101 protein-coding genes and 2 pseudogenes are annotated in these 100,038 nt (G+C 70.3%); 55 read left to right on the forward strand and 48 right to left on the reverse strand.

Translation table 11 applies throughout. The features are described 5' to 3' along the window. Nucleotides 1–367, reverse strand: a 367-nt coding sequence (locus MKL01_RS09910) for a MucR family transcriptional regulator (protein WP_243905046.1), incomplete at its 3' end; no start/stop codon positions are given. A gap of 299 nt (nucleotides 368–666) precedes the next feature. On the opposite strand from MKL01_RS09910, the gene MKL01_RS09915 reads away from it, so the two are divergent. The 5 genes from MKL01_RS09915 to MKL01_RS09935 all read left to right on the forward strand — a co-directional run bounded on the left by MKL01_RS09915 (nucleotide 667) and on the right by MKL01_RS09935 (nucleotide 2,358). Next, on the forward strand, nucleotides 667–927 hold the full coding sequence (locus MKL01_RS09915) for a hypothetical protein (RefSeq protein ID WP_313901450.1): 261 nt from the start codon (nucleotides 667–669) through the stop codon (nucleotides 925–927). A 34-nt stretch (nucleotides 928–961) separates the two neighbouring features. Then, entirely contained in the window at nucleotides 962–1,147 is a 186-nt protein-coding gene (locus MKL01_RS09920) for a hypothetical protein (protein ID WP_243905047.1), read from the forward strand. Nucleotides 1,148–1,199: 52 nt separating this feature from the next. After that, nucleotides 1,200–1,454, forward strand: a complete 255-nt coding sequence (locus tag MKL01_RS09925) for a hypothetical protein (protein ID WP_243905048.1) — start codon at nucleotides 1,200–1,202, stop codon at nucleotides 1,452–1,454. Between the two features lie 140 nt (nucleotides 1,455–1,594). Next, the gene (locus MKL01_RS09930; RefSeq protein ID WP_243905138.1) at nucleotides 1,595–1,828 is read left to right on the forward strand and encodes a DUF6894 family protein; all 234 of its coding nucleotides are present in this window, start codon (nucleotides 1,595–1,597) and stop codon (nucleotides 1,826–1,828) included. An 89-nt stretch (nucleotides 1,829–1,917) separates the two neighbouring features. Then, nucleotides 1,918–2,358, forward strand: coding sequence for a hypothetical protein (locus tag MKL01_RS09935; protein ID WP_243905049.1), 441 nt, complete (start codon nucleotides 1,918–1,920; stop codon nucleotides 2,356–2,358). Between the two features lie 272 nt (nucleotides 2,359–2,630). On the opposite strand, the gene thrS is transcribed toward MKL01_RS09935, so the two are convergent. Then, nucleotides 2,631–4,658 (reverse strand): threonine--tRNA ligase, encoded by a 2,028-nt coding sequence (gene thrS / locus MKL01_RS09940; protein ID WP_243905050.1) that lies wholly within the window; start codon nucleotides 4,656–4,658, stop codon nucleotides 2,631–2,633. Nucleotides 4,659–4,977: 319 nt separating this feature from the next. Beyond that, a complete protein-coding gene (locus tag MKL01_RS09945; RefSeq protein ID WP_243905051.1) occupies nucleotides 4,978–6,357 on the reverse strand; it encodes an RsmB/NOP family class I SAM-dependent RNA methyltransferase in 1,380 nt (459 codons plus the stop codon). A gap of 56 nt (nucleotides 6,358–6,413) precedes the next feature. Between MKL01_RS09945 and MKL01_RS09950 the strand changes: the two genes are divergently transcribed. After that, nucleotides 6,414–6,650, forward strand: coding sequence for a DUF1674 domain-containing protein (locus tag MKL01_RS09950; RefSeq protein WP_243905052.1), 237 nt, complete (start codon nucleotides 6,414–6,416; stop codon nucleotides 6,648–6,650). 99 nt (nucleotides 6,651–6,749) lie between these two features. Here the strand turns inward: MKL01_RS09950 and MKL01_RS09955 are convergent, their stop codons facing one another. Both MKL01_RS09955 and MKL01_RS09960 read right to left on the reverse strand, forming a co-directional pair. Continuing rightward, a complete protein-coding gene (locus tag MKL01_RS09955; RefSeq protein ID WP_243905053.1) occupies nucleotides 6,750–7,190 on the reverse strand; it encodes a DUF1489 family protein in 441 nt (146 codons plus the stop codon). 67 nt (nucleotides 7,191–7,257) lie between these two features. Next, the gene (locus tag MKL01_RS09960; RefSeq protein WP_243905054.1) at nucleotides 7,258–8,253 is read right to left on the reverse strand and encodes a hypothetical protein; all 996 of its coding nucleotides are present in this window, start codon (nucleotides 8,251–8,253) and stop codon (nucleotides 7,258–7,260) included. Nucleotides 8,254–8,394: 141 nt separating this feature from the next. Between MKL01_RS09960 and MKL01_RS09965 the strand changes: the two genes are divergently transcribed. The 5 genes from MKL01_RS09965 (at nucleotide 8,395) to MKL01_RS09985 (ending at nucleotide 13,470) form a co-directional block, all read left to right on the forward strand. Further along, on the forward strand, nucleotides 8,395–9,570 hold the full coding sequence (locus MKL01_RS09965; RefSeq protein WP_243905055.1) for an MFS transporter: 1,176 nt from the start codon (nucleotides 8,395–8,397) through the stop codon (nucleotides 9,568–9,570). A gap of 50 nt (nucleotides 9,571–9,620) precedes the next feature. Further along, complete coding sequence (locus MKL01_RS09970; protein ID WP_243905056.1) at nucleotides 9,621–10,760, forward strand: ABC transporter permease; 1,140 nt, start codon at nucleotides 9,621–9,623, stop codon at nucleotides 10,758–10,760. Between the two features lie 25 nt (nucleotides 10,761–10,785). Continuing rightward, nucleotides 10,786–11,589, forward strand: a complete 804-nt coding sequence (locus MKL01_RS09975; RefSeq protein WP_243905139.1) for an ABC transporter ATP-binding protein — start codon at nucleotides 10,786–10,788, stop codon at nucleotides 11,587–11,589. 95 nt (nucleotides 11,590–11,684) lie between these two features. Next, the gene (locus MKL01_RS09980) at nucleotides 11,685–12,767 is read left to right on the forward strand and encodes an MlaD family protein (RefSeq protein WP_243905057.1); all 1,083 of its coding nucleotides are present in this window, start codon (nucleotides 11,685–11,687) and stop codon (nucleotides 12,765–12,767) included. Nucleotides 12,768–12,888: 121 nt separating this feature from the next. Beyond that, nucleotides 12,889–13,470 (forward strand): ABC-type transport auxiliary lipoprotein family protein, encoded by a 582-nt coding sequence (locus MKL01_RS09985; RefSeq protein ID WP_243905058.1) that lies wholly within the window; start codon nucleotides 12,889–12,891, stop codon nucleotides 13,468–13,470. 119 nt (nucleotides 13,471–13,589) lie between these two features. Here the strand turns inward: MKL01_RS09985 and MKL01_RS09990 are convergent, their stop codons facing one another. Then, complete coding sequence (locus tag MKL01_RS09990) at nucleotides 13,590–13,880, reverse strand: GNAT family N-acetyltransferase (RefSeq protein ID WP_243905059.1); 291 nt, start codon at nucleotides 13,878–13,880, stop codon at nucleotides 13,590–13,592. 217 nt (nucleotides 13,881–14,097) lie between these two features. On the opposite strand from MKL01_RS09990, the gene MKL01_RS09995 reads away from it, so the two are divergent. Next, on the forward strand, nucleotides 14,098–15,069 hold the full coding sequence (locus MKL01_RS09995; protein ID WP_243905140.1) for a helix-turn-helix domain-containing protein: 972 nt from the start codon (nucleotides 14,098–14,100) through the stop codon (nucleotides 15,067–15,069). A 54-nt stretch (nucleotides 15,070–15,123) separates the two neighbouring features. On the opposite strand, the gene MKL01_RS10000 is transcribed toward MKL01_RS09995, so the two are convergent. From MKL01_RS10000 to thiE, 3 genes are all read right to left on the reverse strand, one after another. Then, the gene (locus tag MKL01_RS10000; RefSeq protein WP_243905060.1) at nucleotides 15,124–15,750 is read right to left on the reverse strand and encodes a helix-turn-helix domain-containing protein; all 627 of its coding nucleotides are present in this window, start codon (nucleotides 15,748–15,750) and stop codon (nucleotides 15,124–15,126) included. A gap of 113 nt (nucleotides 15,751–15,863) precedes the next feature. Then, a complete protein-coding gene (gene thiD, locus MKL01_RS10005; protein WP_243905061.1) occupies nucleotides 15,864–16,679 on the reverse strand; it encodes a bifunctional hydroxymethylpyrimidine kinase/phosphomethylpyrimidine kinase in 816 nt (271 codons plus the stop codon). Then, the gene (gene thiE, locus MKL01_RS10010) at nucleotides 16,676–17,389 is read right to left on the reverse strand and encodes a thiamine phosphate synthase (protein WP_243905062.1); all 714 of its coding nucleotides are present in this window, start codon (nucleotides 17,387–17,389) and stop codon (nucleotides 16,676–16,678) included. Before thiE ends, thiD begins: the two co-directional genes overlap by 4 nt. A gap of 253 nt (nucleotides 17,390–17,642) precedes the next feature. On the opposite strand from thiE, the gene MKL01_RS10015 reads away from it, so the two are divergent. The 3 genes from MKL01_RS10015 to MKL01_RS10025 all read left to right on the forward strand — a co-directional run bounded on the left by MKL01_RS10015 (nucleotide 17,643) and on the right by MKL01_RS10025 (nucleotide 21,939). Next, nucleotides 17,643–18,638, forward strand: a complete 996-nt coding sequence (locus tag MKL01_RS10015) for an NUDIX hydrolase (RefSeq protein WP_243905063.1) — start codon at nucleotides 17,643–17,645, stop codon at nucleotides 18,636–18,638. 315 nt (nucleotides 18,639–18,953) lie between these two features. Continuing rightward, nucleotides 18,954–19,121 (forward strand): hypothetical protein, encoded by a 168-nt coding sequence (locus MKL01_RS10020; RefSeq protein ID WP_243905064.1) that lies wholly within the window; start codon nucleotides 18,954–18,956, stop codon nucleotides 19,119–19,121. A 4-nt stretch (nucleotides 19,122–19,125) separates the two neighbouring features. Beyond that, complete coding sequence (locus tag MKL01_RS10025; RefSeq protein ID WP_243905065.1) at nucleotides 19,126–21,939, forward strand: PAS domain-containing protein; 2,814 nt, start codon at nucleotides 19,126–19,128, stop codon at nucleotides 21,937–21,939. A gap of 140 nt (nucleotides 21,940–22,079) precedes the next feature. On the opposite strand, the gene panB is transcribed toward MKL01_RS10025, so the two are convergent. The 4 genes from panB to MKL01_RS10045 all read right to left on the reverse strand — a co-directional run bounded on the left by panB (nucleotide 22,080) and on the right by MKL01_RS10045 (nucleotide 25,500). Next, complete coding sequence (gene panB / locus MKL01_RS10030) at nucleotides 22,080–22,898, reverse strand: 3-methyl-2-oxobutanoate hydroxymethyltransferase (RefSeq protein WP_243905066.1); 819 nt, start codon at nucleotides 22,896–22,898, stop codon at nucleotides 22,080–22,082. 158 nt (nucleotides 22,899–23,056) lie between these two features. Beyond that, entirely contained in the window at nucleotides 23,057–23,653 is a 597-nt protein-coding gene (locus MKL01_RS10035; protein ID WP_243905067.1) for a rhodanese-like domain-containing protein, read from the reverse strand. A gap of 3 nt (nucleotides 23,654–23,656) precedes the next feature. Beyond that, on the reverse strand, nucleotides 23,657–24,490 hold the full coding sequence (locus MKL01_RS10040; RefSeq protein WP_243905068.1) for a quinoprotein dehydrogenase-associated SoxYZ-like carrier: 834 nt from the start codon (nucleotides 24,488–24,490) through the stop codon (nucleotides 23,657–23,659). Nucleotides 24,491–24,531: 41 nt separating this feature from the next. Continuing rightward, nucleotides 24,532–25,500 carry a quinoprotein relay system zinc metallohydrolase 2 gene (locus MKL01_RS10045; protein WP_243905069.1) on the reverse strand — a complete coding sequence of 323 codons (969 nt, stop codon included), beginning with the start codon at nucleotides 25,498–25,500 and terminating at the stop codon, nucleotides 24,532–24,534. A 148-nt stretch (nucleotides 25,501–25,648) separates the two neighbouring features. On the opposite strand from MKL01_RS10045, the gene MKL01_RS10050 reads away from it, so the two are divergent. After that, nucleotides 25,649–26,215: a TetR/AcrR family transcriptional regulator gene (locus tag MKL01_RS10050; RefSeq protein ID WP_243905070.1), complete on the forward strand. Its 567-nt coding sequence runs from the start codon at nucleotides 25,649–25,651 to the stop codon at nucleotides 26,213–26,215. Here the strand turns inward: MKL01_RS10050 and queC are convergent. The 4 genes from queC to MKL01_RS10070 form a co-directional block, all read right to left on the reverse strand. After that, nucleotides 26,202–26,924, reverse strand: coding sequence for a 7-cyano-7-deazaguanine synthase QueC (gene queC, locus MKL01_RS10055; protein WP_243905071.1), 723 nt, complete (start codon nucleotides 26,922–26,924; stop codon nucleotides 26,202–26,204). The genes MKL01_RS10050 and queC overlap by 14 nt on opposite strands. Continuing rightward, nucleotides 26,917–27,279: a 6-carboxytetrahydropterin synthase QueD gene (gene queD / locus MKL01_RS10060; RefSeq protein ID WP_243905072.1), complete on the reverse strand. Its 363-nt coding sequence runs from the start codon at nucleotides 27,277–27,279 to the stop codon at nucleotides 26,917–26,919. Before queD ends, queC begins: the two co-directional genes overlap by 8 nt. A gap of 91 nt (nucleotides 27,280–27,370) precedes the next feature. Next, nucleotides 27,371–28,351, reverse strand: a complete 981-nt coding sequence (locus tag MKL01_RS10065; RefSeq protein WP_243905073.1) for a dihydrodipicolinate synthase family protein — start codon at nucleotides 28,349–28,351, stop codon at nucleotides 27,371–27,373. Nucleotides 28,352–28,461: 110 nt separating this feature from the next. Then, nucleotides 28,462–29,130 (reverse strand): GntR family transcriptional regulator, encoded by a 669-nt coding sequence (locus MKL01_RS10070; protein WP_243905074.1) that lies wholly within the window; start codon nucleotides 29,128–29,130, stop codon nucleotides 28,462–28,464. Nucleotides 29,131–29,246: 116 nt separating this feature from the next. Here MKL01_RS10070 and MKL01_RS10075 point away from each other — a divergent pair, with 116 nt between their 5' ends. The 3 genes from MKL01_RS10075 to MKL01_RS10085 all read left to right on the forward strand — a co-directional run bounded on the left by MKL01_RS10075 (nucleotide 29,247) and on the right by MKL01_RS10085 (nucleotide 33,732). After that, entirely contained in the window at nucleotides 29,247–30,830 is a 1,584-nt protein-coding gene (locus MKL01_RS10075; RefSeq protein ID WP_243905075.1) for an ABC transporter substrate-binding protein, read from the forward strand. Between the two features lie 376 nt (nucleotides 30,831–31,206). Then, nucleotides 31,207–32,571: an MFS transporter gene (locus MKL01_RS10080; RefSeq protein ID WP_313901452.1), complete on the forward strand. Its 1,365-nt coding sequence runs from the start codon at nucleotides 31,207–31,209 to the stop codon at nucleotides 32,569–32,571. Nucleotides 32,572–32,601: 30 nt separating this feature from the next. Continuing rightward, nucleotides 32,602–33,732: an L-talarate/galactarate dehydratase gene (locus MKL01_RS10085; protein ID WP_243905076.1), complete on the forward strand. Its 1,131-nt coding sequence runs from the start codon at nucleotides 32,602–32,604 to the stop codon at nucleotides 33,730–33,732. Nucleotides 33,733–33,928: 196 nt separating this feature from the next. On the opposite strand, the gene cobT is transcribed toward MKL01_RS10085, so the two are convergent. Next, the gene (cobT, locus tag MKL01_RS10090; protein WP_243905077.1) at nucleotides 33,929–34,960 is read right to left on the reverse strand and encodes a nicotinate-nucleotide--dimethylbenzimidazole phosphoribosyltransferase; all 1,032 of its coding nucleotides are present in this window, start codon (nucleotides 34,958–34,960) and stop codon (nucleotides 33,929–33,931) included. Between the two features lie 136 nt (nucleotides 34,961–35,096). Here cobT and cobS point away from each other — a divergent pair, with 136 nt between their 5' ends. From cobS to MKL01_RS10105, 3 genes are read left to right on the forward strand one after another with little or no spacing between them, the layout of a single operon-like run. Continuing rightward, nucleotides 35,097–35,918 (forward strand): adenosylcobinamide-GDP ribazoletransferase, encoded by an 822-nt coding sequence (gene cobS, locus MKL01_RS10095; RefSeq protein ID WP_243905078.1) that lies wholly within the window; start codon nucleotides 35,097–35,099, stop codon nucleotides 35,916–35,918. A 51-nt stretch (nucleotides 35,919–35,969) separates the two neighbouring features. After that, on the forward strand, nucleotides 35,970–36,182 hold the full coding sequence (locus tag MKL01_RS10100) for a DUF1289 domain-containing protein (RefSeq protein ID WP_243905079.1): 213 nt from the start codon (nucleotides 35,970–35,972) through the stop codon (nucleotides 36,180–36,182). Further along, nucleotides 36,179–36,871, forward strand: coding sequence for a TIGR02281 family clan AA aspartic protease (locus MKL01_RS10105; RefSeq protein WP_243905080.1), 693 nt, complete (start codon nucleotides 36,179–36,181; stop codon nucleotides 36,869–36,871). The genes MKL01_RS10100 and MKL01_RS10105 overlap by 4 nt, the downstream gene beginning before the upstream one ends. 12 nt (nucleotides 36,872–36,883) lie before the next feature. On the opposite strand, the gene dusA is transcribed toward MKL01_RS10105, so the two are convergent. Then, nucleotides 36,884–37,951, reverse strand: a complete 1,068-nt coding sequence (gene dusA, locus MKL01_RS10110; RefSeq protein WP_409566236.1) for a tRNA dihydrouridine(20/20a) synthase DusA — start codon at nucleotides 37,949–37,951, stop codon at nucleotides 36,884–36,886. On the opposite strand from dusA, the gene MKL01_RS35965 reads away from it, so the two are divergent. Together MKL01_RS35965 and MKL01_RS35970 are read left to right on the forward strand one after the other, a co-directional pair. Continuing rightward, a complete protein-coding gene (locus tag MKL01_RS35965) occupies nucleotides 37,918–38,442 on the forward strand; it encodes a hypothetical protein (RefSeq protein ID WP_313901454.1) in 525 nt (174 codons plus the stop codon). The genes dusA and MKL01_RS35965 overlap by 34 nt on opposite strands. Then, the gene (locus MKL01_RS35970; protein ID WP_313901455.1) at nucleotides 38,439–39,098 is read left to right on the forward strand and encodes a tyrosine-type recombinase/integrase; all 660 of its coding nucleotides are present in this window, start codon (nucleotides 38,439–38,441) and stop codon (nucleotides 39,096–39,098) included. Before MKL01_RS35965 ends, MKL01_RS35970 begins: the two co-directional genes overlap by 4 nt. A gap of 196 nt (nucleotides 39,099–39,294) precedes the next feature. On the opposite strand, the gene MKL01_RS10120 is transcribed toward MKL01_RS35970, so the two are convergent. The 4 genes from MKL01_RS10120 to MKL01_RS10135 all read right to left on the reverse strand — a co-directional run bounded on the left by MKL01_RS10120 (nucleotide 39,295) and on the right by MKL01_RS10135 (nucleotide 42,756). Beyond that, nucleotides 39,295–39,993: a hypothetical protein gene (locus tag MKL01_RS10120; protein ID WP_243905082.1), complete on the reverse strand. Its 699-nt coding sequence runs from the start codon at nucleotides 39,991–39,993 to the stop codon at nucleotides 39,295–39,297. A gap of 51 nt (nucleotides 39,994–40,044) precedes the next feature. Continuing rightward, on the reverse strand, nucleotides 40,045–40,497 hold the full coding sequence (locus tag MKL01_RS10125) for a hypothetical protein (protein ID WP_243905083.1): 453 nt from the start codon (nucleotides 40,495–40,497) through the stop codon (nucleotides 40,045–40,047). A gap of 481 nt (nucleotides 40,498–40,978) precedes the next feature. Then, nucleotides 40,979–42,307 carry a Y-family DNA polymerase gene (locus MKL01_RS10130; RefSeq protein ID WP_243905084.1) on the reverse strand — a complete coding sequence of 443 codons (1,329 nt, stop codon included), beginning with the start codon at nucleotides 42,305–42,307 and terminating at the stop codon, nucleotides 40,979–40,981. Continuing rightward, on the reverse strand, nucleotides 42,304–42,756 hold the full coding sequence (locus MKL01_RS10135; RefSeq protein WP_243905085.1) for a LexA family protein: 453 nt from the start codon (nucleotides 42,754–42,756) through the stop codon (nucleotides 42,304–42,306). The genes MKL01_RS10130 and MKL01_RS10135 overlap by 4 nt, the downstream gene beginning before the upstream one ends. A 206-nt stretch (nucleotides 42,757–42,962) precedes the next feature. On the opposite strand from MKL01_RS10135, the gene MKL01_RS10140 reads away from it, so the two are divergent. Beyond that, nucleotides 42,963–43,217 carry a hypothetical protein gene (locus MKL01_RS10140; protein WP_243905086.1) on the forward strand — a complete coding sequence of 85 codons (255 nt, stop codon included), beginning with the start codon at nucleotides 42,963–42,965 and terminating at the stop codon, nucleotides 43,215–43,217. Between the two features lie 129 nt (nucleotides 43,218–43,346). Here MKL01_RS10140 and MKL01_RS10145 read toward each other — a convergent pair whose 3' ends face one another. The 7 genes from MKL01_RS10145 to MKL01_RS10175 form a co-directional block, all read right to left on the reverse strand. Next, complete coding sequence (locus MKL01_RS10145; RefSeq protein WP_243905087.1) at nucleotides 43,347–44,471, reverse strand: acyltransferase family protein; 1,125 nt, start codon at nucleotides 44,469–44,471, stop codon at nucleotides 43,347–43,349. A gap of 590 nt (nucleotides 44,472–45,061) precedes the next feature. Continuing rightward, on the reverse strand, nucleotides 45,062–45,346 hold the full coding sequence (locus MKL01_RS10150; protein ID WP_243905088.1) for a hypothetical protein: 285 nt from the start codon (nucleotides 45,344–45,346) through the stop codon (nucleotides 45,062–45,064). Nucleotides 45,347–45,465: 119 nt separating this feature from the next. Further along, nucleotides 45,466–45,804: a hypothetical protein gene (locus tag MKL01_RS10155; protein ID WP_243905089.1), complete on the reverse strand. Its 339-nt coding sequence runs from the start codon at nucleotides 45,802–45,804 to the stop codon at nucleotides 45,466–45,468. Between the two features lie 151 nt (nucleotides 45,805–45,955). Then, the gene (locus MKL01_RS10160) at nucleotides 45,956–48,217 is read right to left on the reverse strand and encodes a hypothetical protein (protein ID WP_243905090.1); all 2,262 of its coding nucleotides are present in this window, start codon (nucleotides 48,215–48,217) and stop codon (nucleotides 45,956–45,958) included. Between the two features lie 29 nt (nucleotides 48,218–48,246). Beyond that, nucleotides 48,247–48,657 carry a hypothetical protein gene (locus MKL01_RS10165; RefSeq protein ID WP_243905091.1) on the reverse strand — a complete coding sequence of 137 codons (411 nt, stop codon included), beginning with the start codon at nucleotides 48,655–48,657 and terminating at the stop codon, nucleotides 48,247–48,249. A 1-nt stretch (nucleotide 48,658) separates the two neighbouring features. Continuing rightward, nucleotides 48,659–48,853 (reverse strand): hypothetical protein, encoded by a 195-nt coding sequence (locus MKL01_RS10170; protein WP_243905092.1) that lies wholly within the window; start codon nucleotides 48,851–48,853, stop codon nucleotides 48,659–48,661. Nucleotides 48,854–49,564: 711 nt separating this feature from the next. Beyond that, nucleotides 49,565–50,440, reverse strand: coding sequence for an SDR family oxidoreductase (locus MKL01_RS10175; protein WP_243905093.1), 876 nt, complete (start codon nucleotides 50,438–50,440; stop codon nucleotides 49,565–49,567). A gap of 435 nt (nucleotides 50,441–50,875) precedes the next feature. On the opposite strand from MKL01_RS10175, the gene MKL01_RS10180 reads away from it, so the two are divergent. After that, the gene (locus MKL01_RS10180) at nucleotides 50,876–51,088 is read left to right on the forward strand and encodes a hypothetical protein (protein WP_243905094.1); all 213 of its coding nucleotides are present in this window, start codon (nucleotides 50,876–50,878) and stop codon (nucleotides 51,086–51,088) included. Nucleotides 51,089–51,231: 143 nt separating this feature from the next. On the opposite strand, the gene MKL01_RS10185 is transcribed toward MKL01_RS10180, so the two are convergent. Together MKL01_RS10185 and MKL01_RS10190 are read right to left on the reverse strand one after the other, a co-directional pair. Continuing rightward, entirely contained in the window at nucleotides 51,232–52,035 is an 804-nt protein-coding gene (locus MKL01_RS10185) for an outer membrane protein (protein ID WP_243905095.1), read from the reverse strand. Nucleotides 52,036–52,442: 407 nt separating this feature from the next. Next, nucleotides 52,443–53,045, reverse strand: a complete 603-nt coding sequence (locus MKL01_RS10190; protein ID WP_243905142.1) for an urease accessory protein UreE — start codon at nucleotides 53,043–53,045, stop codon at nucleotides 52,443–52,445. A 225-nt stretch (nucleotides 53,046–53,270) separates the two neighbouring features. Between MKL01_RS10190 and MKL01_RS10195 the strand changes: the two genes are divergently transcribed. From MKL01_RS10195 to MKL01_RS10205, 3 genes are all read left to right on the forward strand, one after another. Then, nucleotides 53,271–53,540 (forward strand): hypothetical protein, encoded by a 270-nt coding sequence (locus tag MKL01_RS10195; protein WP_007560631.1) that lies wholly within the window; start codon nucleotides 53,271–53,273, stop codon nucleotides 53,538–53,540. Nucleotides 53,541–53,695: 155 nt separating this feature from the next. Next, nucleotides 53,696–54,436, forward strand: a complete 741-nt coding sequence (locus tag MKL01_RS10200; RefSeq protein ID WP_243905096.1) for a TerB family tellurite resistance protein — start codon at nucleotides 53,696–53,698, stop codon at nucleotides 54,434–54,436. Beyond that, on the forward strand, nucleotides 54,433–55,188 hold the full coding sequence (locus MKL01_RS10205) for an N-acetylmuramoyl-L-alanine amidase (protein WP_243905097.1): 756 nt from the start codon (nucleotides 54,433–54,435) through the stop codon (nucleotides 55,186–55,188). Before MKL01_RS10200 ends, MKL01_RS10205 begins: the two co-directional genes overlap by 4 nt. An 18-nt stretch (nucleotides 55,189–55,206) precedes the next feature. On the opposite strand, the gene MKL01_RS10210 is transcribed toward MKL01_RS10205, so the two are convergent. Both MKL01_RS10210 and MKL01_RS10215 read right to left on the reverse strand, forming a co-directional pair. Further along, the gene (locus MKL01_RS10210) at nucleotides 55,207–56,241 is read right to left on the reverse strand and encodes a TerC family protein (RefSeq protein WP_243905098.1); all 1,035 of its coding nucleotides are present in this window, start codon (nucleotides 56,239–56,241) and stop codon (nucleotides 55,207–55,209) included. A gap of 196 nt (nucleotides 56,242–56,437) precedes the next feature. After that, nucleotides 56,438–57,403 carry a GlxA family transcriptional regulator gene (locus tag MKL01_RS10215; protein ID WP_243905099.1) on the reverse strand — a complete coding sequence of 322 codons (966 nt, stop codon included), beginning with the start codon at nucleotides 57,401–57,403 and terminating at the stop codon, nucleotides 56,438–56,440. A 119-nt stretch (nucleotides 57,404–57,522) separates the two neighbouring features. Between MKL01_RS10215 and MKL01_RS10220 the strand changes: the two genes are divergently transcribed. Continuing rightward, nucleotides 57,523–58,194 carry an HD domain-containing protein gene (locus MKL01_RS10220; protein WP_243905100.1) on the forward strand — a complete coding sequence of 224 codons (672 nt, stop codon included), beginning with the start codon at nucleotides 57,523–57,525 and terminating at the stop codon, nucleotides 58,192–58,194. Between the two features lie 52 nt (nucleotides 58,195–58,246). Here MKL01_RS10220 and MKL01_RS10225 read toward each other — a convergent pair whose 3' ends face one another. Next, a complete protein-coding gene (locus tag MKL01_RS10225) occupies nucleotides 58,247–59,764 on the reverse strand; it encodes an MDR family MFS transporter (RefSeq protein ID WP_243905101.1) in 1,518 nt (505 codons plus the stop codon). A 379-nt stretch (nucleotides 59,765–60,143) separates the two neighbouring features. On the opposite strand from MKL01_RS10225, the gene MKL01_RS10230 reads away from it, so the two are divergent. After that, a complete protein-coding gene (locus tag MKL01_RS10230) occupies nucleotides 60,144–61,361 on the forward strand; it encodes a TIGR03862 family flavoprotein (RefSeq protein WP_243905102.1) in 1,218 nt (405 codons plus the stop codon). Nucleotides 61,362–61,370: 9 nt separating this feature from the next. On the opposite strand, the gene MKL01_RS10235 is transcribed toward MKL01_RS10230, so the two are convergent. Next, nucleotides 61,371–62,216: a collagen-like protein gene (locus MKL01_RS10235; RefSeq protein ID WP_243905103.1), complete on the reverse strand. Its 846-nt coding sequence runs from the start codon at nucleotides 62,214–62,216 to the stop codon at nucleotides 61,371–61,373. A 231-nt stretch (nucleotides 62,217–62,447) separates the two neighbouring features. Here MKL01_RS10235 and MKL01_RS10240 point away from each other — a divergent pair, with 231 nt between their 5' ends. The 6 genes from MKL01_RS10240 (at nucleotide 62,448) to MKL01_RS10265 (ending at nucleotide 70,562) form a co-directional block, all read left to right on the forward strand. Then, complete coding sequence (locus MKL01_RS10240) at nucleotides 62,448–63,227, forward strand: ImuA family protein (protein ID WP_243905104.1); 780 nt, start codon at nucleotides 62,448–62,450, stop codon at nucleotides 63,225–63,227. Then, the gene (locus tag MKL01_RS10245; protein WP_243905105.1) at nucleotides 63,154–64,863 is read left to right on the forward strand and encodes a DNA polymerase Y family protein; all 1,710 of its coding nucleotides are present in this window, start codon (nucleotides 63,154–63,156) and stop codon (nucleotides 64,861–64,863) included. Before MKL01_RS10240 ends, MKL01_RS10245 begins: the two co-directional genes overlap by 74 nt. Then, nucleotides 64,860–68,165 carry an error-prone DNA polymerase gene (locus tag MKL01_RS10250; protein ID WP_243905106.1) on the forward strand — a complete coding sequence of 1,102 codons (3,306 nt, stop codon included), beginning with the start codon at nucleotides 64,860–64,862 and terminating at the stop codon, nucleotides 68,163–68,165. Before MKL01_RS10245 ends, MKL01_RS10250 begins: the two co-directional genes overlap by 4 nt. Nucleotides 68,166–68,443: 278 nt before the next feature. Beyond that, nucleotides 68,444–69,565, forward strand: coding sequence for a histidine kinase dimerization/phosphoacceptor domain -containing protein (locus MKL01_RS10255; RefSeq protein WP_243905107.1), 1,122 nt, complete (start codon nucleotides 68,444–68,446; stop codon nucleotides 69,563–69,565). After that, entirely contained in the window at nucleotides 69,562–70,011 is a 450-nt protein-coding gene (locus MKL01_RS10260; RefSeq protein ID WP_243905108.1) for a response regulator, read from the forward strand. Before MKL01_RS10255 ends, MKL01_RS10260 begins: the two co-directional genes overlap by 4 nt. A 38-nt stretch (nucleotides 70,012–70,049) precedes the next feature. After that, nucleotides 70,050–70,562, forward strand: a complete 513-nt coding sequence (locus MKL01_RS10265) for a hypothetical protein (protein WP_243905109.1) — start codon at nucleotides 70,050–70,052, stop codon at nucleotides 70,560–70,562. 111 nt (nucleotides 70,563–70,673) lie between these two features. Here MKL01_RS10265 and fae read toward each other — a convergent pair whose 3' ends face one another. After that, on the reverse strand, nucleotides 70,674–71,213 hold the full coding sequence (gene fae / locus MKL01_RS10270) for a formaldehyde-activating enzyme (protein ID WP_243905110.1): 540 nt from the start codon (nucleotides 71,211–71,213) through the stop codon (nucleotides 70,674–70,676). Between the two features lie 62 nt (nucleotides 71,214–71,275). Then, nucleotides 71,276–72,451, reverse strand: coding sequence for an NRAMP family divalent metal transporter (locus MKL01_RS10275; protein WP_243905111.1), 1,176 nt, complete (start codon nucleotides 72,449–72,451; stop codon nucleotides 71,276–71,278). Between the two features lie 145 nt (nucleotides 72,452–72,596). Between MKL01_RS10275 and MKL01_RS10280 the strand changes: the two genes are divergently transcribed. Continuing rightward, complete coding sequence (locus MKL01_RS10280) at nucleotides 72,597–72,812, forward strand: hypothetical protein (RefSeq protein ID WP_243905112.1); 216 nt, start codon at nucleotides 72,597–72,599, stop codon at nucleotides 72,810–72,812. 29 nt (nucleotides 72,813–72,841) lie between these two features. On the opposite strand, the gene MKL01_RS10285 is transcribed toward MKL01_RS10280, so the two are convergent. Then, entirely contained in the window at nucleotides 72,842–73,330 is a 489-nt protein-coding gene (locus tag MKL01_RS10285; RefSeq protein ID WP_243905113.1) for a hypothetical protein, read from the reverse strand. A 227-nt stretch (nucleotides 73,331–73,557) separates the two neighbouring features. Here MKL01_RS10285 and lexA point away from each other — a divergent pair, with 227 nt between their 5' ends. Then, entirely contained in the window at nucleotides 73,558–74,277 is a 720-nt protein-coding gene (lexA, locus tag MKL01_RS10290) for a transcriptional repressor LexA (RefSeq protein ID WP_243905114.1), read from the forward strand. Here lexA and MKL01_RS10295 read toward each other — a convergent pair. After that, nucleotides 74,271–75,704, reverse strand: a pseudogene (locus MKL01_RS10295) (ComEC/Rec2 family competence protein); the annotation flags it as partial. The gene lexA and the pseudogene MKL01_RS10295 overlap by 7 nt on opposite strands. Before the next feature lie 61 nt (nucleotides 75,705–75,765). Between MKL01_RS10295 and MKL01_RS10300 the strand changes: the two are divergent. Then, the gene (locus tag MKL01_RS10300; protein WP_243905115.1) at nucleotides 75,766–77,502 is read left to right on the forward strand and encodes a recombinase family protein; all 1,737 of its coding nucleotides are present in this window, start codon (nucleotides 75,766–75,768) and stop codon (nucleotides 77,500–77,502) included. Between the two features lie 98 nt (nucleotides 77,503–77,600). On the opposite strand, the gene MKL01_RS10305 is transcribed toward MKL01_RS10300, so the two are convergent. Beyond that, nucleotides 77,601–78,323, reverse strand: a complete 723-nt coding sequence (locus MKL01_RS10305) for a DNA-binding protein (protein WP_243905116.1) — start codon at nucleotides 78,321–78,323, stop codon at nucleotides 77,601–77,603. Nucleotides 78,324–78,595: 272 nt separating this feature from the next. Further along, the gene (locus MKL01_RS10310; protein WP_243905117.1) at nucleotides 78,596–78,829 is read right to left on the reverse strand and encodes a hypothetical protein; all 234 of its coding nucleotides are present in this window, start codon (nucleotides 78,827–78,829) and stop codon (nucleotides 78,596–78,598) included. 265 nt (nucleotides 78,830–79,094) lie between these two features. Between MKL01_RS10310 and MKL01_RS10315 the strand changes: the two genes are divergently transcribed. The 3 genes from MKL01_RS10315 to MKL01_RS10325 are packed head-to-tail and all read left to right on the forward strand — an operon-like array spanning nucleotide 79,095 to nucleotide 82,583. Further along, nucleotides 79,095–81,005, forward strand: coding sequence for a CHASE3 domain-containing protein (locus MKL01_RS10315; protein WP_243905118.1), 1,911 nt, complete (start codon nucleotides 79,095–79,097; stop codon nucleotides 81,003–81,005). Further along, nucleotides 80,971–81,396, forward strand: a complete 426-nt coding sequence (locus MKL01_RS10320; RefSeq protein WP_243905119.1) for a response regulator — start codon at nucleotides 80,971–80,973, stop codon at nucleotides 81,394–81,396. Before MKL01_RS10315 ends, MKL01_RS10320 begins: the two co-directional genes overlap by 35 nt. Before the next feature lie 23 nt (nucleotides 81,397–81,419). Next, the gene (locus MKL01_RS10325; protein WP_243905120.1) at nucleotides 81,420–82,583 is read left to right on the forward strand and encodes a hybrid sensor histidine kinase/response regulator; all 1,164 of its coding nucleotides are present in this window, start codon (nucleotides 81,420–81,422) and stop codon (nucleotides 82,581–82,583) included. Nucleotides 82,584–82,820: 237 nt separating this feature from the next. On the opposite strand, the gene MKL01_RS10330 is transcribed toward MKL01_RS10325, so the two are convergent. From MKL01_RS10330 to MKL01_RS10340, 3 genes are all read right to left on the reverse strand, one after another. After that, nucleotides 82,821–83,372 (reverse strand): PAS domain-containing protein, encoded by a 552-nt coding sequence (locus MKL01_RS10330; RefSeq protein WP_243905121.1) that lies wholly within the window; start codon nucleotides 83,370–83,372, stop codon nucleotides 82,821–82,823. Between the two features lie 294 nt (nucleotides 83,373–83,666). Next, nucleotides 83,667–83,894: a hypothetical protein gene (locus tag MKL01_RS10335; RefSeq protein WP_243905122.1), complete on the reverse strand. Its 228-nt coding sequence runs from the start codon at nucleotides 83,892–83,894 to the stop codon at nucleotides 83,667–83,669. A 37-nt stretch (nucleotides 83,895–83,931) separates the two neighbouring features. Beyond that, nucleotides 83,932–84,162: a hypothetical protein gene (locus MKL01_RS10340; protein WP_243905123.1), complete on the reverse strand. Its 231-nt coding sequence runs from the start codon at nucleotides 84,160–84,162 to the stop codon at nucleotides 83,932–83,934. A gap of 600 nt (nucleotides 84,163–84,762) precedes the next feature. Here MKL01_RS10340 and MKL01_RS10345 point away from each other — a divergent pair. The 5 genes and pseudogenes from MKL01_RS10345 to MKL01_RS10365 form a co-directional block, all read left to right on the forward strand. Then, nucleotides 84,763–84,984, forward strand: a complete 222-nt coding sequence (locus MKL01_RS10345; RefSeq protein WP_243905124.1) for a hypothetical protein — start codon at nucleotides 84,763–84,765, stop codon at nucleotides 84,982–84,984. 142 nt (nucleotides 84,985–85,126) lie between these two features. Next, on the forward strand, nucleotides 85,127–85,951 hold the full coding sequence (locus MKL01_RS10350) for a cytochrome b/b6 domain-containing protein (protein WP_243905143.1): 825 nt from the start codon (nucleotides 85,127–85,129) through the stop codon (nucleotides 85,949–85,951). After that, nucleotides 85,948–86,877: a molybdopterin-binding protein gene (locus tag MKL01_RS10355; protein WP_243905125.1), complete on the forward strand. Its 930-nt coding sequence runs from the start codon at nucleotides 85,948–85,950 to the stop codon at nucleotides 86,875–86,877. Before MKL01_RS10350 ends, MKL01_RS10355 begins: the two co-directional genes overlap by 4 nt. Before the next feature lie 140 nt (nucleotides 86,878–87,017). Beyond that, nucleotides 87,018–87,227, forward strand: coding sequence for a hypothetical protein (locus tag MKL01_RS10360; RefSeq protein ID WP_243905126.1), 210 nt, complete (start codon nucleotides 87,018–87,020; stop codon nucleotides 87,225–87,227). Then, nucleotides 87,209–87,421, forward strand: a pseudogene (locus MKL01_RS10365) (NAD(P)-dependent dehydrogenase); the annotation flags it as partial. The gene MKL01_RS10360 and the pseudogene MKL01_RS10365, both read left to right, overlap by 19 nt. Before the next feature lie 102 nt (nucleotides 87,422–87,523). Here the strand turns inward: MKL01_RS10365 and MKL01_RS10370 are convergent. Further along, complete coding sequence (locus MKL01_RS10370; RefSeq protein ID WP_243905127.1) at nucleotides 87,524–87,988, reverse strand: MarR family winged helix-turn-helix transcriptional regulator; 465 nt, start codon at nucleotides 87,986–87,988, stop codon at nucleotides 87,524–87,526. A gap of 237 nt (nucleotides 87,989–88,225) precedes the next feature. Here MKL01_RS10370 and MKL01_RS10375 point away from each other — a divergent pair, with 237 nt between their 5' ends. The 7 genes from MKL01_RS10375 to MKL01_RS10405 all read left to right on the forward strand — a co-directional run bounded on the left by MKL01_RS10375 (nucleotide 88,226) and on the right by MKL01_RS10405 (nucleotide 96,297). Continuing rightward, nucleotides 88,226–88,624: an MAPEG family protein gene (locus MKL01_RS10375; protein WP_243905128.1), complete on the forward strand. Its 399-nt coding sequence runs from the start codon at nucleotides 88,226–88,228 to the stop codon at nucleotides 88,622–88,624. A 120-nt stretch (nucleotides 88,625–88,744) separates the two neighbouring features. After that, nucleotides 88,745–89,623 (forward strand): STAS domain-containing protein, encoded by an 879-nt coding sequence (locus MKL01_RS10380; protein ID WP_243905129.1) that lies wholly within the window; start codon nucleotides 88,745–88,747, stop codon nucleotides 89,621–89,623. A 4-nt stretch (nucleotides 89,624–89,627) separates the two neighbouring features. Further along, nucleotides 89,628–90,032: an STAS domain-containing protein gene (locus tag MKL01_RS10385; protein ID WP_243905130.1), complete on the forward strand. Its 405-nt coding sequence runs from the start codon at nucleotides 89,628–89,630 to the stop codon at nucleotides 90,030–90,032. Next, nucleotides 90,007–90,417 (forward strand): anti-sigma regulatory factor, encoded by a 411-nt coding sequence (locus MKL01_RS10390; protein WP_243905131.1) that lies wholly within the window; start codon nucleotides 90,007–90,009, stop codon nucleotides 90,415–90,417. The genes MKL01_RS10385 and MKL01_RS10390 overlap by 26 nt, the downstream gene beginning before the upstream one ends. A gap of 2 nt (nucleotides 90,418–90,419) precedes the next feature. Further along, nucleotides 90,420–91,415 carry an ATP-binding SpoIIE family protein phosphatase gene (locus MKL01_RS10395; RefSeq protein ID WP_243905132.1) on the forward strand — a complete coding sequence of 332 codons (996 nt, stop codon included), beginning with the start codon at nucleotides 90,420–90,422 and terminating at the stop codon, nucleotides 91,413–91,415. Further along, nucleotides 91,412–93,313 carry an ATP-binding protein gene (locus MKL01_RS10400; protein WP_243905133.1) on the forward strand — a complete coding sequence of 634 codons (1,902 nt, stop codon included), beginning with the start codon at nucleotides 91,412–91,414 and terminating at the stop codon, nucleotides 93,311–93,313. The genes MKL01_RS10395 and MKL01_RS10400 overlap by 4 nt, the downstream gene beginning before the upstream one ends. 95 nt (nucleotides 93,314–93,408) lie before the next feature. After that, nucleotides 93,409–96,297, forward strand: coding sequence for a PAS domain S-box protein (locus tag MKL01_RS10405; RefSeq protein WP_243905134.1), 2,889 nt, complete (start codon nucleotides 93,409–93,411; stop codon nucleotides 96,295–96,297). Between the two features lie 43 nt (nucleotides 96,298–96,340). On the opposite strand, the gene MKL01_RS10410 is transcribed toward MKL01_RS10405, so the two are convergent. Together MKL01_RS10410 and MKL01_RS10415 are read right to left on the reverse strand one after the other, a co-directional pair. After that, a complete protein-coding gene (locus tag MKL01_RS10410) occupies nucleotides 96,341–99,658 on the reverse strand; it encodes a PAS domain S-box protein (protein WP_243905135.1) in 3,318 nt (1,105 codons plus the stop codon). A 7-nt stretch (nucleotides 99,659–99,665) separates the two neighbouring features. Then, complete coding sequence (locus MKL01_RS10415; RefSeq protein ID WP_243905136.1) at nucleotides 99,666–99,860, reverse strand: type II toxin-antitoxin system ParD family antitoxin; 195 nt, start codon at nucleotides 99,858–99,860, stop codon at nucleotides 99,666–99,668. Nucleotides 99,861–100,038 lie beyond the last annotated feature (178 nt).

Below are 100,038 nucleotides of genomic sequence, written 5' to 3' on the forward strand. Positions count from 1 at the left end.
GGGCGACCATCGGGTAGTCGGCCGGCAGGCCGTAGCGATCCCGGTAGGCCTTCGGGTCGAGCCCGTGGCTGGTGAGGTGGCGCTTGAGCGTCTTGTAGGTCTTGCCGTCGATGAAGCTGACGATGCCGTCATGCCGAACCGACTTGCGGATCTGGGCCGCGCCCGGCTTCTCGACCTCGACCTGCGCCGTCGCCTCGGTTCCGACCGTCAGGGTGCCGGAGACGAGGCCGGCGATCGCGCCGTGCACCCGGGCGATCAGCGCCGGAAGCTCGGCGGCCGGCACGGGATTGTTCGACACGTAGGCGGCGACGATGTCACCGGCCAGCTCGATGAAGTTCGGATTGGGCCCAATCGTTTCTTCTGTCACTTCAAGATTCCTAATGTACCCCTCGCATGCGATTTGCTACTTCTGATCGCTGAATGCAAGTTACAAAACCGACCGGCGTCCAGCAATCGGCGCATGATTGGTATGCCTGCCGGCGCGTGCGGTCGGGAACGTCTGGCAATTTCGGCGTGAGACCTTTCCCAGGCGATCCCGGAAAACCGGTCGACTGCGGGTCTGTTTTCCTTCTGCAGGACTGCGGGACGGCGCATCTCGGGAAGCCGCAGCCTCCCTCGGGGTCCGCCGCCTGCCGACCGGGTTCGTCGCAGCGGATGAGACGGGTGTTGGACATTGAGATCGGCGGTGACGCGGAGGCCCGTCCATGGCATTGCGCCACGATGCTCCTGCTCGCGCTCCTTCTGGTTCTCCTGGCCGTTCTGGTCGCGATGATCGTCCTGCGGCGATGGACCGGCCGTCTCGCATCGCTGGCGACGCTCATCGCCGGGGCGATCATGGCCCTGTGGCTGGCCGAAGTCGGGCTGCTCCCGGGGTCCAAGGGGCCCCTCACGGCGAACCGGCCCCTGGTCCCCGGACTCGACCGGTAACGGTCCGGTAAGCGTGGCGGCGCGAGCATGGGCCATGCCCACGCTTTCCGCCCCGCGCCTGCTCACATTCCTGCTGTCGGCCTTGCTCATCGGCCTCGCGGTCGCCAGCCTGTACACACGGATCCCCATGGTCGGGCGAACGGTCGTCGCGCACCGGCAATGGTTCTTCATCGGCGCCTACGTCCTGCTGGCGCTCGGGGTCACGACCCGCAGCCTGTGACGGCGGGCTGCCGGCCCCGCCGCGCCTGCGGCTCCTCCCCGGAGAGACCGGCATGACCCTGAGGACCACCTTCGTGGTGCAGCCCTTCGAGCTGCACCGGAACCGTTTGAGGCCCGCCCGCCAGGAGCCCGCGCAGAGCGAGTTCGGCGCCCTCAAGAAGGCCGAGGCGCTCGCCGGGCGCATGCCGGGGGCCGTGGCGTTGAAGGTCGTGGCCGATGACGAGACCGGCGAACTGGAAGGCGTGACGATCCTCGGGCAGTTCGGCGCCGTGCCGGAGGACTTCGCCGAGGGCCTCCAGGGCGGCTGACCGCCCGCCGACGATCGCCTGACAGATCCGCCCGTGTCGCGGTGCGACGCGGGCGACACGCATTTGCGGCGGCGCGGAAACTACGTAGAAACGACGGAGGTGGATCCTTGCGGGCCGAGACGCTCGCCGAGCAAGAGCCCGTGCCCCGCTACTTCATCGATCTCCACGACGGCACCAATCTCGTGCGCGACCAGGACGGATCCGACCTCCCCGACCTCGCCGCGGCCCGGGCGCAGGCGGTCCGGATGATGACCCGGCTGGCGCAGGGGCTGACGGATCCGCAGGACCGGCAGGACTTCATCATCGCCGTCCGCGACGCGCAGGGGGTGGTCCGGCTGCGTCTGCGGCTGTCCTACGACGTCGAGCCCGGCTGAGGGCGCGTGTCCCGGCACGCCCTCGGGATAAGGCGGCGCCCGGCCGCGTTGACGCTGGGCCGGCGCGGGCGCTCGGCGAGGGAGATCGGATGCGACGTTCGACACGACATTCAACGCGTGCCATCGGGGCGCTGGCGGCGTCGCTCGCGCTTCTCTGCGGCGGCGACCCGGCGGCGACGGCCCAGACCGCGCCGCCACCGCAGGCGGGCTCGGCCGTGGCCACCGCCGCCGACGCGGTGCTGCTGACGGTCTTCCTCCGGCACGACCAGTCGCGACCGCTGGCCGAACTGAACGCGCAGCTCGCCAAGCAGGGCTTCTACAAGGCGTTCCCGCCGCCGGGGATCGAGGTCGTCTCCTGGAATGTCGTGATGGGCATCGGGCAGATCATCACCCTGCGCCTGCCCGCCACCCGGCTCCGCGAGGTCAACCGCGTCCTCGAGGATACGGCCTGGGGGGCGTACCGCACGGAGTTCTACCCGAGCTACGATTACAAGGCGGTCGGTCTCGCGGAGCACGAGAAGGCGCGGTGATCTGACCCCGAGCCCCGCCGCGACGGCTTCGCCCCTCAGCGCGGGCCGCCGTCGCTGTTGCGCCACCAGTCGTGCCATCCGGACAGGCCGGACGGCGGAGGACACGGAGGCCGGGGCGACCGTCTCGCCCGGCGCCTGGGCGACGGGACGGTCCCGCAGGCCGCCCCGTCATCCATTCAGCCACCGCCGACCGCCCGCAATTAGCGATGCAGAAAGGCTGAGAACGGTGCGGATTTTACTCCGGCCGGCATCGGCGGTCGTGTCGAAGCCGATCAGGCCCCATCGGCCGGGCCGTGATGCCCGTCCAGCACGGTGTCGCTGGTCGGGACCGCCTCGGCGACGGCCTGCGCCCGGCGGGTATCGGGGGCCGTCGCCTCCGCCACGAAGGTCGCCACGGCCTCGGTCAGCGGCAGCGTGCGGGTCTGCTGGCTGCCCAGGCGCCGGATCGACACCGTCCGCTCCTCGGCCTCGCGCCGACCGAGCGCCAGCAGCACCGGCACCTTGGCGAGGGAGTGCTCGCGGACCTTGTAGTTGATCTTCTCGTTGCGCAGATCCGCCTCGACCCGCAGGCCGGCGCGCTCCAGGGCGCGCACCACCTCCCGCGCGTAGGGGTCGGCGTCGCCGGTGATCGTCGCCACCACCACCTGCACCGGCGCCAGCCAGAGCGGGAAATGCCCGGCGAAATGCTCGATCAGGATGCCGGTGAAGCGCTCCATCGAGCCGCAGATCGCCCGGTGGACCATCACGGGCGGCTTCCTCGCGCCGTCGGCGTCGATGTAGAACGCGCCGAACCGCTCGGGCAGGTTGAAGTCCACCTGCGTGGTCCCGCATTGCCAGTCGCGGCCGATGGCGTCGCGCAGGACGTACTCGAATTTCGGCCCGTAGAAGGCGCCCTCCCCCGGGTTCACCGCGGTCTTGATCCGGCCGGCCGACTGCTCCTCGATCTGCGCCAGCACCCGGGTCATCACCGCCTCGGCGTGGTCCCAGAGGGCGTCGGAGCCGACGCGCTTCTCGGGGCGCGTCGAGAGCTTCACGACGATCTGGTCGAAGCCGAAATCCGCGTAGGTCGACAGGATCAGGTCGTTGATCTTCAGGCACTCGTCGGCGAGCTGGTCCTCGGTGCAGAAGACGTGGGCGTCGTCCTGCGTGAAGCCGCGCACGCGCATCAGACCGTGCATGGCGCCGGACGGCTCGTAACGGTGGACGATTCCGAACTCGGCCATGCGGAGCGGCAGGTCGCGGTACGATTTCAACCCGTGCTTGAAGATCTGCACGTGGCCCGGGCAGTTCATCGGCTTGAGGGCGAACCAGCGCTTGTCCTCGGCCTCCTCGCCCGCCGATTGCGCGGCGAACATGTTCTCCCGGTACCAGCCCCAGTGGCCGGAGGTCTCCCACAGGGCCTTGTCGAGGATCTGCGGGGCGTTGACCTCGGCGTAGTCGCCCTTCAGGCGCCGGCGCATGTAGGCGATCAGCTCCTGGAAGATCGTCCAGCCCTTGGCGTGCCAGAACACGACCCCCGGCCCCTCCTCCTGGAAGTGGAACAGGTCCATCTCCCGGCCGAGGCGACGGTGGTCCCGGCGCTCGGCCTCCTCCAGCCGGTGCAGGTAGTCGTCGAGATCCGCTTGGGATGGCCAGGCGGTTCCGTAGATGCGGGTGAGCATCGGGTTGTTCGAATCGCCCCGCCAGTAAGCGCCCGCGACCTTCATCAGCTTGAAGGCGGCGCCGACCTTGCCGGTCGAGGTCATGTGCGGCCCGCGGCACAGGTCGAACCACGCGCCTTGGCGGTAGATCTTCAGGTCCTCGCCCGGGGGAATGGCGTCGACCAGCTCGACCTTGAATTTCTCCTGCCTGTCGGCGAACAGCGCGCGCACGTCCGCGCGTGTCCAGACTTCCTTGGTGAACGGGGCGTCACGCGCAATGATCTCGCGCATCTTCGCCTCGATCTTCGGGAAGTCCTCGGGCGTGAACGGGGTCTCGCGGTAGAAGTCGTAATAGAAGCCGTTCTCGATCACCGGACCGATCGTCACCTGGGTCTCCGGCCAGAGCGCCTGCACCGCCTCGGCGAGCACGTGCGCGCAATCGTGGCGGATCAGCTCCAGGCTGCGCGGGTCGGTGCGGTCGAGGAACTCGATGCGGGCATCGCGGTCGATCGGGTCGTCGAGGTCGGCGACCGTGCCGTCGAGCGCCATGGCGACGGTGCGCTTGGCCAGCGACTTGGCGATGCCCTCGACCACGGCGCGGCCGGTGGTGCCGGCGGCGATCTCCCGGGTGTTGCCGTCGGGGAAGGTGAGAATCGGCATGGTTTACGCGTCTCCGGGCTCAGTCCTGCATACGGGGCAGGTAAGCGACTTCGGGGGAGCGGCCGTGTAGACCGATTCTCCGGGCGAGGGAACGGCGCGCGGCGCCGACCTGGGCGTGTGTCGGCGGCCACCCAGGACCGGAGCCGCTTCGCGGCACTTCCCGTGCTGGGTCCCGGATCAGGTTCCGCTTCGCCGCACCTGTCCGGGACAGGGTCGCTTCGGGCTGTCGCGCGGGGCCCGTTCCCGGGCGCATGAAGCGCCGGCGGAATGCGGCCCGGGATCCAGCACGCGGACAAGTCGCCAAAGCGGCCCCGGCACGTCAGCCGCGCCGCTCCAGCCGGCTCGCGAAGAAGCCGTCGAGGCCGCCCCGGGCGCCCGGGACATCGGGCAGGTGGCACGGCAGGGTCCGGAGGTCGCCGTTGCCGTCGATCAGCGCGGCGGCGCCGCCGACCTCCTCGGGGCGGATCGGGACCCGGGTGAACCGGGCGTCCCGGGCCAGGAAGGCCGCGACCTGCGCCTCGCCCTCCTCCGGCTCCAGGGAGCAGGTGCAGTAGACGAGCCGCCCGCCCGGCCGCACCAGCCCGGCCGCCTGGTCGAGGAGCCTGAGCTGAAGCGCGGCGAGCCGCGCGATGTCGGCCTCCACCTTGGTCCAGGCCACGTCCGGATGGCGCCGGATCGTGCCGGTGGCCGAGCACGGCGCGTCGAGCAGCACGGCGTCGTGGTCCTGCGGTTCCAGGGCCAGGGCGTCGGCGACCCGGATCTCGACGTCCAGGCCGAGCCGCGCGACGTTCTCGCGCAGGCGCTCCAGCCGCGGCGCGGACCGGTCGATCGCGGTGACGCGCGCCCCCGCGGCGGCGAGCTGCATGGTCTTGCCGCCCGGAGCCGCACAGAGGTCGAGCACGCGGGCGCCGGGTTCGGGCGCCAGGAGCTGGGCCGGGATCGCCGCGGCGGCGTCCTGCACCCACCACGCGCCCTCCTGGAAGCCCGGCAGGTCGGGGATCGCGGGCCCGTTCTCCGGCAGCCTCAGGGAGCCCGACGGCAGCCTCACGGCGCCGAGCCGCTCGACCCAGTCAGCGGCATCCCCGCGCAGCGTCAGATCGATCGCCGCCCCCGCGCGATGCGCCTGCGCGATCAGGCCGGCGCGCTCGGGCCCGTAGGCGGCGATCCAGCGGCGGGCGAGCCAGTCCGGCGTGTTGACCGCCAGCGCTTCGGCGCCCTCGGCGAGGATCGCGTCGCGCTCCCGGGCGATCCGGCGCAGGACGGCGTTCACGAGGCCGGCGAGGTGCGCGGTGCGGTTGTCGGTCTTGGCGAGGCGCACGGCGAGGTCGACCGCCGCGTGGTCGGGGACCGAGAGGTCGAGGATCTGGGCCGTCGCGGTGGCCAGCAGCGCCGTGAGATGGGGCTTGGCGGCGGGCAGGCCCTGCTCCAGCCGGGCCGCGAGCGCGGAGCGGATCAGCCCGTAGTGCCGGAAGGTCGCCACCGCGATGGCCCGCGCCAGGGCGGCATCGGCGGGCGCCAGCGCCTCGGCCCGGATCGCCTGCGTGACGGCGTCGTCCAGCGCCGGCGGACGCTCCTGGCCGATCAGGGCGGCGACCGCCAGCGACGCGGCGCGGCGCGCCCCCAGGCCCGCCGCCTCCGGCCCCGCCGTGCGCGTCGGTGCCTCGTCCCGCGTGTTGCGACCTTTGTCCCGCGATGCCACTTCTGCTCCAGAGCCGAATTCTACCGGACCCACGCCCTCACACCCGAGCGAGCCCGATGCAAGACCCGGATGGACGAGACCCGAATTTCCAGGCGGCGGACGATCGCGCCGGCGCCGCGCGCCCGCTCAGTCCCGCGGCGCAGCGCGCCCTGGCCGAGGCCGCCGAAAGGCGGGCGGCGATCGACGCCCGCGCCGCCGCGATCAGCGCCAAGCCCGAGCGCCAGGGCCGCGGCGGCCTGGAGCCGGTGCGCTACGACGACTGGGAGGTGAAGGGTCTGGCGGTCGACTTCTAGGCCGGCTCGCTTCGGCAGACCGAGGCTTCGTCCGCCCGTGTCCATGGCGGGACGCCGGTTTCCCGCCCGTCTCCGGAGGGGCGGATCGACCAATCCCCGTCACAGCAGGCCGAGGCCGACCAGCTCGCGCCGCAGGGCCTCGGGCATCTCGGCGAGTTCGCCCGACGTCTCCGCGCCGAGGTCGGCCGGCGCGTCGGACGCGGTGAGATAGCGCCAGCCCTGGAACGGCCGGTACGGCCGCGGCGCCACCGGGATGAGGCGCGGGTCGAAGACCAGCCGGCAGCGCGGGATGCCGTCCGCACCGGTCAGCGGCTCGATGGCGGTGATTGCCTGCCGGCAGGACAGCGTGCCCCGGATCACCCAGAAGATCGAGCCGCCCCCGGTGATCTCGCGGTGGCGCTTGGGCAGGGTCCGGGTGACGTGGGACGGCGCAGCCGGGCGGCTCGCCCGGAGCGCCTCTTCCATGCCCCGCGCCTGCCGTGCCGCGAGATCGGCGATGGAGGCGGGGCCGACGCTGAGCTTGATCAGGTGCAGGGCCACGGACGCGGGTTCTCGGGACGCTCGGCGGGGCGCACCTGATAGCAGGGTCTGGATCCGGGCGCGCGCCTCAGGCGAACAGCGCGAGCCGCTGTTCCGGCGACAGGGCGTCGATCGCCGCGAAGTCCGGTGCCGGTTCCGCCTGCGCCCCGTCGGGCTCGGGGGCCGCCGCGACCAGAGCGGCCCAGTCGAGATCGGCCGTGTCGAGATCGGTCGGGTCGAGGTCCGCCGGGTCGAGACCGGTTTCGTCGGTCTCGGGCGCGGACGCCCCGGCGTCATCGATGTCCGCGGCCAGGTCCGAGACCGGCAGGAACACCAGATCCTCGTGGAGCGCCAGGTCCCCGGGCCGGGCCACCAGGGCGGCGGCCGTGACGGCCGGGACCTCCAGGCTGATGTAGCGGTCGATGTCGCTCTGGCACAGGTCGGACGGCTGCGCCTCGTCGCCGGCCCCCCGGGGGCGCGGAGGCGCGGGGACCCGCACGGACTCGGTGCCCCAGATCGCGATCATGGCGGAGAGCCGGTCCTCGAGGTAGCGCAGGGTGTAGACGATCCGGGCCGTGCGCTGCGCCGTGAGGTCCTGGAACGAGCAGGCCGTGTAGATCGCGGTGGCGTGCCGGTCGAGGGCGTCGCAGGCGGCCGCATCGACGTCCCGCTCGCGCAGGATCCAGGCCGCCTCCTGGATCGCCTCGGCGGAGCCGAGGATGTCCGAGGTCGCCTGCTCGGTCTGGTGCACGATGCCGTCGAGCGCCAGCGACGCCGCCGTCAGGCGGGTCTCGTCGCTGTTCGCGGCGCTGATCGCGGCGATCTCGGCCTTGGTCCGGCTGATCGCGTCGGCCATGTCGACGAGGTTGCCGTGCAGGTGTCCGAACGCGTCGTGGCCGCGGTCCTGGGAGACGGTCCGCTCCAGCCGGGCGATCGCCCCGAGCAGCGTCTCGGTGTCGGCGCCCCGGTTGCGGCGGGCATGCTCGGCGAGGAACCAGCGACCGCGCTCGGTGGCGCCGATCGTCGCGGCGATCGCCTCGTACTCGGCCGGCGCGTGCGCGCTCGGGGTGGCGGGACCGGACATGGGCCTCTCTGGACGCTGACGGCGGGCGCGGCGGCCGGCGCGCGGGTCCACCGCCGGCAATTTGACACGCGGCCTTTAACGGGCGCTTACGGGCCGGCCCCGCTGCCGGGCATCCCCGACTCCGTCTCCGCGAGACCCGCCTTGCCCCGCCCGTCCGGCCCGGCGCGCCTGTCGCTGCTCTACGCCGTGGTGTTCACCGAGATCGGCATCGCGATGCCGTTCATGCCGCTGTGGCTCGACGCGCTGGGCCTCGATGCCGGGGTGATCGGCCTGCTCCTCGCCCTGCCGATCGCCACCCGGATCGCCGCGACGGCGCCCCTGATGAGCCTCCTCGACCGCGGGCTGGGCCCGCGCAGCCTGATCCTGTGCGGCAGCCTCGCCCTCAGCCTGACCTACGCGCTGATGCCCGCCGCCGCGGGGATCGCGTGGCCGTGCCTCGCCGTGCTGATCGTGCTCAACGCGGTCGCGGGCGCGCCGCTCGTGCCTTGCATCGACTACCTGACGCTCGCCGCCGTGCGCCTCGACGCGCGCCTCGCCTATGCGCGGATCCGGATGGCGGGCTCCGTGGCCTTCCTTCTGGCGAACCTCGCGGGCGGCTTCCTCCTCTCGGCGCTCGGTGGCCGGCTGGCGGTGCCGCTCCTGCTCACCGGCCTCGCCCTGGGGGCGGCCCTCGTGGCGTGGCGCAGCCGCGCGGTGGCGGCCCTGCCGCAGGCCGGCGAGGGCGCCGCGCGGCCGCGCCTGCCGTCGAGGCTGTGGCTCTGCATCGGCGCGGCCGCCGCGATCCAGGCGAGCCACGGGGCGATCTACGGGTTCGGCAGCATCTACTGGACGAGCCGGGGGATCCCGGCGGGCTGGGTCGGCGCCCTCTGGGCGACCGGCGTGCTCGCCGAGATCGTGCTGTTCGCATCCGTGCCCGTCCTGCCGCCCGCCTGGCGCAGCCCGGTCCGGCTCCTCGCCGTCGGCGCCACCGCGGCGATCCTGCGCGCCGTCGGCATGGCGCTGCTCGGCGACCGCCTCGCCGCCCTGGTGCCGCTCCAGAGCCTGCACGGCCTGACCTTCGGGGCGACTCAGCTCGGCGCCATGGCGGCGGTCTCGGCCTATGCGCCCGACGGCGCCCGCGGCCGGGCGCAGGGCACGCTCAGCGCCGTCAATGCCGGCGTCTCGGTGGTCGCCACCCTGGTGAGCGGCCTCGCCTACCGGGCCGGCGGCCCCCTCGCCTTCCTGATGATGGCGCCGCTGGCCGCCGCCGGGTTGGGGCTGGCGCTGGTGTCCCGCCGCACCCCGGGGATGCCGTCGGACACGGATCGTCAACCGTAATGTCGACATAACCACCCGGCAGGGTGGTGCCTCGATCGAGGAGTGAGGTCTTGCTGAGCGAGGGCGTTGTTCCCGGCGCATCCGTGCGGGACCGGGCGGCCGACGGCCGGCTGGTGCTCGACGGCCGCTGGACCGCCGACCAGGCGCCCGCCGTCGAGGCTTCGGCCGCGCGGATCGCGGCGGCCGGCCGGGCCGGACCGGTGGCGGTCGACCTGTCGGGGATCGAGCGCCTCGACACGCTCGGCGCCTGGGTGCTGGAGCGGACCCGCGCCGAGATCGAGCGGGCGGGGAGCGCCCTCACCTATCTCGAGGCGCGGCCGGAGCACCGCACCCTGCTGGGCGAGGTCCGCCTGCGCGAGCCCGAGGCCGCCGCGCCGCGGCGGCACGGGCGGATCGTCGGCGTCCTCGACGCCACCGGGCGCCAGACCGAGCGCGGGGGGCGGGAACTGGTCACCGCCCTCGCCTTCCTGGGGGAGCTGATCGCCGCCTGCGGGCGCGTCGCGCTGCGGCCCGGCACCTTCCGGGGCAACGCCCTCATCAACCAGATCCAGCAGGTGGCGCTCAACGGCACGCCGATCATCGTGCTGATCTCGTTCCTGGTGGGCGGCATCGTCGCGCAGCAGGGCATCTTCCAGCTCCAGCGCTTCGGCGCCCAGACCTTCGTGGTCAACCTGATCGGCCTCCTGATCCTGCGCGAGATGGGCGTCCTCCTGACCTCCATCATGGTCGCCGGACGCTCGGGCTCGGCGTTCACCGCCGAGATCGGCTCCATGCGCATGCGCGAGGAGGTCGACGCGCTCCGGGTGATGGGCCTCGATCCGGTGGAGATCCTGATCGTCCCGCGGGTGCTCGCGCTGATGATCGGCCTGCCGATGCTGACGCTGATCGGCGACCTCTCGGCGCTCGCCGGCGGCGGCCTCACCGCGATGCTCTACGGCGGCCTGACCCTCGACCAGTTCCTGGCCCGGCTCCAGGCGGCGGTGGGCGTGCACCACGTCATGGTCGGCCTGATCAAGGCGCCGTTCATGGCGCTGACCATCGGGGTGATCGCGACGATCGAGGGTTTCGCCGTGGAGGGCTCGGCCGAGTCGCTCGGCCGCCACGTCACCGCCTCAGTCGTGAAGTCCATCTTCATGGTCATCGTCCTCGATGGATTGTTCGCGGTGTTCTTCGCCGCGATCGACTTCTGAGCCCGTCCTGGTGATCGCCCCCGCCATGCCCGAGACCGCCGCCACACGGGCCCCCGCGCCGATCATCCGCGTGCGCGATCTGGTGGTCGGCTTCCGCGACCGGAACATCCTCAAGGGCCTGAGCCTCGACATCCGGGCCGGCGAGATCCTGGGCTTCGTCGGGCCCTCGGGCCAGGGCAAGTCGGTGCTCACCCGGACGATCCTGGGCCTCAACCCGAAGCGCGCCGGCACGATCGAGGTGTTCGGCCGGGATGTCGACGCGCTGACCTACGCGGAGCGGCGGCGGATGGAGCAGCGCTGGGGCGTGCTGTTCCAGCAGGGCGCGCTGTTCTCGGCGCTGACCGTCAAGCAGAACATCCAGGTGCCGATGCGCGAGCACCTGAACCTGTCCGAGCGCCTGCTCGACGAATTCGCCCGCCTCAAGATCGAGATGGTCGGCCTGAAGCCCGACGCGGCCGACAAGCTGCCCTCGGAGCTGTCGGGGGGCATGATCAAGCGCGCGGCGCTCGCCCGCTCCCTGGCGCTCGATCCCGAGATCCTGTTCCTCGACGAGCCGACCTCGGGCCTCGACCCGATCGGCGCCGGCGAGTTCGACGACCTCGTCTCGACCCTCAAGGAAACGCTGGGGCTGACCGTCTTCATGGTCACCCACGACCTCGACAGCCTCTACACCGCCTGCGACCGCATCGCGGCGCTCGGCGACGGCCAGATCATCGCGGCCGGCACGATCGACGAGATGCTGGCGAGCGACCATCCCTGGCTGCGCGCCTACTTCCACGGCAAGCGCGCCCGCGCCATCGCCCCGGGCGGCGTCTCGGCCCATGCCTGAGCGCCGCCCCATCCAGATCCCGCCCCGCTCTCCTCCGGAAGCCGGGGCCAAAGGCCCGGCCGGATCTCCGCCGGGCAGAAGAACAGGCTGAGCGCATGGAAACCCGCGCGAACTACGCCCTCATCGGGGCCTTCACCATCGCCGTCATCCTGGCGGGCTTCGGCACCGTGCTGTGGCTGGCCGGCGGCTCGTCCCGGCAGGTCAGCCAGACGGTGCGCATCGTCTTCTCCGGCTCGGTCGGGGGGCTCTCCCGCGGATCGAGCGTGAACTTCAACGGCATCAAGGTCGGCGAGGTCACCGACATCCGCCTCGCGCCGCAGGACCCGCGCCGGGTGCTCGCCCAGATCAAGGTCGAGCCGACGACGCCGCTGCGGGCCGACACCCGCGCCCGCCTCGATTCCGCGATGCTCACCGGCGTCTCGGTGATCTCCCTGTCGGGCGGCAACGCCGACGCGCCGGCGCTCGCCCCGTCGGCCAACGGCGAGCCGCCGACGATCTTCGCCGATTCGTCCGACATGCAGGACATGATGGCGCTGGCGCGCCAAGTGGCGCAGCGGGCCGACGACATGATGGCCCGGCTCGACCGGCTCGTCTCCGCCAACGAGGGCGCGATCAACCGCTCGCTCGCCAATGTCGAGACCTTCTCGAAGACGCTCTCCGATGCCGGTCCGAACATCGCGGCGCTGGTCAAGGCGGTGGACGGCGTGAAGCTCGGCCACGTGATCGACAACGCCGACCGCTTCTCCGCGGCGCTCTCCGGCGCAAGCCCCGACATCGAGGCGGGCCTGCACGACGCCCGCTCGCTCGCCGCCAAGCTCAACGCCTCCGCCGACAAGATCGACGCGGTCCTCAACGGCGCCCAGGGCTTCCTGGGCTCCGCCTCCGGTCAGGAGGGCTCCAGCACCTTCGCGGAGATCCGCGCGGCCGCGGTCTCGGTGCGCGATGCCGGCAAGGCGTTCCGCACCATGTCGGAGAACCTCGACAAGCGCACCGCCAGCATCACGACCAATTTCGGCCGGCTGAGCGGCAGCGGACGCCGGGAGGTCGAGGCCCTGTCGGGCGACGGACAGCGCACCCTCAGCACGCTGAACCGCACGGTGCGCAGCCTGGAGCGCGACCCGAGCCAGGTGATCTTCGGCGGCAAGCCATCGTTGCCCGAATACAACGGCGGCCGCTGAAATCATGTCTCCGCGGGCCGATGTGTCCCCGCGCACGACACGCATTCCGGCACCGCGTAGTTTTAACCGCATAGCTTTTACAGCTCTGCCGTCCGCCGGTGGGGCCTCTCAGGTTGTGCGCATGGTCCGCTCGTCCCACATCGCCGCCGCCGCGCTGCTCGCCGCCCTTCTGGGCGGCTGCGGCGGCGGCGCGGCACCCCTCACCTTCGACCTCGCGGCCTTGCCGCCGACGGGACGGCCGGTCACGGCCGGCCGCTCGATCGCGGTCTCGGAGCCGGTGGGACTTCAGCCGTTCGAGGCCGATCGGATCATCGTGCGCGAACCCGGCGGCGCCCTCTCGTTCCTGGGCGGCGGCCAGTGGGCCGACCGGCTGCCGCGGCTGATCCAGACGCGGATCATCCAGAGCCTGGAGAATTCCGGGCGGCTCCGCTCGGTGAGCCGGCCCGGCGACAAGGTCGTGGCCGACTACCAACTGATCAGCGAGATCCGCGCCTTCGACGTCCAGGCCGGGACCGGCGAGGCGGTGGTCGACCTGTCGCTGAAGCTCGTGGCCGACGGCACCGGCAAGGTGACCGCGGCCCGGATCTTCACGGCCCGCGTGCCGGTGGCCAAGATCGACGCCGGCAACGGCGCCCGGGCCCTCGATCAGGCGCTGGTCGCCGTGCTGGCCGACGTGGTCCGCTGGGTGAACACGGGACGGTGAGGCCGCGTCCCCGGCGTCCCTCCCTCGTCGGCGGACACGACGCCGGGACGCCCGGCGCCCCGTCCGCGTGCTGATCCGGAGCAGGGGTCGGATCGGCGGTGTCGCTGCGGCTCGGCGCGCTATCGCGGCGTCTTGCTGAGCAGGATGTTGAGCGGCCGGAAGCCGCGCGCCTGAAAGAAGCGAAGCGCCTCCTCGTTCCGCGTCCACGCGTCGAGCACGAGGCGATCCACGTCGTGGGCCATGGCCTCCACCTCCACCGCGCGCAGGAGCGCCGTCGCCACGCCGGCGCGACGCGCCGACTCGCGGACCGCCAAGTGGTGGACGTAGATCCGTCGGCGCGCCTGCGTGAGCACGGTGGCAGGACGGTCCTGCCGTTCGTACCACAGATACCCGACCGGCTCGGAAGCCATCTCGGCGCTCGTTCTGGCGCGCACGCGCGCCGAACCGGGTGCCGCTCAAGCCGCCGGCCGCCTTCCGAGACGACGTTCCGGAACCGCCGGTCCACCGGTGGCGAAAAGCGTTCTCTTGACGACGGCTGGTGGTAGAATTTCATTCTCTCACACACGTTCGTGGATGAAAGGCGGCGCTGTTGCGTATCGCAACGATCGCGGTCATAGATTTGCCAGGATGGAGACGCTTTTTTCAACTGATGGCGTGCCGGAGAAGGACCGGTTTCGCCATTGGCGTGATGTCTGCGAGGACCGCATCGTCCCGATGGCGCAGAACTGCCTGGATGATGGACCGTTCCAGGCAATCATCCAGGGTGCCAATATTGGCGGTTTGTCCTTTACGAAATTCGAACTGAGCAATCTCAGGGCCTCGACGACGCCGCGAACACTCCGGCACGAAAATCACAAGACCGATCATCTGTTCATGAGCATGGTCTTGTCCGGGACCGTGCGTGCGGACCAGAACGATCGGTCGAGCACGGACAGAGCCGGCGACTTCGCGATCCGGGACACCAATACGCCGTGGACGATCGATCACACCGGATACAGCGAAGTGCTGGCCATCGAGATCCCGCGGGATCGCCTGGAGCGCGTGCTCGGTTCGGCCCGTCAATACGCCGGCCTGACCGTCGGTGGCGACCGGCCGGCCGCGGCCCTGGCCCGGTCGTTCCTGTGCGACCTGGCGCGCATGAGCGATCGTCTGACGCCTCAGGCGGCCGAGCGCCTGGCCGCGGTCGGGATCGATCTCGTCGTGGCCAGCCTCGCCGAACGCCTCGCCCAGGACGTGCCCCGGCCGGTGCACGGAAGCCTCGTGGTCCAGCGCGCCAAGGCCTATGTCGAGGCCAACCTCCACGACATGACCCTGGATCCGCCGCAGCTCGCCGCCGCCGCCGGGGTGTCGCTGCGGCGGCTCCAAGAGCTGTTCCAGGAGCGCGAGCAGCATATCTCCGACTGGATCTGGCACAGCCGGCTGCAGGCAGCGGCCAAGCGCTTGGCCGATCCGGGATTCCTCCACCTGTCGCTCGGCGCCCTGGCGTATGGCTGCGGCTTCGCGAGCCAGCCGCATTTCTCCCGCCGCTTCAAGGAGCGCTACGGCATGAGCCCGCGCGAGTATCGCCACCGGGCGCTGTCTCCGCCGATCGCCTGCTGACGGGACGGCTTCGCTGCGGCCCGCCCCGGCCTGCAGGGGCGCCCATCCGCCCGATCACTCCATCACGGCGGCCTTCATGATCACCACCATGGTGGCCCGGGCCGGCGCCTCGGTGCAGCGGACCAGGTGGGGCCGATCGCAGCGGTAGCGCAGGGTCTCGCCGGCCCGCGCCCGCTGCACGGCGCCGCCGATCTCGACCTCGAATGCCCCCTCGGAGACCGACAACGACTCCACCGAGCCGCGCTGGTGCGGATCGGAATCGAGAACCCCGCCGAGGTCCGCCGTGACCTCGTACCATTGCAGCCACTCGATCGTCTTGAGCCAGCCGATGATCGCCAGCCGCACCTTCCCGTCCTCGGAGACCAGGATCGGCGTGTCCGCCCGCGAGGTCTTCTCGATGAACGGCTCCTCGTCGCCCGCCGCCAGCACGCGCTCGATGGACACGTCCAGCGCCTGCGAGAGCCGCCAGATCGTCGCCAGGGTCGGGTTGGTCTCGTTGCGCTCGATCTGGCTGATGATCGACTTGGCCACGCCCGACTGCTCGGCGAGTTCCGAGAGCGAGAGGTTGTAGGCCTTGCGCAGACGCTGGATCGTCTTGCCGAGCTGCCCGGAGAGCGCCTGCGCCCCGGTCAGGAGGTCACGCCCCCGCCCCCGGTCGGGCCGTTCCGCCTGGTCCTGCATCGTCTCCGGTCCGCCTGCACCGTTCCGTTATCCGAACGATTGTACGCTTCTTCAAACGCAATCGCCGCCCGGTTGCAAGGCGTGCGCGGGTCCGGCGCCGCGAAAGCGCCGGCTCAGGGCCAGACGGCGTGGAAGTGGTGGACCGGTCCGTGTCCCGTCCCGATCCTCAGCCGGTCCGCCGCGCCAAGCGCCGCGGTGAGGTAGCTCTTCGCGCCCGCCACCGCCTCGGGCAGCGACAGGCCCCGCGCGAGACCCGCCGCCACCGCGGCCGAAAGGGTGCAGCCGGTGCCATGCGTGTTGGCCGTCGCGATCCGCGGCGCCGCCAGGGTCCGCAGGGCGCCGTCGCCGGTGACGAGGTGGTCGATGCTCTCGCGCCCCGTGCCGTGGCCGCCCTTGATCAGCACCGCCCGGGCCCCGAGCGCCACGAGCCGCCGGGCCTGCGCCACCGCCGTGGCGGCATCCTCGGCCACGGGCTCGCCGAGCAGCGCCGCCGCCTCGGGCAGGTTGGGGGTGATCAGGTCGGCCCGCGGCAGCAGCCGCGTGCGGAGCGCCGCCACGGCGTCGTCGGCGATCAGCCGGTCGCCGCTGGTGGCGACCATCACGGGGTCGAGGACGACCGGGATCGTCCCGGCGTGGCGCTCCAGACCGTCCGCCACCGCCGCGATCACCGCGTCCCGCGCCAGCATGCCGATCTTCACGGCCGTGACGGCGAGGTCGGTGAACACGCTGTCGATCTGCCGGGCCACGAAATCCGCCGGCACGTCGTGGATGCCCTGGACGCCCAGGGTGTTCTGCGCGGTCAACGCCGTGACCACGCTGGCGCCGTAGACGCCCAGCGCCGAGAAGGTCTTGAGGTCGGCCTGGATGCCGGCGCCACCACCGGAATCCGAGCCCGCGATGGTCACCGCGATGGGCGTGGGACCGCTCATCGCGCCCGCTCCGCGCGGTCGGCCAGGGCGCCGTCGATCCGCGCGCGCAGGTCGCGGGCGCGCTGGCGCACCGGCTCCGCGCCGAACAGCGCGGTGATCACCGCGACGCCGTCCGCCCCGGCGGCGATCAGCCCGGCGGCGTTGTCCAGGCCGATCCCCGCGATGGCGCCGAGCGGCAGGCCGGAACCGCGGGCGAGGCGGGCCCGGAAGGCGATGCTGGCGAAGCCCTCGAGGCCCAGCGGCGGATCCGGGTTGTCCTTGCTGCTGGTGGCGAAGACGCCGCCGATGCAGGCGTAATCCACTGGAAGCCGGTACAGCTCGTCCGCCTGGGCCGGCTTCTTCAGGGTGAGACCGATGATCGCGCCCTCCCCCAGGAGACGGCGCGCGTCGGCCGGGTGGAGGTCGCTCTGGCCGAGATGCACCCCGTCCGCCCCGGCCGCGAGGGCGAGGTCGACGCGGTCGTTGACGAGCACCGGGACCCGGCCGTGCACGGCCTCCCGGATCGCCCGGATCCGCGCCAGGGCGGCGCGGGCATCCGGGATGTCCTTCTCGCGGTACTGGAGCAGGGTGCAGCCCCCCGCCACCGCCTCGGCGCCGAGCTTCGCCAGCCGCGCCCCGTCGGCACCGCAGACGCCGACGTCGAGCAGGCCGTAGAGCCGCAGGTCGACCGCCCGGCTTCCGGTCGCGGGGGGACTCGCGCTGGCTGGCATCGCTGTCGTCGCTCGATCAGGGTCCCGGCCGGCCCGGCGCCGGCCCTCATGGGCCCCCCCTGTTTGGGCAGGCCCCACCGGCTTGGCAAGCACCATGGCAAGCACCCCGACACCGGTCCCGGGAAAGGTCCGGCATAGCGTCACGGCGCAGCACCGTCATACGGCGGCGTTGACGCGCGGCGATGCTGTGCCCCTATAGATGGGGATCCGCCATGCCGGTACCGCATGCGAAGGGAGAGGCGTTCGAGGGGCGATGAAGGTGGCCGCGGTGCAGACGGGAGCGGGCGGGGCGCAGGCCCTGCCGGAGCGCTCCTCCGTGGGCCTCGTCGCGGTGATCGTCGCGGCGACCAAGGGGGAGCCGCGCGCCCTGACGATCCGTGTGCCCGATCAGGCGCCGGGCCGCGGCGACGGCCTGCCGGCCGGTCCCCTGGTGCCCGAGCACGCCACCCTGGAACGCGGCCTGCGCGCCTGGGTGGAGCGGCAGACGCACCAGCGCCTCGGCTACGTGGAGCAGCTCTACACCTTCGGCGACCGCGACCGCTCCGGGACTTCCAGCATGTCGGGGGTGCACTCGCTCTCGGTGGCCTATCTGGCGCTCGTCCGCGAGGAGCGGCCGGCCGGCCTCGCCGAGGCCGCGTGGCAGAACTGGTACCGCTACCTGCCCTACGAGGATTTCCGTCAGGGCCGGCCGCGGCAGCTCGACGCGATCGCGGCGCGGCTCTCCGCCTGGGCATCCGAGCCCGAGGATTGCGCGACGCGGACCCGCCGCCTCGACCGTCTCGGCCTGACCTTCGGCATGAACGGCGGCACCTGGAACGAGGAGCGCGTGCTGGAGCGCTACGAGTTGCTGTTCGAGGCCGGACTGATCCCGGAGGCGCGGGGCAATGCCGGCCCGGCGCTGCCCAACGACCCGACCGGCGTGCCCATGGCGTTCGACCACCGGCGGGTGCTGGCCACCGCGATCGGGCGCCTGCGCGGCAAGATCAAGTACCGCCCGGTGGTGTTCGAGCTGATGCCGCCGGAATTCACCCTGCTCCAGCTCCAGCGCACCGTGGAGGCCCTGTCGGGCACGCAGCTGCACAAGCAGAATTTTCGCCGCCTCGTGGCGCAGCAGGGGTTGGTGGAGGAGACGGAAGCGATCACCAGCGGCACCGCCGGCCGGCCGGCACGCCTCGTGCGCTTCCGCCGGGAGGTCCTGCTGGAGCGCCCGGCGCCGGGGTTGCGGCTGCCGTCGCGGCGGGTGGGGTGACCGGGCCGATGCGCCCGGCGGCTCTGCGGCGTGGCGGCCGGTCGGCCTGACGACGCTCAAGCTTCGAGCGGCCGAGCGAGCGAACCGGACGTTCCCGTCCGGCCGGCGGCGGCGCCATCCTCCCGACGATCCCGGTTCGGAGCCGTGGGGACAGAGCCGGACAGGCTCGCCGCAGACGCCCGTCTTCCGGCGGAAGCCCGGAGACCCGGTTTTCCCATAGGCGGCTTGATATCGAAACACGCTGCCCGCCGGATGCGTTATGGGACCGATATGCCCGCTCCATACGCCCGCAGCCGATACCCCCGCCCCGCCCTCATGACCGAGACGCCCGCCGCCCGGATCGACGCGCCGTTCGCCGAGGCAAAAGCCGTCGCGGCCGGCGATCTCATCCGCACGGCCGTCCGGGGATCGCGCCCGGAGGACGCGAGACGGCGCGCCTTCCCGTCTTCTTCCCCGTCGGCGCGCGGCCGCGGACAGGCCTGAGCCCATGGATCCGCAGACGTCGGCCCTCCTCGGCGGCGGCCTCATGGGGGCACGCATGCGCGCCTACGATTGGGCGACCACGTCGCTCGGTCCGCAGGAGCACTGGCCTCAACCGCTCCTGACCCTCGTGCGGGTCATGCTCAACTCGCGCCAGCCGATGTTCATCGCCTGGGGAGCGGACCGCACCCTGGTGTACAACGACACCTACGCGCAGATCCTCGGCGAGCGGCACCCCGCGGCGCTGGGCCGCCCCTTCTTCGAGACCTGGCCCGAGGTCCGGGACGCGGTGGGCGCGCTGATGGATCGCGTGTTCGCGGGCGATCCCGTGCACATGGAGGACCTGGCGCTCACCCTCCATCGCAACGGCTATCCCGAGGCGACGCATTTCGCCTTCTCCTACACGCCCGTGCCGGGGGACGACGGCACGATCGTCGGCCTGTTCTGCGCCTGCACCGAGACGACCCGCCAGGTGCTCGCGGAGCGGCAGGCCGCCTCCGAACGCCGGCGCCAGCAGGCCCTGCTCCAGCAGATGCCCGGGTTCGTCGCCGTGCTGCGCGACCCCAGCCACATCTTCGAGTACGTCAACGACGCCTACATCACGGTGGCGGGGCGCCGCGACTATATCGGCCGCAACGTCCGCGAGGTGTTTCCGGAGCTGGTCGGCCAGGGATTCTACGAGCTGCTCGACCAGGTCTATGCGACGGGCGAGCCGTTCGTGGCGCGCTCGCAGCCGATCCGGCTCGTCGGCGAGGACAGCACCCGGTATCTCGACTTCATCTACCAGCCCATCCGCGACCAGGCCGGGGCCGTCATCGGCATCTTCGCGGGCGGCTACGAGGTCTCGGATCAGATCCGGTCGCAGGTCGCCCTGGCCGAGAGCGAGGGTCGCTACCGAACCCTGTTCGAGAGCATCGATGTCGGGTTCTGCATCATCGAGGTGACGTTCGACGCGGCCGACCGGGCCGTCGACTACCGCATCCTCGAAGCCAACCCAGCCTTCGAGCGCCAGACCGGCGCCGACGTGGCCGGCCGATGGGTCAGCGACTTCGCCCCCGATCTCGAACGCCATTGGTTCGACACGTACGGCCACGTCGCGCTGACGGGCGAACCCGCCCACATCGAGAACAAAGCCGACGTCTTCGGGCGCTGGTTCGACGTGCGGGCCCTGCGCGTCGGCGATCCGGCCGCCCGCCGGGTCGCGGTGTTCTTCAGCGACATCTCCGAGCGGAAACGCATGGAGGAGGCGCTTCAGGTGCTGAACGCGACCCTGGAGCAGCAGGTCCACGAGCGCACCGCCGAGCGCGACCAGCTCTGGAGATTGTCCGAGGACATGCTGGCCCGGGCCAACTACGAAGGGATGATGTCGGCGGTCAGCCCGTCCTGGACCCGGGTGCTCGGCTGGTCCGAAGCCGAGCTCCTGTCACGGCCCTACGGGACGTTCATGCACCCGGACGACATGGGCCCGACGCTGGCTGCCCTCGCGCAGATGGGGAAGACGACGCAGCCGACGCGGTTCGAGAACCGCATCGCCACGAGCGCCGGGGGATGGAAGCCCATCGAGTGGACGGTCGCGCCCGAGGCCGACGGCGCCAACTTCATCGCGGTCGGTCGCGACCTCACCATCGCCAAGACGCGCGAGGCCGAGCTGGCCTCGGCGCAGGAGGCGTTGCGCCAAGCGCAGAAGATGGAGGCGGTCGGCCAACTCACCGGGGGCGTGGCCCACGACTTCAACAACCTGCTGACCGTCATCAAGTCGTCCACCGATCTCCTGAAGCGGCCAGGCCTGCCGGAGGAGCGCCGCCAGCGCTACGTCGGCGCGATCTCCGACACCGTCGCCCGCGCGGCAAAGCTGACGGGCCAGCTTCTGGCCTTCGCGCGCCGTCAGGCCCTCAAGCCGGAGGTCATCGATGCCGGCCGGAGCGTCACCACGATCAGCGACATGGTCGGCACCCTGAGCGGCTCGCGCATCAGGATCGTCACGGCCATCCCGGACGCGCCGTGCTTCATCAACGCCGATCCCAGCCAGTTCGACACCGCCCTGGTGAACATGGCCGTCAACGCCCGGGACGCCATGGATGGCGAGGGCACCCTGACCATCACGGTGAACCCCGTCTCGACCATTCCGCCGATCCGCACGCACCCGGCCGTATCCGGTGATTTCATCGCGGTGTGCATCGAGGACACCGGTTCCGGCATCGCGCCCGAGCAGATCGAGCACATCTTCGAACCGTTCTTCACCACCAAGGGCGTCGGCCAGGGGACCGGGCTCGGGCTGAGCCAGGTCTTCGGCTTCGCGAAGCAATCCGGCGGGGAGGTCCGGGTGCAGAGCACGGTCGGACAGGGCACGACGTTCGTGCTGTACCTGCCGAGGGTGGAGGCTCCCGGCCACGTGCCGCAGGTGGAGCCCGAACCCGTCGTCGATGGGCACGGCATGTGTGTCCTGGTGGTCGAGGACAATGCCGAAGTCGGGACGTTTGCGACCCAGACCCTGGCCGAGCTCGGCTATGTCACCGTCTGGGCGATCGACGCCGAGGCGGCGCTGGCCGAATTGGCCAAGGACGCCGACCGCTTCGACGTGGTGTTCACGGATGTCGTGATGCCGGGGATGAACGGCATCGATCTGGCTCACCGGATCCGGCGGGACCACCACGACCTGCCCGTGCTGCTCGCCTCCGGCTACAGCCACGTGCTGGCCCGCAACGGCACCCACGGCTTCGAGCTGCTGCACAAGCCGTACTCGGTCGAGCAGCTCTCGCGCCTCCTGCGCAAGGTCGCGACCTGGCAGCGCCGCAAGCGGATCATGGGCGAAGTCGCCTGACCGCCTGGGGCTCCCGGGCCTGCCGGCCCGGGGCGCGCAGGCCGATCCGGCCCGAAGCCATCCCGTTGACGAGGACCCGCCCGGGCGGGTTGCCGGGACCCGCGCCCGACGCGGTCGCGCCGGCGTTTTCGCCCGGGTCCCTACCCGTAGGTGTGGTCCTCCGCGGGGAACCGTCCGGCCCGGACTTCCTCGGCATAGGCCTTCACGGCCTCCTCGATATGGGCGCGCAGGCTCCCGAACTGGCGCACGAATTTCGGCGTGCGCTCGGACAGGCCGAGCATGTCCTCCAGCACCAGGATCTGCCCGTCGCAGACCGCCGAGGCGCCGATGCCGATCGTGGCGGCCGTGACCCGGGGCGAGGTCGCGATGGCGCGGGCCACCGGCTCGACGATGCCCTCCAGCACGATCGCGAAGGCCCCCGCCTCGGAGATCGCCCTTGCGTCCTCCAGGAGGCGGCGCTCGTCGTCGGGCGCCCGGCCCTGGACCTTGAAGCCGCCCATCGTGTTCACCGCCTGCGGGGTGAGCCCGATATGGCCCATCACGGGCACGCCGCGCTGGACCAGGAACGCCACCGTCTCGGCGAAGTGCGCCCCGCCCTCCATCTTGATCGCGCCCGCGCCGGTCTCCTTCAGCACCCGCGACGCGTTGAGGAAGGCCTGCTCCCGGCTCGCCTCGTAGGAGCCGAACGGCATGTCGACCACGACCAGGGCCTTCTCGGTGCCGCGGATCACCGCCTGCGCCTGCAGGATCATCATCTCCAGGGTCACCGGGATGGTGGATTCCATCCCGTGCATCACCATGCCGAGGGAATCGCCCACCAGGATGAAGTCGCAATAGGGATCGACGATGCCGGCCGTGTGGGCGTGGTAGGCGGTGAGGGCGGTGATCTTGCGCCCTTCGGCCTTGCGCTTGCCGATATCCACCGCCCTGAGCCGGCGGGACTGCACGACCTGCGACATGGTTCAGACCTCTTTCGGCTCTTTCCCCTCCCCCTCGCGGGGCGAGGCCCGGGATGGGGGTGGTCCAGGATCGACCGCCCCGGCGGACACGAGGCGCCCTCGGTTCCTCGGCCCCTCCTACACCGCCCGGCGCCGCGGGTCAGCGCCCCGCCTGCGGGTCAGCGCCCCGCCTGCGGCTCGGATCCCGCCGCCCAGGCCGGATCGACGCGCAGGTTCGCGGTCTCGTGCGCCTCCTGCCAGCCCTCGACGCCCGTGGGGAACCAGCGCACGCCGGTATAGCCCTTGCGCACCAAGCGCTTGGCGGCGTTCCAGCTGCCCCAGCACTCCACGTGGCAGAACACCACGACGGGCTTGGCCCTGTCGTCGCCGGTCAGCTCCGCGACCCGCGCGTAGAACAGCGCCTCGCGTGCCGGGGCGAGGGGCTCGGCCCCCGCCTCCGGCATCCAGACCGCGCCGGGAACCGAGGGATGCACCGGCAGCCAGAGTCGGCCCTCGGGGAAGTTCGACGGCTTGCGGTCGGGGGCAGCCACGTCGATCAGGACCGGCTTGTCAGGCCCGGCCATCAGGCCGGCGAGCGTGTCGGCATCGATCACCGCGGCGCCCTGGAGGGTCTGCGGCGTGTAGCCCTTCGGCGGCCCCGCGTAGAGCCCGTCCGGCTCCGGCACGTTGACGGGGGAATCGGCCGGGGCGGCGGCGAGGCAGCAGGTCGCCGCCAAGAGGGCCGCGACCCGGCCGATCATGCGCGTGCGGCGCATCGCTCAGTTCGTCGGGCTCGGCGGGGTGAAGCTGTGCTGCCAGCGGCCGCCGGCATTGTCGCTCGCCGCGACCTGGAGCGGCTTGCCGTCCGGCTTGAACGCGAAGTTGATCACTGGGTTCGAGGCGATCGAGATGTCGCCCGTCATGGTGAACACCGTCCGGTCGCCCGCCGAGACGGTGAGCTTGTCGATGTAGCGGGCCGGCGTGAACTCGCGGGTGACCTGATTCATCTGCATGCCGGAGAAGTTCGGGTGGCGGACCATCAGCGTCGCCTCCACGGGCTTGCCGGGCTGGGCATCGGCGAACTTCATCCGCATGTCGCCCATGCCCTTCATGGCCTCCTCGTCGCTCATGCCCATCGGGGCCGAGCAGCCGCCGGAGGCCTTCACGAACTGCTTGGCCTCGTAGAGCTTGCCGTCCTGGGTCTCCACCACGGCGTGCATGTCGGTGTAGTTGTTGACCCGCACCCGCAGCTTCAGTTCCGCCGGATCGGCGGCCGGTCCGAACTCGAACTTGGCCGCGTAGGGCGCCGGGTTGTCGTCGATGATCAGCGAGACCGCCTTGATCTGCGCGCTATCCGGCATGGTCAGGGTGATCGGCACCAGGGCGGCATCCAGCGCCCGGACCGGCGCGTCGATCTTCACGAGGGTCTCGGTCGGCGCGATCTGTCGGTCGCCGAAGATCGACTTGGCGATCTCCTGCCAGCGCGCCGCCCGTTCCTGGTCGGTGTCGGAGGCGCCCGCGGCCCGCGCCGGGGGGGCGAACGGTCCGGACAGGGCCGTCGTCGCGAGGGCGACGCCGAGGGCGATGACGGTGTTTCCGATCCTGTGGGTCATGGCGTGTCTCCCGATGCGATCCGATATGGCGAGCCGAAAACTTATTCCCACTCCAGTTCCTGGTAGGCCACGGTGACGTTGCGGCCGTTGTAGGTGTCGAACAGCGCCCACTTGTCCCGCTGCGCCTTCGCGACGCTGTCGACCGCCTTCTCGATCGGCACGTCCTTGGCGATCGCCGCACGGGTGCCGTCGCGGAGCGCCGTCAGGTAGCCAGCGAGGTCGGCGAGCGCCGGGGCGAGATCCACCGTCACCGGGCCGTGGCCCGGCACCGCCCGGGCGGCGCCCAGGGCCTTCAGGCGCTCGGCCTCCCGGATCCAGCCCTTCAGGCTGCCGTCGAGGGAGGGGATGCGGTTCACGAACAGAAGGTCGGCGGGGAACAGCAGGCCGGTCCCTGAATCGATCATCGACAGGTCCGAGGTGGTGTGGGCCGGCCCGTGCGCCGTGAAGGTCAGGCGGCGGTCGCCGAGGTCGATCTCGGCCGTGTCGGTCACGGTCATCGTCGGGTAGACCACCGGCCCGGTCCGCTCCTCCCCGAGGAGGTCGACCAGGCGCTTGCGATAGAACTCGCCCCGCGCGGAGAGGGCCTCGGTGAGCTTGGCGTGGCCGATGAAGACCGGCTTGTCCTGCACGAAGGCGCCCGCCCCGAAGACGTGGTCCGGATGGACGTGGGTCAGCACCACGTGGGTGACCGGCTTGGCCGTGCGCTTGGCGATCTCGGCCCGCAGCCACTGGCCGTCCGCGAGGCTGCCGCCGGATTCCGTGACGAGCACGCCGGTCCGGCCGATGACGAAGCCGATATTGGCGATGGCGTCGGCATTCTCCGGCGTGGCGTCGGCGATCAGGCCCTTCCGCACGAAGATGCCCGGCCCGACCTCCTCCATGGCGAACGATTCGGCGGCGCGGCCGAGGGTCGGAAGGCAGCACAGGCAGAGGCCGGCGAACAGGGCGTGCCGCCGCGACGGGGCGCGGCCGGCGGCAGACGTCCTTGGATGGACGGCGAACGCCGTCATGCCGATACCTCCCGATCGTCCCGCTCTTGCTTGCCTACCATTAGGTAGGTAGATTCCGGGCTCGTCAAGGGGCAAGCGGGAGTCGGGCCGGGGCGGGCCGCACGTTCGCGTGAGCCCGACCGGGTCGGCGGGAGAGGCGATCGCCGCGATGAGGGATACCCGTGCCGAGCTGCTGATGCAGGCCGAGACCCTGGTCCGGGGCCGGGGCTATGCCGGCTTCAGCTACGCCGACCTCGCGGAGGCGGTGGGCATCCGCAAGGCCAGCATCCACCACCATTTCCCCACCAAGGCGGATCTCGGCGCCGCCCTGGTGGCGGCCTACGCGGCCCGCTACGCCGCCGCCCTGAAGGCGATCCGCCGCGACGTGGCGGACGGGCCGGGGCGGGTGGAGGCCTACGGCCGTCTGTATCTCGGCGGCGTCGAGCAGGGGCTCGGCTGCCTGTGCGCGGCGCTGGCCATCGAGGGTGAGGCGCTTCCGGAGCGCCTGCGCCGGGACATCGCGGCGTTCTTCGAAGGTCATCTCGCCTGGCTGGAAGCAGTCCTGCGCGACGGCCAAGTCGACGGCACCGTCCGCGCCGGGGCGGATCCGGCCGCCCTCGCCCGCTACGTGATCGCCACCCTGGAGGGTGCGCTGCTGATGGAGCGCCTGTTCGCCAGCCCCGCGGCCTTCCGGGGGACGCTGGCGGTGCTGGTCGACGGGCTCAGGCGGCGGTGAACCGCGCGTAGCCGTCCGCCCGCAGGCGGCAGGCCGGGCAGGTCCCGCAGCCGTAGCCCCAGGGATGGCGCCGCCCGCGCTCGCCGAGGTAGCAGGTGTGGCTCTCCTCGACGATCAGGTCCACCAACGCCCGGCCGCCCAGCGTCTCGGCGAGGCCCCAGGTCTGCGCCTTGTCGAGCCACATCAGCGGCGTGTGAAGCACGAACCGGCGGTCCATGCCGAGGTTCAGCGCCACCTGCAGCGCCTTGATGGTGTCGTCGCGGCAGTCGGGATAGCCGGAATAGTCGGTCTCGCACATGCCGCCGACCACGTGGCGGAGGCCCCGCCGGTAGGCGAGCGCCGCCGCGAAGGTCAGGAACACGAGGTTGCGGCCGGGCACGAAGGTGTTGGGCAGGCCCGAGGCTTCGAACCCGATCTCGGCGTCCCGGGTCAACGCCGTCTCGGAGATCTGTCCCAGGGCGTCGAGCGCGAGGGTGTGGTCGTCGCCGAGGCGCCCCGCCCAGGCCGGGTCGATGCGGCCCATGCCGTCCCGGAGCGTGGCGCGGCGGTCGAGTTCGACCCGGTGGCGCTGGCCGTAATCGAACCCCACGGTCTCGACACGGTCGAACCGGTCGAGGGCCCAGGCGAGGCAGGTGGCCGAATCCTGGCCGCCGGAGAACAGCACCAGCGCCGACCGGTCGCCCGGACTTGCAGCCGTGTGGTCAGACATCCGCGCCATCATAGTCCGCCCAGGACATCGGGGTCTCGGCGACCCGCACCCGGGCGAGGCCGGGCAGGTCCGGCCGCAGGCGATGCCAGATCCAGGCCGCGATGGCCTCGGCGGTGGGATTCTCCAGGCCCTCGATCTCGTTGAGGCAATGGTGGTCGAGCCGGGCGAGCAGCGGGCCGAAGATCGACTCGATGTCGTAGAAGTCGATCACCCAGCCGGTGCGGAGATCGACCGGGCCGGCCACGGTCAGCTCGACCCGGTAGGAATGCCCGTGCATCCGGTGGCAGCGGTGGGTCGCGGGCACGTTCGGCAGGCGGTGGGCCGCCTCGAAGGTGAAGGCTTGGGTGATCTTCATGGGCGGGATTCGCGGGTTGTGACCGATCTCGCGCCCGCCATAGCGCCGACCGGCCATCCCGTGCAAAGGCGGGCCGGCGCGGCGCGGGTGGTCAGCCGCCCGTCCCGTCCGGGGTCAGGCCCGCCCGCGCGCCCTCGTCCGACCAGCGCGCGTACCACGCCTTGAACAGCCGCAACTGCGTCTCCGCGTAGTGGCACTGCCCGGCGCTCAGCGCGTCGGAGGCGTTGAAGTGGAGCGCGTATTCCGGGTTCCCCTCCAGCACCATCAGGTGCTTGTAGTACAGGACGAGGTCGGTGCCCTCGTCGAAGCTCGACAGGATCGCCAGGGCGGCGTCCAGTTCGTCCGCCCGGCGCCGGGCCGCGAGGTCGCCCGTGGCCGCCTTATCGCACAGCGCGACGAGATGCAGGACCTCGCGCGGCAGGACGTTGCCGATGCCCGTGATGGCGCCCCGGGCGCTGCAGTTGACGTAGCCGTGCACCACCTGCGTATCCACCCCGACCATCAGGGTGAGGTCGGGCGACTGGCCGGTGATGTGCTCGGCCGCGTAGGTGAGCGCCTCAGCACCGCCGAACTCCTTGAACCCGACGAGGTGCGGGTAGCGGGCGCGGAGGCGGAAGAACAGGTCCGCCCGGGTCTCGAACCCGTAATGGGGACTGTTGTAGATCACCGACGGCAGGTCGACCGCCGCCTCCAGGATGCCGGCGAAATGGGCCTCCTGCGCGGCCGGCGAGGTGCCGCGCGACAGGACCCGCGGGATGATCATCAGGCCGTGGGCGCCGGCCGCCTTGGCGTGGGCGGCCAGCTCCGCCGCCCGCTTCGGATTCTGCGCGCCGGTCCCGACGATCACCGGGACGCCGGCCGCCAGCAGCCGCTCGACGCCCGCCATGCGCTCCGCGTCGGTCAGGAGCGGCCAGTCGCCCATCGAGCCGCAATAGACGACCGCCGACATCCCGGCCGCGACGAGTTCCCGTCCCTTCCGGGCGAGGGCGTCGAGGTCGGGCGAGCGGTCCGGCCGGCAGGGCGTCATCAGGGCCGGGATCGTGCCGGAGAAGATGTGTCGGTCTGAGGCCATCGGCGGGCTCGCCTGGTCGGAGGAGAATCGTCTCGGCCGGCCGGGGAACCCGCGGGACGGCGCGGCACTGCATGCCAGCGACGCGTCGGAGTGGCAAGGATTTTATACAATCACGGGCGCGAGTCCGGCGCGGCTGCCTCGCCGAGGAAGGTCATCAGCGCGGCGGCGACGTGGCCGATATGGTCGACCAGCAGGGTGCAGGCGGCCGAGGCGTAGCCGTTCCGGCACAGCCGGACGATCTCGCGGTGCTCGCGGTCGGCCCGCTCCAGTTCCGCCGCATCCGTCGAGAGCTGCAGGCGCGTATACCGGTCGCACTCGGCCAGCAGCGAGGTGACGATGCCCAGCGTGCGGGGCCGTTCGGCCCGGCTGTACAGGAGGAGATGCAGCTCCGTGTTGAGCGCGCCCCAGCGCGCCGTCGCCCCGTCCCGCAGGGCCGCGGCGTAATCCTCCAGCAGGGCGTCGGCCCGCTGGAAATCGTCGCCCGTCAGCAGGGGCGCCGACAGGGCGAGGAGGCGCGGTTCGAGGGCGGCCCGGAGTTCGAGGGCCTCGGCCGCATCCGCCGGGGAGAGGGGCGCCACCATGGCCCCGCGATGGGGCAGGATCCGCACCAGGCCCTCGGCCTCGAGCTGGAACAGGGCTTCCCGGACTGGGATCCGGCTGGCGCCGAACTCCGACGCCAGGCCATCCTGGCGGAGCTGCGACCCGGCCGGATAGCGCCCGTCGAGAATGCGCCGCCGGATCTCGGTGCCGATCGCGCCCGCGATGGTGCGGTTCTTCATCGTCTCCCCCCGCGTCGGTTCCGGGCGGCCGGCCGAGCCCTTGACGGCGGCGCTCAGGTGTTGAAATTGTATAAAATCAGCGGGCATCGGCGCCCGATCTCGAGAGGCTGCCCGCGATGACGCTCCACCGTCGCCACCTGCTGGCCGCCGCCGCCGCAGCCGGGATCGGCCGCCCGTACCTGGCCCGGGCCCAGCCCGGCGGCAGCGTGCTGCGCTTCATCCCGTCCACGCCCCTGCCGTCCCTCGATCCGATCGTCGCCACGAGCTACGTCATCCGCAACCACGGCTACCTCGTCTACGACACGTTGTTCGCCACCGACGAGAACTTCCGGATCCAGCCCCAGATGGTCGGCGACTGGCAGACCGCGCCCGACGGTCTGCGGTGGAGCTTCCATCTCCGCGACGGCCTCAGCTTCCACGACGGTTCCCCGGTCGAGGCCAAGGACTGCATCGCCTCCGTGGCGCGCTGGGCCAAGCGCGACGCCTTCGGTCAGACCCTGGCGGGCTTCGTGGAGGCGTACGGCCAGGAGGATGCGCGGACCTTCACCATCAGTCTGAAGAAGCCGTTCCCCCTGCTCCCGGCCGCGCTCGGCAAGCTGTCCTCCAACGTGCCCTTCATCATGCCGGAGCGCATCGCCCGGCAGGATGCCTCGAAACCGATCGCCGACGCCATGGGCTCCGGGCCGTGGCGCTTCGAGGCCCGGGAATGGATCCCGGGCCAGAACGCGATCTACACGCGCCACACCGGCTACCGTCCCCGCGAGGAGGCGCCCTCCTGGGCGGCCGGCGGCAAGGTCGCCAGGGTCGACCGGATCGAGTGGCTCGCCATCACCGAGGCGTCGGCGGCGGTCGGCGCGATGATCCAGGGTGCGGTCGACTGGTACGAGCAGCCGGCGATCGACCTGATCCCCGTCCTCAAGGGCAAGCCCGGGATCGAGATCCGCAACGTGCCCCTGGGGCTGATCCTGCTGATGCGGTTCAACCACACCCAGCCGCCGTTCAACAATCCCGAGATCCGCCGGGCCGTGATGATGGCCATGAGGCAGGACGACTACATGCAGGCCGTGGTTGGCAGCCCCGAATACTACCGCGAGGCGAAGACCTTCTTCACGCCCGGCTCGCCGATGTCGACCGGCGCCGGCGGGGCCGCCGCCATGACGGAGGACCTCCCCAAGGCCAAGGCGCTTCTGGCGAAGTCCGGCTACACCGGCGAGCGCGTGGTGCTGCTGGCCCCGGCCGACCAGCCGATCGCCTACAACCAGTCGCTCGTGACCCAGGACCTGCTCAAGCAGCTCGGGATGAACGTCGATCTGGTCTCCACCGACTGGGGCAGCTTCATCGCCCGCCGCGGCAACCGGGGCCCCGTCGAGGCCGGGGGCTGGTCCCTGTTCCACACCCTCTGGTCGGGCGCCGACGTGCTGAACCCGGCCCTGCACCCGCTGATCCGGGCCAACGGTTCGGCCGCCTGGTTCGGCTGGCCGGACGACCCGACGCTGGAGACGCTGCGCAGCGCGTGGATCGCCACGAGCGACGAGGCCGAGCAGAAGGCGCTGGCCGCGCGCATCGAGGAGCGGGCCTTCGCGGTGGTGCCCTACGCCCCGGCGGGCCTCGTGCAGCAGCCGATGGCCGTCAGCACGAAGCTCAAGGGCATGGTCATGGCGCCCGTGCAGTTCTTCTGGAATATCGAGAAGACCGCCTGACCCAGGGGGGGCGTCGACGCGCTTGCGACGGCTCTCGGGCCTGAACTCCATCAGCTAGACCGTTTCAGGGGCTGCTTCCGACCCCTTGCTGGCGCACGGAACGTCTGCTTACAGGCTGTTGAAACACAGGCCGGCGACCGAGTCGGGTGGAAAATGGATTGGCCGCTCTTGGCTTGCATTCGCGAATACAGGGCATTCGACAGCAGCTCGAAACTACAAGTTTGTGAGCCGCCTCCACGCATCGATGCCGATTGCGCATCAATCGATCCAAGAATGATGTTGGACACGTAAACGGCTCTGCTCCACGAGTCCCGCTGAACAAAGGCTGCCGTTGCTCCGTGAGCACCGAGACGGGCCTCGACATCGGAGGATCGCCGTGGCTCAGGCAAAGCAAGCGCTCAAGCAGACCAAGGTCAGATATGTCATCCTGGCCCTGATCTTCCTCGCAACGACCTTCAACTACGTCGATCGCGCTACCCTGTCGGTCGCCGCCTCATCGATGCGAACCGAATTCGGCTTCGACGCGATCACAATGGGCCTCGCCTTCTCGGCCTTCGGCTGGGCCTACACGGCGATGCAGATCCCAGGCGGCTGGGTGCTCGACAAGTACGGCGCTCGCCTCGTCTACGGCATCGGGCTGATCCTGTGGTCAGCCCTCACGATGATGCAGGGCCTCGTCCACGTCGTCTCCTTCACCTTCCTGGCGCTGTTCGCCCTGCGCTTTCTCATGGGCATCGCGGAGGCGCCGGCCTTCCCGGCCAACAGCCGCCTCACGGTGATGTGGTTCCCCACGAAGGAACGCGCCTTCGCGACCTCGATCTTCCAGTCCGCCCAGTACTTTGCGCTGGCCGTGTTCACCCCGGTCATGACGTGGATCCTGCACGCCCATAGCTGGCAGGCGATCTTCTATTGGGCTGGCGGCGTCGGCATCATCCTCGGCGTCGTGTGGCTGCTCTACGTCCACGAGCCGCGCCACCATCGAGGCGTGAACCAGGGTGAACTCGACTACATTGAAGCCGGTGGCGGCCTGCCAAACATGGGCGACAAGCGCGATCAGATCCGCTGGTCCGAGGTCAAGGCCCTCGTCAGCAACCGCATGATGATCGGCATCTATATCGGTCAGTTCTGCCTGACCACGATCACGTGGTTCTTTCTGACGTGGTTCCCGACCTACCTGCTCGAAGCGCGGGGCATGTCGATCCTCAAGGTCGGCCTCGTGGCGGCGATCCCGGCAATCTGTGGCTTCCTCGGCGGCCTCGCGGGCGGCCTATGGTCGGACTGGATGCTCCGACGCGGCTTCAGCCTCACGACGGCGCGCAAGACGCCGATCATCGTCGGCCTATTGTTCTCCAGCACGATCGTGCTCGCCAACTACGTGCCGTCCGACGTATTCGTGATCGTGGTGATGAGTGTCGCCTTCTTTGCCAAAGGCATCGGCAATCTCGGCTGGTGTATCGACGGCGATGTCTCGCCAAAGCAGATCATGGGCGTCAGCGGCGGCATCTTCAATCTGTGCGGCAACCTCGCCAGCATCGTCACGCCGCTCGCCATCGGCATCATCGTCAAGGAGATGGGCTCCTTTGACCTCGCCCTCGTCTACATCGGCGTGGTCGCGCTGATCGGCGCTCTTTCCTACCTCGTCATCGTCGGACCGCTGAACCGTCTGGAAATCCGCAGCGACGAGCACGCCCCGGATGCCGAACCCGTCCTGCCGCGCGACGTCGGCACCGCCCGGGCCTGAGCGCCCCAACCCCAAACTCTGGAGGACTTCATGGCTCAGGACACTGTCACCGGCATCCGCCTGCGCTCGGTCTACCTGCCGCTCAAGACCCCGATCAGCGACGCCAAGGTGCTGACCGGCCGGCAAAAACCGATGACCGAGATTGCTATCCTGTTTTGCGAGGTCGAGACCTCGGACGGTCACCGCGGCCTCGGTATCAACTACTCGAAGCGAGCCGGTGGGCCGGGGCAGTTCGCCCATGCCTGCGAAATAGCCCCCTCGCTCCTCGGGGAAGACCCGAGCGACATCGCCAAGGCTTGGGACAAGCTTGCCTGGGCCGGGGCCTCGGTGGGCCGCAGCGGTCTCGCCGTGCAGGCGATCGGCGCCTTCGACGTGGCCCTCTGGGACCTGAAGGCAAAGCGCGCCGGCCTCTCGCTCGCCAAGCTCCTCGGGGCGCAACGCGACAGCGTGCGCTGCTACAACACCTCCGGCGGGTTCCTGCACACCCCGCTGGAGGAGCTTCTGGTCAACACCGACCGCTCCCGTGAGAAGGGCATCGGCGGCATCAAGCTGAAGGTCGGGCAACCGGATTGGGCCCTCGACATCGAGCGCGTCTCCCGCGTTCGGGAACATCTTGGCGAGGCGTTCCCGCTGATGGTCGATGCCAACCAGCAATGGGATCGTCCGACCGCGATGCGGATGGGCCGGATCTTCGAGCAGTTCAACCTGATCTGGATCGAGGAGCCGCTCGATTGCTACGACGCCGCCGGCCACGCGTCTCTGGCCGCCGCCCTCGACACGCCGATCGCCACCGGCGAGATGCTGACGAGCGTGTCCGAACATTGGGACTTCATCCGCCAGAACGGCGCCGACTTCCTGATGCCGGACGCGCCCCGGGTCGGTGGCATCACGCCCTACCTGAAGGTGGCGACGCTGGCCGAGTTCGCCGGCATGACCATCGCCCCACACTTCTCGATGGAGCTGCACATCCACCTCGCGGCTGCCATGCAGCGGGAGCCGTGGGTGGAGCATTTCGAGTGGCTGGAGCCGCTATTCAACGAACGCCTTGAGCTGAAAGACGGGCGGATGCTGGTGCCGACGCGCCCCGGCCTCGGCATCAGCCTCAGCGAGCAGGCGTTGACCTGGACCCGGGAGCTCGCAGCGTTCGGAAGTCTCAGCTGATCGCTTCTTCGGGGTCCCCCTCAGTACCGCATGCCGGATCGGTACACCCTCCGTCGTCCGCTTTCGGGCAATAAGCAAATTGTCTCGGACGACCGAATTGAGTCGGATGCGGAACGTCCGCTTCGAGGCTAGTGGCTGACTTCCGCTACCCACCCGCTCCGGACATCGCCTCGGCCAAGCTGATTGAATTCAGGCCCTAGCCCGTCTCCGAAACCCCCGCCTGCGCGAAGGTCGCCATGCCGGTGTGGCAGGCGAGCGCGCCCTTCAGCAGGCCCATCGCCAGGGCGGCGCCCGAGGCCTCGCCGAGCCGCATCCCGAGCGCCAGCAGCGGCACGAGGCCGAGCCGCTCCAGCACCTCCGCGTGGACGCCCTCCGCCGAGACGTGGCCGGCGAGGCAATGGTCGAGGGCGCGCGGGTCGGCGGCGTGCAGCACGGCCGCCGCCGCGGTCGCCACGTAGCCGTCGATCACCACCGGGATCCGCTGAAGCCGGGCCGCCAGGATCGCCCCCGCCATGGCGGCGATCTCCCGGCCGCCGAGCCGCGCCAGCACCTGGAGCGGATCGTCGAGATGGCCCGCATGGTGGGCGAGCGCCGCCGCCACGGCCGAGACCTTGTGCGACAGGCCGTCCCGGTCCACGCCGGTGCCGCGCCCGACCCAGTGGGCGGGATCGCCGCCGTACAGGGCGGCGTAGAGGGCGGCCGCCACGGTGGTGTTGCCGATGCCCATCTCGCCGATGCCCAGGCAATCGGTGCCGGCGGCCACCGCCTCCATGCCGAACGCCATGGTGGCGACCGTGGCGCGGGCGTCGAGGGCGGGACCCTCGGTGATGTCGCCGGTGGGCATGTCGAGGGCGAGGTCGAACACCTTGAAGCCGAGCCCGTAGGCCGCGCAGATCTGGTTGATCGCCGCCCCGCCGGCCGCGAAATTGTCGAGCATCTGCCGGTTGACCGCGTCCGGGAAGGCCGAGACGCCCCGGCGCGTCACCCCGTGGCTGCCGGCGAAGACGCAGACCAGCGGCCGGTCGAGGCTCGGCGGCGCCTTGCCCTGCCAGGCGGCAAGCCAGGACACGAGGCTCTCCAGGCGACCGAGCGCGCCCGCGGGCTTGGTCAGCGTGGCGTCCCGGGCCGCGACGGCCGCCTGCGCCTCCGCGTCGGGGCCGGGCATCGCCCGCAGCAGATTGCGGATATCGTCGAACGGATTGGGTTCAGCCGTAATCGTTGCGGTCATGGCAGCGATGATTTCCTGTGGGCACCCGCGGACGGGCGGACGAAGCCGGGTCAAGACATCTATACTTGCCGCCCGCCCGACCGTTCGGGATCGGCGCCCGGACGGGCGCGGGTGCGGGCGGATGCGAGAGACCGCAATGGACAGGCAGACCGGCGGCGAGGCCGACTGGCCCGGGCGCGGCGCCCTCTACGACCTCGCCGGGTGCCTGCGCTTCTACTCCCGCCTGCCCGTGCCGCAAATGCCCGGCGAGCCGGACCCGCACCGGTCCCCCGACTTCACCCGCCTGCCGCGGATGCTGCCGCTGGCGGGCGTGATCCTGGCCCTGCCGGCCGGCCTGGCGCTGGCGGCCGCCTGGAGCATCGGGCTCGGGCCGTTCCTGGCCGCCACGCTCGCGGTCGCGGTCCTGGTGGTGGCCACGGGCGCCCTCCACGAGGACGGGCTTGCCGACGTCGCCGACGGGTTCGGCGGCGGCGTCGACCGGGAGCGCCGCCTCGAGATCATGCGCGACAGCCGGATCGGCGCCTACGGGGCGGCGGCCCTGGTGCTCGCGCTGGCCCTGCGCATCGGCGCGCTGGCGACGCTCCTCGACCGGACCGGCTACGCCGCCGTCACCGCACTGGTCCTGACCGCCGCCCTGTCGCGGGTCGCCGCCCTCGCCCCGATGGTGCTGCTGGCGCCGGCCCGGCCGGGCGGCCTCTCGGCCGCGGTGGGCCGTCCGGACCGGGGGAGCCTGGCCACCGCCCTCGGCCTCGGCGCCGCGCTGGGGCTCGCCGCCGTGCCGTTCGGCCTGTCGCCGGGGGGCGTCGCGCTGGCGTTCGTCGCCGCGGGCCTCGGGGCGCTGGGCCTGACCCGGATCGCCCGCGACAGGATCGGCGGCCAGACCGGCGACGTGATCGGCGCCTGCCAGCAGGTCGCGGAGATCGCCGCCCTGCTGGCCCTGGTGGCGGCGGCGGGTTGAGGACGCATCGGATGTCATGACCCGGCCACGATCCCCCGGCCAAGGTTTTTGATGTCGCCCGCTCCAAAACCCGCCTCGCCCTGCACCAAAGTGTGCGTGCTCGACGCCGCGACCGGCCTGTGCTGCGGCTGCGGGCGGACCCGCGACGAGATCGCCGCCTGGGGGGCGCTGTCGGACGCGCAGCGCCGCACCATCATGTCCGGTCTCGAAGCGCGGATGCGCGCGGCCCATATGACACCGCTCGAAGCCCCGTTGCCGACATGATCTATCTCGGCCTCGCCGCCCTCGCCCTCGTCCTTGCCGCCCTGATGCTCGGCGACGGCGGCGACAGCATCGGCGGCGTGATCGAGCCCGACCAGCTCGCCAGCCTCGCCTGGACCGGCACGATCCTGCTCCTGGTGGTGGCCGGGTTCTGGCGGCAGTTCAGGGCCCGGCTCGGTGCCAATCTGCGCGCGCTCCTGGCCTGGGCGCTGATCGGCCTCGCCCTGGTGATCGGCTACAGCTACCGCGACCGGATCCAGGGTGTCAGCACCCAGGTGCTCGGCGACCTCCGGCCCGGGACCGCCGCCTCCACGGCCGACGGCGCCGTCACGATCACCCGGCGGGCCGACGGCGACTTCCGGGTCGAGGCCGAGGTCAACGGCCGGGTGCAGCCCTTCCTGTTCGACACCGGGGCGAGCAGCGTCGTGCTGACCGCCGAGAATGCCGCGTCCCTCGGCCTCGCGCCGGCGGCCTCGGAGTTCACGGCGCGCGTCTCGACCGCCAACGGCATCACCTACGCGGCGCCGATCCAGCTCGACACCCTCAGCGTCGGCACGATCACCGAGCGGCGGGTGAACGCCATGGTGGCCAAGCCCGGTGCGCTCTCCGCCAACCTCCTCGGCCAGAGTTTCCTGACGCGCCTCTCGGGCTACGAGGTCCGCGGCGACCGCCTGATCCTGCGGCGCCCGTGACCGTCCCGGGCCTCAGGCGGCCCGAGCCTCCGGGGCTTCGCGGGAGACCAGGGCAACGGCCTCCCGCAGGGTCGCGAGGCCGGCCTCGGGCCGCACGCCGTGGGTCGAGAGGTGGCGGCGATAGGCCCGCGCCCCGGGCCGGCCGTTGAACAGGCCGAGCATGTGCCGGGTCGCCCCGTGCAGGCGCTCGCCCTCGGCCAGGATCTGCGCCAGGTAGGGCTCGAAGGCCTCCACGGCCGCGAAGGCGTCGGCCGCCGGCGCCGCCACGCCGAACAGCGCGGGATCGACGTCCAGCAGCAGGGCCGGCTCGGCGTAGGCGGCGCGGCCGACCATGACGCCGTCGACCTCGGCGAGCCGCGCCCGCACGGTGTCGAGATCGCGCAGGCCGCCGTTGACCGAGACCGGCAATCCGGGATGCCGGCGCTTCAGCCGCGCCGCCCGGCCGTAATCCAGGGGCGGCACGTCGCGGTTCTCCTTGGGCGAGAGGCCCTGCAGCCAGGCCTTGCGGGCGTGGACGATCACGCCGTCGACGCCCGCCGCCGCCACCGCGTCGGCGAGGGCGTCCAGCGCGGCCTCGGGGTCCTGATCGTCGACCCCGATCCGGCACTTCACCGTCACCGGCACGCGGACCGCCGCCTTCATGGCCGCCACGCAATCGCCCACGAGGACGGGCTCGCGCATCAGGCAGGCGCCGAAGCGCCCCTCCTGCACCCGGTCCGACGGGCAGCCGACATTGAGGTTGACCTCGTCGTAGCCGAACGCAACGGCGATCCGCGCGGCCTGCGCGAGCTCCGCCGGGTCCGACCCGCCGAGTTGGACCGCCGCCGGGTGCTCGGCCGCCGAGAAGCCGAGCAGGCGCTCGCGCGGCCCGTGCAGCACCGCGCCGGTGGTCACCATCTCGGTGTAGAGCCGCGCGCGGCGCGACAGGGTGCGGTGGAAGGCCCGGCAATGGCGGTCCGTCCAGTCCATCATCGGGGCGACGGAAAAGCGCCATCCTTCGAGATTTCTGGGTTCTTCCGGTCCGTCAATCACTTGCCGTCGCTCTCGTGCTGTACCTCGCCGGGCCTCGGCGTGCCTCATCGGGCCTTGGATTGCTCGTTGTACAGCTTTGCTGTACCGGCTCGACCCCGTGCTGTACCCCCGCGGGGCGCGCGATGGGGACCATCGTCGAGCGCGCGGGGAAGAACGGGACGACGGGGTATCACGCCCAGATCGTCGTCAAAAGAGACGGCAAGGTCCACCGGGAGACCTGGACCTTCGACCGGCGCGCGGCGGCCGCGGCCTGGATCAGGAAGCGTGAGACGGAACTCGACGCGCCCGGTGCCCATGACCAGGCGAAGGTCGAGGATCCGACGCTCGGTGCGGCGATCGACCGCTACGTCGCCGAATCACGCAAGAGCATCGGCCGGACCAAGGCCCAGGTGCTGCAGGCCATCAAGGGCTATCCGCTGGCCGCCCTGCCCTGCTCCGCGGTGACGGGCGCCGAGATCACCGCCTTCATCACCGCGCTGGGCAAGGGCGCGATCCGTCGACGGTCGGGAATTACCTGTCGCACCTGTCGGCCGTCATGACGAGCGCCCGTCGTGGCTGGGGCTGGCCGCTCGATCCGGAGGCACTGAAGGATGCCGCGTTCGTCGCGCGGCGCATGGGCCTGGTCGGCAAGTCGAAGCGCCGCAAGCGGCTGCCGACGCTCGACGAGCTCGACCGGCTGATGACGCATTTCGGCGCGGTGCGGAGCCGCCGGCCGTCGTCCCTGCCGATGCAGCGGATCGTCGCCTTCGCGCTGTACTCGACGCGCCGCCAGGAGGAGATCGTCCGCATCACCTGGGCCGACCTCGACTGGCCCCACAGCCGCGTCCTGGTGCGCGACATGAAGAACCGGGGCGACAAGATCGGCAACGACGTGTGGTGCGAGCTGCCGCCGGAGGCGCTGGCGATCATCGCGGCTGTGCCGCGCCGCGAGGCGCGCATCTTCCCCTACACCACAGATGCGATCTCGGCGGCCTTCACCCGGGCCTGCGCGTTCCTCCGGATCGCGGATCTCCACTTCCACGATCTCCGGCATTGCGGCGTGACCCGCCTGTTCGAGATGGGCCGGACCGTGCCGCTCGCCGCCTCTGTGAGCGGGCACCGCTCCTGGCAGAGCCTGCAGCGCTACACCCCCATCCGGCAGACCGGCGATCGATTGGTCAATTGGACGTGGCTCACCGTGGCGACGAAGCCGTAGTGCGGCTGCTTGCGACCCACGCCGGTCATAAAGACAGCCGCAAGTGCTTCTCGAAAGCTGTCATTCGTTAGCCCATCTCGTCCGAGCAGGTGCACTGGCAGGGCGAAAGCCGCGCACCGAATCACACCGCCGTTCGCGCCGAAACCCCAGACGATTCAGACTGGTCGGTTCCCGCTTTAGGGCCGCCCGCGTCTCGTCATAAAGTGGCGCCGGGTTCAGGAAGCGGCGCTACGTCGTCGGAATTATTCCTCGTTGATGCCGACCTGCGCACGAAGATCGCCCAAAGCGCGAAAAGAGCCATACCGCCGCCGAGGAGCGGAAGGCCATAAACGAGCGCAGGCGTCCCAAAGCGCGGCAGCAGTTCGATCCCGTCCGTACAAGGGGATTGTCCGGCTCCTTCCCGGCGCAGCCTCATCTGATTCCCGGAGGCCGATTGCGGTGGCGCCAGCAGCGTCGTCTCAGAGCCCTTGTAAAAATGCGCGGTGTTCAGTTCGCAGATGTCGCCCGTCTCGGCGACCTCGATAGACCTGCCGATGCCCATCGCGGGTAAAGCGAGGAAAAGCAATAGCACGATCGCCTGGTAAAGGCTGCCGTCCCAAGTCCCGGTCCGAAGGCCCTCCAGCCAAACGACCGGCACCCGCTCGTGCCACCGATCTCCATGCCTCAACGCGTGCAACACGAGCGCGAACGATGCGACGAAGAGTAACCCAGCTCCAACGACCGCGGCGAAGAACCCGATTGCGGGCCGGTTAGCCGCAGCGTCACTAGCCGCGTCCCCGACCAGCTTACCGAGGAACGAAGACCCACCTTGGATCGACACGACACTTGCGAGTACAAACAGAATTCCGGTGATTGACGCCCATTGCCAGATGCGAGTGAGATGCTCTTTGCTCATTCAACCCTGAAGGTCCCGAAATATTCTATATCGATAGATTCTGTATGCCAATTATCGCTTACAGGCCTGATTCAGGCCTTTCTGGAGGGCTTCACCGGCTTTTCCGTTGGCGCCGAATGCTTTAAGTAAGCCCTTCGTAATTTCTCCGGAAGCCTGGACGCGCACGTCCTTACTTTGACAATCTGCACCGCTCACGTCGGCATCGACTGAAACGTTCTCAGAGACGCTGGCTGGGATTAACGCCCGATCACTTGTATGACAATTAAGACTCGCATTGACGCGGACGTGCGATGCTGGGCCAGAGGATTCGTAGCAGACACTGACCAGCTTATGCCCCTTCTTGTCGAGTCCCGCCTTGCCTAAGATTGAACAGTCTAAATCCTCAATGGCAGGCTTCAAATTGGCAGTAAGAATACTACCGACCAATGCGTCGCAGGCTTCGCAAGTTGCAGGCATCGTTAAAATGACGGAAGCTGCAAATAACGAATGCTTAAAAACGTTCATATTTATACTTCCTTTCGCACCTTATTTAGATGTACGAACAATATGGCTATCAACGTACAGTTTACACGTCTATTAATCGACATCAAGCCCTGATTTATATGCCCTGGCCCGCGCGCTGTGCCTCTCGGTCGAGGCGGCCTGCCTGGGCGAGGCGTTTTTTTTGCCGGGGCTGTTAACGTCTTTTACCGACCGCGCAGCCGCCACTTCCGCACCCGAGATGCGAGGGATCTTATATGTTCGAGGGAGCGTCGCCGCTCCGAGTATCTGAAACATATCTGCGTCTATGATGACATCTCATGGCATTCGTCGACAACGCTACCGCTGATCCATTTCGACCCGGTCACTATCTTAACCAAAGCTGCGCGGAGCACTCTTTGAGAGTTTAGCGGGTTGGACGAGGTCCGCTTCTAAGCGTCGGCCGCCCAAAAGCGGACCGTCGCAAATCCACCCGAACCGGGCTTAACCACTACTCAGCGCTCAATCACGCGTGCGCCACCGGCAGCTCCCCAACCTGCGTCGTGTAGCGCGGCGTGCGCATCTCGAACTTCGTGCTCCAGTCCCGCCGGCTCACCAGCCCCGCCCGCGCCGGCACCACCGCCCCACGGCCCCAGCGCGCGTTGCACGCGTCCATCGCCGCCATCAGCGGGCCAGACCGCTCGCGATCCAGCGCGCCGATCAGCGCCCGCGGGCTGTGCGACAGCGGCACGAGGTCGTTCGTGACGATCCCGGCCTTCGAGTACCGCCAGGGCCGATCTCCCGGCGCGCGCCAGGTCTTCGCCACCCCGTGCCGGGCCGCCTTGATCAGCGCCAGCGTGTCCGACGTGTGCTCCGGCAGGCTCACCGTGGTGGACACGGACCGCATCGGCGCGCCCCGGTCGTGCTCGCTCGTGTGGTAGAACACCGTCACATGGTCAGTGCCCAGCCCCTCCCGCCGCAGCTTCTCGCCGAGCCGCGTCGCGTGGGTGGCCACCGCCTCCTCCAGGGTCGCGCGGTCCTCGATCCGGGCGGAGAACGAGCGGGTCACCGCGCAGCCCTTCCGTCGGGCCGGCACCAGCTCCAGCGGCAGGCAGGCCAGGCCGCGCAGCTCGTGGACGATCCGCTCGCCCACCACGGTCAGCCCCTTGCGCACGGGCCGCGGGTCGAGGTCGCGCAGGTCCGCCACGCTCTCGACGCCCATCGCCTGGAGCTTGGCGAGCGAGGCCCGGCCGATGCCCCAGACCTCGGCGACGTCGATCCGGCACAGCCAGTGCGCGTAGGCGGCCGGATCGGTCAGGTCGCACACCCCCTGCAGCGTCGGAACGCACTTGGCGATGTGGTTGGCGAGCTTGGCCAGCGTCTTGGTCGGGCCGATGCCCACGCAGGTCGGGATCCCCGTCCAGGCCCGCACCGTGGCGCGCAGGTCCCGGGCGAGCTCGACCCGGAGCGCCGGCGCCACGTCCGAGAGGTTCAAAAAGCTCTCGTCGATCGAGTAGATCTCCACCTGCGGGCTGAACTGCCGGTAGACCGCGTTGGTGCGCCCCGACATGTCGCCGTAGAGGGTGTAGTTCGACGAGAACACCCGCACGCCCCGGGCCCGGCACAGGTCGCGGATCTTGAAGTAGGGGTCGCCCATCCGGATGCCGAGCGCCTTGGCCTCGGCGGTCCGGGCGATGGCGCAGCCGTCGTTGTTCGACAGCACGATCACCGGCACGGCGGCGAGCCTGGGGTCGAACACGCGCTCGCACGAACAGTAGAAGCTGTTGCCGTCGATCAGCGCCACGGCGCGGCCGCCGCCGATGCGGTCGCGCCGGCGGGCCTCCGGCGCGCTCACGACAGCTGTCCGCGGGCGACGTGCCAGCGGATCGAGAAGCGCACCACACCCCAGATCACGCCCTCGCCGAGGTCGTCGACCGCGAAGGCCGGCAGGTCCGGGTTGCAGAAGGCGAGCCGGGCGACGTTGCCGTCGATCACCAGGCGCTTGCAGCTCATCTGGCCGTCGACCGCCGCGACGACGATGCTGCCGTGGCCGGCCGTGAGGCTGCGGTCGACGCAGGCGAGGTCGCGGTCGTAGATGCCGGCCCCCTCCATGGACGCGCCGGCGATGCGCCACAGGAAGGTGGCGGGCGGGTTCGGCACCAGCCAGCGGGGCAGCTCCAGCGCGCCCTCGAGGAAGTCGTCGGCGGGCGACGGGAAGCCGGCGCACAGCGCCTGCCCGATCAGCGGGACGCGGACCGCATCCGGGCTGCGGACCAACAGCTCGTCGATGCGGTTGAGGTGCACCCGTCACTCCGTCGTGCTAGAACGGATGCAGAACAAATCCTATGCGGCGCCTCGGTTCAATCCGCGGTCGGGATGTTTCTCCCCGGGCGGTGGACGAATGTGAATAGGGCGGGAAAAGACCAATCCCTATCAGGTTTTAGTAAGCATGATCGGTTGAGAAGAAATCATTCGGAAGCCGCGTGTCGCGGCGGGCGGGGGAAACGCAGATGGCCATGAAGACGGCGTTCGTGGTGCAGCCGTTCGAGATCCATCGGAAGCGGCTTCGGCCGGCTCGGCAGGAACCCGCACAGACCGAGAGCGGCGCGCTAAAGAAGGCCGAGAACCTGGCCAAGCGCATGCCCGGCGCGGCGGCGCTGAAGGTGGTGGCCGACGACGTGACCGGCGAACTGGAGGGCGTGACGATCCTGGGCCAATGGGGCGAGATCCCCGACGACTTCGCCGAGAGCCTGCAGGGCGGCTAGGACCCCGCGCGAAATCGGTTTGGGTGTGGCGGCGCGTCAGATCAGGCCGCCGCCCGGCCCACCCGTGAGCGATCGGCCGGCCCGGGAGACGAGCTTCGCGAAGGCCAGCGTGGTTGCCCGGAGTTCAGGCTAGCGCGCCGAGAGTGGCTGGGGATGATCCGGTGAACTGGCTTCTACCCTTTCCCTGTTTTGCTCGAGGGCTCTCACCAGACGCCGGCCGAGCCGAACGCAGGGCCGCTCTATCCAGCGGTGTACTGGAGCGGCAAAGGCAATCGTTATGATCATCGCGGCTGCAATCATGAGGTGGCCGTGGCCTTCTATCCCCAACGATGGCGCGACCGCGATCACTGCTTCCTGGGCAATGGGACCGAAGAGGTAGAGCCCGTAGCTGATCGCTCCCAGCCAGGCGAATGTGGGTCCTTCGATCCGGAACCGCGTGGTCAGCAAGACGAAGAGGATCAGAGCTGCCCAATACGTCGAGATGTAGAGATACCAATTCTGACCGAAGCCGACGTCGCGTCCATAGGCGAGAACCGAGATGAGCGGCACCGCGAGCGCGATGAGAACCAGAAGGGTAAGGGCGGCTCGTTTCGCATCGGCCCGTTGCTCAACCCGCCAACGGCGCCAGACAGCACCCCAGAACATGATTGCAAGGGATAGGGGAAGAGCGACCGGCAGAGCTTTGGCAAGCTGGTAACGCACAACTGCCATGGCGAGGGCAGCCAGGAGCATCGTCGCTGCCGAAATCGCAATGCCGGAAGTCCGCTGAAGAAGGCCAGCTAAGAACAGGATCACACATAGGGCGTAGAAGATCAGCTCAATCTGCAAAGTCCAGTACAGAAGAATGATGTTTTCTATACCTAAGAATTGCTGGAGCATCGTCAGATTCGTTAAGATCGTTGCCGTCGATATGATGCGTCCAGGCAATAGGTAGAAGGCAATGACCCCCAAGAGAACCGAGAGCCAGTACGCCGGATAGAGGCGAAAGAACCGGGTGATTGCAAATTGTCTTATCGGTACGCTGCTGCGCGCATCGAGCGAATACGGAACGACAAATCCGGAAACGGCGAAGAACATGATGACCGCAACCTTTCCCAGATCTACGTACTGGGTAAGTGCTACGAATATCCTTTGCTCGACCCCGCTGCCAATCTGGCCGGTCCTCATCAGATACTGGGCAAAGTGGTAATAGATCACCCCAAGCGCGGCAAGGCCGCGGATGGTATCGATATAGCCGAGCCGCGCGCCTCGCATCGCCTTATCCGTACATTGGCAGGATCACGATGCGAGCCTTGCTCGAGATCGGCCCTAGGCTAAAACGCCTTGTCTTGCCTGATCTTTGCACATGGTCTCGGCTCGCGGGCAAAATCCTATCTGAAAGGTTAAGGCGCTCGATCTCGTCGCGCCATCAGGCGACGGCGGGCAGGAGGTCGGCGCATGCGGGGCTGATAGACAGGCCGGCCGCGGTCGAACCGGACCCATAACGAGCCGTTGGCTCGGCCCCGCCCCGATCTGCTCACGGGGCGGGGGAGCGTCCGATCTCACCAGCGTGAGCCGAGCCGATACGCAACGCGGCTCGGGATGCAGGATGCGGGAGCGCGGTTAGCGGGCGGTGCCGCCGCCGGGCGGCGGGCGTCCCGGGTCGGGACCGCGCACGAAAAGCCCGCCGCGGCGCTGGGCCGGGCGGGCTTCCCCGGATCCAGGCCCCAGGGGGAGAGCCCGGATCCGCCGAGATCGTAGATCGGTGGCGGGCGAAGAACAGCCCCGCGCGGCGGCGGCCGGCGGGGCTGAACCGGCCGGCCTTGCAATGCTGCAAAGACGCGCGGGCGGAGCGGCGGTCCCGGTCAGCCGTGCGGAAGCCTTCGATGCGGCGCATGCCGCGCGGCGACCTCCGCCCGGCGGCGAGCCGACCGAACGCGCGCCATCTCGGCAAGGCCGATCGGGTGCGGCGGCGCCTCCCGGGTGAACGGCATGTGGCTGCGGACATCGCCGTAGTAGTCCGCTCCGCCCATCCCGAAGCCGCCCGCCGAGACGGGGCCGCCCGGCGACGGATCGCCGGCGAGGGCGCTTGTCGCGGTCAGGGCGAGAAGGACGGCGGTGCAGATCGAGCGCATGACCGAGCGAGGCATCGGCGGGCCGTTTTTTTCAAGGGCGTTCGCGTCACGATGCCGTAAGTGGCCGGAATCGACCATGCGCCCGGGCCGGAGCCGGCGCAGGCTCCAGAACCATAGGGAACGCGCGGTCCCGCTCAGTGCGGCGCCAGCCCCACCTTCGCCAGCACGATTCCCCCGAAGGCCGGCAGCGCCGCCGAGGCCAGCCCCGAGCCGATCCGGTACAGCAGCCGCACTTGCCCGTTCACCTCCGCCAGACCCTTCGCCGCCTCGTTCCGCGCGCCCTCTACCGCCTTGTCGATCCGTCGCTCGATCTCGTCGCGCGCCACGAACAGCTCGATGTCGCGCCGGTAGGCCACCCCCTCCAGCTTCTCGTCCATCCGGTCGAGCTTGCCGCCGAGGGCGTCCATCTGGCGGCCGGTGGCCTCGACCCGCTCGATCAGGCGCCCGATCCATTCGGGCAGGTGGTCGGCCATGGCCCCGCTCCTCCGCGCGCCGTCCCCCGGCCAGCCCCGGGGCGACCTCCCGTCCGTCACGGCCCGGCGCCGGAAGCGGGCCTCACCCCTCCCGCACGATCGGTGCGGTCATGGCGTCCTCATGCGGTCGGGGATGGCCGGAACGGCGCGGCTATTCGGCGGAGACCAGGATGCCGCCGGCCGCGGTGTAGAAGGCGGGGAGCTGCGCGGCCGTCAGGCCGTGGTTCGGCTTCGTCGCCAGCACCTGCAGGCCGGCCGCCCCCGGGTTCTGGATCGCGAAGGTCCAGCCCGCCTGCCCCTGGCCCGAGACCGCGATCCCGTAATCGGCGTCGGCCGTGCCGGCGAAGGTCGCGCTCGCCGGGATCGCCCGCATCGGCACCGGGTAGGGCACCGCGAAGGTCAGCGTGTTGGCGGCGGCCGCGATCAGCGTGCCGGCGACGAGGTACGCCCCCGCGGGGTCGGCGAGCCTCTGGACGTGCGCCCGCTCGATCGCCGGCGGCCGGCGGTCGAGCTGCGTCGGCCGGTAGCCGCCCTCGACCTGGACGTCCCGGAAGGTGATCGGGCCGCCCAGGGGATGCAGCGTGACGGTGATGTCGCCGGCGACCGAGGCCGGGAGCGTCACCGCGCCGCCGCGGCCGCGCCCGTGCGCGGCGTTCACCTGCACGAGCGCCGGCCCGGCGCTGCCGGGCCAGTCGATCCCCACCTCGACGGAGCCGGTGAGGTCGCCGAACGAGGTCACGATCGCCGAGCCGGCGATCTCGGCGCCGCGGCCCCGGACGGTCTGGCGCAGGTAGCCCCCCGCCAGGGTGATGGTGCCGTCCGAGCCCCGCGTCAGGCTGGTGGCCCCGTCCAGGGAGATCCAGCCGTCGTAGGTGCCGGTGCCGTTCGCCGCCGCGCCGCCGGCGAACCCCCGGGCGTTGAGGCTCATGTCGGCATCGTACAGCAGGGTGACGAAGGGCCGGCTGGCGAAGCTCGTGCCGTCGGCCGAGGCCGAGAACCAGCCGTCCCGGGCGATCCGGCCGAACGGCGTCCAGGTGCCGTCCCGGCGCTTGAGGCTGTTCGGGTCGTGGATGCCGAGTCCCGGGATGTAGGCAGAGCCGGAGAAGAACGTCACCCCCGAGAACGCCGTCTCCCGGGACAGGCGCCGGGCCCACGCGAGCAGGTCGGCCGTCCAGTCGTAGGCGGTGGCGAGCGTCGCCGCCGGGGAGACCGGGTAGAGCGCCGGATCCGCCTTCGGGTCGAGGGACGGATCCCGCAGCGTGCCGTCGTTGCTCGGCCCGGTCTCGTCGATGAACAGGGCGACGGTGCCGATCGCGTCGACCCAGGCCGGCTGCAGCGCGCGCAGCCTTGCGCCGAACGTGGCCTCGCCGATCCGGTACGTGTGGACGCCCAGGATCAGATTCGGGTCCTTGGCGTAGACGGCACCGTTGGCCAGCAGCGCCGCGACGGTGTCGACCGCCTCGCCGTAGTTCGGCGCGTTGAGCACCACCGGCCCGGTGAACCGGGTGCCGGCGGGCTGGCCGGTCACGTCGCCGCGCACGGCCTGGAGGTACTGGGTCTGCTTGACGTTCCAGGTCGCGACGTCCGTGCAGGCCGGGCCGCCGGCCGCGCAGCCGAGTTCGTTGCCGGTGTTGATCCAGACGTTGCGGGCCGTCCAGTACCGGTCGCGCAGCTGGGCGAGGAACGCCGCGTTGAGGTCGGCCGGGGCCCTGTCGTTGGCCGACTGCCACTGGACCACCAAGCCGAGCCGGTTCGCCTCGGAGACGATGACGTCCATCATCTGCCAGTGGGACGGATAGCCGTTCGCCGCCGCGGTGTAGGCCACCGCCGGCTCGACGGCGACGCGCAGCAGGTTGACGCCGGCCGCCGCCCAGTCGGTGATCCGGGCGCGCACGTCGGAGCCGTCGGGCTTGCCCCAGACCGACGGCTCGAAGCCGGACTGCGTGCTGCCGCCGCCGGTGACCGCGATCCCCGGCACCGCGCGGTAGCGGTAGTCCGACCGGGTCTCCAGGGAGACGAACAGGTAGTCGAGGAAGGTCACGCCCTTGACGATGAAGCGCCGGCCGTCCGGACCCTGGATCGTCCGATCGGGCTGGACCTGGTAGCCGGAGCCGGTTCCGCGCAGGAGCGGCGCGCCGATCGAGCCCAGGAGGCTCAGGCTGGCGTCCAGCGGCTGGCGCGCCGCGAGCGCCTGGGCGACGCTCGTCGTCGTCCCGTCCGGCAGGGTCACGGTGAGGCGCGAGCCGTCGCCGGTGGAGCCGGATCCGTGGATGACGACCCGGTTCGCCTCCAGGGTCCTGAAGTCGGCGTCCGGGTAGTGCGGCGCCCGTGCCGCGTCCCAGGCCGCGGCCTCGAACGGCAGCAGCAGGGCGAGCAGCGTGCGGAGGGCCGCGGCGATGGGGCGGAGGCGCATCTCGGTCGTTCCTCGGGGTGCGGATCGTGTCAGGCGCCGGGCGTCAGCACCAGGGCGTCCCGCGACAGCCAGGGCGTGTCCGGGGTGTCCGGCGGCGCCGCCGGGAGAAGCGCCCGCAATTCCCCCGGCGTGGTCAGGAGCTGGGCGAGCGCCCGCCGGACCGCGGGCGCCGTCTCGGCCAGGACGGCGCGGGCCACCGCCTGGACCATCGCGGTGGTGGCCACGCGCGGGCTGTCGTCGTCGGCCTGCGGCGTGTCGGCGGTGGCCGCGCCCAGGGCGGGTCCGTCCAGGGGCGCCTGCACCGTGGCGGCGGCGGCCGCGACGGCCTCGTCGGCGGCTCCGAACGGGTAGTGGACGACGACCTCGACCACCTGCGGCTCGTAGCGCTCCACGATCGCCGGGGCGCCGCCGGCCGGGGTATCGAGCGGACCGATGGCCATCCTAGTCCTCCAGGGCGATCGTGCCGGCGAGATAGGGGACCGGGCTGCCGTCTGGCATCAGCGCCCGGATCCGCGTGGCGATCGGCGCGGCGGCGGCCTCGAGCTCCGCCGCCCCCGCCCGGGAGAGCGGGAAGAGCAGGAACCCGGTCCGCGGATCGATCGTCAGCCCGTCCGGCGCGGGGTCGGAGCCGCGCACCTCCGGCCGTCCCGGTCAGTCGATCGTCCAGGCGATCGCCACGCCCGGGACCGGCAGGCAGCGCACCGCGCCGGTCCGCGGATCGCGCCCCCGAGCCGCACGGCGAGGAACGGCGGCACGCCGCCGCGGGGGAGCCGGAAGGCGTAGTGGAGCACCCTCACGACGACACCGTCGGGGTGCCGTGGTTGGAATACCGCCGCCCCGGGTTCGCCGGCGCGTCCTGCGGCAGGCCGGCCACGAAGGCCTCGAACCCGGCGTCGATCAGCGCGGCGGCCACGTCCGGCAGCGCCGCGACGCGCTGGAACGCGGCGCCGTTCTTCGCCGTGAACGTGTCGGCGCCGGCGGGCGCGGGCCCGGAGATCCGCGATCGGAACCACCCGGCCGTCCGCGTTCGGCACGAACAGCTCGCGCCCCATCTCGCCGACCGTCACCGGCTGGCCGGCCGCGAACGGACCGCCATTCACCCGGAACAGGCTCCCGAAAAGCGCCCCGAGCAGGCCGCCGGACGCGTTCGGGCCGGCGCTTGCCGGCGGCGCGGTGCCGAGGAGGCCGGCGGACGGCCCGGTGCCGGTCAGCACCGCTCACCGTCGTCACCGTGCGGGTGAGGCCCACGCGGCGCAGCGTGCGCGCCGCCTGAACGGACGGACCGCGACGACACGGGAGACGGGTCCGGGTCGCGACACCGCCTCGCCCGGGCCGGCGTGTCGCCTGTCAGAAGACCGGCATCGCGCCGGCCACGGTGATGAGCGCGCCCGACGTGAAGCTGCTCCCCTCGGAGGCCAGCATCACGTAGGCCGAGGCGAGTTCGGCCGGCTGGCCGGGGCGGCCGAACGGCACCTGGCTGCCGAACGACGTGACCGAGTCCTGGCTCATGCCGGAGGGGATGAACGGCGTCCAGATCGGTCCGGGCAGCACGCCGTTCACGCGGACGCCCTTCTCGGCGAGGAGCTGCGCGAGGCTCAGGACCATGTTGCTCAGGGCACCCTTGGTGGCGCTGTAGGCGAACAGCGACGGCATCGGATGCTTGGAATTCACCGACGAGGTGAAGATCACGGAGGCGCCGGGCTTCAGGTGGGGCAGGGCCGCCTTCGTCACGTAGAACGACCCGAACACGTTCGTCCGGAAATGGTCCTCGAACACGGCGTCGTCGATCGCCGCGAGATCCGCGTTCGGCTGCTGGAATGCGCCGTTGTTCACCAGCACGTCGAGGCGCCCGAAGGTCTCCACGGTGCGGGCGACGATCTGGCGCCCGTAAGCGGCGTCCTTGAGGTCTCCCGGCAGGAGCAGCGCGCGCCGGCCGGCCTTCTCGATCCAGCCGCCCACCGCCTCCGCGTCGGCCTGTTCCTCCGGCAGATAGGAGATCGCCACGTCGGCCCCCTCCCGGGCGAAGGCGATCGCGACCGCGCGGCCGATGCCGCTGTCGCCGCCGGTGATCAGCGCGGCCTTGCCGGTGAGTTGGCCCGACCCCGCGTAGCTGTCCTCGCCGTGATCCGGTTCCGGGACCATGCGGCCGGTCTTGCCGGGAAAGCTCTGCGGCTGCGCCTCGAAGGGCGGCCGGGGGTACTTGTGCAGCGGATCCGTGGTCACGCGTGGTCTCCGGTGGGATGTCCGATCCAACCCCGGCGCAACCGGGGTGTTCCGGCCCACGACGTCCCGCCGCGGCGCCGCCGCGCGCGTCATCGAACCCAGCCGTCAGGTGTCCGCTGTCCGGAACCTAAGCCGTAGCGCTGCGTCGACACAGGACAGCAACAGGCGTCCCGCAGTCTTGCGGGACGAGGAGGCGCCGCGATGATCGAATTCCAGCCGGAGGACCGGGCTGCCCGCCTGATCGATCGCGCCCTCGTGGCGGCGGCGATGCTCTCGCTCACCTTCGGCCTGGCGGCGGGCGCCTGGGGCCTGCTGCAGTAATCCGGCCGCGGCGCGCGGGTTGGTCGTCATCGGCGTCGCCGTGCACGCGCCCGGGATCGGACGGCGCGCGCCGTCTCGGGCCGCCTCGCGGGCTGCCGCGGGGGAGCGGTCGCGATGCTGAACCGTGTCGTCCTCGCCGCCGTCGTGCTAGGGGTCGCAGCCTTCCTGCTCTACCTGGCCGCCCTCGCCCGCGCGGCGTTCTCTCCGAACGAGCCCTACGCGGCCAGCATCGGGCTGACCCTCGACCAATGTGTTGCAGTCCAGAACGGCCTGTCCCCGGAGGACGCGCGCGCCTACTGCCGGCAACCCGTGCCGAAACGGCTCTGAACCGATCCGGCCCCAGGGGGCGGGAAGCGTCCCTTGGCGACGCAAAACGCCCCCGGGCGGTGACACCTGGGGCGGCCTGCGATGGGGCGACCCTTCGTGATCGGGCCGGGGAAGCCCAGCCGAACGCCAGGCCGACCCGGATCTCAGCTGCCGAACTTGTAGTTCAGGCCCACGCGGCCGAGCACGCCCTCGTTCTGGAAGCGCGTCGCGAAGGTGCTGGCGCCCCGCCCGACCGCCAGGACCGGGATCGTGCGGCTGCCGAGATCGTAGTAGAGCGCCTCGGCCTTCAGGGTCACCGCGCTGGAATGGACGAAATTCAGGACGGAATCGGTGGGCAGGGCGTATTCGACGCCGCCACCGACAGCGTAGCCGGTTTCGGTGGTGGAGCGGGTCCCGAAGACGAACGGTCGCCCTCCCACTTGGAAGAGGCTGGTGCGGTACGTGTCGCCCGCATAGGCGAAGCCGCCGGTGGCGTAGAACAGGGTGCGGTCGATGGCGTAGCCGACGCGCGCGCGCACGGTCCCGAGGTAGTCGCCGGTCTGACGGTAGCTGTTCGTGCCGAGGATGATGCTGTTATATCTGTAGGTGCGGCGCAGGCCCGTGTAGGCCGCATCGGCCTCGACGCCGACGACGAAGCCCGAGCCCGGGGTGAGCTGGTAATTGTAGCCGACCTGGCCGCCGCCGGTGAAGCCGTCCCGCGGCAGCTTCCGAGTATCTCTGTATGTGGCGATCGGCGTTCCATCGGCGTACCGGAACACGCCGGCCGTGTTCAACACATCCTTGGTCGAGGCGATGTAGCCGGCGTTGACGCCGAAATACGCGCCCGTCCACGTGAAGATCGGCACGGGGATCGCCGCCGGCGGAAGCGCCCGGCGGGGCAGGTCTGCCGCTGAAGCCGCGGCTGTCAATGCGGCGAACGCGGACACGGATAGGACGAACTTGTGCACGTCGGATCTTCCATAGATTAAGAAACCTCTACCGATGTACAACGATGCAGATCGACTGTCTGTCACGCAAATGCAACAGCAAAAAATCAGTCTATTCGAAAAGTATTTCTTCGCTTGATTGCGATCTACATCAATTTTTGTCGGACTTATTGTCCTCAGAGAAGCCTTTTTGACGAATTGAGCGGAAAATAGTTTCAGTAATACTTCTGAACTCCTTCGTGAATTGCCCGAAATGCGGACCCTGTCGCAGCCGCGTGTGCTGGAACGGGAGCGCCGGCGGCCCGCCGCCGCTCCTAAATTGGGACCTTCGACGCAGGGCAGTGTCCGCGGTTCACACGACTCGCGGTGACGGGACGTTCGATGCGCCGCTCCCGGCCGAACCGGCATCCACGGCGGAGAAATGGATCCTAATGGTCGTGGCCACAGCCGGGGCCGTGGACGTGTCCATGATGATCGTGATCGTGATGATCGTGGTCGTGTTGGTGCGCGTGATCGTGGCTGTGCCCATGAGCCGGGTGATCGTGATCCGGATGATCGTGGGCCGGGTGATCATGCCCGTGGTCGTGGCCGCAGGTGCTGTGGTCGTGGGCGGCGTGCTCGGGGCGGAAGGTGCGGGACACCGGCGTGGCGAGGCACCCCTGTCCGCGGACCAGTTCGGCCGTGGCGGAGGATGCCGGGACGTACAGGACATCCGCGGCGATCTCGGCGGCCACGTGGCTGCCGCCCAGCTGCCAGGCCAGCCGCATCAGCCGGGCCGGGTTCTCCGCACGCACCTCGAGAAGATCCTCCGCGGCGGCCCGGACCGCAACCAGCCGCCCGTCGTCGAGACGCAGGGCGTCGCCATCCTCGAGGGCCGCGGCCTTGGTCAGCGCCACCGAAAAGGCGAGCCCGCCCTCGGCGACCAGGGATCCCGCCGCCGCGGCCCGGGCCGCGTGGTCGAGGCGCACGGTGTCGGCGATGCGGTCGGCGCGCACCGCGGCCCTGCGAACGATCGTGCTGGCGGTCGGCATGGAACCCATGGACGTGGAACCCTCGGACATGATGCCGCGGCGGCGCCGGTCTGAGCGCCGCTTCCGTCCGGTGGCATAGGGCGAGACGGGAACCCGGCGCAACTCCGGTTCCTCGACAGGGAACCTTAGCCGTAGGGTCGTCATTTCTTTACTGCTAAGCTCGGCATTATCCGCCACGATCACGGCCGAAGGCCGGACCGGCGGCCCAAGGGAGTCCTCCAGACCATGAAGAAGCTCACGGCAGCCGCCCTCGCCACCATCGCCGCCCTGTCGCTCGGCGCCTGCAACACTCCGGAGGACCGGGCCCTCGGCGGTGCGGGCCTCGGCGCGCTCACCGGCGCGGCGATCGGCGCGGCCGCGACGGGCCGCGCGGGCGGGGCCCTGGCGGGAGCCGCGATCGGCGGCGCCGGCGGCGCCATCGTGGGCGCCTCGACCGCGCCGCGCTGCCCCTACGGAACCTACCGCGACGCCTACGGCAACATCTACTGCCGCTGAGCGGACCGGCCCGGACCACGCGCGTCCGGGCCCTTCCGCGCGGCGTACGGAGCGGCTATCCCGTCGCTCGGCCCGGGTCGAGTCCCGGGTGCAGGACGCAAGCCGCCGCCGATGACCGCACCGAGTCCACGATCCGTGCCGGGGCCGGCCGGCCGATGACCTCCGGCATCAAGGGTCAGGGGGTCTGGGGCAAGCTCGGCGGCGCCGGCCTGGGCCTCGCGATCGGCGGTCCGCTCGGGGCGCTGGTCGGAGGCGTCGCGGGCCATTTCCTGCTCGACCGGGTGGGAGCGCCCTTCGGCCGGACCCCCCGGGACGTTGTGTTCACCACCGGGCTGGTGGCGCTGGCCGCCAAGATGGCCAAGTCCGACGGCGTCGTGCTGCCCTCGGAGGTCGAGGCCTTCGGGCGCGTGGTGCAGGTGGAGCCGTCCGCGCGGGCCGGCGTGGAGCGCCTGTTCGATCTCGCCAAGAAGACCACGAACGGCTTCGAGGCCTACGCGCGTCAGCTCGCCACGACCTTCGGCGACGAGCCGGCCCTGCTCGAGGACGTGCTCGACGGGCTGTTCCAGATCGGGGCCGCCGACGGGGCGCTGCACGAGGCGGAGGAGCGCTACCTGCGCGCGGTCTCGGGCATCTTCGGGTTCGACGAGGCGGCCTTCCTGCGCATCGCCGCCCGGCACGTGCGGCTTCCGGACGATCCCTACGGCGTTCTCGGCCTCGATCGCGCGGCGGATGAGGCCGCCGTGAAGGCGCGCCACCGCGCGCTGGTGGCCGAGCACCACCCGGACCGGGCGCTGGCCCGCGGCCTGCCCGCGGAGGCGGTGGCGATCGCCACGCGCCGCCTCGCCGCGATCAACGCGGCCTACGACCGGATCGCGCAGGAGCGGGGATTGCGGTGAGCCTGGTTCCCGACACGCCCCTCGCCCGCCGCGTCGCCCCCTCGCCGAACCACGGCGCGCGCCGCGCCGGCCGCCTCGACACGCTGATCCTGCACTATACCGGCATGGCGAGCGGGGCCGCCGCCCTGGCGCGCCTGCGCGACCCGCTGAGCCAGGTCTCGGCCCACTACCTCGTGTTCGAGGATGGCGGCATCGTCCAGCTGGTGCCGGAGAGCCGCCGGGCCTGGCATGCGGGTGCGGGCACCTGGAAGGGCGAGACCGACGTCAATTCGTGCTCGATCGGGATCGAGATCGTCCATCCGGGCCATGCCGGCGGTCTGCCGCCCTACCCGGACGCGCAGGTCGGCGCGGTGATAGCGCTCGCCCGGGACATCCTCGGCCGCTGGCCGATCCCGCCCGAGCGGGTGCTCGCCCATTCCGACATCGCCCCCGAGCGCAAGGAAGATCCGGGCGAGACCTTCCCGTGGGACCGCCTCGCGGCGGCGGGCGTGGGCCATGTCGTGCCGCCCGCCCCGATCCGGGACGGCCGCTTCTTTGCCCGGGGCGATGCCGGCCAGCCGGTCGAGGCCCTGCAGGCGATGTTCGCGCTCTATGGCTACGATCTGCCGGTGACCGGCATCTTCGACGCGCGCACGCATGCGGTGGCCACGGCCTTCCAGCGCCATTTCCGGCAGGCGCGGGTGGACGGCGTGGCCGATGCCTCGACCATCACCACCCTGCGCGACCTGATCGCGGCCCTGCCGCCCGGCTGACGCTCCGCGCCGCCGGTCTCAGGCGCGATGCGCCGGCGCCGACCGCGGGTGGCCCGGCTCAGGGGCCGCCTGGGCCGGCACATCGGTCCGGGTCCGCCACAGGCTGTAGGCGACGCCCGCCGCCAGCAGCGTCAGGGTCACGACCAGCGAGACCCACGGTGGCACCGCGACGAGTTCGAACGTGTCGGCGACCACGATCTTGATGCCGATGAACATCAGGATGAAGGCGAGGGCGGTCTTGAGATAGGCGAACCGGTCGACCATCGCGGCGAGCGCGAAGTAGAGGGCGCGCAGGCCCAGGATCGCGAAGATGTTGGAAGTGTAGACCACGAAGGTGTCGGTGGTGATGGCGAAGATCGCCGGCACGCTGTCGACCGCGAAGATCACGTCGGCGCCGTTGACCAGGACCAGCGCCAGGGCCAGCGGGGTGAACCACAGGGCGACCCGGCCGGTCTTCGGGTCGGTCTTGCGCACCGCGAAGCGCTGGCCGTGGAGGTCGGGCGTGACCCTGAAGCTCTTCTTGAACCAGCGCACGACGGCACCGTTCTGGAAGTCGCCCGCCTCATCGTCGCCGGAGAGCAGGATCTTCAGGCCCGCGTAGATCAGGAACGCCGCGAACAGCGACAGCACCCAATGCACCTGATGCACCAGGGCGGCGCCGAGCCCGATCATCAGGCCGCGCAGCAGCACCGCCGCCAGGATGCCCCAGAGCAGGACCCGGTGCTGGGCCGCGCGCGGGATGCCCAGCGCGGTCAGGATCATGGCGATGACGAAGACGTTGTCCATCGACAGCGACTTCTCGACCACCAGGCCGGTGACGTATTCCTCGCCGGATTGCGGCCCGAGATACCACCAGATCCAGCCGCCGAACGCGAGGCCGAGCGCGAGGTAGAAGCCGGTGAGGGCCAGGCTCTCCCGGACGCCGATCTCGTGCTCCTTGTCCCGGTGCAGGAGGCCGAGGTCGAAGGCGAGCAGGCACGCGATGAGGGCGTGGAAGCCGAGCCACATCCACAATGGCTTGCCGAGCCATTCGACGTTGAGGACGTCCAACATGTACGGGACCTGATGCTGACTCCGGATGGAAAGCATCGGCTCCGACATCACGGGCGCTGAACAGCGCCCGCCAGAGGGGCCCGCAGCCGATAGGGGCGAGTTAAGCGGGGGAACCGGGCGAATCAAGGGCAGGGCCAGGGTGGCCCTCCGCGCGGCTCCGCCGGACCGAGCCCGCCTTGCACCGCGGGCCGGAACCTCAGGCGCGGGCGTGCCGGCGCCGGTACTCCGCCGGCGTCGTACCGACCTGCCGCTGGAACGCCCGCCGGAGCGTGTCGGCGTCCCGGAACCCGCAGGCGCCCGCAACCTGCTTCAGGGCGACGGCGTCGGACTCGAGCAGGCGGCGCACGGCCTCGATCCTCACGGTCTCGACATAGGCCGCCGGGGTCAGGCCCGTCTCGGCCCGGAACAGGCGCGCGAAGTGGCGCGGGCTCATGCCGGTGCGGGCGGCGAGCCGCGCGACGCCATGATCCTCCGCCGGATGGGCGGCGACCCAGCGCTGCGCCTCCTGGAGGGCCGAGCGGCCGGTGGGTGCGCTGACACCGCGGCGGCTGAACTGCATCTGGCCGCCGCCGCGCTTGAAGAACATGACGAGATGCGCCGCCACCCGGCGGGCGATCTCGGCGCCCAGATCCTCCTCCACGAGGGCCAGCGCGAGGTCGAGCCCCGCCGTGACCCCGGCCGCGGTCCTGAGCGGACCGTCGAACAGGCAGATGGCGTCGGCCTCGACCCGCGCCCGGGGGTAACGCGCCGCCAGCATCTCGGCGACGGCCCAGTGCGTGGTCACGCGGCGCCCGTCCAGCAGGCCGGCCTGCCCGAGCAGGAAGGCCCCGCTGCACACCGAGCCGTAGCGTCGGCACCGGGCCGCGGCGCCGGCGAGCCAGGCGCGGAGATCGGCCCCGATGGTCGCCTCGTGGATCCGCGGCGCACCCGCGACCAGCAGCGTGTCGAAGCCCGCGGGCTCCGCTGCGGGCGCGACGAGGTCGGCGATCAGGCGCCGTCCCGACGACGTCGTGATCGGGCCCGGCTCGGTTCCGATCAGCGCCAGGCCGTAGGCGTCCCGGCCGCTCTGGGCGTTCGCCTCGGCGAAGACGTCGAGCGGGCCGGCGACGTCCAGGAGCTGGACGCCGGGAAGGGCGAGAATCGCGACCGATCGGGACGCCATGGTTTGTCCGTGGCCGAGGATGACGACACGTTGGCAGAAAACGTCGTAACACGGCGATTGATGCCAAGCCCGGTGTCCCGTAGCTCGGAAGGACCGCCGACGCAAAGGAGCCCCCCTCCATGAGCATCCGTTCCGAAGCCGCCATCCCCGACAGCAGCCTCGCCCGGGCGATCACCGAATTCGTCCGGGACGGAGAGACCGAGCTGCTCTTCAACCATTCGAGCCGGGTCTACCAGTTCGGCGCCCTGGCCGGCCTCCGTCGCGGCCTGACCTTCGACCGCGAGCTGCTCTACGCGGGCGCGATGTTCCACGACCTCGGCCTGATGCCGGACCACAGCAGCCCCGGGGAGCGCTTCGAGGTTGACGGCGCCAACGCGGCCCGCGCCTTCCTCAAGGCGTACGGCGTGCCGGAGGCCGAGATTGACACGGTCTGGACGGCCATCGCGCTCCACACCACGCCCGGCATCCCGGTCCACATGCACCCGGTGGTCGCGCTGGTCACGGCCGGCGTCGAGATGGACGTGCTGGGCCTGACCTACGGGCAGTATTCGGATGTCGAGCGCGAGGCGGTCGTTTCCGCCTTTCCCCGCACGCCGGACTTCAAGGAGGACATCATCCAGGCCTTCTACGACGGCATCCGGCACAAGCCGGACACCACCTTCGGCAACGTCAAGGCCGACGTGATCGCCGACAAGGAGCCGGGATTCCGCACGGGGAACTTCTGCAGCGTGATCCGGTCCTCGCCCTGGGCGGGACGCGCGCATGACGCGGGCTGCGGCGGGCACGGCTGAGACGGGGGCGCGCCGCGCGAGCGGCCACGCGGGGGGCCGCCGGGAGCTGACGTCAGCCCGAAGTCTCGGGGGGCGTCCCGGTCATCTTCGGCGAACTGTGCTCGCGCAGGGGCCGCTCCTCCATGAGCGCCAGGAACCCGAACGCCGCGAGCAGGCCGAGGCAGGCGGCCAGGAACACGAACCGGAAGGTCAGGGCGAGCTGCGCCGGATCGGCGCCGCGGATCAGACTCTCCACGTCGTGGCCCCCTGCCCCGCCCGCGGCGCCCCCGAGGACGATCGTACCGAAGGCCGCCACGATCAGGGCGCCCCCCAGGGAGCGGAAGAAGTTCATCGCGGCGGTGGCGATGCCGAGCTGGTGCCGCTCCACGGCGTTCTGGATCGCGATGGTGGAGAGCGGCAGGATCGTCCCGATCCCCATGGAGAGCAGCGCGAACAGCAGCTCCATCAGCCAGAAGGGCAGCGTCCGCCCCTGCCAGGCGATGACGGCGCAGCAGGCGAGGCTGACGCTCATCATGGCGAGCGGCAGGCGCTTGTAGTGCCGGAAGTAGATCATCGACCGGCCCGACAGGGTCGCGCCCGTGACGGTGCCGACCATCAGCGGCACCAGGGCCACGCCGGATTCGCTGGCCGTCAGCCCGATCACGCCTTCGAGGAAGATCGGCACGTAGATGGTCAGCCCGATGAAGGTGCCCATGGCGAAGCAGGCGGCCAGCGTCGCGCTGTAGACCACTTGGTTCTTCAGCACCTCCGTGGGGATCAGCGGCTCGGCCGCCGTGGCGAGCCGCGCCGCGAAGCCGCCGCCCAGCACGGCCGACAGGGCGAGGAGGCCGAGGACCGGCGCCGAACCCCAGGGATAGCGCACGCCGCCCCAGCTCAGGGCCAGCAGCAGGGCGATCGAGCCCAGCACCAAGAGGGCGGCTCCGGGCCAGTCCAGCCGGTGGCGGCGCTCGTTGCGCGGCAGGCGCTTCAGGTTGGCGTTGGTCAGCGCGAAGGCGAGGACGCCGATCGGCAGGTTGATCCAGAAGATCAGCGACCAGTGCAGGTGCTGGGCGAACAGGCCTCCGAGCAGGGGACCCGCCACGGACGCGGCCACGAACACGCCCGCGATCACCACTTGGTAGCGCGCCCGCTCCTTGGGCGCCATGATGTCGGCCAGGATGGTCTGGGAGAGGGCGATCAGGCCGCCGCCGCCGATCCCCTGGAGGCCCCGGGCCAGCGCCAGCGTCACCATCGTCGGCGCCAGCGCGCAGGCCAGCGACCCGAGCACGAAGGTCGCGATGGCGATCAGCAGCATGATCCGCCGGCCGTGGATGTCGCTGAGCTTGCCGTAGAGCGGGGTCACCGCCGTGGAGGCCAGCAGGTAGGCGGTGACGATCCAGGGGAGGTTCGCGGCGTCGCCGAGGTCGAGCCCGATGGTCGGCATCGCGGTGGCCACGATGGTCTGGTCGAGGGCCGCGAGCAGCATCGCGGTCATGAGGCCGTAGACGATCGCGCGGATCTCGCCGGGGCCGAGTTGTGCCTGCGGGGCGGGGATGCTCGGGATCCCGGTGATGGCGACGGGGCTGGCCACGTGTCTGAGCCTCTGCGGTTCGGGTCGTGCACGTCCGGGGGCGGGCGGCGTGAAGGGGCGCGGCCGAGCGTAGCGCGTCGATAGCGGCAGCTTCGGGGATGAAGGAGAATTTTGTTCTGCGGGTCTGGGTTCCGGCGGGGTGGAGCCGCCTGCGCGGCGCTTGGTGTGCCAGGTCCCGGATCAGGTTCCGCGATCGCTCCACCTGTCCGCGAAAGGGCGGTGCGGGATCGAGCGCCGACCCTGTCCCGGGCGCATGCAGCCAGAGCGGATGGCGACCCGGGACCGAGCACGGGGCTCGTCGCGAAGCGGCTCGAACGTCATCCGCCGACCCTGAAGCCGTACCCTTGACAGAAACGGTGCCCTGCCGCTCTCCGGGCGGATGCTGCAAGACAGGGACGAGATCGCCGTCGTGGGGGGCGGCCCCGCGGGCCTCGCCGCGGCCGAGGTGCTGGGAGAGGCCGGCCGCGCGGTCACGGTCTACGAGCGCATGCCCTCGGTCGCCCGCAAGCTGCTGATCGCCGGACGGGGCGGCCTCAACATCACCCACGGCGAGGCGCGGGCGGCGTTCCTCGCCCGCTACCATCCTGCGGGCGTCCTGGACGCCGCCATCGCGGCCTTCCCCCCCGAGGCCCTGCGGGACTGGTGCGCGGAGCTCGGCGAGCCGACCTTCGTCGGATCGAGCGGACGGGTCTTCCCGCAGAGCTTCAAGGCCTCGCCGCTGCTGCGGGCGTGGCTGGCGCGGCTCGACGGCCTCGGGGTCCGGATCCGCACCCGCCACCGGCTCACCGGTCTGGCCGGGGGTCTGCGCTTCGAGACGCCGGACGGCCCTCTCGAGACCCGGCCCCGGGCCACCCTCCTGGCGCTCGGCGGGGCGAGCTGGCCGCGGCTCGGCTCGGACGGGCGCTGGGTGCCGCTCCTCGAAGGGCTCGGGGTGGCGGTGGCGCCCCTGCGCCCGGCCAATGCCGGCTTCGCAGTGGCGTGGTCCGCCCTGTTCCGGGAGCGCTTCTCCGGCGCCCCCCTGAAGCGGGTGGCCCTCACCTGCGAGGGAACGACGGTGCGCGGCGAGGCCGTCATCACGGATTTCGGCCTCGAAGGCGGGGCGGTCTACGCCCTCTCGCGCATCGCGCGTGAGGCGATCGCCGCCCGGGGGGGCGCCCGGCTCCTCGTGGATCTGCGGCCCGATCTCACCCGGGAGACCCTCGCCCGCCGCCTGTCCGGCACCCGGACGGGGGATTCGGCCGCGACCCGGCTGCGCAAGGCCGCGGGGCTCCCGCCGGTTGCAGCGGGCCTCCTGCGCGAAGCGGCCGGCGCCGCCCTCCCGGCCGATCCCGGGGCGCTGGCCGGGCTGATCAAGGCTGCGCCGCTCACCCTCACCGCCTCCGCGCCGATCGAGCGGGCGATCTCGACGGCGGGCGGGGTTCGGCTCGATGCCCTCGACGGGCGGTCCATGCTGCGCGCCCGTCCCGGCCTGTTCCTGGCCGGCGAGATGCTCGACTGGGAAGCCCCGACCGGCGGCTACCTGCTCCAGGGCGCCATCGCGGGCGGCCGGGCGACCGCCGCCGGGATGCTCGACTGGCTGCGGGAGGCCGGCGGCTGAGCTGCCTTCCTAGGGCCGCCCGCAGAACCCGACGATCCCCGCGGCCTCTGCGGGGCAGCTGGCGCCCTCGCCGTCGTAGACCGGCGCGCCGGCCTTGAGACAATGGGCGGCCACCAGCGCCTCTCCGGTCCCGCAGGTCACCGCGCAGCCGCCCGCGCAGTCGGACTTACGCACCGGCCGCAGGGGGGCGCCGGCCTCGCCCCGAGGGCCCGGGCCGCCGGGCGCCCCGGCCTGCCCCCCGGGACCCGGAGCACCCTGGAGGCCCTGAGGACCCGTCTCGCCCGCCGGGCCCGGAGCGCCCTGAGGGCCGACCGGACCCTGGGGGCCAGCTTCGCCCTTCGGCCCGGCCTCGCCCCGAGGGCCCGTCTCACCCTTGGGTCCCGTCTCACCCTGGGGTCCCGTCTCACCCTTGGCCCCCGCCTCGCCGGGCGGCCCCGCGGCGCCCTGGGTGCCGGGGGGGCCCGGCGGGCCCTCGGGGGCGCAGTTCGCCACCACCGCCTCGCGCTCGTCCGGCTCGGATTTGAGCGTCACCACGCAGGTCGGGGGCCGGTAGGGAAGCCGGAAGGTGAAGCGTCCCCGCCGGTCGGCCTGGATCGAGATGTCGTCGTCCAGCACCACGATGCCGCCCGGCTTGCGCACCGAGCCCGAGATGCGCAGGTCGCCGGCCTCGATCCGGGCGTCGTACACCATGATCGGCTGGCTCGGGATCTGCGGGGGCCGGGCCCGCGGCCGGACCGGGCGCGGGCGCGCCGCCGCGGACGGATCCGAGGCCGGGGCCTCCGGATCCGCGGGCTGCTGGGCGAGAGCCGCGTTCGACAGGGCGAGCAGGATCGTCAAGGCGAGGGCTGGGCGCATGCGCGGTCCGTATCGACCGCGTCACGCACGCGGCGACCGACATTGTTCTCGCCCTGCGATTGAGGTCAACCGTGGCCGTTGACCCCAGCGAGGACCCCTGAGTCCACACGCGTCCACAGCCGTCCACAGGCCAAGGCGCTGAATCGATGCGCGATTCCGGGACCGGGCGGAATCGGTTTGTGCATGTTCATGATATGTTCCTATCGTCCGGCATGACCGGAGCCGACGGAGATGGGGCTGGACCCTGCGGACGAGACCGAGCGGTCGCCTGCGCGCGGCGATCCTCGGGCCAGCCTGGCGGCCCTGCGGGCGCGCCTGGCGCCCCCGCTCGACGGCCGGGCCCCGCGCCCGGTCCTGACGCTCGGTCTCCCGGCCCTCGACGCCCATCTGCCCGGCGGCGGCCTAGTCCTCGGACCGCCCCACGAGATCGCGCCGGCCGGACCCGCGGACGGGGTCGCGGCCCTCGGCTTCGCCCTGGCGCTCTGCGCCCGCCACCTGGTCGGGCGGCCCGGGGGGGCGCTGATCGCCGCGGCGCCCGGCCAGCCCCTCCCCTACGGACACGGGCTGGCCGGTCTCGGCTTCGACCCGGCGCGGCTGCTGCTCCTGGAGGCCGGCAGCGACCCGGAGGTGTTCCGCGCGCTGGAGGCGGCCCTCCACGCGCGCGCCCTCCCGGCCCTCATCGGGCTCCTGCGGGACGGGATGCCGCTGAAGCCGGGCCGGCGCCTGCAGCTCGCCGCGGAAGGGTCCGCGCCGCCGCTCCTGCTGATCCTGCGGCCGGCGGAGGCCGGGATGCCCAACGGGGCTGCCACCCGCTGGCGGATCGCCCCGGCCCCCGCGGCCCGGGACCGCTTCGGCACCCTCGACAAGCCGCGCTGGCGGGCGCGGCTCGAACGCTGCCGCAACGGGCGGGGCGGCGACTGGCTTCTGGAGTGGGACCATGCCGCGCATCGTCTGCATCTGCCTGAGCCACTGGCCGGTGACGCGGCTGCGCCGGGCCGGTCTCGCGCCTGAGCGCGGCCCGCTCGCGGTGGCGGCGGAGGGTTCCGGCGGGCTCCGGCTCGTCGCCCTCGACCCGGAGGCCCGCGCCCTCGGCCTGCGGCCCGGCGAGCCCCTCGGCCGGGTCCGGGCGCGGATCGGCGTGCCCCTCCAGGTCTACCCCGCCGATCCGGATGCCGACCGGGAAGCCCTGCTGCGGCTCTGCCGCTGGGCTTCGGGTTACGCGCCGCTCGTGGCGCCGTTCGGATCGGCGGAGGCTTCGGACGGGCTCTACATCGACGTCGCCGGGGCGAGCCACCTGCGCGGCGGCGAGGCGAACCTCCTCGCGGATCTTGCCGCCCGGCTCGACCGGGGCCGCATCCCGGCGCGGATCGCCCTCGCCGATACGCCCGGCGCTGCCTTCGCGCTGGCCCGCCACGGCGGGACCGACCGGATCGTCGTGCCCCCGGGCGAGCCCGCTCCGGCTCTGCGGGAACTGCCCGTCGAGGCCCTGCGGCTCGATCCCGACATGGCCTCGGGCCTGCGGCGCCTCGGCCTGCGCCGGGTCGGCGAGCTCGACGCCCTCCCCCGCGGTCCCCTCGCCCGCCGCTTCGGCGAGATCCTGCTGCTGCGCCTCGACCAGGCCCTGGGGCGCCGACCGGAGCCGCTGACCCCCCTGGCGGAGGCGGCGGACTACGCCGCCCTGCGCGGCTTCCTCGATCCGATCGGCCGGCAATCGGACATCGTCCGGACCGCCCGGGACCTGATGGCGGAGCTCGTTCCCCGGCTGGAGCGGGACGGGCTCGGGGCCTGCGCCCTGCGCCTCGCCCTCCACCGGGTCGACGGCGCGGTGCGCGCCCTCGATCTCGGCCTGTCCCGCCCCGAGCGCTGCCCCGAGCGGGTCGCGGCCCTGGTCGCCCTGCGGCTCGACCGGCTGGGGGCCGGCCTCGATGCCGGCTTCGGCTTCGAGACGGTGACGCTCACCGTGACGGTGACGGGGGACATGCCGGCCCGCCAGACCGATCTCGGTGCCGCGGCCGAGGGCGACGGGGTCGGGTTCCTGGCCGATGCCCTGGCGCAGCGCCTGGGGCGGGCGCTGCTGCGGCTCGAACCGCGGGCGAGCCACCTGCCGGAGCGGGCCGACCGGGGCCGGGTGTGGGTGGCCGGAGAGGGGGGAGGATCGTCGACGGGCGTGGGCGGTCGGATACACCCACGTCTTCCTCCCCCCTCTGCGGGGGAGGGTGGCCCGCGAAGCGGGTCGGGAGAGGGGAGCGACGGTGCAGAAGGCGGCTCGGCCTTCACGTCGGGCGAGCCCTTGCCTGAAGCGGCGCTCCCCTCTCCCCTCCTGCTTCGCAGGGTACCCTCCCCCTGGCCCGACCTCCTGCCGCCCCGGCCGCTGGTGCTCTTCCCCCGGGGCGAGGCCGCCCTCGACGTGCTCTCGACCGTCCCGGAAGGTCCGCCCCGGCGCTTCCGCTGGCGCGCGCAGATCCACCGGGTCGCCCATGCCGAGGGACCGGAGCGGATCGCCGCCGAATGGTGGCGCGAACCCGGGCAGGACCGCGACTACTACCGCATCGAGTGCGAGGCCGGGCACCGGCTCTGGCTCTACCGCGACGGGCCGCACGCCCCCGATCGCCCGGCCGCTTGGTACGTCCACGGGCTGTTCGCGTGAGCGGCTCCGGGATCCCCTTCGCCGAGCTCGCCGTCACCACGAACTTCTCGTTCCTGCACGGCGCCTCGCACCCGCAGGAATACGTCGTGCAGGCGGCGGCCTACGGCCTCAGGGCCATCGGCATCGCCGACCGCAACACCGTGTCGGGCGTGGTGCGGGCGCACGCGGCGGCGCAGGCCCTGGAGGCGGACGGCGCCGTCATCCGGATCCTGCCGGGGGTGCGCCTCGTCACCGAGGAGGGGTTCGAGGCCGTCGCCTACCCGATGGACCGGGCGGCCTGGGGCCGCCTCTGCCGGCTGCTCACCCTGGGCAACCGGCGCGTCCGCAAGGGAGACTGCCGGTTCTCCTTCGCCGAGATGCTGGAGGCCGCCGAGGGGCAGGTGTTCATCGCCCTCCCCCCGGCCCGGCACCCTCCGGCAGGGTTCCGGGCGCGGCTGGAGGCGCTGGCCGCCGCCGCCCCGGGCCGGACCTGGCTCGGGGCGAGCCACACCCGGCGCGGCGACGAGCGGCGGCGCCTCGGGCTCCTCGCCGAACTGGGGGCGGCCTCGGGCGCCCCGATGGTCGCGGTCTCGGACGCGCTCTACCACCATCCCGAGCGGCGCCCGCTCCAGGACGTGGTGGCGTGCATCCGCGAGGGCTGCCGGATCGCCGAGGCCGGCTACCGCCTGGAGGCCAATGCCGAGCGCCACCTGAAGCCGCCCTCCGAGATGGCGCGGCTGTTCGCCGACCATCCGGAGGCCCTTGCCCGCACCGTGGAGATCGCGCAGGCCTGCGACTTCCACCTCTCGCAGCTGCACTACGAGTATCCCGACGAGCCGGTGCCCCCCGGGCGCACGCCGCAGGAATACCTGGAGGAGAAGACCTGGGAGCGGGCGCGCTGGCGCTACGCCGGCGACATCCCGGCCTCCGTCGAGGCGACGCTCCGCGAGGAACTGCGGCTCATCGCCAAGATGAAGTATGCCCGCTACTTCCTGACCCTGTTCGACGTGGTCGAGTTCGCCCGCGGCAAGGGGATCCTCTGCCAGGGCCGCGGCTCGGCGGCCAATTCCGCCGTGTGCTTCTGCCTCGGCATCACCGCGGTGGACCCGTCGAAGCACCGGCTGCTCTTCGCCCGCTTCATCTCGGAGAACCGGGGCGAGCCCCCCGACATCGACGTCGATTTCGAGCATGCGCGCCGCGAGGAGGTGATCCAGCACCTCTACGCCCGCTACGGACGGGAGCGGGCCGCCCTCTGCGCCACCGTGATTCACTACCGCCCGCGCATGGCGATCCGCGAGGTCGGCAAGGTCCTGGGGCTGACCGAGGACGTGACGGCGGCGATCGCCGACACCGTCTGGGGCTCTTGGGGCACCGGCATGCCGGACCGGCACGTGCGCGAGGCCGGTCTCGACCCGGAGAACCCGGCGATCCGGCAGGCGCTCGACCTCGCCCACCAGCTGATCGGCTTCCCCCGCCACCTGTCGCAGCATGTCGGCGGCTTCGTGCTCACGCGGCTGCGCCTCGACGAGACCGTGCCGGTGGGCAACGGCGCCATGGCGGACCGGACCTTCATCGAGTGGGACAAGGACGACATCGACGCCATCGGCCTGATGAAGGTCGACGTGCTGGCGCTCGGCATGCTGACCTGCCTCAAGCGCGGCCTCGAATTCCTGGAGAAGGACCACGGCGACTTCTACGAGACGCTGGCCGACCTGCCCCAGGAGGACCCCGCCACCTACGCGATGCTGGCGAAGGCCGATTCCGTCGGCGTGTTCCAGGTCGAGAGCCGGGCGCAGATGTCGATGCTGCCCCGCCTCAAGCCCAAGGAGTTCTACGACCTCGTGGTGCAGGTGGCGATCGTGCGCCCCGGCCCGATCCAGGGCGACATGGTCCACCCCTACCTGCGCCGGCGCTCGGGGATCGACCCGGTGGAATACCCGGCCCCGCATCCGGACCACGGGCCGGCGGACGAGCTGAAGGAGGTTCTCCAAAAGACATACGGCGTGCCCCTGTTCCAGGAGCACGCCATGCAGATCGCCATCACGGCGGCGGGCTTCTCACCGGCGGAGGCGGACGGGCTGCGCCGGGCGATGGCGACCTTCCGCCATGTCGGCTCGATCGGCGGCTTCCAGGACAAGTTCGTCGGCGGCATGACCCGCCGGGGCTACCCGCAGGACTTCGCCGAGCGCTGCTTCGCGCAGATCCGGGGCTTCTCCACCTACGGCTTCCCGGAGAGCCACGCGGCGAGCTTCGCGCTCCTCGTCTACGCCTCGGCCTGGATGAAGTGCCGGCACCCCGACGTCTTCCTGGCGGCGATCCTCAACGCCCAGCCGATGGGCTTCTACCAGCCGGCCCAGCTGGTGCGGGACGCCCGCGCCCACGGAGTCGAGGTCCGGGGCGTCTGCGTCAACGCCAGCGACTGGGACTGCACCCTGGAGCCGGCCGCGGATCCGCCCCCCGAGGCGCCGCACCGGCTGGCCGTGCGGATCGGCCTGCGGCAGGTGCGGGGCCTGCCCGAGGCCGCGATGCGCCGGCTCGTGCGGCTGCGGGCCAACGGCTATGCCAGCATCGAAGGCCTGCAGGCCTCCCTCGCCCTGCCCCGCAACGCCCTGGAGCGGCTGGCCGAGGCCGACGCGTTCCGGTCGCTCGGCCTCGACCGGCGCGCCGCCCTGTGGATGGTCCGCACCCTGGAGGGAACCTCGGCGCGCACGGCCGCCCGGGCGGACGCGAGCGAGCGCCGGGCCCACCTGCTGGACGCGCCCCTGCCGCTCTTCGCCTGGCACGCCGACGACGGCCTGTTCCGGCACGAGCCGGCGGTGGACCTCCCGGCCCTGCCCCTGCCCGAGGCGGTGGCGGAGGATTACGCCGCCACCGGCCTTTCGCTGCAGGGGCACCCGGTCGCCTTCTTCCGGGGGCGGCTCGCCCGGATCGGCGCGATCCCGGCCCGGGCCCATCTCGATCCGGCCCTGCCCCAGGGCGCCCGGGTCACGGTGGCGGGCCTCGTGCTGATCCGCCAGCGGCCGGGCACCGCCAAGGGCGTGGTGTTCCTGACCCTGGAGGACGAGACCGGCATCGCCAACGTGATCGTCTGGAAGGCGGTGTTCGAGGCGAACCGCCGGGCCGCCATGCAGGCCCGGTTCCTGGCCGTGCGCGGCCGGGTGCAGCGGGCGGACGGCGTTGTCCACCTCGTGGCCGAGGGGTTTCGCGATCTCACCGAATCCCTGCGCGACCTGCGCGCCGCCGGGATGCGGCTGCCGCCCGAGACCACGGATTTCGGCACGCCCCCGGACCGGCGCGTGTATCCCAGCCGGGACTTTCACTGACCGGTCCCGGCTGCGGGGCTGCCGTCCTCGCGCGGGCCGTCGCCGCGCGCGGGATCACGGGGCGGGTTGCCTCAGCCGAAGGCTTCGGAGGGAGACGAGGAGGTCCGCCGACCGCCGGCGCTGCCCCGATGCGGCGTTCTGTCTGTCCGTTTCCGAGGCCAAATCGCGGCGCCCCGAAACCGATCGCGATATCGTCCGTTAAGGTTGCTGCCTGCGTCCTTGCAGGCATCAGCCGATTGCCGGAGGTGACGAACGCCGGGCATGGAAGAGCAGCTTCGATGGAACAGCCCGACGCTTGGCATCAGACGGACCGGCTCGATGCGGAGCAGGGCAAGGGCGATCCGTTCGCCGCCGCCGTCCGCGCCACGCGGATGGCGATGATCATCACCAATCCGCGCCTGGACGACAACCCGATCGTCTACGCCAACGACGCCTTCCTGCGGATGAGCGGCTATGCCCGGTCCGAGGTGCTCGGCCGGAACTGCCGGTTCCTCCAGGGCGCGGACACCGACCGCGGCGCCGTCGCGCTGATCCGCGAGGCCGTCGCGGCCGAGACCGACATCGCCATCGACGTGCTGAACTACCGCAAGGACGGGACGCCGTTCTGGAATGCGCTGTATCTCAGCCCCGTGACCAACGAGGCCGGCGCGGTGCTGTTCTTCTTCGCCTCGCAGCTCGACGTGACCGATCGCGTGGACGCGCATCTGCGGATCCAGCACGAGAAGGATCATTTCGAGGCCGAGGTCGCCCGGCGGACCCGCGACCTGACCGAGGCCCTCGCGGCGCAGACCATGCTGGTCCACGAGGTCGACCACCGGGTCAAGAACAACCTCCAGATGATCGCGGCGCTGCTGTCCATGCAGACCCGGGCGATCACCGATCCCGCCGCCCGCGCCGCCATGGAGTCGATGCTGACCCGGGTGGAGGCCCTTGGCACGGTGCACCGCCGGCTCTACCAGTCCAACGACGTCGAGCGGTTCGACGTGGCCGAATTCGCCCGCGACCTCGCCACCGACCTGGTCCGCGGTTCCGGAACAGACCGCATCCGCCTGCATCTCGACCTGGAAACCGTGGAGATCCCGGTCGCCAAGGCGCCGCCGGTGGCCCTGATGATGAACGAGCTGATCACCAACGCCCTCAAGCACGCCTTCCCGGACGACCGCGCCGGCCGGCTCTCCGTGACGGTGGCGCCGGACAAGACGTACTTCACCATCAAGATCGCCGATGACGGCGTCGGCATGCCGGTCCAGATCATGGAGCAGCGCTCCTTCGGCAAGCGGCTGATCGGCACCCTCTGCCGCCAGCTCAGCGCCAGCATCGCCTGGCAGACCAACGATCCCGGCACCCTCGTCAACATCCACTTGCCGCGCGAGATGGCCGGCAGTCCGGAGGCACCGTGAGCGAGCCACTGCGGATTCTCGTCGTCGAGGATGAAGCCCCTATCCTGATGCAGATCGAGATGATGCTGGAGGATGCCGGCCACTGCGTCGTGGGCACCGCCGTGACCGCGAGCGAGGCCATCGCGCTGATCCCCGCGGTGCGGCCCGAGCTGGTCCTCATCGACCTGCGCCTCGGCGACGGCTCCTCGGGCATCGACGTGGCGCATGCCGTGCGCGACCTCGGCGGCATCACCGCCGCGTTCATGACCGCCAATGCCCGGGCCCTCTCCGACGACATGGAGGGCGCCACGGCGGTGATCGCCAAACCCTTCTCCGGCAAGGTGCTGGAGGCGTCCCTGGCCTATCTCGAGGATTGCGTGCGCCGGCCGCCCCCGGTCGAGCAGGTGCCCCAGGGGATGCGGGTCGCGCCGAATTGGCTGGCGAGCTTTGCCGAGATGCGGACCTGACCCCTCGACAGGTCCCGCGACCCGCGTAGAGTGCGGCCATGCTTGCCTCTGCCCCGCCGCGTCCCGTCCCCGCCGCCCCCCTGGGCCCCCTGCGTTCGGCGGGGCCGCGGCTCCTGACCGGGCTCCTCCTAGCGGGCCTCCTCCTCGGCGGCCCTGCCCGGGCCGATACCTGCGACGACCTCGCCCGGCAGATCGCCGGTGCCATCGGCGGCAAGGTCGGCCGGCGCGCCGGCCCGAGCATCGACATCCGTCTCGCCGGCCCGATCAAGCTCGACGTGACCTGCCGGGCCGAGCCGATCGTGCAGGCGACCTCCGCGGAGGCCGCCCCCTCGGCGACCTTCTTCCGCGACCTGTCGGTGGCCTCCGAGATCCTGATCGGCGAACCGGCCGCGACCGTCGAGCCGATCATCGCCAACGCCTATCGGACGTCGCTGTCGGAGCGGCGCAAGTCGTTCATCCAGCAGAGCGGCTGGTCGGCCTCCTGCTACACCGACCCGGGCAGCACCACGATGCGCACCCTCTGCTCGGTGGGGCGCATCCCGCCGGGCTAGGCCTCCTCGACCGGCGCGCGGGTCGGCGGGATCCGCCGGGCCGGGCAGCCCCGGCTCCGGCCTCGCCTGCGCGCCGGCCGATCTCCGCGCTCCCTGCGGGCGCCGGGCCGGTCAGTACTCGATCACGTCCTCGAGCGCGTAGTGCTTCACGGTCTTCCGGTTGGCGATCAGCTCGTCCACCGTCGGCTCCCCCTTCAGCGCGCGGGCGATGGCGAGCTTGGTCGCCTCGTAGTTGGTCCGGTAGAGGTCCTTCAGGTCGAGGTTGTCGTCCTCGGCGCAGCGCGGGTCGAGCCAGATCATGATGATCATGCACAGCTCGTCGAGCCCGTCCTTCGGCAGAACGCCCTCGATGATGCAATCCACGATGGCGTCGCCGGTGGCCGCCTGGACCACGCCGCCGAGCAGCTCGACGTACTCGGCCGTGTGGATCGTGGCCTTGGTGGTCATCATCGTGGCCGGGCGCACCAGCTGGTTGAGGTCGCGCACCACGAACATCCGGGTATGGCCCTGCACCTGCCCCATCATCGACGCGAAGGCCTGACCCACGGGGCCGCGCACCGAGCCGATCAGCACCTCCGGCATCGCGTCGGTGTACTGGCCCTCGGCCGCCAGCACCGTGGCCTCGCCCGTGCGGAACCAGATCTCTTGCATGTGTCGACTCCACCGTATCGGAAGCCCCGGGAGACATCATCGGATCGCGCGCGTCAATCGGCTCAGAGCAGGCCGACTCCGTCGAGGACGCCGACCATCGCGAAGGCGATCGTGACGCCGGAGACGGCGTAGACCACCCACTTGTAGGCGCCCTCCACCCTCTGTCCCGGCGGCAGCGCCCGGGTGGCGAGCAGGATCAGGAGGCCGAGGGCCAGCGGCAGGAGCAGCGCGTTCATCACCTCCACGGCGATGTTGAGGGCCACGAGGTTCGGCACAAGCTGGACCGCCCCCGCCCCCGCGCCGACGGCCAGCGCGAACGCGCCGTAGAAGGCCGGCGCCTCCCGGGGCGACTGCTCCAGCGAGTGCGGCCGGCCGGTGACGTCGCCGAAGCCCCAGGCGAGGGCCAGGGCCACGACGTTCAGCGCCACGAAGGCCGCCGCGAGGATCCCGATCCCGAACACGACCTGCCCGAGCCACGGCCCCAGGGCCGGCGTGAAGGCGCCCGCGAGGTCGCCCACGGTCTGCAGACCGTCCTTGGTGCCCTGCCCGGCCCGGCCGATCGTGGCCGCGGCCGCGATCAGGATCGCCCCCATCACGCATTGCGAGACCACCGCACCCACGAGGGTGTCGAGCCGCGAGCGCCGCGCGTGCTCCCAGCCGAGGCCTTTGTCGACGATCGCCGACTGCTGATAGAAGATCATCCACGGCATGATCACCGCACCGATGTTGGCGGCGATCAGCACCCGGTACTGGCCGTCGCCGAGCGGAAGGTGCCCGAAGGAGGCGACGATCTCCCCGAGCTTCGGCCGCGCCGCGACGGCGAGCCCGATGAAGACCAGCTCGAACAGGCCGACCGCGATCGCCACGACCTCGACGCGCCGGTAGCTCCCGGTGAAGACCAGCCCGAGGAGCAGGGCCGCCGGCAGCCCGAGGCTCGCGAGCCGCGGCACCCCGAACAGGTCGCCGATGCCGGCGATGCCGGAGAACTCGGTGACGATGGCGCCGATCCCGGCGACCACGAGGCCCCCGTAGGAGATCCAGGCCCAGACCGGCCCGTAATGCGCCCGGATGAGTTCGCCGTGGCCGCGGCCCGTGGCGGTCCCGAGCCGGACCGTCAGTTCCTGGACGACGTAGAGGATCGGCACCAGCAGGATCTGCAGGAGCAGCAGCGAGTAGCCCCAGCGCGCCCCGCTCTGGGCCGCCGTGATCAGGCTGCCGACATCCGTATCGGCGAGCATCACGACCAGTCCGGGACCGGCGGCCTTGAGGAACGCGGACAAGCGAGGCAGGGAAGCGCTGGGCACGGCCCGGGAACAGTTCCGGGCGGAGGCAGTTCCGGCGGGCGCCTGCGGCGTTTTCCCGGGACACGCGGAGGAATGTGGGATGGCGGAGAGCACGGATCGGGGCTCCGGCTGGAGCCTTCAGGCGAGCGCCGTGCCCGGCGGGGTGCGCCTGGAACTCGCCCTGTCCGACCTCGGCGGCGGCCCGGTCACCGCCGCGATCGTTCTGGACCGGTCGGAGGCCCGGGCCTTCGCCCGCGCCCTGCTGGCGGCGGCCGGGGACGCGGCCGAGCGCACGTTCCCGAAGCCGGACGCCTGACCGGCGGCGAGCCCGCCGCGGGGCCGGGATCAGCGCAGGATCTGACCCGGGTTGCGGCCCGGCAGCCGCGGCACGACGGTGCCGCGCTTCTCGATCGGCGCGTCGCAGGCATAGGCGAACTCGGACTTCAGCGGATCGAACACGGTCTCGCCGGTGATCCGGCAATCCTCGCGCACCGTCTCGTCGAGATAGGCCCGGGCGGCGGTGCGGAAGCGCTTGACGCGGGTCGCCTGCGGGTCCGGATCGATCCGGATCTCGCTCAGATTGCAGCCGGCATATTCGCGCAGGGCGTTGGACACGATCAGCATCCGGCGCAATTGCCGGTTGTCGTAGACCTCGTAGGGTTCCTTGCAGCCGATCGTCACCACCTGCGGGGTGAGCGCCACGTAGTTCCGCGAGATGTAGGAGAAGCCCGTGGCGTTGCAGCCGGCGAGCGCGACCGCGACGGTGACGGCTCCGAGGGCGACGGGGCCGCGGGCGATCCGCCGGAGGGGCCGCAGAGCTGCGGGTCGTCGCATCCTCGTCATCCCAGCCCGCATCCCGGATCCGCCCGCTCCCACGGGCAGCGGGATGCATTGAAACGGCTCCGCTTGTGCCGTCAATGCGTTTCTCGCCGCGCCGGACCCGTCGCATCGCGAGCGTGGCCGTATCGCACTTGCGGAACACTTGCGGAACGTTTAACCTGTTCGTGATTTGTTTCCGCGACCGTCCCGGGGCGGTCCGCTCAGCCACGAGGCCCCCTTCGATGCTCACGCGCAAGCAGCTGGACCTCCTGCGCTTCATCCAGAGTCGCATGCAGGAATGCGGTGTCCCGCCCTCGTTCGACGAGATGAAGGACGCCCTCGACCTCAAGTCCAAATCGGGCATCCATCGGCTGATCACGGCCCTGGAGGAGCGCGGCTTCCTCCGCCGCCTCCCGAACCGGGCGCGGGCCATCGAGGTGATCCGCGTGCCCGAGAGCCTGACGCAGGCGCCCGCGCCGGCCGCGGAGCCCCGCCGCTTCACCCCGAGCGTGGTGGAGGGCGGCAAGTCCAAGCAGCCGCCGCTCCCCGCCAACGCGCGCATGATCGACGAGGCCGGCCGGGCCGTCTCGATCCCCGTCATGGGCCGGATCGCCGCCGGCACGCCGGTCTCGGCGATCCAGAACCAGAGCCACGCCATCACCCTCTCGCCGGATTTCCTGGCCGGTGGCGAGCACTACGCCCTGGAGGTGCGCGGCGACTCGATGGTCGAGGCCGGCATCCTCGACGGCGACCTCGTGGTGATCCGCAAGCAGGACACCGCCAACACGGGCGACATCATCGTGGCCCTGATCGACGACGAGGAGGCGACGCTCAAGCGCCTGCGCCGCCGCGGCTCGTCGATCGCCCTCGAGGCCGCCAACCCGGCCTACGAGACGCGGGTCCTCGGGCCCGACCGGGTGCAGATCCAGGGGCGCCTGGTCAGCCTCGTCCGGCGCTACTGAAGCGGCTCGGCCGGCGCGTCGGCGGGGGCACGTCCCCCGTCCGGTGCTTCGGTGTCCGGTGACCCTGAAGCCGCCGGCGCGTCCGCTTGTTCGGGCCCTTCCGGAAGCGCTCCGGCCGGTCGCCGCGGCCTCGGGTCCGGGCGCAGCCGCCAGGGCAGGTCCCGGCTGTCGGCGCGGGCGTAACGGGTGGTGAAGCCGTCGCGGCCGGCCCGGAGCGCGACGGCGCCGTGGGCGGCGAGGACGCGCCGGTCGATCACCAGGGGGCCGGTACAGGTCGGGGGCGCCGCGAGGCCGGTGATCAGCACCGCGGCCCGGGCGCAATCCTCCGGGAAGGCGCGCCGGTCCCGGACCAGCGCGACCGCCCGTCCGTCGGCCAGGCGCGCGGTGCATCCGAGCGGATCGCAGCGCCCGCCGCCCGACGCGGCGATCAGCGCGTCCGGCCGCCGTCCGTCGCCGTCCGCCTTCAGCCACTGCTCCAGCACGAAGCCGGAGGGGCGGCCGAGGGCCGTGAGGCGCCCGTCCGGCCCCCGCACGGCGGCACCCCCGCCCTGTCGGTCGACGAAGAGGTCGTAGCGATCCGGCAGGGCCGTGAGCCCGAGCCCCAGCAGGAGGGGCGGTACGGCGAGCCAGCGCAGGCGCGAGACCGGGAGCGTCGCCAGCAGGAGGCCGGCGGTGAGCAGGGTCAGCGCGGCGGTGCCGAAGGCCGGCAGCACGACGGTGGCGCGCTCGAACCCGGCGATCCACTCGGAGATCGCCAACATGCCGCCCACCGCCTGGCCCATCAGCCACCAGATCGGCCGGTCGAGGGCGAAGGGATAGGCCAGGACCCCGATCACCGCGCAGGGCATCACCACCAGGGAGACGAGCGGCAGGGTCAGGGCGTTGCCGACGATCCCGAACGGCTGCATCGTCTGGAAGTGGTAGGTGGCGAAGGGCGCGGTGGCGACCTGCGCCACCAGGGTGGTGGCCAGGGTGCCGGCGACCGCCGAGAGACCGGTTCCGACGAGCCGTCCGACGGGACCGGCCCCGGGGCGCGTGAACAGCCGCCCATCGATCAGCCGCGCGCAGGCGATCAGGCCGGTCACCGCCCCGAAGGACATCTGGAAGCTCGGGCCGAGCAGGCCCTCCGGCTCGCGCGCCAGGGCGATCAGCGCGGCGAGGGCGAGGTTGCGCATCGACAGGGCCGGCCGATCCGCCAGGATCGCGCCCAGCATGATCAGGGTCATGATCAGCGAGCGCTCGGCGGCGATATCCCAGCCCGAGAAGGCGCAGTAGGCGCTCACGCCCAGCATGGCGAAGCCGGCCGCGATCTTCTTGATCGGCCAGACCAGCGCGCAATACGGGACCAGCGCGAGCGTCGCCCGCACCAGCCAGAACACCACGCCGGCGGCCAGCACCATGTGGAGCCCCGAGATCGACACGACATGGCTATGAGTAGGCCGGCATTTGTTTTAGGGAAGGAAGGCGCGGAAAAGCCTGGGCGGTGAGATGGGTGACAAGATCGGGACCGATGCGGCGCCAGCCCCGGCAACCGCCTATTCCTACATTCGGCTGAGCTCGAAGCGCCAGTCGAACACCGACGAGAAGAAGGCCTATCGTGACGGCCTAAGGCGGCAGACCGCCTTGCGGGACGAGTATCTCGCCGCCAACCCACACCTCACGCTCGACACCAAGCTCTCGCTCCACGACATCGGCGTGTCCGCGTTCACGAAGGCCAACATGGCCAAGGGCGGCGGAGGCAAGCTCGCCCTGTTCCAGCAGGCCGTCGACGAAGGACGCATCGCCAAGGGCAGCTACCTGCTCGTCGAGAACCTCGACCGAATGACGCGCGCCAGCGTCCCGGTCGCGCAGCACATGCTGCTGGGCTTGGTCAACGCCGGCATCGTCGTCGTCTCGATCGCCGACAAGATGACCTACCAACATGCGCCGGACGATCCCGTCTCACAGGCTGCCTTCCTAGTCTCGGTGATGACCCTCATGCGGGCTCATGAGGAGTCGGCGCTGAAGTCCAGGCGCCTCAAGGCGACGTGGGAGGAAAAGCGGAAGAATATCGGGACCAGAAGGCTGACGACCAAGACCCCGGGCTGGTTGCACATGGTCGACGGCAACCTCGAAGTGCATCCCGAACGTGGCCCCGTCGTCGAGCTGATCATGAAGTTGCTCGCGGACGGATGGGGCCGCGACCGCATTGCAAGGCACCTGAACGAGAACAAGGTGGAATGCTGGGGGCACGGCCGGTCATGGCACGGCGGCACGGTCCAGAAGGTCACCGACAACAGGGCGCTGCTGGGTGAATTTCAGCCTCACAAGCTCGAACACGTGGAGCGACAGGGTGTCCTGGTCGCGAAACGCGTCCCGGTTGGTGACCCCATCCCGAACTACTTCCCCCGGGCCGTCAGCGACGAACTCTGGGCCCTGGCACGCCGCGTTGCCAACAAGCGGCGCCTCGGGCGCGCGCCCAACGCCGGAGGCCAGCAGGGCACGGTGATCACCAACCTGTTCGGCATGGTCGCCACGTGTGGTGTGTGCATGAAGCCGATGAACTACCGCGACCGAGGGGCGCGTTCCACGCCCGTCCTGCGGTGCTCCTCGGAGCGGGCCGGCACCTGCACCAACGCCTACCGCATCCCCTACTACGATACCGAGGTCGCCATCCTCCTCTGGCTCGTGAAGCTCGACCTGACGGGCGGAGCACCCGGCGAGCTCGCGCGCCACGAGGAAGCCTTGCGGACCAAGGTCGCGGAGCGTGACGAGCTGCAGGTTCGGGGCGAGGCCATCGTACGAGGGATCGGTGCCGGCAGTCGTTTTGCCAAGGCACCTCTCGCCGAGATCGAGACCGCCATGCAAGCGTGTGAGGCCGGCATCACCGACCTGACGGGCAAGATAACCGCGTTGCGTCACGGCGGAGGGCGTGAGGAGCGCTCCGCGGCCATCGAACACCTGAGCGAACTTAAAAGGACGGATGCGCCTGACGAGGAGGTTTTCGCGGCGAGAATGCGGATCCGGCAGATCATCCGCGACACGTTCGAAAACATGTGGTGCTACCCGGACGGCAACATCGAGATCTTCACAATCGATGGCGGGTATCACGCCTTCCGCGACGGTTACTGGTGGAACGAGGCCGACCGGATCTGGGTGCCATCCGTCGGCGCCATGACCGGCATCCCGTATCGCGCCACCAAAGCCGAGCTAGCCCGTCGGGCGAAATGGCTGGGGCAAGCCTAACGGGAAGCGCCTCGGATCAAGCTCCATAACGGCGAGGTCCTGTGGCATGCCGCACCGCGGGTCGCGACAATTCCGAACCGGCATCATCGTCCGCCCGACTACGCGGCCGAGCCTGTCCCGACATGTATGTCGTCCTCGGGCTGCCTCCTGCGATAGCGCCCGCGTTCAGCCCGAGCGAATAGCCGTTTATGGTGGATCCGCTGGTTGATCTTTTTTCTCAGAGTGTCGTGGTTCCACTCCTCCTGGTGACCCTTGCACTCCTCCACGAGATCAGCTCCCAGGCGCTGCTCGATATCCTGGATCGGTAACGCGCCGTTCTCCGGCAGCGCCTTCCAGATCTCGTGCACGACCCGCTCCCAGTAGACATCGGCCCGGACGGCCTGCAGGTGCCTCCGTGCCTCCTCCAGCTCGGCCTCCAGCGCCACCACGCGTTCGGTCAAGAGCCGGGCCTCCGCCTCATGGCCCCCCAGCAAGGCGAGGGCTTCGCTACACATCTCGCGTTCGACGCCGATCTCTTGCTGCATGCGCTCCCTGTCGCGGACGTAGACGGCGGCCGCCTCGGCCTGCGCCGCCTGCCATAGCGCCACTCCAGCCGCGGCCAGTCGGTTCGAGACCGCTTCGGGCAATGCGGCGAGCTCGATCTTCGGACTGTATTCCCGCTCCCGCTTCCACTCCTTCAGCAGGGGCGCGACGTTATTGGGCGAGCCGGCCTTCCCCAGGTTCTCCGTGAGCCACGCCCTGACCGTGTGGGTTGTGACATGCGCTCTTCCGCCGGCGCGGATCGCGTCCGCGGCTCTGTAAACATCGTGCCTGGTCACCATCGCGTGCCGCCCTCCGGGCACGAGTTTGAGGCAGATACGGTTAACGAAACATGCTTTTCTGTATTCCGTAACGCATTACGTTACACGATACGCACTACGTGCCTGACCGCGGATCCTTTTGCAGGCGTGTGGCCTGTGCTTCGAGCGCCAGCGGGGATGATCGAACGCAAGCGACGGCTTGTCGCGACTGCGATGAGACCTATCCGAGCTACCCAGTTGATAGCCGAACCAAAGTTCTGCATTCGGACCTCAAAGTTCCGCATTCAGCAAACCTAGAGTAACACCGGCCCGTCATTGAACGATGGCGAGCCGGTGTTCGTTCGGCGGAAGGCATCCTCGGCCTGCAATCGGCGGCTCGCGGCCTCAAAGGCCCCGCAGGCAAACCCGACATCGGCATCAGCCCGACCATGGCCCGCCAGCACTTCGGCGAAAGCATCAGCAACCGCCTCGTCCCAACGCGTCAGCGTTCCGTAGACGTCGAAGGTGATGGTCGAAGGGCATGCCATTCGGGCCTAACGGATCGCCGTCGAATTCGATCAGCCAACGCATGGTGAACGAACCGTTGATTCCGGAAGCGGGCATCGGAAAGCGCTTTCCTGTGTCCGCTTCCATCGGAGTCGCGTTTTCCAGGTCCGAGGGCTCGGGTCGCCCCCCAGCTCGTCCAACCAGATGCCGGCATACCAGGCTTAGCCCTAGAGCGGCCGCGCGATGCTCATCCGTGCTATCGACCGAGCACCCCCACACCACGACCGCTGCGGAACCGATGCCGGCATGACGAAGAGTTTTGGTCTGAACCGCTCGCTCGGAAGCGCCATCGGCATTATCGCCCTCGTGGCGGTGCTCGGCAGCGGCGCGGTGCTCGCGTCCCTCGGACACCTTCAGACGGCCATCGATGCCCGCGGACGGTCGAACCTGGTCATGCGCGCGCTTGATGCCTTCCGCGTCGCCATGCTGAACCAGGAGACCGGCCTGCGCGGGTACCTGCTGACCGGTCACCAGGACAGCCTCGATCCCTACCGCATCGGCAAGTCGGCCTTCGAGGAGGCCGCCGAACGACTTCACGCCCTCATCGGCGACGACCCCCTGCGTCAGGGCTGGCTCGCCGAAGCCGAGAAAGCAGCGCGGGCTTGGCAGGAAAAAGTCGGGGAAGCCGCAATCCACGGCATGGCCGACCCGGCAACCCGCTCCGAGGCGATCCGGATCGAGGGCAGCGGTACGGGCAAGGCGTACTTCGACGCGTTCCGGACGAAGCTCCAGGCCATTCAGGCCGAGGAGGAGAGCCGGCGTGAGGTCAATGGGACGCTTCTCGCGCAGGCCCAGCGCGATGCCGGCATCGTCTCCTGGGGCGGCACCCTGCTCACCCTCCTCATCTGCGCCGGGATCGGAATAGCCATCCGGCGCAGAATCGTTGCCCCCCTGATCCGCCTGGCCGAGGCGATGCGGCATCTGGCCCGTCGCGATCTCACGATAGAGGTGCCAGGCATTCGTCAGCGCGACGAGGTCGGTGCGATGGCGCGGGCGGTGCAGGTGTTCAAGGAAGGGTTGATCGAGCTCGACCGCACCTCTCTGCTCCGGGCGACGGCCGACACGCTGCCGGCGATGGTCGGCTACGTCGATGCCCAGCGGCGCGTCGGGTTCCTGAACGGAGAGTTCGAGCGCTGGTTCGACCTTCAGGTCGGGGATGTCTCCCAAGTCGACGGCCGCCCCCTGGCGCAGGTTTTCACGAACCAGCCCTTCCCCGGGACGGGACGCGAACTGGAGACCGCCTTCGCGGGGACCGAGACCCGTTTCGAGCACCGCCTCGCCCGACGTGGTGCGGACAGGCGGATGGTGGAAGGGTTCTACCGCCCGCATCGCGGGCCGGACGGTGCGGTGCTCGGGGTCGTCACGCTCCTGACGGACATCACCGAGCGCAAGGCCATGGAGCGGCGCCTCGCCCTGCATGCGCGCGACCTGCGTCGGACCAACGAGGAGCTGGAACAGTTCGCCTACGTGGCCTCTCACGACCTCAAGGCACCTCTGCGCGGCATCGAGAACCTGGTGACCTGGATCGAGGAGGACCTGGAGGAGGTCCTCACGGCCGACACCCGGACGAACATGGACCTGCTGAAGAGCCGGGTGCGGCGCCTTGAGAGCCTGCTCGACGACCTCCTGGCATACTCGCGGGCCGGGCGCGGCGACGTCGCGACCGAGACGGTCGACACCAAGGCACTGGTCGAGGATCTCGCCGGCTTGGTCAGCCCGCCCGAGGGGTTCGACATCACGGCGGGAGAGAGCCTGCCGACCCTGGATGCCGCCCGGGCGCCCCTTACGCAGGCGTTCCAGAACCTCATCGGCAATGCGATTAAGCACCATGACCACCCGGCCACCGGGCACGTCTGGGTCGATGCATGCCCCGTGGACGACATGGTAGAGTTCACCGTGACGGACGATGGCGCTGGCATTCCCGAGCAGTTTCGTGAACGGGTCTTCGGCATGTTCCAGACCCTGAAGCCCCGCGATGAGGTCGAGGGCAGCGGCATGGGGCTTGCCATCGTCAAGAAGCTGGTCGAGCGCCAGGGCGGCAAGGTCTGGCTGAGCGAAGGGTGGGACGGTCGTGGCCTCTCGGTCCACTTCACCTGGCCCAATGGTACGAAGGGAACTGCCGATGGCGCCGACCGTGAACCTGCTGCTGGTCGATGACGACGAGGTCGACGTCCAAGGACTGAAACGCGCCTTCAACAAGAGTAAGATCGCGAACCCCATCACGGTGGCGCGCGACGGCATCGAGGCGCTGGAGATCCTGCGCGGCCAGAATGGCCGGACCAAGCTCGCCAAGCCGCACCTGATCCTGCTCGACCTCAACATGCCGCGCATGAACGGCATCGAGTTCCTGGAGGCGCTGCGGGCCGACGAGGACCTCAAGAGCGCGCTCGTGTTCATGGTCACTACCTCGAAGGCCGAGGAGGACAAGGCGCGCGCCTACGGGCACCACGTGGCCGGCTACATCGTCAAGCAGGACCCGGCCAACACCTTCATGCAGGCGGTCTCGCTGCTAGAGCACTATTGGAAGATCGTCGAGTTCCCCGAGTAGCCACTTCCGGAGCCGACCCGAAGATGCCGACGCGCATCCTCCTCATCGATGACGATCAGGTCGACCGCGCCGCCGTGCGCCGGGCGCTGGGGAAGTCCGGCCTGGCCCACGAGCTCACCGAGGCGCCGGACGGCTCCTCCGGGCTCAGGCTCGCGCAGGGGCAGGCGTTCGACTGCGTGCTGCTCGACTATCGCCTTCCGGACGTCGACACCTTCGCGCTGCTGGCCTCGCTCTTGTCGCCCGAGGGCGGCAACCAAGCGGTCCTGATGCTGACGGGCGAGGATGACCCGGACGTCGCCTTCCGGCTGATGCGGGCGGGTGCACTTGATTACCTGGCCAAGGGCGAGGCAACGCCGTCGAGCCTGGCGCGGGCAATCCGCTACGCCAAGGCACGCCGCGAGTTCCTGGCTGAGTTGAGCACGGCGCGGCGTGAGGCGGAGGCGAAGTCACAAGAACTCGACCTGCTGAACAAGCAGAAGTCGCTGCTGTTCTCCATCATCGCCCACGACCTTCGCAATCCGTTCCAGGCGCTTCTGGGTCTGTCCGAAGTCCTGAGCCAAGCGGTCGCGGAACGCGACCACGCCACTGTCGAGCGCCGTGCGCAGGGCATCCAGGAGGCGGCGAGCCAGGCCTACGGCCTTATGGAGGGCCTGTTCGCGTGGGCGAGCCTGCAGATGGACACCGTCGCGGTGACCCTCGGCGATGTCGACCTGGGAGCCGTGGCCGATGAGGTTCTTAAGGGCGCATCCGAGAACGCGTCGGACAAGGGCCTGATCCTCAGGGCCAAGTGTGCCGGCCGTCACGTACGGGGCCATCGCGACATGCTGGCGGCGGTGATGCGCAACCTCGTGAGCAACGCGGTGAAGTTCACGCTGCCGGGGGGCACCATCTCCATCGCCGCCGAACCTCGCGGCGAGAGCGTCGAGATCACCGTCTCGGACACCGGGGTCGGCATGACGACCCACAAGGTCGCCGACCTGTTCCGGCTCGACCGGCGCACCACCACGAACGGAACCGCCGGCGAGCGGGGCAGCGGCCTCGGCCTCCTGCTCTGCCGGGATCTCGTGGAGCGCCAGGGAAGCACCCTGACCGTCGAAAGCGTGCCCGGTCGCGGCACCAAGTTCGGCTTCATCCTGCCCGCGACAGTGGCGGTCGGGGAGAAGCAACTCGCACTTCTCGAAACCTGAATCCACTTGGCGTTTCATTGGCACGGGCGCACGTTTGACCGGACCCGCTCCCGCTGACGGACATCCCCGGCGCCGCATCGGAGGGGGCTGCGAAGCTTTTGCCAAGCAACATCGCCTGCCTGCTGTCGCTCACCGCCACCAGGATCAGGTTCGTGCCCCCGACGCTGCGGTTAGATGGGTCGAAGGAGATCCGACCCGCGCCGGGTGATGCCTCGCGACGGATCGGTTTCGCCGGGATCAGTGGATGTTGACCGACGCATCGTCCCCGGCCTGCCGCCGGGCCAGATCCTTGCCTACGGCGAACAGCAACGCGTCGACCATCGGCAGGAGATGGTCCGAGGCGCCTCCCAGGGCCAGCGACCTTGCCATGAGGACGTGCTCGGCGAGGGCGTCGAGTGCCGTGACCGGCGCGAACTCACCGGCGGACGGGGTCACCTCGAACCTTTCGAGCTCCGCCTGCGCGATCAGTCTCCGTCCCTCGGGTTTCACGTCGGTGATCTGTCCGAAAAAGCCGAGGAAGCCCCGTCGCTTCGGCAACCATGAGGGGGTGGCGGAGTCGCTCACCCACACGTAGGTGCCGTCCTGGCGCCGGAGGCGGTATTGCAGGGTGAACTCGCATCGCGCCGCGCAGGCATGCCGGAACGTCTCGACCATCAGGTCACGGTCGTCGGGGTGGATGACGCTCGCCCAGCCCGAGAACAGGCCGGCGGGGGGCCGCAGCACGGTGACGGCGTACCACTCAGGGCACATGTAGGTCGTCCGGCCCTCGTCGTCCGTAACCCAGATCATCGTGGCCTCGCTGGCTCAGCCGGCTCAAGGACGTGCGCCCGCACCGAAGACGGCTCCATTCTGGGTTTGCCGTGATGTCGCGGTCAAACCTTCGTCCTGTCCAGGGACCAACCGGTCCCCCTTGCCTCCGCCATGGCCCATCCAGCCACGACCTGCCGCTTCCGATCCGAGTCCTCTGCCATCGCGGGCCTCCGCCGCCTTGGTGAAAGACGCTGCGGTACCAGGTAGCAAGCTCACCTGCCCGCCTCGCCCAGCGCGTCAGTCTTCGGTGGGGTTTGGATGGAAGATCCCGCCCTACTCGGCGCTGAGCGCAGCGAGGTCACTTCTTAGTCGCAAGGCGCGAATACGGTGACCTCGGGCCAACTGGATCATTCCCTGGGCAACGAGCCCTTCGCCGGCATCGGCAGCGTCCATTGCGATGGCAGCGAGCTGAGACGCGCAAACATCGTCGGTCTCGGCCGCCTGAGCCAACGTGATCATCAGTTCCAGAACGGCCTCACCCATCGAGGCGAGATAGGCCACAGCCCGAGCTTGGCCAGCGGCGCTGGCTTGATGCGCCTCATCCCCTCAACGGGAAGCGCTCCATGAACCGCATGCCGTCCCATAGCTCGACCGCGTGACCGGCCACGAACGCCTCAGCCTGACGTAGTGCGTCTTGATCGTCGAGGGCGGGTAGGTTTTCCAGTCTCGCCACACGCCCGTCAGCGTTGACCAGGAAGGCATGATAGCACGGTGGCACGGGTAGCCGGTCGAGATCGGCAAATCTCATGTGTTTCGAGTTCGTCGGCATCACGCCCCTCCGTTCGTGAGAGCACGATGGGTCAGGTCGTCCGCTCGAATCAGAGGTTAGCGAAGATTTAACAATGCTCACCTAAATTTGATAATATTATACCGATACCAATCAAAAAGGCGCGCCGGGTCAGGGCGCGCCGAGGTGAGTTGAGAACGGTTCACGGGAAGAACCGAGTTCAGCCCTAGCATGAAGCCCGGGAACCGATTGCTCATTTGATCGACACGACGAGGAATGCGCCCGTCACCACCGGCCCGTCCCGGAGCCGGCACCCGCTTGGTGGCGGCCTCCGCGTCGGAGAGCAAAGCCAGCGGGCCCTGCATCGAGATGACGTGCGGGGATTGGCGCTCATACGGGCCGTCGACCGGAGGCGTTCTCCGGAACTTGATGGCGAGGCTGAAACTTGCGGCCTCTCGATCCCGTAAGGCTCCTCGAAGACCCCGACCCAAGCATGTTCGAAGCATAAGCTTCCGAGCGTGCCTTAACTTGTCTAATTGGCAAGCTTGATGTTAAATCATTCGGCTTAATTCGGAACAAGTATGGAATTATCCTGTTTTCACGAAGGTTGAATGAGACATTCAGCACTGCAGGAGATCCCGCATGAAGAAGTTTACTCTCGCCCTCACCGCCCTGGCCGCTCTCGGCGGCGCGTCCCTGGCACCCGGGGCCGCAACGGCCGCCCCGATGGCCGTCAATGGCCTGCAGTCCGATACCGGCGTGACCCAGGTCCGCATGATGCACGGCGACCGGATGATGATGAAGAAGCGCATGATGAAGCGCCGGATGATGAAGAAGCGCATGATGATGAAGCGCGGCATGTGATTTCGAGGCGTCCTACGCTTCCGGAGGTCCCGATCCAGGGGCCTCCACCCATTTCGAGGATCGCCCCGAGGAAGACCGTTTGCCCCGCACCTACCTGACGCGCTCCGCGCCCGACACGGGTGAGGTCGAGACACGACGCTGGATGTTCCGGCACCCGGTCGTCATCCGCGTCACGCATTGGGCGAATAGCATCTGCCTCCTCGTGCTGCTGATGAGCGGATTGCAGATCTTCAACGCCCACCCCGCCCTGTACTGGGGCAAGGTCTCCACCTTCGACACACCGCTGATGGCGATGTCCTCGACGGAGGACGATCCGCCGAAGGGCGTCACCACCATCCTTGGGCGGACCTTCGACACCACCGGTTGGCTGGGCTCCTCGGCGGGTGCCGACGGCGAGGCGGCCGACCGCGGCTTCCCGTCCTGGGCGACCCTGCCGAGCGACCAGGACCTAACCGGCGGCCGAAGCTGGCACTTCTTCTTCGCCTGGGCCTTCGTCCTGAACGGCCTCGCCTACCTGTTCTACGGGCTGGTCAGCGGGCAGCTTCGCTTCCGCGTGATCCCGTCGCGCGACCAGGTCCGACACTTCGGCGCTTCGGTATGGGAGCACCTGACGCTGCGTTTCCCTGAAGGTGACGAGGCCAAACGCTACAACGTCATCCAGAAGCTCACCTACCTCGTCGTGCTGTTCGTGCTCCTGCCCGCTCAGGTCCTGGCAGGGCTGGCGATGTCGCCGGCAATGGATGCGGCCTTTCCCTTTCTGCTGACGCTGTTCGACGGGCGCCAGTCGGCGCGCACGGTCCACTTCGTCGTGGCGGCCCTGCTCGTCCTGTTCGTCGCCGTGCACGTCGCCCTGGTCGTCCTCTCGGGCTTCCGGAACAACATGCGCGGCATGATCACCGGCTGGTTCGTGATTGAGCGGAAGGTCGAGCCGTTACCGGAGCGGACGTCGACGGAGGCCGCCTCGTGATCCGGCAACCAAGCCGCCGCTCCCTCCTGCTCGGCGCCACCGCCGCCGGTTCCGCGATGCTCGGCGGCTGCGACCGGCTGGGTGACGCGGAGTGGTTCAAGCGCACGCTGAAGACCGGGGAGGACGCCAACCTGTTCGTCCAGCGCCTGCTTCTCACCGAACGGACGCTGGCACCCGAGTTCGCGGACGCCGACATCTCGCCGGTGTTCAAGCCGAACGGGACCGAGGATCCGCCGGATAAGGCCTACAAGGCCCTGGCGAGGGGCAAGTTCGCCAAGTACCGCCTGGAGATCGGCGGCCTCGTGGAAGCCCCCTTCAAGCTGTCCCTGGCCGAGATGCGCAAGCTTCCGTCCCGCACACAGGTCACCCGCCATGATTGCGTCGAGGGCTGGAGCGCCATCGGCAAGTGGACCGGCATGCCGCTCGCCGACCTCCTGTCCCGGGCCAAGCTGAGGCCTGAGGCGCGCTACGTGGTGTTCCACTGCGCCGACACCATGGACCAGGGCGAGGACGACGGCGGGGCGGACACCGCGCAGGATGACGACGCGGACGAGGCGGTCCCCGCCGGCAACGCCACCCCAGCCATGACCAAGCAATCGGGTGGCGGGGAAAGCAGGAAGGATTCCGGCGGGCAACAGGCTTCGAAGGATACCGTGGCCGGTGGCGGATCGCCGGTCCGGTACTACGAGAGCATCGACCTGGTGGACGCGTTCCACCCGCAGACCATCCTCGCCTACGACATGAACGGCAAGGCGCTCCCGGTCTCGAACGGCGCCCCGCTGCGCCTGCGCGTGGAACGCAACCTCGGCTACAAGCAGGCCAAGTACGTGATGCGCATCGAGGTGGTCGAGAGCTTCGCCGGGATCGGCGAGGGCAAGGGCGGCTACTGGGAGGACCAGGGCTACGCGTGGTACGCGGGCATCTGAGACCGTCCGGGCATGGCTCGCCGGACATCGGCCGGTCGATCCAGGCTGCCATTCGGCGTTCCCAACCCACCCGGGGAACCTCGGTCCCACAGCGGGCTTGGCCCACGATGCCGGCGTCCCGTCCGGCCACGAGGAACGCCATGCCGAGCGATATCGAGAAACACCGAGAGCTGCTCGACGGCCTGAAGGCTGCCATGGGCAAGAACGACGGCGCGTTCGAGCAGGCCGTCACCAGCGCCTTCGAGCACGTCTTCGAGCATCTGGGCCGCCTGAACTCACACGTCTCGTTGGGAGAGGGTGCCAACGAGGATCGTCCCCTGGAGGACGGGGAATCCGCGACGCTGCGGTAGGGTCCGGACCTGCCGCGAGTTTCTCCTCCAAGACCGGCAGGATGGCGCGAGCCCGACCACGGCGATGAGAGCCCGAGGGGCCGGGCAAGCTCGATGGAAAGGCCGCACCGGTCACGGGCGGCGATACCCGCATCGGGCGGGCCATCGCATTCGCCCGCGCGGGGGTCGACGTCGCGATCACCCACTTGCCCGAATAGTAGGCGAACGCGGTGAACGGTGAGCGCCTGGAACGAGATAAGCCGGGCGGCAGGTGCTCTTCCTGGCGGGCGCCCCCCCCGGCTCCTCCGGTGGGCCCCCTAGGAAGTCTCGTTCTGCGATGCCGCACCGGTTGCGGTCATGCGTTCGCTGAGATCCTTCAGTTCCCGACGCAGGTCGGCCAGATGGCCGTCGTCAAGTCCGGTCCGGCAGACGACGGATTGCTGCGCGGCTGAGACATCGGCCTCAAGTTGGATGCCCACTTCGGTAAGGGCGACGAGCACGACGCGCCGGTCAACGCCGCGGGTGCGCGTGACGAAACCGGCCGCCTCCAGCTTGTCGACGAGCGGGGTCACGGCGTTGGACCCGAGTTGCAGCCGCTCGGCCAAGGCATGGATTGCTGTCATTCCATCCTGCCATAGGGCCAGCATCACGAGGTACTGCGGATAGGTCAGGCCGAGCTCGGCGAGCATCGGACGATAGGCACGCACCACCGCGTTGGTCGCGGCGTAGAGCGCGAAGCAGAGCTGGTCGTCCAACCGCAGTCTGGACTTCTTCGAACCCATAGCTCAAATTCCGTTCAGGTCTGGATGATCCACGCGTGAACGAATGTGTCAAGCGGTGGAGGATCAAGGTCTTGTGCCGGTCAATCTGACGGGACCCCGATCAAGGGTCCATCGTCGAGGGGAAACGCCATGGCGAAGATCCTGATCGTGGCCCTTACTGTCGCGCCCCTTTCCGTCACGTCCGCGCTCGCGGTCGACCATGCCGCGATCCGTCACGATGCCTCATAAGGAAAGCCGATGACCTATCCAGCTCTGACCGCCTCCTACGCCGGCCTGTTCGCGCTCATCTACGTCGGCCTCTCGGCCTGGGTTATGGCGAGCCGCGTGTCCTCGGACACGCTGCATGGAGACGGCGGCAACGAGACGCTGGAGAAGCGCATCCGGACGCAAGGCAACTTCGGCGAGTACGTGCCGCTCGCACTGATCCTCGCCGCCCTGCTCGAAGCGGGCGGCGGCGGACCGACGCTGGTGCGGACCCTTCTGATCGTCCTCCTGGTCGGTCGTGTCCTGCATCCGTTCGGGATGTTCGCCGCGAAGAACTCGCCGGTGCAGTTCGCCTGCCGCGGCGGCGGCATTCTTGCCACCATGGGCGTCATCGCTGTGGCTGCCGTAGCCTTGCTTCTGCGGGCCGGTTGAGCGGCGTCGCAATCCGGAAGGCCAGGAACAACTTCTATTGGCAAGGCCCACCGCGGCGATGACGGCTATCGACCATAGACCGAGCAGGCTAGATGCTAAACGACGACGAAGGATGACGGGATGACCATGGACGGCACGGAGGTCCTCAAGAGGACCGTGACGGAGGACGAGGCCGCGATCCTCGGCGACTGGACCGGGGCTCTCAGGGAAAGCGGGTCGCTCCAGAGCGGCCGCATCCGCGAGGCCGAGCTCCAGACCCAGGCCAAGGCCGTGCTGGCCCAGTTCCGCGACGCCCTGGCCGCCGGAGGCCTCGACGCGGACGGCGAGGGCTACGCGTCGTTGCGGGAAACGCTTGCCGACATCTCCCGCTCCCGGGCGATCCAGGGGTTCACGCCGACCGACACGGCCAACTTCGTGTTCTCGCTGAAGGAGCCCGTCTTCGAGGCGCTCAGGCGGACGTCCGCCGCCGACGCCTCCGCCCTGGCGGCCGGAGTGTGGGCCGGAGGCAAGGTGCTCGACCGGCTCGGCCTTCACACCATGGAGGTGTTCCTGGCGAGCCGCGAGGATGTGATCGGGCGCCAGGGTCAGGAGATCGCCGAGCTCTCGACCCCGGTGGTCCGGCTCTGGGACGGTATCCTCGCGCTGCCGCTCATCGGCACCCTCGACAGCGCCCGGACCGGCGTCGTGATGGAGAACCTGCTCCAGGCGATCGTCGATGAGGAGGCCGAGATCGCCATCATCGACATCACGGGCGTGCCGACCGTCGACACCCTCGTGGCGCAGCACCTGCTGAAGACCGTCGCTGCGGCGCGCCTGATGGGCGCCGACTGCATCGTCTCCGGCATCCGGCCGCAGATCGCGCAGACCATGGTCCATCTCGGCGTCGAGCTGAACGTCGTCTCGAAGGCGACCTTGGCCGACGCCTTCGCCGTCGCCCTGAGGCGGACCGGCCGCAAGGTGGTGCGCCAGCAGGCGGCCGTGGCCGAGGAGCGGCGCTGAGGCCATGGACCGTATCCCGATCCTCAAGCTCGGTGGCGCCCTCATCGTCACCATCCAAGTCGACATGCACGACCGCCTCGCGCTGGCCCTGGAGGAGGATCTCACCGCGATGATCGCGCGCACCGGCGCGCGCGGCGTTCTCATCGAGATCTCGGCATTGGAGATCGTCGATTCCTTCATCGGGCGCATGCTGGTGAGCATCGCCGCCGTCTCGCGCGTGCTCGACGCTGAGACGGTCGTGGCCGGCATGCGGCCGGCGGTCGCCATCACCCTGGTCGAGCTTGGCCTGGAGCTGACCGGCATCAAGACCGCCCTCAACGTCGAGCGTGGCATGGCGCTGATACAGGCGCGACTCTCCAAGGACGAGGAGGACGGGTACGGGGGTGACCGTGACCGTCACGAAGGCTGAGACCCTCCCAATCCGCTCCGGCGACGACGTGGTGCGGGTGCGCCAGCGGGTGCGCGCCCTCGCCATCGAGATCGGGCTCGGGCTCGTCGACCAGACCAAGATCGTCACCGCGGCGAGCGAGCTCGCCCGGAACACCCTCGACTACGGCGGCGGTGGCGACATGCGGGCCGAGATCGTCCTGGCCGGGATGCGCAAGGGTCTGCGCCTCACCTTCGAGGATCAGGGCCCCGGCATCGCCGACATCGAGCAGGCGCTGACCGATCACTACACCTCCGGCGGCGGCCTCGGACTCGGCCTTGGCGGAGCCAAGCGGCTCTCGAACGAGTTCCACATCGAGTCGACGCCCGGGGCAGGCACGCGCGTAACCATCGCGCGGTGGAAGTAGGCATGGACCGGGTCATCGTCACCGAAGCGAGCCAGGTGGCCGAGGCGCGGCGGCGCGCTGTCGCCGTGGCGCAGGCCATCGGTTTCGACGAGATCGCCGCCGGACGGGCCGCCCTGGTTGTGACCGAGCTTGCGACGAATATCGTCAAGTACGGCGTTCCAGGCGAGATCCTCATCGGCACCTACGAGGACGGAACCGGTTTCGGCGTCGAGGTTCTCGCCCTGGACAAGGGGCCTGGCCTCCACGACCTGGCTTCGGCGTTGCGGGACGGTCACTCGACCGGCGGCAGCGCCGGCGAGGGCCTGGGGGCGGTACGCCGTCTCGCCGACGCGTTCGACATCGTGTCTCGGCCAGGCTCCGGAACGGCGGTGCTGGCCCGTATGTCCGGCGTTCGTTCCACCTCCCCGGAAGCCGAGGCGACCTTCGGTTCCGTGACGGTGCCCCTGAAGGGGGAGACCGCGAACGGCGACGCCTACGGCATCCATGAGCGCGCGGACGGCTGGACGGCCATCGTTGCGGACGGCCTCGGGCATGGTCCGGATGCGGCGAAGGCATCCGGGGAGGCCCTTCGACTGTTCCGACGCAACCAGGGCAAGCCGCCAGCCGCGATCCTGTCCGCCATCCACGCGGGCCTGTCGCATACGCGGGGCGGCGCGATATCCGTCGCACGCTACGATCGGGACACCTCCACCCTCACGTTCACCGGCATAGGGAACGTCTTAGGTGCCGTCGTTTCCGGCACGGTGACCAAGCGCACGGTCAGCCTCGCCGGGACGGCAGGGCACGCGGCGCGACGCATCCAGGAGTTCGAGTACCCCATGCGTCCCGAGGACCTGTTCGTGCTGTGCTCGGACGGTATCGCGACGAACTGGTCGCTCGACGCCCATCCCGGCCTTGCCGAGGCACACCCGTCGCTCGTGGCCGGCGTGATCTTCCGGGACTTCGCCCGCGCCCGCGACGACGCCACCGTGCTCGTCGTGCGGGGACAGGGCCGATGAGGTGGCCGCTCCTCACCAGCGCCGTCAAGCACGAGGACGACATCGTCACGGTGCGCCAGCGCGTTCGCCGACTGGCCGAGCGCCTCGGCTTCGAGGTCCAGGACCAGACCCGCATCGCCACGGCCGTGTCCGAGATCGCGCGCAACGCCTACGGCTACGCCGGCGGCGGGCGCATCGAGTACGGCCTCGACCAGGGAAGGGACGGGCAGTTCCTAGTGGTCAGGGTCAGCGACAAGGGCCCTGGCATCGCCGAGCTCGACGCCATCCTGGAGGGTCGCTTCCGCTCGACGACCGGGCTCGGCATCGGTATCACCGGATCGCGCCGGCTGATGGACTGCTTCGAGGTCGACACCGTATCCGGCAACGGCACGGTCGTGACGTTCGGCAAGCGGCTCCCGCCCGGCGCCGAGAGCTTCACTGGACCGACACTCGCGGCCCTGGCCGAGGACGTCGCCCGCGCCCGGACGGCGGAGCCGCTGGTCGCCCTGCGCGAGCAGAACCGCGAGCTCCTGAGCAGCCTCGCCGAACTCGCGGAACGCCAGGAGGAGGCCCAGCGCCTGAACCGGGAGCTCGCCGACACGAACAGGGGCGTGGTGGCCCTCCACGCCGAGCTTGAGGCGCAGGCCACGCTTTTGCGCGAGGCTGGAGCCCTCCTTGAGAGCCAAGTCGCCGCCCGGACGGCGGAGCTCGCGGACGCGAACGTGCGCCTCCTGACCGAGGCGGCTGAACGGGAGCGGATGGAGCATAACCTGCGCCAGTCGCAGAAAATGGAGGCGGTCGGGCAGCTCACGGGCGGCGTGGCGCACGATTTCAACAACCTGCTGACCGTCATCAAGTCGTCGACCGACCTGCTCAAGCGGCCGAACCTTCCCGAGGACCGGCGTGTCCGGTATATCGGGGCGATCTCAGATACCGTGGACCGCGCCGCGAAGCTGACCGGACAGCTCCTTGCGTTCGCTCGCCGCCAGGCCCTAATGCCCGAGGTGTTCGCCGCCTGCGACAGCGTGCGGGCCATCGGCGACATGATGGGCACGCTCACCGGCTCGCGCATCCAGATCGTCACGGACCTGCCCGAGGAGACGTGCTTCGTGCACGCCGACCCGAGCCAGTTCGATACCGCGCTCGTCAACATGGCGGTCAACGCGCGCGATGCCATGGACGGTGAGGGCCAACTACTGATCCGCGTCAGGCCGGTCGATGCGATGCCGGCGATGCGCGGCCAGGCCGCCGTCCCCGCAGCATTCGTCGCGGTGTCGATCAGCGACACCGGCGTCGGGATCCCGGCGGATGGCCTTGAACGGATCTTCGAGCCGTTCTTCACGACCAAGGCCGTCGGCCAGGGCACGGGGCTCGGATTGTCCCAGGTCTTCGGGTTCGCCAAGCAGTCTGGTGGCGAGGTCGCGGTTGAGAGCGAGGTCGGACGCGGCACCACCTTCACCCTCTACCTGCCCCGCGTCGCCGGCGAAGGCAGGGCGGTGGACGTAAGCGAGCCGGAGCCGCTGATGGACGGGCATGGCACCTGCGTGCTCGTCGTCGAGGACAACGCGGACGTGGGCACCTTCGCGGTCCAGACGCTGACCGACCTCGGCTACGTCACCGTGCTGGCGACGAACGCCGAGGAGGCGCTGGCCGAGCTCGCGAGGGATGCCGACCGCTTCGACGTGGTGTTCTCGGACGTCGTGATGCCGGGCATGAACGGCATCGACCTCGCGCATCGCATCCGCGCGGTGCACCACGACCTGCCGGTGCTGCTGGCCTCGGGCTACAGCCACGTGCTGGCCGAAAACGGGGCCTTCGGGTTCGAGCTCCTGCACAAGCCGTACTCCATCGAGCAGCTCTCGCGCCTGCTGCGCAAGGTCGCCACCTGGCAGCGCCGAAGGCGGATCCTGGGCGGATAAGGCGACATGGGTCCAAGCCGAGCGCATCGGTGCGAAAGACAAATCGGGAGCGGAAGTCGGGTCGTGGGATCAACGGTGTCGGGAGGCGAGGCGTGATGTCCGGACAAGCCATGGGTCGGGCGCCGCATCCGTACCCTGACGCCAGCGGTCTCTCGTCGGACGTGCTCCACCGGTCCATCTTCGAGAGTGCCGTCGACTTCGCGATGATCGCCACCAGCCTGGACGGCCGGATCATCGCCTGGAACGTCGGGGCCGAGCGCGTGCTGGGCTGGTCCGCGTCGGAGATGACCGGGGAACCGGTGGACCGGTTCTTCACGCCCGAGGACCGCGCCGGGGGTCGCCCGGCAGTCGAGATGCGCCTTTCCCTGATGGAAGGCCGGGCCGCCGACGAGCGCTGGCATCTTCGCAAGGACGGGAGCCGGTTCTGGGCGAGCGGCGAGATGATGCCGCTCCGGGACGCCTCCGGCGAGCACGTCGGATTCCTCAAGATCCTTCGCGACAGGACCGGGGCGCGCGAGGCCGGGGAAGCGTTGCGCGAGGCCGAGACGCGGCGCGCCACCCTGCTGGAGCTGACCGACAGGCTGCGCGACATCCGCGAGCCGGCCGACCTGAGCCACGCCGCCTGCGAGGTGCTGGGGACTGCCCTGGACGTGAGCCGGGTCGGGTACGGCATCATCGACAAGGCCGCCGAGACCATCACCATCGAGCGGGACTGGAACGCCCTTGGCATCCGGAGCCTGGCGGGCGTCCTGAACTTCCGCGACTACGGGACGTACATCGACGACTTGAAACGCGGCGAGACCGCCATCGTCGCGGACGCGGCCCTCGACCCCCGCACACGGGACACCGCGGCCGCCCTTGAGGACATCAGCGCCCGGGCCTTCGTCAACATGCCCGTGGTCGAGCAAGGCTCTTCGGTGGCCCTGTTCTACGTCAATCACGCGGTCGCCCGGTCCTGGAGCGCTGGGGAGGTCGCGTTGATGCGTGAGGTCGCAGAGCGCGTTCGAGGCGCGACGGAGCGCCTGCGTTCCGAACGGGCCCTGCGCGAGAGCGAGGAGCAGTTCCGCGTCTTCACCCAGGCCGTCCCGAACCAGGTCTGGGCGGCGCGGCCGGACGGCTACCTCTACTGGTTCAACGAGCAGGCCTACGCCTATGCCGGAAGACTGCCCGGTTCGATGGACGGCGTTTCGGAATGGGTGCGCATCGTCCATCCCGACGATCTCGCATCCGCCGGCGAGGCCTGGGGCCGGTCCCTCGCGACCGGCGAGGTCTACGAGACCGAGTTCCGCATCCGGCGGGCCGATGGTGCGTATCGCTGGTTCCTGGTCCGGGCGGAACCGATCCGGGCATGCGACGGCGGCATCACGCATTGGGTGGGCACCAACACGGACATCGATGACCGGCGGCGCCAGGCGGCCGAACTCGCCGAGCTGAACGCCACCCTTGAAAGGCAGGTCGCCGAACGGACAACCGACCGTAACGCACTTTGGCAGCTGTCGACCGACATCATGCTGCGATGCGGCTTCGACGGCCGCATCGTCGCGGTCAACCCGGCCTGGCTGACGATGCTCGGCTGGCGCGAAGACGAGCTCGTCGGTACGTCGCTGTTCGACCTTCTCCATCCCGACGACGTCGAGAAGACCCTCGAAGGAGCGAGCCGCTCGGCCGACGGCAAGTCGCTTGCCCGCTTCGAGAACCGCTACCGCCACAGGGACGGGAGCTACCGCTGGATCTCGTGGTCGACCCATCCCGACGACCGGCTGATCAACGCTGTCGGTCGCGACGTCACGGCGGAGCGGGAGCAGGCGGAGGCGCTGCGACGGGCCGAGGAGCAGCTTCGGCAATCCCAGAAGATGGAAGCCGTCGGGCAACTCACCGGGGGCCTGGCGCATGATTTCAACAACCTGCTCGCCGGCATCTCCGGCAGCCTCGAACTGCTGCAGACCCGGATGAGCCAGGGCCGGCTCACGGAGATCGACCGCTACGTCAACGCCGCCCAGGGCGCCTCGAAACGCGCCGCCGCCCTGACGCACCGCCTCCTGGCCTTCTCGCGTCGCCAGACCCTCGACCCGAAGCCCACCGACGTGAACAGGCTCGTGGGCGGCATGGAGGAGCTCATCCGCCGCACGGTGGGTCCGTCGGTCCATGTCGAGGTGGTCGGTGCGTCGGGGCTCTGGCCGGCGCTGGTCGACCCGCCGCAGCTTGAGAACGCCCTGCTGAACCTGTGCATCAACGCCCGCGACGCGATGCCGGACGGAGGCCGGATCACCATCGAGACCGCCAATAAGTGGCTCGACGAGCGTGGAGCGAAGGAGCGCGACCTGCCGCCCGGCCAGTACCTCTCGCTCTGCGTCACGGACACCGGCACAGGCATGCCGCCCGAGGTCGTCGAGCGCGCCTTCGACCCCTTCTTCACGACCAAGCCCATTGGCCAGGGCACGGGGCTCGGCCTGTCGATGATCTACGGCTTCGTCCGTCAGTCGGGCGGGCAGGTGCGGATCTATTCCGAGATGGGCGAGGGCACCACCATGTGCCTTTACCTGCCCCGGCATTACGGCGAGACCGAGCAAGCCGACGTGATGGCCTCGCTGAGCGACGCACCCCGTGCCGAGCAGGATCAGACCGTGCTGATCGTGGACGACGAGCCCACCGTCCGGATGCTGGTCACCGAGGTGCTGGAGGACCTCGGCTACACGGCCATCGAGGCCGCGGACAGCCAGGCCGGCCTCAAGGTCTTGCAATCGGACGTGCGCATCGACCTGCTGGTCACCGACGTCGGCCTGCCTGGCGGCATGAACGGTCGCCAGATGGCCGACGCCGGCCGTGTGTCGCGCCCCGACCTGAAAGTCCTGTTCATCACTGGCTACGCCGAGAACGCGGTCGTCGGCAACGGCCACCTCGAACCCGGCATGGCCGTCCTGACCAAGCCGTTCGTGATGGAGGCGCTGGCCACACGCATCCGGGACTTGATCGCCGGGCCGTGATCCCGGTGGCCCGATGCCCGTCGTCGCAACGACCGTCGCAAGCTCATCGCGGCCTGACTGAGACCGCGGTGACCTTGCGCAGGATGCGGGATAGCTGGTCGGCCGAGTACGGCTTGTGCAGCAACTCGAATCCGTCGGCCCCGTCCTGAGCCAGTACGTGGCTATATCCCGAGGCCAGCACCACTGGTAGCGAGGGCAGTCGCCGGCGCAGCTCCTTCGCGAGCGCGACGCCACCCATCCCCGGCATGACGACGTCGGAGAACACCGCGTCGAACCCGGCGCCGTCCCTGCCAATCCTGTCGAGCGCCTCCTCGGCGTTGGCAGCCCAGGTCGTCCGGTACCCGAGATCCTCCAGGATCTGGGTCGCGAAGCGTCCGACTTCGATGTTGTCCTCCACCACCAACACGCATTGGCCGGTCCCGAGCGGGGACGGCCCCTCGACGCGCTCGGCCTCGCCGTCCGGGCGGTTCTCCGGCTCGATCTCCGGCAGGTAGAGCGTGAACGTGGTGCCCCGACCCGGCTCGCTCTCCACGTCGACGTCGCCCCCGGATTGCTTGGCGAACCCGAAGACCTGGCTGAGGCCCAGGCCGGTGCCCTTGCCGACCTCCTTGGTGGTGAAGAACGGCTCGAAGATGCGGGCGAGCGCGTCCGCCGGTATGCCAGAACCGGTGTCGGTGAGAGACACCGCCGTGAACGGCTTCGGACTGCCGGCGTGGCCACGGATGACCGGCAGGGACGTTCCGCAACGGAGCCGGAGGGTCAGGGTGCCTTCGCCGTCCATGGCGTCCCGGGCGTTGACGGCCATGTTGACCAGGGCCGTCTCGAACTGGCTCAGATCGGCCCGGATGAAGCACGGCTCGTCCGGCATGTCCGTGACCACGCGGATGCGCGCGCCGGTCACGGTGTCGAGCATCTCGCCGACGCCCCTGAGCTTCTGACCGACGTCGAAGATCTCGGGCTTGAGCGCCTGACGGCGCGCGAACGCCAGCAGTTGTCCCGTCAGCTTGGCGGCCCTGTCCACGGTCTCGGACACGGCGTCGAGGTAACGCTGCTTGCGTTCCGGGGCGAGGTCCGGACGCCTCAGGAAGTCCACCGACGAGCGGATGATGGTCAGCAGGTTGTTGAAGTCATGCGCCACGCCGCCGGTCAGTTGCCCTACCGCCTCCATCTTCTGGCTTTGCCGCAGTGCATCCTCGGCCCTCATCAGCTCGGCGGTGCGCTCCGAGACGCGCTGCTCAAGCGTCTCGTTGAGGGCCCGCAGGTCCGCGGCGGCGCGGTCGCGTTCCGCCTCGACGGCACGGCGCGCCTCCACGTCCAGCAGGACGCCGGGAAAGCTCAGCGGCGCACCGTCCGGCGCGTGCTCGACGCGTCCGTTGGCCTCCAGCCAGTAGTAATTCCCGTCCGCGCGCCGTGTACGGTACTGATGGGCGTAGGCGCCGCCGCGTGAGATGGCATCGTTGATCGCCTCGGCCAATCCAGCCTGGTCGTCGGGATGGACGGTCTCGACGATCTGGGCGAGCGGGATGCCTTCCCGCCCGAGCGCCGGGTCCAGGCCGAAGGCCCGGGCGAACGCCTCGTCGATGGTGAACCGGTCGGTGGGGAGGTCCCAGTGCCACGTCCCGATGATGGCGCCCGCTGCCAGGGCGAGTTGCACGCGTTCGGCGTTCTTGCGCGCGAGCGCCTCGCTATCGCGGAGGCGTTCCTCCGCGTCTCGCCTCTCGGTCACGTCGTTGAAGATGATCGCGATCTGGCGGTCGGCCGCGTCCCCGACCGGGACGGCCCGGACGTCGAACCAGCGCCCGAACGCCTTGGCGTAGCTCTCGAAGTTCGTAGGTTCCCGGGTCCTCGCGACGTGGCCGTATGTCTCGAACCAGAAGCGTTCCAGGTCGGAGGCGAACTCTGTGACCCACTTGCCGCGCAGGTTGACCCCCGCCTCGCCTTCGAAGGCGGGATTGGCCTCGACGAACCGGTAGTCCACCGGCACGGTGCCGTCGAACTTGACCTCCACTATGGCGAAGGCCGCCTCGACGGTATCGATGATCGTCCGGAAGCGTTCCTCGCTCAGTCGCAGCGTCTCGTCGACACGCCGTCGCTCCGTCTCGTCGCGGGCGATCTTGAGGAAGCCGAGCTCCTTGCCTGATGCATCGCGGAGGACGCGCATGGAGCCGTTGAGGAAGACGCGCCCCCCGTCCTTGCGCAGGTGCCACCTCACGTCCGGGGCCCGACCGTCCTCGCGAGCGCCTTCGACCTCCTTGACGGGTTGTCCCGCCGCCCGGTCCTCCGGCGTGAACAGCACGTCGGCACTGCGGCCGACGATCTCCCCGGGAGCGTACCCGAAAATCTCCGTCGCACCCGCCGACCAGGTCGTGACGACGTGGTCGGCATCGAGCGTGAGGATCGCGTAGTCGGTGGCAGCCTCGACGATGAGGCGCAGGCGTTGTTCGCGCTCGCGCAGCTCGTCCGTGGCCATCTTCATCTCGGTGACGTCATTGCCCTCGACGAAGATGCCGACGACCTCTCCGGCCGGGTTCCGGATCGGCTGGTAGATGAAGTCGAGGTAGCGTCGTTCCTTCCCCTCGCCCTTCCGGTGCCCCAGGTGGATCTCGATGCCACGGCCGACGAACGGCTCGCCGGTGGCGTAGACGAGATCGAGAAGTTCGAAGAACGGTTGCCCTTCGATCTCGCCGAGGGCCTCGCGGATCGTCAGGCCGACGACGTCGCGGTCGCCGATCAGCCGTCGGTAGGCATCGTTGGTCAGCTCGAAGCGGTGGTCCGCCTCCCGCAGGACCGCCATGAAGCTGGGAGCCTGCCGGAACATGTCGCGGAGGCGGTCGCTCTCCGCCTTCAGGGCGAGGTTGGCCTCGTGGACGCTCCTGGCGCGGTCGAAGATCCGGGACTGGGCGGGTTGGAGGTTCAGATCGCCCGCACCCTCGACATTCCCGACCGCGTCCCGCAGGCGCTGGAGCTCGGTCACGTCGATGGGGTGCTGCAGCACCGTCTCGACCTCGCCTTCGGCATCGAGCACGGGGCTGTGCGTGATGCTCCAATAGCGCTCCTCCATGCCGCCGCCGTCCGAGGCGGGTAGAGGTACGTCAAAGCGCAGCAGCGGCATCGTGTCGGGCTGCTTCGTGCGGATGACCCGCTCGAACGAGGCTATGGCCTGCCTCAGCGTTTCCGGGTCGGTCGGAAACGCGTCCCAGGCCCAACGACCTACGATGTCGACCAACTCGCGCTTGACGCTGGCGAGGTACGCCTTGTTCGCCCCGACGATGTGAAGGCGTCGGTCGAGTACGAGGTAGGGGTTGGGCGAAGCGTCGAAGAAGCCGGACGGATCGATGACCACGGATTGGATTGAACTCATGGCCGGGTCACGCTTCTCCGCGCTTGCGGGGTTCCGTGGTGGCGGTCGGGTCCGTCCGGGCGTCGTCAAGCTCGATGAGCAAGCGCAGTCCCGCGCGCACGACCTCGCTCACCGAGGCGTATCGACCCTTGGCGACCTGTCTTGTGACATATTGTGAATGCGCCGCAGTCAGTGCGACGTGATGTGCATGCTTAGCGGCCATGGCCCGCACATATCATGCGACATCGAGAGGGTGCCACCCTAGTGGTCAAAACCTGACGGTTGAGTCCGTCCCAGGTTTCGGTTTGGGCTTTGTCCTGCGAGTCTGGCGGGATGCGCAGCGGCCTCTCCTTCACGCTTCCCGCCTCGGATCGCCTTCGGCTCGAAGCCCTCGTGGCTGA

Origin of the sequence: Methylobacterium sp. J-070, assembly GCF_022829385.1 — a bacterium.
In the GTDB taxonomy this organism is placed as follows: domain Bacteria; phylum Pseudomonadota; class Alphaproteobacteria; order Rhizobiales; family Beijerinckiaceae; genus Methylobacterium.

Bases quoted from the DNA above. Each gene is read 5' to 3' on its own strand.
- MKL01_RS10240 (WP_243905104.1), top strand. From the start codon at position 62,448: ATGGGGCTGGACCCTGCGGACGAGACCGAGCGGTCGCCTGCGCGCGGC.
- MKL01_RS10285 (WP_243905113.1), bottom strand. From the start codon at position 73,330: ATGCGACGACCCGCAGCTCTGCGGCCCCTCCGGCGGATCGCCCGCGGC.
- MKL01_RS09995 (WP_243905140.1), top strand. From the start codon at position 14,098: ATGGAGACGCTTTTTTCAACTGATGGCGTGCCGGAGAAGGACCGGTTT.
- MKL01_RS10165 (WP_243905091.1), bottom strand. From the start codon at position 48,657: ATGGCCATCGGTCCGCTCGATACCCCGGCCGGCGGCGCCCCGGCGATC.
- MKL01_RS10300 (WP_243905115.1), top strand. From the start codon at position 75,766: ATGGGTGACAAGATCGGGACCGATGCGGCGCCAGCCCCGGCAACCGCC.
- MKL01_RS10050 (WP_243905070.1), top strand. From the start codon at position 25,649: ATGAGGGATACCCGTGCCGAGCTGCTGATGCAGGCCGAGACCCTGGTC.
- MKL01_RS10245 (WP_243905105.1), top strand. From the start codon at position 63,154: ATGCCGCGCATCGTCTGCATCTGCCTGAGCCACTGGCCGGTGACGCGG.
- MKL01_RS10310 (WP_243905117.1), bottom strand. From the start codon at position 78,829: ATGGCATGCCCTTCGACCATCACCTTCGACGTCTACGGAACGCTGACG.
- MKL01_RS10035 (WP_243905067.1), bottom strand. From the start codon at position 23,653: ATGCGCCGCACGCGCATGATCGGCCGGGTCGCGGCCCTCTTGGCGGCG.
- MKL01_RS10380 (WP_243905129.1), top strand. From the start codon at position 88,745: ATGACCATGGACGGCACGGAGGTCCTCAAGAGGACCGTGACGGAGGAC.
- fae (WP_243905110.1), bottom strand. From the start codon at position 71,213: ATGCAAGAGATCTGGTTCCGCACGGGCGAGGCCACGGTGCTGGCGGCC.
- MKL01_RS10120 (WP_243905082.1), bottom strand. From the start codon at position 39,993: ATGAGCAAAGAGCATCTCACTCGCATCTGGCAATGGGCGTCAATCACC.
- MKL01_RS09980 (WP_243905057.1), top strand. From the start codon at position 11,685: ATGGAAACCCGCGCGAACTACGCCCTCATCGGGGCCTTCACCATCGCC.
- MKL01_RS10265 (WP_243905109.1), top strand. From the start codon at position 70,050: ATGCTTGCCTCTGCCCCGCCGCGTCCCGTCCCCGCCGCCCCCCTGGGC.
- thiE (WP_243905062.1), bottom strand. From the start codon at position 17,389: ATGCCAGCCAGCGCGAGTCCCCCCGCGACCGGAAGCCGGGCGGTCGAC.
- MKL01_RS10350 (WP_243905143.1), top strand. From the start codon at position 85,127: ATGTTCCGGCACCCGGTCGTCATCCGCGTCACGCATTGGGCGAATAGC.
- MKL01_RS10065 (WP_243905073.1), bottom strand. From the start codon at position 28,351: ATGGCCTCAGACCGACACATCTTCTCCGGCACGATCCCGGCCCTGATG.
- MKL01_RS10100 (WP_243905079.1), top strand. From the start codon at position 35,970: ATGTCGCCCGCTCCAAAACCCGCCTCGCCCTGCACCAAAGTGTGCGTG.
- MKL01_RS10235 (WP_243905103.1), bottom strand. From the start codon at position 62,216: ATGCGCCCAGCCCTCGCCTTGACGATCCTGCTCGCCCTGTCGAACGCG.
- MKL01_RS10085 (WP_243905076.1), top strand. From the start codon at position 32,602: ATGGCTCAGGACACTGTCACCGGCATCCGCCTGCGCTCGGTCTACCTG.
- MKL01_RS10015 (WP_243905063.1), top strand. From the start codon at position 17,643: ATGAAGGTGGCCGCGGTGCAGACGGGAGCGGGCGGGGCGCAGGCCCTG.
- MKL01_RS10210 (WP_243905098.1), bottom strand. From the start codon at position 56,241: ATGTTGGACGTCCTCAACGTCGAATGGCTCGGCAAGCCATTGTGGATG.
- MKL01_RS09990 (WP_243905059.1), bottom strand. From the start codon at position 13,880: ATGGCTTCCGAGCCGGTCGGGTATCTGTGGTACGAACGGCAGGACCGT.
- MKL01_RS10200 (WP_243905096.1), top strand. From the start codon at position 53,696: ATGACCTCCGGCATCAAGGGTCAGGGGGTCTGGGGCAAGCTCGGCGGC.
- MKL01_RS09960 (WP_243905054.1), bottom strand. From the start codon at position 8,253: ATGTCCGGTCCCGCCACCCCGAGCGCGCACGCGCCGGCCGAGTACGAG.
- MKL01_RS10150 (WP_243905088.1), bottom strand. From the start codon at position 45,346: ATGCCTCGCTCGGTCATGCGCTCGATCTGCACCGCCGTCCTTCTCGCC.
- MKL01_RS10195 (WP_007560631.1), top strand. From the start codon at position 53,271: ATGAAGAAGCTCACGGCAGCCGCCCTCGCCACCATCGCCGCCCTGTCG.
- MKL01_RS10155 (WP_243905089.1), bottom strand. From the start codon at position 45,804: ATGGCCGACCACCTGCCCGAATGGATCGGGCGCCTGATCGAGCGGGTC.
- MKL01_RS10160 (WP_243905090.1), bottom strand. From the start codon at position 48,217: ATGCGCCTCCGCCCCATCGCCGCGGCCCTCCGCACGCTGCTCGCCCTG.
- MKL01_RS10415 (WP_243905136.1), bottom strand. From the start codon at position 99,860: ATGGCCGCTAAGCATGCACATCACGTCGCACTGACTGCGGCGCATTCA.
- MKL01_RS10215 (WP_243905099.1), bottom strand. From the start codon at position 57,403: ATGGCGTCCCGATCGGTCGCGATTCTCGCCCTTCCCGGCGTCCAGCTC.
- MKL01_RS10385 (WP_243905130.1), top strand. From the start codon at position 89,628: ATGGACCGTATCCCGATCCTCAAGCTCGGTGGCGCCCTCATCGTCACC.
- MKL01_RS10180 (WP_243905094.1), top strand. From the start codon at position 50,876: ATGCTGAACCGTGTCGTCCTCGCCGCCGTCGTGCTAGGGGTCGCAGCC.
- MKL01_RS10340 (WP_243905123.1), bottom strand. From the start codon at position 84,162: ATGCCGACGAACTCGAAACACATGAGATTTGCCGATCTCGACCGGCTA.
- MKL01_RS10145 (WP_243905087.1), bottom strand. From the start codon at position 44,471: ATGCGAGGCGCGCGGCTCGGCTATATCGATACCATCCGCGGCCTTGCC.
- MKL01_RS10045 (WP_243905069.1), bottom strand. From the start codon at position 25,500: ATGACGGCGTTCGCCGTCCATCCAAGGACGTCTGCCGCCGGCCGCGCC.
- MKL01_RS10230 (WP_243905102.1), top strand. From the start codon at position 60,144: ATGCTGCAAGACAGGGACGAGATCGCCGTCGTGGGGGGCGGCCCCGCG.
- MKL01_RS10280 (WP_243905112.1), top strand. From the start codon at position 72,597: ATGGCGGAGAGCACGGATCGGGGCTCCGGCTGGAGCCTTCAGGCGAGC.
- MKL01_RS35970 (WP_313901455.1), top strand. From the start codon at position 38,439: ATGACGAGCGCCCGTCGTGGCTGGGGCTGGCCGCTCGATCCGGAGGCA.
- MKL01_RS10305 (WP_243905116.1), bottom strand. From the start codon at position 78,323: ATGGTGACCAGGCACGATGTTTACAGAGCCGCGGACGCGATCCGCGCC.
- thiD (WP_243905061.1), bottom strand. From the start codon at position 16,679: ATGAGCGGTCCCACGCCCATCGCGGTGACCATCGCGGGCTCGGATTCC.
- MKL01_RS09935 (WP_243905049.1), top strand. From the start codon at position 1,918: ATGCGACGTTCGACACGACATTCAACGCGTGCCATCGGGGCGCTGGCG.
- MKL01_RS10190 (WP_243905142.1), bottom strand. From the start codon at position 53,045: ATGCCGACCGCCAGCACGATCGTTCGCAGGGCCGCGGTGCGCGCCGAC.
- MKL01_RS10345 (WP_243905124.1), top strand. From the start codon at position 84,763: ATGAAGAAGTTTACTCTCGCCCTCACCGCCCTGGCCGCTCTCGGCGGC.
- MKL01_RS10325 (WP_243905120.1), top strand. From the start codon at position 81,420: ATGCCGACGCGCATCCTCCTCATCGATGACGATCAGGTCGACCGCGCC.
- MKL01_RS10075 (WP_243905075.1), top strand. From the start codon at position 29,247: ATGACGCTCCACCGTCGCCACCTGCTGGCCGCCGCCGCCGCAGCCGGG.
- MKL01_RS10410 (WP_243905135.1), bottom strand. From the start codon at position 99,658: ATGAGTTCAATCCAATCCGTGGTCATCGATCCGTCCGGCTTCTTCGAC.
- MKL01_RS10025 (WP_243905065.1), top strand. From the start codon at position 19,126: ATGGATCCGCAGACGTCGGCCCTCCTCGGCGGCGGCCTCATGGGGGCA.
- MKL01_RS09920 (WP_243905047.1), top strand. From the start codon at position 962: ATGCCCACGCTTTCCGCCCCGCGCCTGCTCACATTCCTGCTGTCGGCC.
- cobT (WP_243905077.1), bottom strand. From the start codon at position 34,960: ATGACCGCAACGATTACGGCTGAACCCAATCCGTTCGACGATATCCGC.
- MKL01_RS10000 (WP_243905060.1), bottom strand. From the start codon at position 15,750: ATGCAGGACCAGGCGGAACGGCCCGACCGGGGGCGGGGGCGTGACCTC.
- MKL01_RS09950 (WP_243905052.1), top strand. From the start codon at position 6,414: ATGCAAGACCCGGATGGACGAGACCCGAATTTCCAGGCGGCGGACGAT.
- MKL01_RS09925 (WP_243905048.1), top strand. From the start codon at position 1,200: ATGACCCTGAGGACCACCTTCGTGGTGCAGCCCTTCGAGCTGCACCGG.
- panB (WP_243905066.1), bottom strand. From the start codon at position 22,898: ATGTCGCAGGTCGTGCAGTCCCGCCGGCTCAGGGCGGTGGATATCGGC.
- cobS (WP_243905078.1), top strand. From the start codon at position 35,097: ATGGACAGGCAGACCGGCGGCGAGGCCGACTGGCCCGGGCGCGGCGCC.
- queC (WP_243905071.1), bottom strand. From the start codon at position 26,924: ATGTCTGACCACACGGCTGCAAGTCCGGGCGACCGGTCGGCGCTGGTG.
- thrS (WP_243905050.1), bottom strand. From the start codon at position 4,658: ATGCCGATTCTCACCTTCCCCGACGGCAACACCCGGGAGATCGCCGCC.
- dusA (WP_409566236.1), bottom strand. From the start codon at position 37,951: ATGAGGCACGCCGAGGCCCGGCGAGGTACAGCACGAGAGCGACGGCAA.
- MKL01_RS10315 (WP_243905118.1), top strand. From the start codon at position 79,095: ATGACGAAGAGTTTTGGTCTGAACCGCTCGCTCGGAAGCGCCATCGGC.
- MKL01_RS10125 (WP_243905083.1), bottom strand. From the start codon at position 40,497: ATGAACGTTTTTAAGCATTCGTTATTTGCAGCTTCCGTCATTTTAACG.
- MKL01_RS10140 (WP_243905086.1), top strand. From the start codon at position 42,963: ATGGCCATGAAGACGGCGTTCGTGGTGCAGCCGTTCGAGATCCATCGG.
- MKL01_RS10105 (WP_243905080.1), top strand. From the start codon at position 36,179: ATGATCTATCTCGGCCTCGCCGCCCTCGCCCTCGTCCTTGCCGCCCTG.
- MKL01_RS10330 (WP_243905121.1), bottom strand. From the start codon at position 83,372: ATGATCTGGGTTACGGACGACGAGGGCCGGACGACCTACATGTGCCCT.
- MKL01_RS10070 (WP_243905074.1), bottom strand. From the start codon at position 29,130: ATGAAGAACCGCACCATCGCGGGCGCGATCGGCACCGAGATCCGGCGG.
- MKL01_RS10020 (WP_243905064.1), top strand. From the start codon at position 18,954: ATGACCGAGACGCCCGCCGCCCGGATCGACGCGCCGTTCGCCGAGGCA.
- MKL01_RS09975 (WP_243905139.1), top strand. From the start codon at position 10,786: ATGCCCGAGACCGCCGCCACACGGGCCCCCGCGCCGATCATCCGCGTG.
- MKL01_RS10395 (WP_243905132.1), top strand. From the start codon at position 90,420: ATGGACCGGGTCATCGTCACCGAAGCGAGCCAGGTGGCCGAGGCGCGG.
- MKL01_RS10360 (WP_243905126.1), top strand. From the start codon at position 87,018: ATGCCGAGCGATATCGAGAAACACCGAGAGCTGCTCGACGGCCTGAAG.
- MKL01_RS10040 (WP_243905068.1), bottom strand. From the start codon at position 24,490: ATGACCCACAGGATCGGAAACACCGTCATCGCCCTCGGCGTCGCCCTC.
- MKL01_RS10255 (WP_243905107.1), top strand. From the start codon at position 68,444: ATGGAACAGCCCGACGCTTGGCATCAGACGGACCGGCTCGATGCGGAG.
- lexA (WP_243905114.1), top strand. From the start codon at position 73,558: ATGCTCACGCGCAAGCAGCTGGACCTCCTGCGCTTCATCCAGAGTCGC.
- MKL01_RS10400 (WP_243905133.1), top strand. From the start codon at position 91,412: ATGAGGTGGCCGCTCCTCACCAGCGCCGTCAAGCACGAGGACGACATC.
- MKL01_RS10405 (WP_243905134.1), top strand. From the start codon at position 93,409: ATGTCCGGACAAGCCATGGGTCGGGCGCCGCATCCGTACCCTGACGCC.
- MKL01_RS10370 (WP_243905127.1), bottom strand. From the start codon at position 87,988: ATGGGTTCGAAGAAGTCCAGACTGCGGTTGGACGACCAGCTCTGCTTC.
- queD (WP_243905072.1), bottom strand. From the start codon at position 27,279: ATGAAGATCACCCAAGCCTTCACCTTCGAGGCGGCCCACCGCCTGCCG.
- MKL01_RS10375 (WP_243905128.1), top strand. From the start codon at position 88,226: ATGACCTATCCAGCTCTGACCGCCTCCTACGCCGGCCTGTTCGCGCTC.
- MKL01_RS09985 (WP_243905058.1), top strand. From the start codon at position 12,889: ATGGTCCGCTCGTCCCACATCGCCGCCGCCGCGCTGCTCGCCGCCCTT.
- MKL01_RS10220 (WP_243905100.1), top strand. From the start codon at position 57,523: ATGAGCATCCGTTCCGAAGCCGCCATCCCCGACAGCAGCCTCGCCCGG.
- MKL01_RS10275 (WP_243905111.1), bottom strand. From the start codon at position 72,451: ATGCTCGCCGATACGGATGTCGGCAGCCTGATCACGGCGGCCCAGAGC.
- MKL01_RS10320 (WP_243905119.1), top strand. From the start codon at position 80,971: ATGGCGCCGACCGTGAACCTGCTGCTGGTCGATGACGACGAGGTCGAC.